Annotated in this window: 102 protein-coding genes, 2 tRNA genes and 1 pseudogene (2 of these 105 only partly in view); 44 read left to right on the top strand and 61 right to left on the bottom strand. The window is 74.3% G+C overall.

Annotation, left to right across the window (positions count from 1 at the left end):
- Positions 1-720, top strand: the 3' portion of a protein-coding gene (locus tag ACGFIR_RS19920) for a hypothetical protein (protein WP_393146379.1). Its footprint begins 57 nt before the window's first position; 720 of the gene's 777 nt are visible here — the last part of the coding sequence; the start codon falls outside the window, past its left edge; it ends in the stop codon at positions 718-720.
- 74 nt (positions 721-794) lie between these two features.
- Here ACGFIR_RS19920 and ACGFIR_RS19915 read toward each other — a convergent pair whose 3' ends face one another.
- From ACGFIR_RS19915 to ACGFIR_RS19895, 5 genes are all read right to left on the bottom strand, one after another.
- Entirely contained in the window at positions 795-1,844 is a 1,050-nt protein-coding gene (locus tag ACGFIR_RS19915) for a fatty acid desaturase family protein (RefSeq protein WP_393146616.1), read from the bottom strand.
- 197 nt (positions 1,845-2,041) lie between these two features.
- Entirely contained in the window at positions 2,042-5,758 is a 3,717-nt protein-coding gene (locus ACGFIR_RS19910; protein WP_393146377.1) for an SCO7613 C-terminal domain-containing membrane protein, read from the bottom strand.
- A 47-nt stretch (positions 5,759-5,805) separates the two neighbouring features.
- Positions 5,806-6,126 (bottom strand): divalent-cation tolerance protein CutA, encoded by a 321-nt coding sequence (cutA, locus tag ACGFIR_RS19905; protein ID WP_392998896.1) that lies wholly within the window; start codon positions 6,124-6,126, stop codon positions 5,806-5,808.
- Positions 6,127-6,135: 9 nt separating this feature from the next.
- Positions 6,136-7,152 (bottom strand): 1-acyl-sn-glycerol-3-phosphate acyltransferase, encoded by a 1,017-nt coding sequence (locus ACGFIR_RS19900; protein WP_392998894.1) that lies wholly within the window; start codon positions 7,150-7,152, stop codon positions 6,136-6,138.
- Complete coding sequence (locus tag ACGFIR_RS19895) at positions 7,152-7,985, bottom strand: patatin-like phospholipase family protein (protein WP_392998892.1); 834 nt, start codon at positions 7,983-7,985, stop codon at positions 7,152-7,154. The genes ACGFIR_RS19900 and ACGFIR_RS19895 overlap by 1 nt, the downstream gene beginning before the upstream one ends.
- Positions 7,986-8,235: 250 nt before the next feature.
- On the opposite strand from ACGFIR_RS19895, the gene ACGFIR_RS19890 reads away from it, so the two are divergent.
- A complete protein-coding gene (locus ACGFIR_RS19890; RefSeq protein ID WP_393146375.1) occupies positions 8,236-9,819 on the top strand; it encodes a protein kinase in 1,584 nt (527 codons plus the stop codon).
- Between the two features lie 7 nt (positions 9,820-9,826).
- On the opposite strand, the gene ACGFIR_RS19885 is transcribed toward ACGFIR_RS19890, so the two are convergent.
- From ACGFIR_RS19885 to ACGFIR_RS19860, 6 genes are all read right to left on the bottom strand, one after another.
- Positions 9,827-10,885, bottom strand: a complete 1,059-nt coding sequence (locus ACGFIR_RS19885; RefSeq protein WP_393146614.1) for a glycosyltransferase family 4 protein — start codon at positions 10,883-10,885, stop codon at positions 9,827-9,829.
- A gap of 182 nt (positions 10,886-11,067) precedes the next feature.
- Positions 11,068-11,739 (bottom strand): BON domain-containing protein, encoded by a 672-nt coding sequence (locus ACGFIR_RS19880; protein WP_393146373.1) that lies wholly within the window; start codon positions 11,737-11,739, stop codon positions 11,068-11,070.
- A 173-nt stretch (positions 11,740-11,912) separates the two neighbouring features.
- Positions 11,913-13,637 carry a trypsin-like peptidase domain-containing protein gene (locus tag ACGFIR_RS19875; protein ID WP_393146371.1) on the bottom strand — a complete coding sequence of 575 codons (1,725 nt, stop codon included), beginning with the start codon at positions 13,635-13,637 and terminating at the stop codon, positions 11,913-11,915.
- A 62-nt stretch (positions 13,638-13,699) separates the two neighbouring features.
- A complete protein-coding gene (locus tag ACGFIR_RS19870) occupies positions 13,700-15,277 on the bottom strand; it encodes a sensor histidine kinase (protein WP_393146369.1) in 1,578 nt (525 codons plus the stop codon).
- Entirely contained in the window at positions 15,274-15,975 is a 702-nt protein-coding gene (locus ACGFIR_RS19865; RefSeq protein ID WP_392998883.1) for a response regulator transcription factor, read from the bottom strand. Before ACGFIR_RS19865 ends, ACGFIR_RS19870 begins: the two co-directional genes overlap by 4 nt.
- A 74-nt stretch (positions 15,976-16,049) precedes the next feature.
- Positions 16,050-16,667, bottom strand: coding sequence for a PadR family transcriptional regulator (locus ACGFIR_RS19860; protein ID WP_393146367.1), 618 nt, complete (start codon positions 16,665-16,667; stop codon positions 16,050-16,052).
- 336 nt (positions 16,668-17,003) lie between these two features.
- Between ACGFIR_RS19860 and ACGFIR_RS19855 the strand changes: the two genes are divergently transcribed.
- From ACGFIR_RS19855 to ACGFIR_RS19830, 6 genes are all read left to right on the top strand, one after another.
- Entirely contained in the window at positions 17,004-17,666 is a 663-nt protein-coding gene (locus ACGFIR_RS19855; RefSeq protein ID WP_393146365.1) for a hypothetical protein, read from the top strand.
- Between the two features lie 131 nt (positions 17,667-17,797).
- Entirely contained in the window at positions 17,798-18,733 is a 936-nt protein-coding gene (locus ACGFIR_RS19850; protein WP_393146363.1) for an ABC transporter ATP-binding protein, read from the top strand.
- Entirely contained in the window at positions 18,730-19,542 is an 813-nt protein-coding gene (locus tag ACGFIR_RS19845; protein WP_392998875.1) for an ABC transporter permease, read from the top strand. The genes ACGFIR_RS19850 and ACGFIR_RS19845 overlap by 4 nt, the downstream gene beginning before the upstream one ends.
- 282 nt (positions 19,543-19,824) lie before the next feature.
- Entirely contained in the window at positions 19,825-23,562 is a 3,738-nt protein-coding gene (locus ACGFIR_RS19840) for a multifunctional oxoglutarate decarboxylase/oxoglutarate dehydrogenase thiamine pyrophosphate-binding subunit/dihydrolipoyllysine-residue succinyltransferase subunit (protein WP_393146361.1), read from the top strand.
- Between the two features lie 141 nt (positions 23,563-23,703).
- Positions 23,704-23,883 (top strand): DUF6104 family protein, encoded by a 180-nt coding sequence (locus ACGFIR_RS19835; RefSeq protein WP_392998871.1) that lies wholly within the window; start codon positions 23,704-23,706, stop codon positions 23,881-23,883.
- 179 nt (positions 23,884-24,062) lie between these two features.
- A complete protein-coding gene (locus ACGFIR_RS19830) occupies positions 24,063-24,959 on the top strand; it encodes a glycoside hydrolase family 6 protein (protein WP_393146359.1) in 897 nt (298 codons plus the stop codon).
- A gap of 68 nt (positions 24,960-25,027) precedes the next feature.
- On the opposite strand, the gene ACGFIR_RS19825 is transcribed toward ACGFIR_RS19830, so the two are convergent.
- Entirely contained in the window at positions 25,028-27,256 is a 2,229-nt protein-coding gene (locus tag ACGFIR_RS19825; protein ID WP_393146357.1) for a bifunctional polysaccharide deacetylase/glycosyltransferase family 2 protein, read from the bottom strand.
- A complete protein-coding gene (locus ACGFIR_RS19820) occupies positions 27,249-28,091 on the bottom strand; it encodes a hypothetical protein (protein WP_393146355.1) in 843 nt (280 codons plus the stop codon). The genes ACGFIR_RS19825 and ACGFIR_RS19820 overlap by 8 nt, the downstream gene beginning before the upstream one ends.
- A 124-nt stretch (positions 28,092-28,215) precedes the next feature.
- Here ACGFIR_RS19820 and pta point away from each other — a divergent pair, with 124 nt between their 5' ends.
- Both pta and ACGFIR_RS19810 read left to right on the top strand, forming a co-directional pair.
- Positions 28,216-30,288 carry a phosphate acetyltransferase gene (gene pta, locus ACGFIR_RS19815; RefSeq protein WP_393146353.1) on the top strand — a complete coding sequence of 691 codons (2,073 nt, stop codon included), beginning with the start codon at positions 28,216-28,218 and terminating at the stop codon, positions 30,286-30,288.
- The gene (locus ACGFIR_RS19810; protein WP_393146351.1) at positions 30,285-31,424 is read left to right on the top strand and encodes an acetate/propionate family kinase; all 1,140 of its coding nucleotides are present in this window, start codon (positions 30,285-30,287) and stop codon (positions 31,422-31,424) included. Before pta ends, ACGFIR_RS19810 begins: the two co-directional genes overlap by 4 nt.
- 70 nt (positions 31,425-31,494) lie before the next feature.
- Here ACGFIR_RS19810 and ACGFIR_RS19805 read toward each other — a convergent pair whose 3' ends face one another.
- Positions 31,495-32,238 (bottom strand): DUF3592 domain-containing protein, encoded by a 744-nt coding sequence (locus ACGFIR_RS19805; protein ID WP_393146349.1) that lies wholly within the window; start codon positions 32,236-32,238, stop codon positions 31,495-31,497.
- A gap of 5 nt (positions 32,239-32,243) precedes the next feature.
- The gene (locus tag ACGFIR_RS19800; protein ID WP_392998857.1) at positions 32,244-32,414 is read right to left on the bottom strand and encodes a hypothetical protein; all 171 of its coding nucleotides are present in this window, start codon (positions 32,412-32,414) and stop codon (positions 32,244-32,246) included.
- Between the two features lie 158 nt (positions 32,415-32,572).
- On the opposite strand from ACGFIR_RS19800, the gene ACGFIR_RS19795 reads away from it, so the two are divergent.
- The 3 genes from ACGFIR_RS19795 to ACGFIR_RS19785 all read left to right on the top strand — a co-directional run bounded on the left by ACGFIR_RS19795 (position 32,573) and on the right by ACGFIR_RS19785 (position 35,970).
- Positions 32,573-33,463 carry an alpha/beta hydrolase family protein gene (locus ACGFIR_RS19795; RefSeq protein WP_393146347.1) on the top strand — a complete coding sequence of 297 codons (891 nt, stop codon included), beginning with the start codon at positions 32,573-32,575 and terminating at the stop codon, positions 33,461-33,463.
- A 497-nt stretch (positions 33,464-33,960) separates the two neighbouring features.
- The gene (locus ACGFIR_RS19790; RefSeq protein WP_393146345.1) at positions 33,961-34,503 is read left to right on the top strand and encodes a nucleotidyltransferase domain-containing protein; all 543 of its coding nucleotides are present in this window, start codon (positions 33,961-33,963) and stop codon (positions 34,501-34,503) included.
- Positions 34,504-34,986: 483 nt separating this feature from the next.
- Positions 34,987-35,970, top strand: coding sequence for an alpha/beta hydrolase family protein (locus tag ACGFIR_RS19785; protein WP_393146343.1), 984 nt, complete (start codon positions 34,987-34,989; stop codon positions 35,968-35,970).
- A 44-nt stretch (positions 35,971-36,014) separates the two neighbouring features.
- On the opposite strand, the gene ACGFIR_RS19780 is transcribed toward ACGFIR_RS19785, so the two are convergent.
- The 3 genes from ACGFIR_RS19780 to ACGFIR_RS19770 form a co-directional block, all read right to left on the bottom strand.
- Entirely contained in the window at positions 36,015-36,977 is a 963-nt protein-coding gene (locus ACGFIR_RS19780; RefSeq protein WP_392998849.1) for a zinc-binding dehydrogenase, read from the bottom strand.
- A 95-nt stretch (positions 36,978-37,072) separates the two neighbouring features.
- Positions 37,073-38,248, bottom strand: a complete 1,176-nt coding sequence (locus ACGFIR_RS19775) for an NADP-dependent malic enzyme (RefSeq protein WP_392998847.1) — start codon at positions 38,246-38,248, stop codon at positions 37,073-37,075.
- Between the two features lie 141 nt (positions 38,249-38,389).
- Positions 38,390-38,737, bottom strand: a complete 348-nt coding sequence (locus ACGFIR_RS19770; protein ID WP_393146341.1) for a S24 family peptidase — start codon at positions 38,735-38,737, stop codon at positions 38,390-38,392.
- Between the two features lie 86 nt (positions 38,738-38,823).
- Here ACGFIR_RS19770 and sodN point away from each other — a divergent pair, with 86 nt between their 5' ends.
- Entirely contained in the window at positions 38,824-39,228 is a 405-nt protein-coding gene (sodN, locus tag ACGFIR_RS19765) for a superoxide dismutase, Ni (RefSeq protein WP_357563499.1), read from the top strand.
- Positions 39,229-39,370: 142 nt separating this feature from the next.
- Complete coding sequence (locus tag ACGFIR_RS19760; RefSeq protein WP_392998843.1) at positions 39,371-39,778, top strand: ATP-binding protein; 408 nt, start codon at positions 39,371-39,373, stop codon at positions 39,776-39,778.
- Between the two features lie 27 nt (positions 39,779-39,805).
- Here the strand turns inward: ACGFIR_RS19760 and ACGFIR_RS19755 are convergent, their stop codons facing one another.
- Positions 39,806-40,189, bottom strand: coding sequence for a hypothetical protein (locus ACGFIR_RS19755; RefSeq protein ID WP_393146612.1), 384 nt, complete (start codon positions 40,187-40,189; stop codon positions 39,806-39,808).
- 49 nt (positions 40,190-40,238) lie between these two features.
- Here ACGFIR_RS19755 and ACGFIR_RS19750 point away from each other — a divergent pair, with 49 nt between their 5' ends.
- Together ACGFIR_RS19750 and ACGFIR_RS19745 are read left to right on the top strand one after the other, a co-directional pair.
- On the top strand, positions 40,239-41,189 hold the full coding sequence (locus ACGFIR_RS19750; protein WP_392998841.1) for a diacylglycerol/lipid kinase family protein: 951 nt from the start codon (positions 40,239-40,241) through the stop codon (positions 41,187-41,189).
- Between the two features lie 449 nt (positions 41,190-41,638).
- The gene (locus tag ACGFIR_RS19745) at positions 41,639-41,896 is read left to right on the top strand and encodes a WhiB family transcriptional regulator (protein WP_007072794.1); all 258 of its coding nucleotides are present in this window, start codon (positions 41,639-41,641) and stop codon (positions 41,894-41,896) included.
- 146 nt (positions 41,897-42,042) lie between these two features.
- Here the strand turns inward: ACGFIR_RS19745 and ACGFIR_RS19740 are convergent, their stop codons facing one another.
- From ACGFIR_RS19740 to ACGFIR_RS19725, 4 genes are all read right to left on the bottom strand, one after another.
- Positions 42,043-42,816 carry a sirohydrochlorin chelatase gene (locus tag ACGFIR_RS19740; RefSeq protein WP_393146339.1) on the bottom strand — a complete coding sequence of 258 codons (774 nt, stop codon included), beginning with the start codon at positions 42,814-42,816 and terminating at the stop codon, positions 42,043-42,045.
- A 110-nt stretch (positions 42,817-42,926) separates the two neighbouring features.
- A complete protein-coding gene (locus ACGFIR_RS19735; RefSeq protein WP_393146337.1) occupies positions 42,927-43,712 on the bottom strand; it encodes a phosphoadenylyl-sulfate reductase in 786 nt (261 codons plus the stop codon).
- On the bottom strand, positions 43,709-43,867 hold the full coding sequence (locus tag ACGFIR_RS19730; protein ID WP_148796392.1) for an IS1 family transposase: 159 nt from the start codon (positions 43,865-43,867) through the stop codon (positions 43,709-43,711). The genes ACGFIR_RS19735 and ACGFIR_RS19730 overlap by 4 nt, the downstream gene beginning before the upstream one ends.
- Before the next feature lie 76 nt (positions 43,868-43,943).
- On the bottom strand, positions 43,944-45,659 hold the full coding sequence (locus ACGFIR_RS19725) for a nitrite/sulfite reductase (protein ID WP_392998835.1): 1,716 nt from the start codon (positions 45,657-45,659) through the stop codon (positions 43,944-43,946).
- Between the two features lie 345 nt (positions 45,660-46,004).
- Between ACGFIR_RS19725 and ACGFIR_RS19720 the strand changes: the two genes are divergently transcribed.
- Positions 46,005-46,460 carry a hypothetical protein gene (locus tag ACGFIR_RS19720; RefSeq protein WP_392998833.1) on the top strand — a complete coding sequence of 152 codons (456 nt, stop codon included), beginning with the start codon at positions 46,005-46,007 and terminating at the stop codon, positions 46,458-46,460.
- Between the two features lie 196 nt (positions 46,461-46,656).
- The gene (locus ACGFIR_RS19715) at positions 46,657-48,081 is read left to right on the top strand and encodes a glycosyltransferase family 39 protein (RefSeq protein WP_393146610.1); all 1,425 of its coding nucleotides are present in this window, start codon (positions 46,657-46,659) and stop codon (positions 48,079-48,081) included.
- Between the two features lie 138 nt (positions 48,082-48,219).
- Here the strand turns inward: ACGFIR_RS19715 and ACGFIR_RS19710 are convergent, their stop codons facing one another.
- Together ACGFIR_RS19710 and ACGFIR_RS19705 are read right to left on the bottom strand one after the other, a co-directional pair.
- A complete protein-coding gene (locus tag ACGFIR_RS19710; RefSeq protein ID WP_393146335.1) occupies positions 48,220-49,806 on the bottom strand; it encodes a histidine kinase N-terminal domain-containing protein in 1,587 nt (528 codons plus the stop codon).
- A gap of 25 nt (positions 49,807-49,831) precedes the next feature.
- Positions 49,832-50,863, bottom strand: coding sequence for an SIS domain-containing protein (locus tag ACGFIR_RS19705; RefSeq protein WP_393146608.1), 1,032 nt, complete (start codon positions 50,861-50,863; stop codon positions 49,832-49,834).
- A gap of 265 nt (positions 50,864-51,128) precedes the next feature.
- Here ACGFIR_RS19705 and ACGFIR_RS19700 point away from each other — a divergent pair, with 265 nt between their 5' ends.
- The gene (locus ACGFIR_RS19700) at positions 51,129-52,880 is read left to right on the top strand and encodes a tetratricopeptide repeat protein (RefSeq protein ID WP_393146606.1); all 1,752 of its coding nucleotides are present in this window, start codon (positions 51,129-51,131) and stop codon (positions 52,878-52,880) included.
- On the opposite strand, the gene ACGFIR_RS19695 is transcribed toward ACGFIR_RS19700, so the two are convergent.
- Positions 52,867-53,376 (bottom strand): GNAT family N-acetyltransferase, encoded by a 510-nt coding sequence (locus ACGFIR_RS19695; RefSeq protein WP_392998831.1) that lies wholly within the window; start codon positions 53,374-53,376, stop codon positions 52,867-52,869. The genes ACGFIR_RS19700 and ACGFIR_RS19695 overlap by 14 nt on opposite strands.
- Positions 53,373-53,594: a biotin/lipoyl-binding carrier protein gene (locus ACGFIR_RS19690; protein WP_392999418.1), complete on the bottom strand. Its 222-nt coding sequence runs from the start codon at positions 53,592-53,594 to the stop codon at positions 53,373-53,375. The genes ACGFIR_RS19695 and ACGFIR_RS19690 overlap by 4 nt, the downstream gene beginning before the upstream one ends.
- Positions 53,595-53,820: 226 nt before the next feature.
- On the opposite strand from ACGFIR_RS19690, the gene ACGFIR_RS19685 reads away from it, so the two are divergent.
- Positions 53,821-53,895, top strand: a complete 75-nt coding sequence (locus ACGFIR_RS19685; protein ID WP_369700219.1) for a 50S ribosomal protein bL37 — start codon at positions 53,821-53,823, stop codon at positions 53,893-53,895.
- A 102-nt stretch (positions 53,896-53,997) separates the two neighbouring features.
- On the opposite strand, the gene rsrA is transcribed toward ACGFIR_RS19685, so the two are convergent.
- The 5 genes from rsrA to ACGFIR_RS19660 form a co-directional block, all read right to left on the bottom strand.
- The gene (rsrA, locus tag ACGFIR_RS19680) at positions 53,998-54,285 is read right to left on the bottom strand and encodes a mycothiol system anti-sigma-R factor (protein WP_392998829.1); all 288 of its coding nucleotides are present in this window, start codon (positions 54,283-54,285) and stop codon (positions 53,998-54,000) included.
- A gap of 1 nt (position 54,286) precedes the next feature.
- On the bottom strand, positions 54,287-55,126 hold the full coding sequence (locus ACGFIR_RS19675; protein ID WP_392998827.1) for a sigma-70 family RNA polymerase sigma factor: 840 nt from the start codon (positions 55,124-55,126) through the stop codon (positions 54,287-54,289).
- 205 nt (positions 55,127-55,331) lie between these two features.
- Positions 55,332-55,946, bottom strand: a complete 615-nt coding sequence (locus tag ACGFIR_RS19670; RefSeq protein WP_392998825.1) for an alpha/beta family hydrolase — start codon at positions 55,944-55,946, stop codon at positions 55,332-55,334.
- A gap of 83 nt (positions 55,947-56,029) precedes the next feature.
- The gene (locus tag ACGFIR_RS19665) at positions 56,030-56,422 is read right to left on the bottom strand and encodes a WhiB family transcriptional regulator (protein WP_392998823.1); all 393 of its coding nucleotides are present in this window, start codon (positions 56,420-56,422) and stop codon (positions 56,030-56,032) included.
- A 198-nt stretch (positions 56,423-56,620) separates the two neighbouring features.
- The gene (locus tag ACGFIR_RS19660) at positions 56,621-57,328 is read right to left on the bottom strand and encodes an SOS response-associated peptidase (RefSeq protein ID WP_392998821.1); all 708 of its coding nucleotides are present in this window, start codon (positions 57,326-57,328) and stop codon (positions 56,621-56,623) included.
- A 101-nt stretch (positions 57,329-57,429) separates the two neighbouring features.
- Between ACGFIR_RS19660 and aroA the strand changes: the two genes are divergently transcribed.
- The 4 genes from aroA (at position 57,430) to ACGFIR_RS19640 (ending at position 61,614) form a co-directional block, all read left to right on the top strand.
- Entirely contained in the window at positions 57,430-58,731 is a 1,302-nt protein-coding gene (gene aroA / locus ACGFIR_RS19655; RefSeq protein ID WP_393146333.1) for a 3-phosphoshikimate 1-carboxyvinyltransferase, read from the top strand.
- A gap of 168 nt (positions 58,732-58,899) precedes the next feature.
- Entirely contained in the window at positions 58,900-59,847 is a 948-nt protein-coding gene (rsgA, locus tag ACGFIR_RS19650; RefSeq protein ID WP_393146604.1) for a ribosome small subunit-dependent GTPase A, read from the top strand.
- A 25-nt stretch (positions 59,848-59,872) separates the two neighbouring features.
- Positions 59,873-60,691 (top strand): histidinol-phosphatase, encoded by an 819-nt coding sequence (gene hisN, locus ACGFIR_RS19645; protein WP_393146331.1) that lies wholly within the window; start codon positions 59,873-59,875, stop codon positions 60,689-60,691.
- A gap of 59 nt (positions 60,692-60,750) precedes the next feature.
- Positions 60,751-61,614 (top strand): hypothetical protein, encoded by an 864-nt coding sequence (locus tag ACGFIR_RS19640; RefSeq protein WP_392999414.1) that lies wholly within the window; start codon positions 60,751-60,753, stop codon positions 61,612-61,614.
- 14 nt (positions 61,615-61,628) lie between these two features.
- On the opposite strand, the gene ACGFIR_RS19635 is transcribed toward ACGFIR_RS19640, so the two are convergent.
- Complete coding sequence (locus ACGFIR_RS19635; RefSeq protein WP_392998815.1) at positions 61,629-62,831, bottom strand: glycosyltransferase; 1,203 nt, start codon at positions 62,829-62,831, stop codon at positions 61,629-61,631.
- Positions 62,832-63,012: 181 nt separating this feature from the next.
- Between ACGFIR_RS19635 and ACGFIR_RS19630 the strand changes: the two genes are divergently transcribed.
- The 3 genes from ACGFIR_RS19630 (at position 63,013) to ACGFIR_RS19620 (ending at position 65,536) form a co-directional block, all read left to right on the top strand.
- Positions 63,013-64,011, top strand: coding sequence for an SDR family oxidoreductase (locus ACGFIR_RS19630; RefSeq protein WP_392998813.1), 999 nt, complete (start codon positions 63,013-63,015; stop codon positions 64,009-64,011).
- Between the two features lie 59 nt (positions 64,012-64,070).
- Positions 64,071-64,796 (top strand): ATP-binding protein, encoded by a 726-nt coding sequence (locus ACGFIR_RS19625; RefSeq protein ID WP_392998811.1) that lies wholly within the window; start codon positions 64,071-64,073, stop codon positions 64,794-64,796.
- A 167-nt stretch (positions 64,797-64,963) separates the two neighbouring features.
- On the top strand, positions 64,964-65,536 hold the full coding sequence (locus ACGFIR_RS19620; RefSeq protein ID WP_392998809.1) for a DUF5709 domain-containing protein: 573 nt from the start codon (positions 64,964-64,966) through the stop codon (positions 65,534-65,536).
- 48 nt (positions 65,537-65,584) lie between these two features.
- On the opposite strand, the gene ACGFIR_RS19615 is transcribed toward ACGFIR_RS19620, so the two are convergent.
- Positions 65,585-66,244, bottom strand: a complete 660-nt coding sequence (locus tag ACGFIR_RS19615) for a response regulator (RefSeq protein ID WP_392999412.1) — start codon at positions 66,242-66,244, stop codon at positions 65,585-65,587.
- Between the two features lie 62 nt (positions 66,245-66,306).
- On the bottom strand, positions 66,307-67,434 hold the full coding sequence (macS, locus tag ACGFIR_RS19610) for a MacS family sensor histidine kinase (RefSeq protein WP_393146329.1): 1,128 nt from the start codon (positions 67,432-67,434) through the stop codon (positions 66,307-66,309).
- 120 nt (positions 67,435-67,554) lie between these two features.
- Here macS and ACGFIR_RS19605 point away from each other — a divergent pair, with 120 nt between their 5' ends.
- Positions 67,555-68,022 carry an ATP-binding protein gene (locus ACGFIR_RS19605; RefSeq protein WP_393146327.1) on the top strand — a complete coding sequence of 156 codons (468 nt, stop codon included), beginning with the start codon at positions 67,555-67,557 and terminating at the stop codon, positions 68,020-68,022.
- Between the two features lie 22 nt (positions 68,023-68,044).
- Here the strand turns inward: ACGFIR_RS19605 and ACGFIR_RS19600 are convergent, their stop codons facing one another.
- The gene (locus ACGFIR_RS19600) at positions 68,045-68,983 is read right to left on the bottom strand and encodes a ribose-phosphate diphosphokinase (RefSeq protein ID WP_393146325.1); all 939 of its coding nucleotides are present in this window, start codon (positions 68,981-68,983) and stop codon (positions 68,045-68,047) included.
- A 110-nt stretch (positions 68,984-69,093) separates the two neighbouring features.
- On the opposite strand from ACGFIR_RS19600, the gene glpK reads away from it, so the two are divergent.
- The gene (gene glpK, locus ACGFIR_RS19595; RefSeq protein ID WP_393146323.1) at positions 69,094-70,578 is read left to right on the top strand and encodes a glycerol kinase GlpK; all 1,485 of its coding nucleotides are present in this window, start codon (positions 69,094-69,096) and stop codon (positions 70,576-70,578) included.
- Between the two features lie 54 nt (positions 70,579-70,632).
- Here glpK and ACGFIR_RS19590 read toward each other — a convergent pair whose 3' ends face one another.
- Positions 70,633-71,466, bottom strand: coding sequence for a phosphoribosylaminoimidazolesuccinocarboxamide synthase (locus ACGFIR_RS19590; RefSeq protein ID WP_393146321.1), 834 nt, complete (start codon positions 71,464-71,466; stop codon positions 70,633-70,635).
- Positions 71,467-71,633: 167 nt separating this feature from the next.
- On the opposite strand from ACGFIR_RS19590, the gene ACGFIR_RS19585 reads away from it, so the two are divergent.
- Positions 71,634-72,965, top strand: a complete 1,332-nt coding sequence (locus ACGFIR_RS19585) for an ABC transporter substrate-binding protein (protein WP_392998797.1) — start codon at positions 71,634-71,636, stop codon at positions 72,963-72,965.
- A gap of 259 nt (positions 72,966-73,224) precedes the next feature.
- Here ACGFIR_RS19585 and ACGFIR_RS19580 read toward each other — a convergent pair whose 3' ends face one another.
- The 7 genes from ACGFIR_RS19580 to ACGFIR_RS19550 form a co-directional block, all read right to left on the bottom strand.
- Complete coding sequence (locus tag ACGFIR_RS19580) at positions 73,225-73,473, bottom strand: hypothetical protein (protein ID WP_392998795.1); 249 nt, start codon at positions 73,471-73,473, stop codon at positions 73,225-73,227.
- A gap of 190 nt (positions 73,474-73,663) precedes the next feature.
- A tRNA-Met gene (locus ACGFIR_RS19575) sits at positions 73,664-73,740 on the bottom strand.
- 920 nt (positions 73,741-74,660) lie between these two features.
- Positions 74,661-74,737: transfer RNA gene (locus ACGFIR_RS19570), tRNA-Met, on the bottom strand.
- A gap of 126 nt (positions 74,738-74,863) precedes the next feature.
- Positions 74,864-75,796, bottom strand: coding sequence for a hypothetical protein (locus ACGFIR_RS19565; protein ID WP_393146319.1), 933 nt, complete (start codon positions 75,794-75,796; stop codon positions 74,864-74,866).
- The gene (locus ACGFIR_RS19560; protein ID WP_392998791.1) at positions 75,786-76,295 is read right to left on the bottom strand and encodes a SigE family RNA polymerase sigma factor; all 510 of its coding nucleotides are present in this window, start codon (positions 76,293-76,295) and stop codon (positions 75,786-75,788) included. Before ACGFIR_RS19560 ends, ACGFIR_RS19565 begins: the two co-directional genes overlap by 11 nt.
- 206 nt (positions 76,296-76,501) lie before the next feature.
- Complete coding sequence (locus ACGFIR_RS19555) at positions 76,502-79,549, bottom strand: UPF0182 family protein (protein WP_392998789.1); 3,048 nt, start codon at positions 79,547-79,549, stop codon at positions 76,502-76,504.
- A 271-nt stretch (positions 79,550-79,820) separates the two neighbouring features.
- Positions 79,821-80,834 (bottom strand): PDZ domain-containing protein, encoded by a 1,014-nt coding sequence (locus ACGFIR_RS19550; protein WP_392998787.1) that lies wholly within the window; start codon positions 80,832-80,834, stop codon positions 79,821-79,823.
- Positions 80,835-80,947: 113 nt separating this feature from the next.
- On the opposite strand from ACGFIR_RS19550, the gene ACGFIR_RS19545 reads away from it, so the two are divergent.
- On the top strand, positions 80,948-82,252 hold the full coding sequence (locus ACGFIR_RS19545) for a zinc-dependent metalloprotease (protein ID WP_392998785.1): 1,305 nt from the start codon (positions 80,948-80,950) through the stop codon (positions 82,250-82,252).
- Positions 82,253-82,374: 122 nt separating this feature from the next.
- On the opposite strand, the gene ACGFIR_RS19540 is transcribed toward ACGFIR_RS19545, so the two are convergent.
- A complete protein-coding gene (locus ACGFIR_RS19540) occupies positions 82,375-82,989 on the bottom strand; it encodes a hypothetical protein (RefSeq protein WP_392998783.1) in 615 nt (204 codons plus the stop codon).
- A gap of 326 nt (positions 82,990-83,315) precedes the next feature.
- Positions 83,316-83,846: a M48 family metallopeptidase gene (locus ACGFIR_RS19535; RefSeq protein WP_392998781.1), complete on the bottom strand. Its 531-nt coding sequence runs from the start codon at positions 83,844-83,846 to the stop codon at positions 83,316-83,318.
- Positions 83,847-84,393: 547 nt separating this feature from the next.
- Between ACGFIR_RS19535 and ACGFIR_RS19530 the strand changes: the two genes are divergently transcribed.
- The 3 genes and pseudogenes from ACGFIR_RS19530 (at position 84,394) to ACGFIR_RS19520 (ending at position 87,367) form a co-directional block, all read left to right on the top strand.
- Positions 84,394-84,561 carry a DUF5679 domain-containing protein gene (locus tag ACGFIR_RS19530; protein ID WP_199714804.1) on the top strand — a complete coding sequence of 56 codons (168 nt, stop codon included), beginning with the start codon at positions 84,394-84,396 and terminating at the stop codon, positions 84,559-84,561.
- 307 nt (positions 84,562-84,868) lie between these two features.
- Positions 84,869-85,920, top strand: a pseudogene (locus ACGFIR_RS19525) (TOMM precursor leader peptide-binding protein).
- Between the two features lie 79 nt (positions 85,921-85,999).
- A complete protein-coding gene (locus tag ACGFIR_RS19520; RefSeq protein ID WP_392998777.1) occupies positions 86,000-87,367 on the top strand; it encodes an ABC1 kinase family protein in 1,368 nt (455 codons plus the stop codon).
- 444 nt (positions 87,368-87,811) lie between these two features.
- Here the strand turns inward: ACGFIR_RS19520 and ACGFIR_RS19515 are convergent, their stop codons facing one another.
- The 3 genes from ACGFIR_RS19515 to ACGFIR_RS19505 all read right to left on the bottom strand — a co-directional run bounded on the left by ACGFIR_RS19515 (position 87,812) and on the right by ACGFIR_RS19505 (position 90,853).
- Positions 87,812-88,177 (bottom strand): WhiB family transcriptional regulator, encoded by a 366-nt coding sequence (locus ACGFIR_RS19515; protein WP_088998544.1) that lies wholly within the window; start codon positions 88,175-88,177, stop codon positions 87,812-87,814.
- Between the two features lie 128 nt (positions 88,178-88,305).
- The gene (locus tag ACGFIR_RS19510) at positions 88,306-88,563 is read right to left on the bottom strand and encodes a hypothetical protein (RefSeq protein ID WP_393146317.1); all 258 of its coding nucleotides are present in this window, start codon (positions 88,561-88,563) and stop codon (positions 88,306-88,308) included.
- A gap of 127 nt (positions 88,564-88,690) precedes the next feature.
- Positions 88,691-90,853, bottom strand: coding sequence for an ATP-dependent DNA helicase UvrD2 (locus tag ACGFIR_RS19505; protein ID WP_393146315.1), 2,163 nt, complete (start codon positions 90,851-90,853; stop codon positions 88,691-88,693).
- A 93-nt stretch (positions 90,854-90,946) separates the two neighbouring features.
- Between ACGFIR_RS19505 and ACGFIR_RS19500 the strand changes: the two genes are divergently transcribed.
- Complete coding sequence (locus tag ACGFIR_RS19500) at positions 90,947-91,189, top strand: mycoredoxin (protein WP_210832370.1); 243 nt, start codon at positions 90,947-90,949, stop codon at positions 91,187-91,189.
- Between the two features lie 94 nt (positions 91,190-91,283).
- Here the strand turns inward: ACGFIR_RS19500 and ACGFIR_RS19495 are convergent, their stop codons facing one another.
- Positions 91,284-92,771, bottom strand: coding sequence for an MFS transporter (locus ACGFIR_RS19495; protein WP_393146313.1), 1,488 nt, complete (start codon positions 92,769-92,771; stop codon positions 91,284-91,286).
- Positions 92,772-92,816: 45 nt separating this feature from the next.
- Here ACGFIR_RS19495 and ACGFIR_RS19490 point away from each other — a divergent pair, with 45 nt between their 5' ends.
- From ACGFIR_RS19490 to ACGFIR_RS19480, 3 genes are all read left to right on the top strand, one after another.
- Complete coding sequence (locus ACGFIR_RS19490; RefSeq protein ID WP_393146311.1) at positions 92,817-93,797, top strand: helix-turn-helix domain-containing protein; 981 nt, start codon at positions 92,817-92,819, stop codon at positions 93,795-93,797.
- 73 nt (positions 93,798-93,870) lie between these two features.
- Positions 93,871-94,107: a DUF397 domain-containing protein gene (locus ACGFIR_RS19485; RefSeq protein WP_392998767.1), complete on the top strand. Its 237-nt coding sequence runs from the start codon at positions 93,871-93,873 to the stop codon at positions 94,105-94,107.
- A gap of 214 nt (positions 94,108-94,321) precedes the next feature.
- Entirely contained in the window at positions 94,322-94,597 is a 276-nt protein-coding gene (locus ACGFIR_RS19480; protein ID WP_392998765.1) for a hypothetical protein, read from the top strand.
- 245 nt (positions 94,598-94,842) lie between these two features.
- Here ACGFIR_RS19480 and nudC read toward each other — a convergent pair whose 3' ends face one another.
- The 3 genes from nudC to ACGFIR_RS19465 form a co-directional block, all read right to left on the bottom strand.
- The gene (nudC, locus tag ACGFIR_RS19475; protein ID WP_393146309.1) at positions 94,843-95,781 is read right to left on the bottom strand and encodes an NAD(+) diphosphatase; all 939 of its coding nucleotides are present in this window, start codon (positions 95,779-95,781) and stop codon (positions 94,843-94,845) included.
- Entirely contained in the window at positions 95,778-97,124 is a 1,347-nt protein-coding gene (locus ACGFIR_RS19470; RefSeq protein ID WP_392998761.1) for a M16 family metallopeptidase, read from the bottom strand. The genes nudC and ACGFIR_RS19470 overlap by 4 nt, the downstream gene beginning before the upstream one ends.
- A 115-nt stretch (positions 97,125-97,239) precedes the next feature.
- Complete coding sequence (locus ACGFIR_RS19465; protein WP_392998759.1) at positions 97,240-98,550, bottom strand: M16 family metallopeptidase; 1,311 nt, start codon at positions 98,548-98,550, stop codon at positions 97,240-97,242.
- A gap of 263 nt (positions 98,551-98,813) precedes the next feature.
- Here ACGFIR_RS19465 and ACGFIR_RS19460 point away from each other — a divergent pair, with 263 nt between their 5' ends.
- The 4 genes from ACGFIR_RS19460 to ACGFIR_RS19445 are packed head-to-tail and all read left to right on the top strand — an operon-like array spanning position 98,814 to position 101,976.
- Positions 98,814-99,878 carry an ABC transporter substrate-binding protein gene (locus ACGFIR_RS19460; protein WP_392998757.1) on the top strand — a complete coding sequence of 355 codons (1,065 nt, stop codon included), beginning with the start codon at positions 98,814-98,816 and terminating at the stop codon, positions 99,876-99,878.
- Positions 99,875-100,654, top strand: a complete 780-nt coding sequence (locus tag ACGFIR_RS19455) for an ABC transporter ATP-binding protein (protein WP_392998755.1) — start codon at positions 99,875-99,877, stop codon at positions 100,652-100,654. Before ACGFIR_RS19460 ends, ACGFIR_RS19455 begins: the two co-directional genes overlap by 4 nt.
- Entirely contained in the window at positions 100,644-101,528 is an 885-nt protein-coding gene (locus ACGFIR_RS19450) for an ABC transporter permease (protein ID WP_393146307.1), read from the top strand. Before ACGFIR_RS19455 ends, ACGFIR_RS19450 begins: the two co-directional genes overlap by 11 nt.
- A gap of 1 nt (position 101,529) precedes the next feature.
- Complete coding sequence (locus ACGFIR_RS19445; protein ID WP_392998751.1) at positions 101,530-101,976, top strand: RrF2 family transcriptional regulator; 447 nt, start codon at positions 101,530-101,532, stop codon at positions 101,974-101,976.
- Positions 101,977-102,088: 112 nt separating this feature from the next.
- Here the strand turns inward: ACGFIR_RS19445 and ACGFIR_RS19440 are convergent, their stop codons facing one another.
- The 7 genes from ACGFIR_RS19440 to ACGFIR_RS19410 form a co-directional block, all read right to left on the bottom strand.
- On the bottom strand, positions 102,089-102,277 hold the full coding sequence (locus ACGFIR_RS19440; protein WP_392998749.1) for a hypothetical protein: 189 nt from the start codon (positions 102,275-102,277) through the stop codon (positions 102,089-102,091).
- A 172-nt stretch (positions 102,278-102,449) separates the two neighbouring features.
- Positions 102,450-103,814, bottom strand: coding sequence for a DEAD/DEAH box helicase (locus ACGFIR_RS19435; RefSeq protein WP_393146305.1), 1,365 nt, complete (start codon positions 103,812-103,814; stop codon positions 102,450-102,452).
- A gap of 221 nt (positions 103,815-104,035) precedes the next feature.
- Positions 104,036-104,239 carry a cold-shock protein gene (locus ACGFIR_RS19430; protein ID WP_067374184.1) on the bottom strand — a complete coding sequence of 68 codons (204 nt, stop codon included), beginning with the start codon at positions 104,237-104,239 and terminating at the stop codon, positions 104,036-104,038.
- Positions 104,240-104,444: 205 nt separating this feature from the next.
- Positions 104,445-107,951 (bottom strand): ATP-dependent helicase, encoded by a 3,507-nt coding sequence (locus ACGFIR_RS19425; protein WP_393146303.1) that lies wholly within the window; start codon positions 107,949-107,951, stop codon positions 104,445-104,447.
- Positions 107,948-111,595, bottom strand: a complete 3,648-nt coding sequence (locus ACGFIR_RS19420) for an ATP-dependent helicase (protein WP_393146301.1) — start codon at positions 111,593-111,595, stop codon at positions 107,948-107,950. The genes ACGFIR_RS19425 and ACGFIR_RS19420 overlap by 4 nt, the downstream gene beginning before the upstream one ends.
- Positions 111,596-111,649: 54 nt before the next feature.
- On the bottom strand, positions 111,650-112,195 hold the full coding sequence (locus ACGFIR_RS19415; protein ID WP_393146299.1) for a TIGR00730 family Rossman fold protein: 546 nt from the start codon (positions 112,193-112,195) through the stop codon (positions 111,650-111,652).
- Position 112,196: 1 nt separating this feature from the next.
- The gene (locus ACGFIR_RS19410) at positions 112,197-113,057 is read right to left on the bottom strand and encodes a TIGR00730 family Rossman fold protein (RefSeq protein WP_392998741.1); all 861 of its coding nucleotides are present in this window, start codon (positions 113,055-113,057) and stop codon (positions 112,197-112,199) included.
- Between the two features lie 245 nt (positions 113,058-113,302).
- Here ACGFIR_RS19410 and ACGFIR_RS19405 point away from each other — a divergent pair, with 245 nt between their 5' ends.
- The gene (locus tag ACGFIR_RS19405; protein WP_392998739.1) at positions 113,303-113,461 is read left to right on the top strand and encodes a hypothetical protein; all 159 of its coding nucleotides are present in this window, start codon (positions 113,303-113,305) and stop codon (positions 113,459-113,461) included.
- A gap of 123 nt (positions 113,462-113,584) precedes the next feature.
- Here the strand turns inward: ACGFIR_RS19405 and dapE are convergent, their stop codons facing one another.
- A protein-coding gene (gene dapE / locus ACGFIR_RS19400; RefSeq protein ID WP_392998737.1) for a succinyl-diaminopimelate desuccinylase crosses the window boundary here: on the bottom strand, positions 113,585-113,806 show its end. 852 nt of this gene lie beyond the right edge of the window; only the last 222 of its 1,074 coding nucleotides appear in the window; its start codon lies off the right edge, out of view — the gene reads right to left on this strand; the stop codon is at positions 113,585-113,587.

The following is a 113,806-nucleotide window of genomic DNA, read 5'->3' as shown; positions in this document are numbered from 1 at the left end:
GGGCTCACCGGGTGCGGCGGGGGGACGGACGCGGAGGCTCCGGCCGGCGACGGGGGCGCCACCACCGGCGCGGCGGCGGCCAGCAGCGCCCCGGCCGACGCCCGCGCGGAGTTGGGCGCCGCGGCGAAGAAGCTGAACCAGCAGAGCGTCAAGGTGAAGCTGACGTCGCCGGTCATCAACGGCGACGGCATGATGGACCCGGCCGCCAAGAGCGGCGACATGACGCTGAAGATGGGCGCGGAGGGCACCTTCCGGATCCTGATGCTCGGCGACGACGTCTACCTGAAGGTCACCGGCATGGAGGGGATGCCGAAGAAGTGGATGCACATGGACGTCACCAAGCTCGGCAAGAGCGCCCAGCTCAACATGATGCCCGACGGTGACCCGGGCGGCGCGCAGCAGATGGTCGAGAGCGTCGTCGACGTCGAGAAGACCGGGCCGGGCACCTACTCCGGCGTCCTCGACTACACCCGCGCCAAGCCCGACGACAAGGCCATCCAAGCCCTCGGCGACAAGGCCAAGGCCGTACCGTTCACCGCCCGGGTCGACGACCAGGGCCGGCTCGTCGAGTTCGCCGTCGACACCCAGGTGCTGCACGAGTCGCTGGGCACCATGATCACCACGTACTCGGACTTCGGCACCCCGGTCACCGTGAAGAAGCCCGCTGCCGGCGACACGCAGGAGGCCCCGCAGGAGCTGATCGAGTCCCTCGGCTCCTGAGCCGGGTTCCTCTTCAGCCCGACCGCACGCACGGACGGGGGCGGCGCCGACCGCGCCGCCCCCGTCGCGCGTACTCAGCCGCGCAGCGGCCGGCCCACCTCGTGCAGGTGCGCGAGCGCCTGACGGTACGACTCGACCAACCCCGTCTCGGCGTACGGGATGCCCCGCTCGGCGCAGTAGGCGCGCACGATCGGCCGGGCCCGGCGCAGGTTGGCCCGGGGCATGTTCGGGAACAAATGGTGCTCGATCTGGTAGTTGAGCCCGCCCAGGGCGACGTCGACGACCCGCCCGCCCCGCACGTTGCGCGACGTGAGCACCTGCTTGCGCAGGAAGTCCAGGTTGTCGTCGGCGGTGGGCATCGGCATGCCCTTGTGGTTCGGGGCGAACGAGCAGCCCATGTAGAGGCCCCACAGTCCCTGGTGTACGGCGACGAAGAGCAGCGCCTTCAGCGGCGACATCACCAGCAGCAGCGCGCCGACGTAGGCCACCGCGTGCAGGGCCAGCAGCAGCGCCTCGACGCCTCGACGTCGCATGGGGGTACGGAAGGCGCCGTCGGCGTCCCGCCCCACGATCGCCCGTACGCTCGCCACGTGCAGGGCGAGCCCCTCCAGCAGCAGCATCGGGAAGAACAGCCACGCCTGCCGACGGGCCAGCCGGCGGCCGAGTCCGCGCGTCGCGGCGGCCTGCTCGTACGTCCAGACCAGCGCGCCGGCCCCGACGTCCGGGTCCTCGTCGGTGTGGTTGGGGTTGGCGTGGTGGCGGTTGTGCTTGTCGACCCACCAGCCGTAGCTCAGCCCGACGGCCAGGTTGCCGGTGAGCAGGCCGATGGCCTCGCTCGGTCCACGCCGCCGGAACATCTGCCGGTGGCCCGCGTCGTGACCGAGGAACGCGACCTGGGTGGTGGCGACGGCCAGGAAGACGGCCACCAGCAACTGCGCCCACGAGTCACCGACCAGGCCGACCGCGACCCAGCCGGCCGCGAAGACACCCAGCGTGAGCACGATCCGGGTGACGTACCGTCCCGGACGTCGCTCCAGCAGGCCCGCCCCGCTGATCCGCCGGGACAACTGCGCGTAGTCACTCCCCCGTCGTACCGGCGGATCCGCCACCGCTTCCAGCACCATCACGCCCCCGTTCCCGTTCGTCGATCACGGTTCGCGCCGGCCGGCGCGTCCCCGCCTTCGAGTCTCCGGTGAAACCGTTGCGCTGAGTAACCCTGCACACCCCCGAGTGTGAGGTAGGGCGAGCCCTACCTCCCGGGCCCGTGATCGGCCCCGTCAGCGGGTCCGGCCCCGTCCGGCCCGTCCGCCCGACCGGCCCGTCAGCCCATCCGGCCGACGGCGGCCCGGAGGCGGGCCAGGTCGCGGCGGCGCCGCTCGTAGGTGGTGGCGAGCCCGATCAGCGCGAACCCGCCGACCGCCAGGAAGACCCACCGGGGCAGCAGGTCCCAGCCCCGGACCAGTTCGTGCAGCGCGAGCAGCGCCAAGGTCACCCCGCCCAGCAGCACCGGCGCCTGCCACCGGCGGGTCGCCCCGGCGAGCACCACGCCGAGCGCGGCGACACCCAACAGCAGCCGCCGCCACGGCTGCGCGTCCGGGGCCACCAGCACCGACACCAGGCTCGGCAGCAGCGCGGCGGCGAGCCCCGGGCCCAGCGCCAGCCAACTGTTCAGCCCGGGCCGGGTACGCAGCGCCACCGGGCCCGCCACGAGAGCCAGCGCGGCCGCCGGCACCGTGTACGCCTCCAGCACCGCCACGCTCCCGGCGGCCAGCAGCAGCCAGCCGCCGAGCAGTTCGCTGCCGCCGGCGATGCCCGCGAAGACCCACCGCCGGCCCGACGACTCGCCCCGGCGCAGTACCCGCAACGCGACGGCGGCGCCCCACAGCACACAGACCGCCGCCGCGTGCCGGAGCGAGCCCACCGCGAGCAGCAGCGCGACCAACGCCACCGCCTGCGCCGCCGCGTCCAGCGCCACCGCCGCGACCCGCCCCCGACGGCCCGGAGTCGCCACCACCGCGCCGGGGCGGTTGAGCACCGCTGCGGCGGCCAGGGTGAGCGTCGCGACGGCGAGCACGCTGAACGCCGCCGCCCGTACCGGCAGCCCACCGGCCAGCGGCGCGACGACCGCGAGGCCGGTCGCGGCGGCCACCGCGGCCAGGGCGCCGCCCAGCCGGGCGTCGTCCCGGCGGGCGGCGACGCCGACCACAGTCGCCGCGACCACGAGCACGCCGAGGCCGACGATCGTGCCCGCCCGGGTGGCCAGCAGCCCGAGCAGCCCGGACAGCACCAGCACCAGCCCCACCGGCAGCCCGACCGGGGCGAGCAGGGGGCGCGGCGCGGCCAGCGCGGCGCACAGCACCAGGGCCACCCCGCCGAGCAGCGTGACGACCGGCAGCACCGGCCACGGCACGCCGGCGGCCATCAGCAGTACGGGCAGCGCGGCGGCGGCGAACGGCACCGCGACCAGCGCAGCCCGCCACCAGCCGCCACCCCTGGTCGGGGCGGCGGTGGGGTCGGGCCGGCCGACGCCCCGGTCCCGCCGGCCGGCCACCATCCCGGCCACCAGGAGCGCGACCAGCGCCAGGCCCACCGGGAACGCCCCCGCATCGGCCCGTACGGTGGGCACCCCGGACCAGGGCGCCACCGCGCCGTACGGGGCGAAGAGCGCCTTCAGCACCACCGGCACCGCGGTGGCGACCGAGACCACGAGCAGCCCGACGCCGGCCACCCGGAGTACGACGTCGGAGCGCCCCGCGCCGCCCAGCGCCGCCAGCAGCACCGCCACGGCGGCGTAGAGCGCCACCGGTTCGTCGGCCGGTACGACCACCGGCGCCAACCCGACCGCCGTGACCGCCACGGCGACGCCGACGGAGGCGTACGCCCGCAGGTCGGGCCAGTGCCGGCGGACCGCGAGCAGCCCGACGGGCAGCAGCGCGAGGGCGGCGAGCGCCGCCCGCGCCTGCCACCAGGCCGGCGCGGCGGCGGCGAGGAGGGCGACGACCGCGACGGCCGGGACGGCGAGCGGTACGACGGACAACGCCGCCCCCGCCACCCCGCGCTGCACGGGCGTGCCGCGCCGGCCTGCCGCCGCCACAGCGGTCCCGACGACCAGCAGCACCGCGAGCGCCGCCCCCGCCCCGGCGGGCGCGGCGAGCCCGACCACCAGGCCGTGCCCGAGCAGGACGGCTCCGGCGACCCCCGCCGCCAGGGACGTCCAGGACCGGACGCCCGGACGCGCCACGGCGAGGGCCAGCAGGCCGACCGCCGCCACCAGGTCCAGGGCCACGACCGCGGGCCAGGGCGACGGCCAGCCGGCGGGCACCGCCAGCGCGACGGCCGCCACCCCGATCGCGGCCAGCGCCGGCCGGGCGGCCCTCGGCAGCAGCAGCCCCAGGGCGGCCACGGTCAGCGCGATCACCACCGGGAGCTGCCAGCCCTGGTCCAGTTCGGGTCCGGGAGCGGCCCCCCGCCACGGCGGCAGCGAGCGGCCGGCGGTGGCGCCGGCGAGCGCGACGGCCAGCAGCACGACGAACTGGGCCGTCCCGCCGGCCACCAGCAGCGCGCCCGCGCGGGGACCGGTCCGCCACCCGGCGGGCAGCAGCAGAACCGCGCCGGCCAGGGCCACCACGACCAGCGCGGAGAGCACCGGCGACAGGCCCAGTTCCGCCATCGGGCGGACCAGCGCGCCGGCCAGCACCGGCACCAGCAGCGCGGCGGCCACGGCGCGGAACACGGCCCCGCCGGTGAGCAGCGCGGTGCCCAGCAGTGTCAGCGCCACGAGCAGCAGCGGCACCCCGGCCAGCAGCGGGATGCCGGCGGCCCGGCCGACGGCCAACGGCACCACCGCGCAGCACGCGGCCACGAGCAGCGCGCCCGCGTGCCCCACCCAGGCGAGGACACGCCCGGCGACGACCGCCGGCCGCTCCCCGGTCGGCGCGGGCGACGCGGCGCCCGGCCGCACCGCCCCGGCGACGGCCGGGACGCCGCCCACCGGACCGGCCTCCGCCGACGGGGCGCCCACGGTCGCGGCGTCCGCCAGCGGGGCGCCCACGGTCGCGGCACCCGTCGACGGGCCGCTGCGGCGGCGCAACGCGACCAGCACCGCCAGGTCGAGCAGCGCCACCCCCAGGAAGACCAGCGCCCAGCCGGCGGCGTCCGGTCGCGCGTCGGCGGCGAGCAGCGGCAGCACCGGTTGCGCGGTCACCAGGGCCGCGAACCACGGCACCGTCAGCCCGCTGAGCCGGGCGTACCCGGCGGCGACCGCCGCGCTGGCCCCCCCGACCAGCGCGGCGTACCGGGTGGCGGGCCAGTCCGCGACGCCGACCAGGTCGACCGACCAGGCGGCGTAGCCGTCCAGGAGCACCAGCAGCAGCCCGACGGCGGCGAAGGTCTCCGCCGTGCCGCGCAGCCCGCGCCGCACCGCCACCAGCGGCGCGGCCAGGGCGAGCGCCGTGAACGCGAACAGGATCAGGGCCCGACCGGCGACCCCCACCGCCGCCCAGGCGACCGCCGTGAAGACCACCGCGGCGGTGCCCAGCAGCAGCCCGCCGAGGACGAAGAGCAGACCCTGCACCGTACGGGTGGAGGTCTCCGCCCCGCCGACGCCGGCCGGCGCCGGGGCGACCGGCGCGTGGCCCGGCCACCCGGGCGGCGGAGGCGCGGCCTGCGGCGGCACCACGCCCGGCGCAGCGTGGGCCGGCACCGGGTGGGCCGGCATCGCGTGGGCCGGCATCGGGTTCGGGGCGGCGGGGCGCATCGGCGTCGCAGTCGCGGGAGCCACCGGGCGCGGCACGGGGAACTCCGCCCGGACCGCCGCGGCCAGCGCCGCCCGCCGCTGCCGGACCGCGCCCAGCCGGTCGACGAGCCCCTGGTACGTCGCGCGGGCCCGCTCGACCTCGCCGCCGAGCGCGACGATCTCCCGGTCGAGCCGGACCACCTCGGCCGCGGCCGGGTGCGGCGGCCGGCCGCAGCCGGAGCAGCCGGAACCGAGGTCGGCCGGCGCGCCGCAGGCGGGACAGGGATAGCCGGTGTTCTGCACCCGGCCATCATGAAGGCCGGGAGATCACCTGACCAGAGTGCTCGTACTCAGGGCCGGGTGTGCTCGTACACCCAGGTGGCGTAGCCGGGATCGCCGCTGTCCACCCGGCTCACCAGGATCTCCGGCACCTCGTACGGGTGGCTGGCCCGGATCTGCTCCACCAGCGCGGCGGCCCGGTCCGGTGCGGTCTTGAACTGCACCGACCACTCGGTGCTGGTCTCCACCCCGGAACGCCACCAGTAGGTGCTGTCCACCTGGCCGCCCACCTGCGCGCAGGCCGCGAGCCGTCCCGCGACGGCCGCCGCCGCCATCACGTCAGCGACCGAGCGGGCGTCCACCACAGTCGTCACCACGCAGATCTGGTCCACGAGCGCACCCTACGCGGCACCGTCCCGATTGGCCGCGATCCACTCGTCTATCCGCGCCCACCAGTCGAAAAGCCAGTCGATCCGCTCCTGCCGACCGGCCGGCACCTCCTCCGGCGGCACCGACCAGAAACGCATGACGATCCGCTTGTCCATCGGCAGTTCCCGCCACACGTCACCGACGGTGAGCATCCGGTCCAGGCCGGTGTGTGCCACGAAGATCACCCCGGCGTCGGGCGCCGCGTCCAGAGCCGCGAGCAGCCCGCCCGGCTGCGGGGCGAGCACGTGCCGCATCCGTTCCGCGCGCCGCGCCATGAGTTCGAGGCCGAGCGCGCGCAGCCGGTCGATGGCCCGCAGCCGGCGACCGGGGGTGAAGTTGCCGCCCTCCGGAAAGATCACGAAGGCGTCGTCGTCGTCCAGGCCCTGCGCCAGGTGCCCGATCTGCTCGGTCACCGATCCCCGACCGTCCGGGCCCGGCGCGAGGAAGCGGTTCGGCAGTCGGTTGAGCAGCACGTCGACCGCCGGGTCCCACTGGAGGCTGTCCTTCAGCACGATCCGCGGCTCCCGGTTGAACCAGTTGACCAGGGCGTGGATGAGGATGAACGAGTCGCCGGGGCCGGCGTGCCGGCAGAGCACCAGCTCGGGCCGCCCGGGCAGGGCCGTGTCGGGGTCGGTGCCCACCACGTCGATGCTCAGGTGCAGCGCCCAGCGGGCCTGCCAGAAGAGGATCCGCAGGAACCAGCCGGCGAGCACGTAGTGGGCCCGCTGGAAGCCCGGCGAGCGGACCCGCCAGCCGAAGCCGGAGGCGACCCAGAGCAGGAAGAGCGCGAGCAGCGCCGAGGCGTCCCAGACCAGGTAGACGCAGCCGAGCCAGAGCAGGCGCAGCGGCCGCAGCCGGCCCGGAACGAGCGGCGAGACGGCCGCCGCGAGCAGCGCCCAGACCGGCAGGGTCGTCACCACCAGGAAGGCGAGCAGCACCACGCCGGGGGCCAGGAACAACCGGCGGGCCCACCTCGGCGGCAGCGGCATCAGTGCTCCAGTTGCGTGGCCAGGTAGCGCCGGGAGGCCGTGTAGGCGCGGCTGATCCGCCGCCCCACCGCCGCCATGTCGCGGTACGCCCACGGCGTGTCGTCGCGCGGCTCCAACCCTCCCGTGGGCAGCACGTGCACCTCCACCCCGTCGGGCAGGGCCGCCATCTCCCGGGCGAACCGGTGCCGCCGGGCGATCTCGAACGCGACCTGGGCGATCTCCCAGGGCCGCCGGGGCGGCGTCAGTTCCCGCTCGATCCGGCCCACCTGGAGTACGAAGATGCGCTTCGCGCCCACGGCGACGGCCTCCCCGATGGGGATGGAGTTGACGATCCCGCCGTCGACGTAGTGCTGGTCGTCGATCCGGGCCGGCGGCAGCAGCCCCGGCACCGAGGCGGAGGCGAGTACGGCCGGCACCAGCGGCCCGCGGTCGAACCAGTGCTCCGCGGCCCGCTCGATGTTGGCCGCGCAGCAGCGGAAGGGCACCTGGAGGTCGGCGAAGGTGGTCTCCGCGCCCAGCTCCGCCTCCAGCAGCTTGCGCAGCGGGCGCGGCGAGTGCAGGTGGGTACGGGCGGCGAACCGGCGCAGTTGGCGGGCCACCGAGTCGCCGTACACCTCGCTCGCCTCGGGGGAGGCCCAGAGCCGGACCAGCCGGTCGGTGACCGCCTCAGACGGTTCGGCGGCGACCAGCGCGCCGTTGACCGCCCCGATCGAGGTGCCCAGCACCAGGTCGGGCGTGATGCCGGCCCGGAACAGTGCCCGCAGCATGCCCACCTCGACAGCGCCGAGGACTCCCCCGCCCCCCAGTACGAACGCCACCGGTCCCCGCGACATGGCCTCATCCTGGCACGGGCGCGAAAGGGGCCGTCCGGGGCCGCCCGGCGAGGTGGCGGCGACGACGCTCTCCGGCGCAGGCCAGCAGCTCGTCGGGGTCGCCCACGTCGAAGGTGCGCTCGGCGTTCCAGGGCTGGCGGCTGCCGGGGCCGCCAGGACCGGGCCCGGCTCCGGAAGGTAGCCGACCGTTGACAGGCCCGACACATTCACGCAACCTGATAGCGCTCCCACAGCGAGGCAGGTGCGATCCGTGAAGCCAGCACTGCACCCCGGCCGGTTGCTGGCCCGCCGGTACCGGCTCGTCGACCAGATCGGCGCCGGTGGCATGTCGGTGATCTGGCGGGCGCGGGACGAGGTCCTCGACCGGACCGTGGCGCTGAAGGTGCTCGCCCCGTCGCTCGCGGCCGACGCCCGCTTCCGCGACATGGTGCGCGAGGAGGCGCGCGCCGCCGCCCAGCTCGTCCACCCCCACGTCACCTCGGTGCACGACTACGGCGAGACGGTCGCGCCCGACGGTTCGATCACGTCGTTCGTGGTGATGGAGCTGCTGACCGGCGAGGAGCTGGAGGTCCGGCTCACCGAGGGGCCGATGCCGTGGACCGAGGCGGCCGAGGTCGGGGCCCAGGTGGCGGACGCGCTCGCCGCCGCCCACCGGCTCGGCATCGTGCACCGGGACATCACCCCGGCCAACGTCATGATGACCCGGGCGGGGGCCAAGGTGCTCGACTTCGGCATCGCCACCCGGATCGGCGCGCCGGACGACGACGAGGACGGGGGCACCTTCGGCACGCCCGCGTACGTGGCCCCGGAGCGGCTCGACGGGGCGCCCGCCCAGCCGGCGACCGACGTGTACTCCCTCGGCGTGCTGCTCTACGAGGCGCTGACCGGTCGGGTGCCGTACCCGGCGGACACCTGGGAGCAGCTCAGCGAGGCGCTCGCCGGGGCGGGGCCACCCTCGCTGGCGGACCTGCCGGGCCTGCCGCCGGAGGTCGCCCGTACGTGCCTGCGCTGCCTGGCGCGGGATCCGCTGGACCGGCCCACCGCGCGCCAGGTCGCCACGCTCCTGCGGGACCAACTGCTCCCCGCCGACCCGCAGGCCGCCACCATGCTCGCGCCGACGGTCACCCTCCCGACGCTGCCGGCCCCGGCACCGGCAGCCGGCGTCCCCCAGGCAGCTGCCACCCCCGCCACCCTGCCGCTGGCAGCAGGACCGGGCGGGGCAGCAGGAGGGCCGGGCGGGAAGGCAGGGCCGGGCGAGGCGGCAGCAGGGCCGGGCAGCGGGGCCGAGACGCGCAGCGCCCGGCTCGCCCGCCAGCGGCGTCGACGTCGCCTGCCACGGCCGGTGCTGGTCGTGCCGGTCGTACTGTTCGTGGGGGTGGCGCTGGCCGTGCCCGCGATCCGTCAGGAGGAGGCGAGCCCGCCCCGGGCGCTGCCCACCACGGGTCCGTCCGAGCCGGCGGCCTCGGCCACGCCGACGGCCGACGTCGTACCGCCCCCGGCGACCTCGGCGCCGACGTCCGCCGCACCGGTCGCGCCCGGGCCGGCCCGGACACCGCCGGAACCCGGCGACCTCATCGAGGCGGCCAACCGGGTCGACGGGTTGATCGGCGCGGGCCTCGACGACGGGGGGATCCGCCCCGACGTGGGCCTCGACTTCCGCAACGAGCTGCGCAACCTGACCGACGCGGCCCGCGCCCGCTCCGGCGACCTGGGCGAGCGGATCGCCCGGCTCCGCGAGAAGGTCGCGGTGCGACGCGGTGAGGGTGCCGTCACCGACGCGTACGCCCGCCGGCTGGACAGCGCGATCACCGCGCTCGCCGCCGCGCAGGTCTGACCGGCGGTCAGCGGGCCCTGGCCCGGACCGGCCTGCGCGCCTCCACGGCCGCCACCTCGGCGATGAAGCGCCGGTACACGTCCTCGTAGCCGAGGGCCATCTTCTCGGTGGAGAAGCTCTCCGCCACGTGCGCGACGCAGGCCGCCGGGTCGAGGTCCGTCGCCGCCCGCAACGCGGCGGGCAGCTCGTCCACGTGCTCGCAGATCAGGCCGGTCGTCCCGGGCCGGACGAGTTCCGGTACGGCGCCCCGGTCCAGCGCCACCACGGGCGTGCCGGTCGCCATCGCCTCCACCATCACCATGCCGAACGGTTCCTCCCACTGGATCGGCATGATCAGGCACCGGGCCTCGACCAGCAGCCGCAGCGCCTCGGCCCGGCCCGCGTCGAACACCACCCGGACGTCCTCGCCGAGCAGGGGCCGGACCACCTGGTCGTAGTAGCGGTGCTCGGCCGGCTCGTTGCACTTGCCGGCCAGCACCAGCGGCAGACCGGCCGCGCGGCACGCCCGGATCGCGGCGTCCGGGCCCTTGTCTGGGCTGAACCGGGCCAGCCAGAGCACCGGCCCCTGCGAGGGCGCGGTCTTGTGCGGGACGCCCCGGAGGTCCATCGCGTTGTGCACCGTGCCGACCCAGGGCAGCGCCGGATTCAGCCGGCGTTGGGCGTGCGAGATGGCCACCAGCCCGACGCCCGTGTCGGCCTCGCTGAGCACGTCGCCGTACTCGCCCACGGGGTTGCCGTGCACGGTGGCCACGGTGGGCACGACCCGGTGGCCGGCGATCAGCGGGCCGATGGTGGTGTGGTCGTGGACGACGTCGAAGTCGCCCGCGTGGACCCGGTGGTTGACCCGGGCCAGGTGGGCCAGCTCGGGCAGCGCCTCGCCGAGCCGCTCGAACTGCAGGTCGGGCACCGTGGAGACGAACTCGGCCGGTGTGCCGTGCTCGCGGCCGGCCCCGAAGACGGTGACCTGGTGACCTCGCTCGATCAGCGTCTCCACCAGGCCGGTCACCACCTGCTCCAGCCCGCCGTAGCCGGGTGGCGGCACCGACAGCCAGGGCGGCACCACCATCGCGATCCGCAACGGTCCCTGTGCCGATCGCTCGGGCGACGGATGCTCGACGGCCACGGAACCTCCCCCTCGGTCACTGCTGTGCAGCACCGGCCGCCTCGCCCCGACCGGGCCCCGCCTGAGGGGCGGGATCCCCGCCGGTTTCCCGGCGGCGGCACCACTAAACGGGATGATCCGGGCGGTCACCCGCCGACGAGGAGTCGGTTCCGCACCGCCCGCACCCCCTCGGCGGACCAGGCCGTCCGCTCCGCCTCGTCCCGTTCCCACCACGATCGGACGACCCCGGCGAGCACGACCGTGTCCCCGTCCAGCTCGACGGTCACCCGCTCGGTGCCGAGGCCGCGCCCGAGCGCCCGCTGGAGGTCGCGCCGTCGGCGCTCGGCGTCCGGCTGGATGACGGGCCGCACGTCGACCAGGTTGGTCACCCCGCGTACGCCCCGCAGCCGGCGCAGCTCCCACTCGGCGGTACGCCGTTGCCAGCCGAACTCCACCTCGCCCCGGAGCAGCACCCAGCCGTCGGACACGGTGACGTCGAGTCGCTCGGCGGGCACGAAGCTGTCCCACTCCAGTGCCCGGCTCGCCGCGATCGCGATCTCGGCGTCCGTACGCCCCGGCTCGCCGGGCAGCCGCACCTCGATCTCGTCGGCGACCGCCCGCACCCCCCGTACGCGCTGCGCGCAGCGTCGCGCCGCCCAGGTGAGCGCGTACGCGTCGACCTGACCGGTCAGGGTCACCACGCCGTCGTGGACGCTCACCCCGATCTCGTTCGGCTGCACCTGGGCGTCCCAGGCCAGTTCGTCGAGCACGTCCCGCTGGATCCGCTCGTCCGTCCGGACGGCCGCTGCCGTGGTCATCGCACCCCCCGTACGCCTCACCGGTCCTCGCCGACGATGCCGGCGCGAAGGGTGACGGCGGTTCACCCGCACCGGGTGAACCGCCGTCTGGGGAGGGAGCGGCGGGTGACGGAGCCAACCCCCTTGGCCCCGCCACCCGCCGCCGGAGGGAGGAGGAATGTCGTGGTTACCGGTTACGACGCCTCGGCGAGCGTCACGGTCGCGGTGGATTCGCTGCCGTTGCGCTTGTAGGTCACCTGGACCCGGTCGCCGACCTTGCCGGCCTGCACGGCGCCGACCAGGTCGTCCGAGTCGTTGACCGGCTTGTCGCCGAACCGGGTCACCACGTCGCCGCGCTGCAGTCCGGCCTTCTCGGCGGCGCTGCCCGGGGTGACCGCCGCGACCAGGGCGCCCCCGCCCTCGGCGGTGGTCACGCTGACCCCCAGCGACGGGTGGCTGACCTTCTCGCCCCGCTGGAGCTTGCCGGCCACGTCCTTGGCCTTGTTGCTGGGGATCGCGAAGCCGAGGCCGATGTTGCCGGTGCTGCCCTGCCCGGCGGTGGCGATCGCGGTGTTGATGCCGATCACCTCGCCCCGGGTGTTGACCAGGGCGCCGCCGGAGTTGCCGGGGTTGATCGGCGCGTCGGTCTGGAGCAGCCCGGCGATCGAGGAGGCTCCCTGGTTGGACTCCTGCCGCTGCTCGCCGCTGCCCGCCTGGATGGTGCGGTCCCGGGCGCTGAGGATGCCGGCGGTGACGGAGCCCTGGAGGCCCAGCGGGCTGCCGAGGGCGAGCACCTGGTCGCCGACCTGCATCGCGTCGCTGTCGCCGAAGGTGGCGGCCTTCAAGCCGCTGACGCCGCTGGCCTTCACCACCGCCAGGTCGGTCTTCGGGTCGGTGCCGACGATCCGGGCCTGGGCCGTCTTGCCGTCGGCGAAGGTCACCACGACCCGGTCCCCGCTGCCGGAGGAGACGACGTGGTTGTTGGTGAGCACGAAGCCGTCGGCGGTGAGGATCACGCCGGAGCCCTCGCCGTTGTCCGTCGCGATCGAGACGACGCTGGGCTGCACGGCGGCGGCGATCCGGGGCAGGTCGGCGCTGTTGATGATGGGCGCGGCCGAGTAGTTGCGCGTGATGCCGGAGTCGCCGTCGACGGCGAGCGCGAGCGCCCCGCCGGCGACGCCCGAGCCGAGCATCAGCGCGAACACCGCGACGCCCGCGCCGGCGAACTTGGCGATCCGGCCGGGGCGGGGGCCCGCCTGCGGGGGCGCCCACGGCGGCAGCGGCTGGCCGGGGTGGTGCGGCTGGTGGCCGTACGGCTGGCCCGGCTGTCCCCCGCCACCCCAGCCGGACTGCTGGCCGTACCAGGGCGCGCCGGGCTGGCCGGCGGCCTGCGCGTAGCCGGGCTGCGGATAGCCCGGCTGGCCCACGGCGTGCGGGTGGCCGGGCTGCCCGGCGGCCTGCGGATGCCCCTGCTGGGGCTGGCCGGGGGCCGGATACTGCGCGCCGGCCGGGGCCGGCGCGAAGGGACCGGGCGGGGTGGGTGGCGCGGCCTCGGGGGCGCGGGCCGGCTCGCCGGCCCGCGGGCCGTCGGCGGCCGGGCCCACCTCGGCGGTACGCGACGCCTCGCCACCGGCCGAGGGGTGGCCGCCGGAGACGGGGGCCGAGGAGTGTCCGCCGACGACGGGGGCTGCGGGGTGGCCGCCGGAGACGGGGGCTGCGGGGTGGCCGCCGGAGACGGGGGTCGCGGGGTGGCCGCCGGAGACGGGGGTCGGCTCGCCGGCGGGCGGCGTGGTGAAGCCGACGGTGGGGGCGGAGTCGGACTGCGCGCGCTCGGCGCGCGGCAGCTCGGCGGTGGGGTGCGACGGCTCGGCGTCGGGGTGGGCCGGCCGGCGCTGCGGGTCGGACTCGTGCTCGGTCATGTCTCCACCTTGCCGCGCACCACTGCGATCCGCCTGGAACCCACCTGAATGTTGGCTGAAAGTCACTCGCCCTCGGCGTCGCCATCGTCCTCGGCGTCACCCTCCGGCACGAGCGGGAGCCGGACCCGGAAGGTCGCTCCCCCACCGGGGGTCTCGGCGACCTCGACCGTGCCGTGCTGGGCGCGCACCAGCGCCGCGACGATGGCCAGGCCCAGCCCGGTGCCGGTGTTGCCCCCGGCCCGCCGGGTACGCGCCGCGTCCACCCGGTAGAAGCGCTCGAAGACGCGTTCCGCCTGTTCAGGGGTGAGTCCGGGGCCGGTGTCCGCCACCTCCACCACGGCCAGGTTCCCCGGCTCGGAACGCAGCCGCAGGGTCACCGAGGCGTCCGGCGGGGTGTGCGTGAGGGCGTTGGTCATCAGGTTGCCGATGACCTGGCGCAGCCGGGCGTCGTCGCCGTAGACCACCAGCGGGCCGGAGCCGGGCCTGACGTCCAGCTCGATCTGGCGCTCCGGTGCCACCACCCGGGCGGCCTCGACCGCCTCGCTGGCCAGCACGGGCAGCTCCACCGGGGCGAGGGTGAGCGGTCGTTCCCGATCCAGTCGGGCCAGCAGCAGCAGGTCCTCCACCAGCAGCCCCATCCGGGCCGCCTCCTGCTCGATGCGGCGCAGCAGGTCGGCGGTCTGCTCCGGCGCGCGGGCCGCGCCCTGCCGGTAGAGCTCGGCGAAGCCCCGGATGGTGGTCAGCGGGGTCCGCAGCTCGTGCGAGGCGTCCGCCACGAACTGCCGCATCCGCTCCTCGGAGCGCCGGGCCCGCGCCTCCGAGGCCAACGCCGCGCCGGCCGCGTCCCGGGCGCTGGCCTCGGCGGACCGGGCGGCCAGCTCGGAGGCCGCCCGCGCCGTGAAGGCAACCTCGATCTGGTTCAGCATGGCGTTCAACGCCCGGGAGAGCCGACCCAGCTCCGAGGTCGGCACGGGTTGCCCCTGCTCCGGGTCGGGCACCCGCCGGGTGAGATCACCCCCGGCGATGGCGGCAGCCGTACGCTCGATCTCCACCAGCGGCTTCAGGCTGGTACGGACGATCGCCGCCCCGATGGAGGCGAGCAGGATCAGCACCGCGCCACCGACCAGCAGGTCTATCCAGACCAGCCGCTTGACGGCCCGGTCGACGTCGCTCAGGTGCTGCCCGACAATGAGGATCTCGCCGTCCGGCAACTGCGTGTAGAGCATCCGCCAGCGGGACCTGTGGTCCTCGGAGGTGACCGTACGCGGCTTGCCGGTCTGTTCCGCGAAGCCCTCGACCGTGTCCGGGAGCCGCGGCAGCTGCTCGGACCGGAAGTTGCGGTAGTCGTAGACGGGCGACATCACCTCGCCCGGCTGGGCCAGGGCCACGACGAAGTCGCTGGGCAGCACGGTGCCGCCCCGGCCGCCCTCCTTGTAGAGATTCAGCGCCGCGTCGACGGAGCGCGTGGTGCCGCGCAGTTCCCCGTCCACCTGCTCGATGAGGTAGCCCCGCAGGAAGACGGTGGTCAACGAGCTGATCACCAGGAGCGCGGCGGCGACCAGGGCGAGCACCGCGGCGACCAACTTCACCCGCAGCGGTACGCCGCGCAGCCACGTCTTTCCCTGGTGGAGCGCGTTCACGCCGCCGGCTTGCGGAGGACGTAGCCGACGCCTCGCAGCGTGTGGATCAGTCGGGGCTGGGTGTTGTCCACCTTGCGGCGCAGATAGGAGATGTAGGACTCGACGATGTTGTCGTCGCCCCGGAAGTCGTAGTTCCACACGTGGTCGAGGATCTGCGCCTTCGACAGCACCCGGTTGGCGTTCAGCATCAGGTAGCGCAGCAGCTTGAACTCGGTCGGCGAGAGCTGCACCCGCTGGCCGGCGCGGTGCACCTCGTGGGTCTCCTCGTCCAGCTCCAGGTCGGCGAAGGTGAGCCGGGAGGGCGCCTGCTCGCCGCTGCTGGTCCGCCGCAGCACCGCCCGGATGCGGGCGGTCAGCTCCTCCAGGCTGAACGGCTTGGTGACGTAGTCGTCGCCGCCCAGGGTCAGCCCGCGGATCTTGTCGTCGGTGGCGTCGCGGGCGGTGAGGAAGACCACCGGCGTACGGGTGCCGCCCTCGCGCAGCATCCGGATGACCTCGAAGCCGTCCAGGTCCGGCAGCATCACGTCGAGCACCACCAGGTCGGGCCGGTGGTCCTTGGCGGCGTTGAGGGCGGAACTGCCGCTCGTCGCTGTGGCCACATCGAAGCCCGCGAAGCGTAGGCTCGCGGAGAGCAGTTCGAGGATGTTGGGATCGTCCTCGACGACGAGCAGTCGCGCCTCGGTCTGGGTAGTGGCCATGCCCGCCATCATCCGTGTTCTCGCTGCGTCCGCGCTGGGCACTCGCTGGAAATAACCTGTGAGACGACGACCGCTCAGCGCAGCAGCCGGCGCAGCCCGTCCAGCGCGCCGTCGAGCAGTCGTACGGCGGTGCGCAGCTGCGAGTCGGTCGGTCGCCGGGCCCGTACCAGCGCTCCCGCCTCCCCGGCGAAGGCGGCCAGCCGCTGGTCGAACTCGTCGAGCGGCGTCGGCGCGGGGCCGGGCGCCGGGCCGGCGGGGGGCGCGGGGGTGGGGTTGGGGGGCGACCAGCGGGTACGGCGGGTCCGCGGGACCGCCTCGCGCAGCTCCCGCTCCAGGTCGCGGACGGTGCCGCAGACCTCGTGGTGGATCTCTCCGAGCCGGTCGGACAACTCCCGCACCGAGGCGACGATGTCCGACTCCAGGGCGTTGAGCTCGCCGGATCGCTGCCGCAGCTCGGCCCGGCCCGCCTCGGTGATCTCGTAGACCTTGCGGCCTCCGACGGCGGTGTGGGTGACGAGCCCCTCGGTCTCCAACCGCCGCAACCGGGGATAGATCGTGCCGGCGCTGGGCGCGTAGAGGCCCTGGAAGCGTGCCTCCAGCAGCCGGATCAGCTCGTAGCCGTGCTTCGGGCCGTCGTCGAGGAGCTTGAGCAGGTAGAGCCGGAGCCGCCCGTGACTGAACACGGCGGTCACGGCAGCCCGCCCTCGCCGTGGCCCACGGGGCCTCCCCTGTACGACGCGACGCCGCTGACAGCGCCCGGATGGGCAGGACATTAACGCGATACATCGCGACGGAACAAGCGGACAACCACCCTCACGGGCCCCCGCACCCAACGCGACACCCGCCCACTCGCGATCAGGACGCCATGGACCTCAAAACTGCCCCGTGAGGTCCATGACGTCCTGATCGTCACGGATGTTCGCGCCCCGCAGCGAAGGCGCTCACGGCTGCGGCGACTCACCGAGCTTGTGCGAGGCTGCCGGGGGCGTGCCGGCGACGGGGCCGGACGTCGTCGCCGGAGGTGTTTGATGATCATCGAGTCGCGTTTCAACGGGCCGCCCGGTTCGGGCAACGGCGGCTGGAGCGCCGGTGTCTTCGCCGCCGGGTCCGGCGCCCCGGGGCCGGTCGAGGTCACGCTGCGTCGCCCGCCTCCGCTGGAGACCCCGCTCACTCTCGTCGACGGGGAGGTCCGCGACCGGGAGGGCGTCGTGGTCGCCCAGGTCCGCCCCACGGAGGACCCCCGGGCGGTGGTGCCGCCGGTGCAACTGCCGGCCGCGCGAGCCGCCTCGGCGGCGTACGCCGGGCTGGTCGACCACCCCTTCCCCGGCTGCTACGTCTGCGGCCCGGACCGGGTCGACGGGCTGCGGATCTTTCCGGGGCGGCTGCCGGACGGCCGTACCGCCGCGCCGTTCCGGGTGCCGGCTTCCGTCACGACGCCCACCGTCTGGGCGGCGCTGGACTGCCCCGGGGGCTGGGCGGTGATCGCTCCCGGCCGGCCGTACGTCCTCGGCCGGATCGCGGCGGTGGTCGCGGCGCTGCCCGAACCCGGCGACGAGTGCGTGGTGACCGGCGTCATGGTCGGCGGCGAGGGCCGCAAGGCGCTCGTGCACACCAGCCTGTACGCCCCCGACGGCACCCTCCTGGCCTGGGCCCGGGCGACCTGGATCGCGGTGGCCGAAGAGATCGGATAATCCTCCCTGGGGATGAGCGCCTCCCGCCTGAGGCGGAGGTGGATCAAAGAAGCGCGCCTGATTGACCTGCTTGCGCACGCCCGCCACGCTGTGTCACGGCGTACCCCGACGCCACCGCACGAAGGAGAGCAATGACTGACGGGCAGAGAAGCCCCACCGGTGACGGTCAGATCGTGGTGTCCGGCCTGACGAAGCAGTACAAGAACGTCCGGGCCGTCAACAACCTGTCGTTCACCGTCGAACCGGGGCGGGTGACCGGCTTCCTCGGCCCCAACGGTGCCGGCAAGACCACCACGCTGCGGATGCTGCTGAACCTGGTCACCCCGACCAGCGGCGAGGCGTTCATCGGCGGGCGGCGGTACGCCGACCTGACCGACCCGCTGCGGCACGTCGGTGCCGTGCTGGAGGCGTCCAGCGCGCACAAGGGTCGTACCGGCATCAACCACCTGCGGGTGATCGCGGCGGCGGCCGGGCTGCCGAAGAGCCGGGCCGACGAGGTGCTGGCGCAGGTCGGGCTCACCCCGGCGGCGAAGCGCAAGTTCAAGGGCTACTCGCTCGGCATGAAGCAGCGGCTCGGCATCGCCGCCGCCATGCTGGGCGACCCGCGCGTGCTGGTCCTCGACGAGCCCGCCAACGGGCTCGACCCGGAGGGCATCCGGTGGATGCGCGGGTTCCTCAAGAGCCTCGCGCACGAGGGCCGCACCGTGCTGGTCTCCAGCCACCTGCTGTCGGAGATGCAGCTGCTCGCCGACGACGTGGTGATCATCGCGGCGGGGCAGCTGGTCCGGCAGGGCACGGTCGAGCAGGTGATCGGCTCGATGGCGCAGGGCGTCCGGGTGCGGGTACGCACCCCGCAGGCCGACGCGCTGACCGCCGCCCTCAAGGACGGACCGGCCACCGTCGACGTCGACGAGCACGGCGTCCTGCTGGTGGGCGGGGTGGACGCCCCGACCGTGGGGCGGGCCGCCCTGACGGCGGGCGTCGAACTGCACGAACTGACCACGGAACGACCCGACCTCGAACGGGTCTTCCTGGAGCTGACGGCCGGAAAGGCGGGCATCCGATGAACCTCGTCCGGTCCGAGCTTCTCAAGATCCGTACCACCAGCGCGTGGTGGTGGCTGGCGATCGCCGCGTTCCTGTCGATCGCGCTGGCCTTCGCGTTCAACGCCTGGGTCGCCAACGAGACGTTGAGCGGCAACGCCGAGGAACTGGGCGTCACGGGCGACCAGGCCTCCGCGGCGGCGCAGGCCGCGAACCTCTACACCTCCGGGCAGTACCTGGGCCTGATGTTCGTGATGCTGATCGGCATCCTGATGGTCACCAACGAGTTCTTCCACCAGACGGCGACCACGACGTTCCTGGCCACGCCACGGCGTACGTCGGTGATCATCAGCAAGCTGGTCGCGGCCAGCCTGCTCGGCTTCGCCTTCTGGCTGGTGACCACGCTGATCGACCTGGTGGCCGGGGCACTGTTCCTCTCGGCCAACGGCCACGGCACCCTGCTCGGCGAGTGGGCCGTGCAGCGCGCGCTGCTGCTCAACCTGCTGGCGTACGCGATCTGGACGGTCCTCGGCATCGGCATCGGCACGCTGATCACCAACCAGCTCGGCGCGGTGATCACCGCCGCGGTGCTGTACCTGGTCGGCACGCAGGTCGTGGGGCTGCTCTTCGTGCTGCTGTCGAACCTGCTGAACAGCGAGGCCGTCATCAAGTGGCAGGTGATCTGGCCGGCCGTCGCCTCGACGGTGATGGTCAGCGAGGGCGAGACGGACTTCACCCCCGCGTGGTGGGTCGGCGCACTCGTGCTGATCGGCTACGCCGTGGTGAGCGGGGTCGCCGGTGTCCTGATCACCCGGCGGCGCGACATCTCCTGACGGGTACGGACGACGACGACGGCGGGGGTGGTGCGGCGCACCACCCCCGCTGCCGTCGCGGCGGCCGTCGCCCACATGCGGGGCCATACCAGCAGCCGACCAAACACGCAGCGTATGGTGAACTTCTGGCATCTTCTGTGAAACCGACCACGCGTCGGAGGCGGAAATGCCTGCGGCATCCGTACGGCGTAGCCTGGGAGCCGTCTCGTGCGCGCTCGCAGGTAGGGCGTTACGGACACCGCGTGCCACACAAAACCCGCGTGAAAGAGGCGATTACCGGCCGTGTCGACCCAGCAGACTTCGCAGGAGAACCCGCTGGCGGGTTTCGGTCCGAACGAATGGATCGTCGAGGAGATGTACCAGCGTTACCTCGCCGACCCCACCAGCGTCGATTCGGCCTGGCACGACTTCTTCGCGGACTACCGCCCGGCGCCCGGCGCCGGAAAGCCGCGTGGAGCTGAGCAGGCCCCGAAGCCGGCCGCCAAGCCGGAGCCCGCCGGCCAGCAGGAGGCGGCCACCACGGTCGCGCAGCCGGCGGAGAAGAAGCCGGCCGAGAAGAAGCCGGAGCCCACGCAGGAGAAGCCCGCGGCCAAGGCCGCCCCGGCCAAGCCGGCGCCCGCGAAGGCGGCCCCCGCCAAGCCGGCGGGGACCAAGCCGACCGCCACCGGCCCGCAGACCACCCCGCTGCGTGGCGTGGCGGCGAAGATCGTCCAGAACATGGACGCCTCGCTGGCCGTGCCGACCGCCACCAGCGTGCGCGCCGTCCCGGCCAAGCTGCTGGTCGACAACCGCATCGTGATCAACAACCACCTCGCCCGTGGGCGCGGTGGCAAGGTCAGCTTCACCCACCTCATCGGCTACGCGATGGTCCGCGCCCTGGTCGCCCACCCGGAGATGAACAACTCCTTCGCCGAGACCGACGGCAAGCCGGTGATGGTCCGGCCCGAGCACGTCAACCTGGGCATCGCGATCGACCTTTCCAAGCCGGACGGCAGCCGCAACCTGGTGGTCCCCTCCATCAAGGCCTGCGAGCAGATGGACTTCCGGCAGTTCTGGCAGGCGTACGAGGACGTGGTCCGGCGCGCCCGCCGCAACGAGCTGACCATGGACGACTACTCCGGCACCACGATCTCGCTGACCAACCCCGGCGGCATCGGCACCGTGCACTCGATGCCGCGGCTCATGCAGGGGCAGAGCGCCATCATCGGTGTCGGCGCGATGGAGTACCCGGCCCCCTACCAGGGCATGTCCGAGGCCACCCTGGCCGACCTGGCCGTCAGCAAGGTCATCACCCTCACCAGCACGTACGACCACCGGATCATCCAGGGCGCCCAGTCCGGCGAGTTCCTGAAGGTCATGCACGAGCTGCTGCTCGGCGAGCACGGCTTCTACGACCAGATCTTCACCTCGCTGCGCATCCCCTACGAGCCGGTGCGCTGGATGCGCGACGTCGCGGTCAACAGCGAGGGCCAGATCAACAAGACCGCCCGGGTGCACGAGCTGATCCACGCGTACCGCGTGCGCGGGCACCTGATGGCCGACACCGACCCGCTCGAGTTCAAGATCCGTAAGCACCCCGACCTGGACGTGCTCCAGCACGGGCTGACGCTCTGGGACCTCGACCGCGAGTTCCCGGTCAACGGCTTCGCCGGCAAGCAGCGCATGAAGCTGCGCGCCGTCCTCGGTGTGCTGCGCGACTCGTACTGCCGGCGCGTCGGCATCGAGTACATGCACATCCAGGACCCGGAGGAGCGGCGCTGGATCCAGGAGCGGATCGAGCGCAAGTACGAGAAGCCGTCGGCCGACGAGCAGAAGCACGTGCTCAACCGGCTCAACGCCGCCGAGGCGTTCGAGACCTTCCTCCAGACCAAGTACGTCGGGCAGAAGCGCTTCTCGCTGGAGGGCGGCGAGTCGCTGATCCCACTGCTCGGCGAGGTGCTGGAGGCCTCCGCCGAGGGCGGCCTGGACGAGGTCGTCATCGGCATGGCCCACCGGGGTCGGCTCAACGTGCTGGCCAACATCGTCGGCAAGCCGTACGAGAAGATCTTCTCGGAGTTCGAGGGGCACCTCGACCCGCGCTCCACCCAGGGTTCCGGCGACGTGAAGTACCACCTGGGCCAGAACGGCAAGTTCACCACGCCCGACGGCGACCACTCGGTCAAGGTCTCGGTGGTCGCGAACCCGTCGCACCTGGAGGCCGTCGACCCGGTGCTGGAGGGCATCGTCCGGGCCAAGCAGGACCGCATAGACCTCAAGCTGGAGGGCTACACCGTGCTGCCGCTGGCGGTGCACGGTGACGCCGCCTTCGCGGGCCAGGGCGTGGTCGCCGAGACCCTCAACCTCTCGCAGCTCAGCGGCTACCGCACCGGCGGCACCGTCCACGTGGTGGTCAACAACCAGGTCGGCTTCACCACCGCCCCGGAGTACAGCCGCTCCAGCCTCTACAGCACCGACGTCGCCCGGATGATCCAGGCGCCGATCTTCCACGTCAACGGTGACGACCCCGAGGCCGTGGTCCGGGTCGCCCGGCTGGCCTTCGAGTACCGGCAGGAGTTCAACAAGGACGTCGTCATCGACATGGTCTGCTACCGGCGGCGCGGGCACAACGAGGGCGACGACCCGTCGATGTCCAACCCGCAGATGTACAAGATCATCGACTCGAAGCGGTCCGTCCGGAAGCTCTACACCGAGGAGCTGATCGGGCGCGGCGACATCACCGTGGAGGACGCGGAGGAGCTGCTGCGCGACTACCAGGCGCAGCTCGAACGGGTCTTCAAGGCCACCCGTGACGCGGCCACCACCCCGCGGCAGCTCAGCCGCCCCAAGCGGGAGGACGAGCCGGAGCCGCAGGTGCAGACCGCCACGGACGCCGCCGTCGTCAGGGCCATCGGCGACGCGCACGTCAACCTGCCGGAGGGCTTCACCCCGCACAAGCGGATCCAGCAGCTGCTCGACCGGCGGGCCAAGATGTCCGTCGAGGGCAACATCGACTGGGGCTTCGGCGAGATCATCGCGTTCGGCTCGCTGCTGCACGACGGGGTCACCGTCCGGCTCGCCGGGCAGGACTCCCGCCGGGGCACCTTCGTGCAGCGGCACGCCTCCGTGGTCGACGCGCAGACCGGCAACGACTACCTGCCGTTGCAGTCGCTGACCGCCGACGGCGAGCGGTCGCGGTTCTTCGTGCACGACTCCCTGCTCAGCGAGTACGCGGCGATGGGCTTCGAGTACGGCTACTCGGTGGAGAACCTCGACGCGCTGGTCTGCTGGGAGGCGCAGTTCGGCGACTTCGTCAACGGCGCCCAGTCGGTGATCGACGAGTTCATCTCCTCCGGTGAGGTGAAGTGGGGCCAGCGTTCCGCCGTCACGCTGCTGCTGCCGCACGGCCACGAGGGCCAGGGCCCGGACCACACCTCCGGCCGCCCGGAGCGGTTCCTGCAGATGTGCGCCGAGGACAACATGCGGGTGTCCATCCCGACGACCCCGGCGAACTACTTCCACCTGCTGCGCCGCCAGGCGCTGTCGCCGAAGCGCAAGCCGCTGGTGGTGTTCACGCCGAAGTCGCTGCTGCGGCACAAGCTCTGCGTCTCCCTGGTGGAGGACTTCACCACCGGCACCTTCCAGCCGGTCCTGCCCGACTCGGGCTCCCCGGCGCCGGAGCAGGTGAAGCGGGTGCTGCTCTGCTCGGGCAAGGTCTACTACGACCTGTTCCAGGCCCGGCAGGAGCGCGGCGTCACCGACACCGCGATCATCCGGATCGAGCAGCTCTACCCGATGCCGGTCGAGGAGATCCGGGCCGCCCTGGCGGCGTACCCGAACGCCGAGGACTTCGCCTGGGTGCAGGAGGAGCCGGCCAACCAGGGTGCCTGGTCGTTCGTCGCGCTCAACCTGCTGGAGCACCTGTCGGAGGTACGGCTGCGCCGGATCTCCCGCCCGGCTGCGGCAGCCCCCGCCGTCGGCTCCGCCAAGATGCACGAGGTCGAGCACACCGCGCTGATCGAGGCGGCCCTGCCCCGCCCGTGACCTGACGCACCGCCGAGCGCACCGGGGCAGAGCCCGTCGACCCTGACGGCTCTGCCCCGGTCGCCGTCCCGGCTCCCGCCGCCGGCAGGTCCGGCGGCACCACGGCCCGCACAGCACAGCGACGAAGAGGGAACGGACAGGATGTACTTCACCGACCGCGGTATCGAGGAACTGGTCGAGCGTCGGGGCGAGGAGCAGGTCAGCATGGAGTGGCTCGGTGAGCGCCTGCGCGACTTCGTGGACCTCAACCCCGAGTTCGAGACCCCGATCGAGCGCTTCGCCACCTGGCTCGCCCGCCTCGACGACGAGGACGAGGACTGAGCCGGATCACCCCGGAGGAACGGACGCCCCCGGTGCCCCCACCGAACCGCTCCCGCCGCACACCCGTACGCCGGTCGGCCCTGGCGGCGGGTGCCGCGGTGGCGCTGCTGCTCGCGGGCTGCGGCGCGGAACCCCCACGCCCCGTGCCGGCGCCGGGGAGCGCAACGGGGTCCCCGGCGGTGGACCTGCCTCCGGTCTTCTACGTCGACCCGGGCAACCCGGCGGCGGCGGAGGCGGACCGGTGGGAGGCGCTGGGCCGGACCGCCGACGCGGCGGCGCTGCGCCGGATCGGCACGCGGCCCAGCGCGAAGTGGCTGACCGGCGGGCCGGCGGTCCGCGACGAGGTGGACGCGTTCCTGGGGCGGGCGGCGCTCGCCGGCCAGACGCCGCTGCTGGTCGTGCACAACATCCCCGACCGGGACTGCGGTCGGCAGGGCACCGGCGGGGCCGGCGGTCCGGCGGAGTACCAGCGCTGGATCCGCGACCTCGCGGCGGGCGTCGGAGGCCGGCCGGTCACCGTGGTCCTCGAACCCGGGGCGGTGCCGGACGCCGTGCAGGGCTGCGTCCGCGACCCCGACGGGCGGCTCACGCTGCTGCGGGACGCCGTCACGGTGCTCGGCAGCACCGGCAGCGCCCGGGTCTACGTCGACGCGGGGCACCCCGGCTGGGTCTCCGATGTGGCCGCGCTCGCGGCGGCGCTCGACCGGGCGGGGATCGGCGAGGCCGACGGCTTCGCGCTCAACGTGGCCAACTTCGTCGACACCGCGCAGAACGTCCGCTACGGCCACCGCGTCTCCGACGCCCTCGGCGGCGGCACCCGGTTCGTCGTCGACACCAGCCGCAGCGGCAACGGCCCCCACGCGGGCACCACGGTGGGCGGCGCGCCCAGCTGGTGCAATCCGCCGGGGCGGGCGCTCGGTGAGGAGCCGACGGCCGACCCGGGCCTGCCACGGGTGGACGCGCTGCTCTGGGTCAAGTACCCGGGCGAGTCCGACGGCGCCTGCCGCCCCGGGGAGCCGGACAGCGGCGTCTGGTGGCCCGAGTACGCCCTCGGCCTGGCCCGGCGCGCCGGTTGACCCCACCCGGCCGACCCGGGCAGGTCAACCGCTCAGCCGGCCCCGGGCCGGTCAGGGCAGCCGGCCGGTCAGGGCAGCGGGTTGGTCAGGGCAGCGGGTTGGTCAGCCGCGCCGCCGCGTTCCGCCGGTGCCAGGCCGGTCCGCCGCAGCTTCTGCCAGCCCAGCCGGCCGCCGGTCAACGCGGTGACCACCGACTGAAGCATCACCAGGTACATCAGTTGCCGGTAGACGAACTGCTGGAGCGGCAGCACCCACAGCACGCCCAGCTTCTCCCGGTCCAGCCGGAACGCCACCACGGCGGTCAGTGCCTGCAACCCGAGCATGGCCAGCCAGGCCACCGCCGTGGCGGTGCTGTCCAGGAAGAACAACCCGTACAGGGCCATCAGGTCGATCACCGGCGCCAGCAGGGGCAGCAGCACCCCGAACAGGCTGAGGAAGGCCAGGCAGCGGCGGGTGAACCGGCCGGACGCGCCCCGGTCGAGCAGGGACCGCCGGTGCTTCCACATCGCCTGCATGGTGCCGTAGCTCCACCGGTAGCGCTGCTTCCACAGCTGCCCCATCGTCGCCGGGGCCTCGGTCCAGGCGCGCGCCGTCTCCTCGTACACCACCTTCCAGCCGGCCCGGCCCAGCGCCATGGTGATGTCGGTGTCCTCGGCCAGGGTGTCGTCGGTCATCCCGCCGGCGTACACCAGCGCCTCCCGCCGGAAGCCGCCGATCGCCCCCGGCACCGTCGACATGCAGCGCATCGACTCGTAGAGGCGGCGGTCGAGGTTGAAGCCGATCACGTACTCGATGTGCTGCCACTTGGCGATCAGGCTGTCCCGGTTGCCCACCTTGACGTTGCCGGCCACCGCGCCGACCTGCGGGTCGGCGAACGGCTGCACCAGCCGCCGGACGGAGTCCCGTTCGAGGATGGTGTCGCCGTCGACCATCACGATCAGGTCGTGCCGGGCCAGCGCGACGCCGGTGTTCAAGGCGCTCGGCTTGCCGCCGTTGGGCCTGCGGACCACCCGGACGTTCGGCAGGCCGAGCCCCTCGGCGATGTCGGCGGTGCCGTCGGTGGAGCCGTCGTCGACGACGACCACCTCGATCCCCCCGGGATGGTCGCCGGTGGCCAGCGAGCGGACCGCCGCCGCGATCCCCTCCTTCTCGTTGTACGCCGGGACGATCACCGACACCGGCTCGGTGACCGGCGGCCCCCAGGTCCAGTCCCGGGCACGCCGCCGCCGGGCGTGCCGCCCGGCGAGCAGGAAGAGCAGTGCGGTACGCCCGACCGTGAGCACCCCGACGACGACGAAGAGCAGCCCGAAGCCGCTCATCGTCCGGTCCGCGCCCCGCACCGCCCAGCCCAGCATCCGCCCCCGCCACCGGTCCCCGACGGAGGCGGCCGGGTTGCCGATCACCTCGTGCTGCACCCCCGCGCCGGCCAACGCCTGGTTCAGCCCGCCGGTGACGGTGGTGAACTCGTACCCGCGCGCCTTCATCAACGGGATGAACCGGTCCAGCGCCTCGACGGTCTGCGCGCGGTCGCCGCCGGCGTCGTGCCACAGCGTGATCGCGCCCGCGTACCCGGACGGCGTGGCGTTCTCGACGATCCGCTCGACGCCCGGCAGCGCCCAGTCCCGACTGTCGGTGTCGTTGAGCACCGTCAGGTAGCCCAGGTCGCCGGCCTCGGTGACCAGCGGCCAGTCCCGGTCGTCGAGCGCGTGGGCGTGCGAGGAGTACGGGAACCGCACCAGCGAACTCCGGATCCCCGCCGCGCCGGCGACCGCGAGCTGGGTCTGGGCGTACTCCATGCGGCGCCGCCAGCCCGGCATGGTGCTCAGGTCGGGATGGGTGAAGGTGTGCACCCCGATCTCGTGCCCGGCCGCCGACATCTCCCGGACCAGCTCGGGATGCCGGGCGACCTGCGCCCCCAGCACGAAGAAGGTGGCCCTGACCTGGTGGGCGTCCAGCACCCGGAGCACCTCCCGGGTCCAGTACGGGTCCGGGCCGTCGTCGAAGGTCAGCGAGACGGTGCGAGGCGGCAGCCGGTAGGAACGGGTCCGCTCGTCACCGGCGCTGATGATCGGCCCGCCCTGCACCACCTCGTCGGGCACCCGGTCCTGGCCGGTGCCGGCCGGCCGGCGCTCGGGCACGAAGGCGGCGTTCGCGTACGCGTCGACGAGGAGCACACCGGCCAGGACGACGAGCAGCATGCCGAGCACGGTCCAGCTGGGCGGCGGCGCGACCCGCCGGGCCCGGCGGTGGCGGCGGACGGCCGTCCCGGACCCGCGCGGACGCGCGCGGTCAGCCATCGCCGTCCGCTTCCCCGGGAGCGGGCGGCGGCTCGATCACCGGGGACGGTTCCTCCGGCGGCGGCTCGGCTGCCGGCGGGGCGGGTGGGGTGGTGGTCGCGGGTGACCGTGAGACCGGGGGCGGGGTGGTGCGGCCGGGGGCGGATGGCGTGCCGGCGGGCGTCTGCGCCGGACGCGAGGACGACCGGGGCGCCGCCGGGGTGCCCGAGGTCGACCTGTCGCCGGGCACGACCGGCGCGGACCGTCCGACGGCCGGCTCCGGGGCGGCGGGCGCCGGCGGCGGGGTCCAGGGGCCTCGGGTGGACTCGACGAAGGGCAGGACGTTCTCCGGGCTCACCGGTCCCCCGACGAAGCTCATCCCGACCAGGGCGGTGTACGCCACGCCGGCCAGCCCCAGGGCGTACGCGAGCCAGCGCAGGCGCTGCCGGCGTCGCCCGCTCGGGTCGACGAAGACCGGCGCGGGCGAGGGCACGGCGGCGTGGACGGCGGTCGGGGCATCCGCCCCCGGTCGGGCGTCCGCCGCAGCCCGGACCGTCGGAGTGCCCACCATCGACAGCGGTGCCCCCGGCGCGTGGACCGCCGGGCGGACCACCGTGGGCGCGTCCACCGCCGGCAGCGGTGCCGTCGGGCGGACCACTGTCGGGGCGTCCACCGCCGGCAGCGGCGCCGTCGGGGCGTCGGCCGTCGGGTGGACCACTGTCGGCGCGTCGACCGGCGCGTGGACGACCGTCGGCGCGTGGGTACCGGCCGGCACGACGGCTGGCCCTACATTCGTCTCCTGGACGACGGTCGGGCTGTCGATGGCCGCCTGAGCTGCGGCGGAACGGTCGGGCACGGGTAGCGAGTCTAGGAACGTCGCCGGTCGGAGCGGTCAGTCCGCCCGCGGAGTGAGACGAGCATCCCCCCTGCTCACGATATGGATCGCGGCGGGCACCTCCACGATCTTGTAGCGTGAGGGCGTGGCCCGGAGCGTGTACCTGACCAGCGTGGGTTCGGGCGGGGGAAAGTCGACCGTCGCCCTCGGCCTGGCCGAGTTGCTGTCCCGGCAGGTCGAGCGGATCGGCGCGTTCCGGCCGCTGGTGCGCGGGAACGGCCCCGACCCGATCCTCGCCCTGCTCAGTGACCGCTACCGCATCGAGCCGCCGCTGGTCGACCTGAGCGGCACCAGCTACGCCGAGGCGACCGCGCTGGTCGCCGACGGGCGGCGGGAGGAACTGGTCAGCCGCATCGTCGAGCGCTACCGGGCGGTCGAGCGGCGCTGCCCCGCCGTGGTCGTGGTCGGCAGCGACTTCGCCGACGGCGGCGACGGGGCCGGCCCCCGCGAGCTGGCCTTCAACGCCCGGCTGGCCACCGAGTTCGGCAGCGTCGTGGTGCCCGTCGTCGACGGCTTCGAGCAGGATCCGGCGGCGATCGCGGCGGCGGCGCGCGGGGCGTACCACGATCTGGAGGACCTCGGGGCGACGGTGCTGGCCGTCATCGCCAACCGGGTCCCCGGCCCGATGACGATGCCCGAGCTGCCCGTCCCCACGTACGCCATCCCGGAGGTGCCGACCGTGTCGGCGCCGACGGTGGCCGAGGTGGCGGCGGCGCTCGGCGCCACCCTGCTCGCCGGGGACGACGACGCGCTCAGCCGCGACGTGCTCGACTACGTGGTCGGGGCCGCGCACGTGCCGACGCTGCTGGACCACCTCACCGAGGGCGCGCTGGTGATCACCCCGGGCGACCGGGCCGACCTGCTGGTGGCGGCGAGCGCGGCGCACGTGGCCGGGCAGGTCTCGGTCGCCGGGCTGGTGCTGACCCTCGGCGAGCGGCCCGACCCGCGCGCGATGCGACTCGTCGAAGGGCTCAACACCGGGCTCGCGGTGCTCTCCGTGCCCAGCGACAGCTACGACACCGTCGCCGCGTCCAGCCGGATCGAGGGGCGGCCCAGCGCGACCAACCCGCGCAAGGTGGAGGCCGCGCTCGGCGCGTTCGAGCGCTGCGTGGACACCGACGACCTGGCCCGCCGGCTGCGGGTCAGCCGCTCCGAGCGGGTCACCCCGCTCATGTTCGAGTACGACCTGATCGACCGCGCCCGGGCCCGGCGCCGGCACCTCGTGCTGCCCGAGGGGGCGGAGGAACGGATCCTGCGGGCCACGGAGATCCTGCTGCGCCGGGGCGTCGCCGACATCACCCTGCTCGGCCGCCCCGACGACATCGCCCGGCGCACCCGCGAGCTGGGCATCGACATCACCGGCGCGCAGGTGGTCGACCCCGTCACCAGCGAGTGGCGCGACGAGTTCGCCACCACGTACGCCGAGCTGCGCGCCCACCGGGGCGTCACCGTCGACCTGGCCCACGACATCGTCGCCCAGCCCAACTACTTCGGCACGCTGATGGTGCACTCCGGGTACGCCGACGGGATGGTCTCCGGCGCGACCCACACCACCGCCGCCACCATCCGCCCCGCGTTCGAGATCATCCGGAACGTGCCGGGCGTCTCGGTGGCCTCCAGCGTCTTCTTCATGCTGCTCGCCGACCGGGTGCTCGTCTACGGCGACTGCGCGGTCAACCCCGACCCGGACGCCGCCCAGCTCGCCGACATCGCCATCTCCTCGGCGGACACCGCCGCCCGGTTCGGCATCGAGCCCCGGCTCGCGATGCTCTCCTACTCCACCGGCAGTTCGGGGGCGGGCGCCGACGTGGAGAAGGTCGCGGCGGCGACCGAGCTGGTCCGCGAGCGCCGCCCGGACCTGCTCGTCGAGGGGCCCATCCAGTACGACGCGGCGATCGACCCGGCGGTGGCGGCGACGAAGCTGCCCGGCAGCGAGGTCGCCGGCCGGGCCACGGTCTTCATCTTCCCGGACCTGAACACGGGCAACAACACGTACAAGGCGGTGCAGCGCTCCGCCGGGGCGGTGGCCGTCGGGCCGGTGATGCAGGGCCTGCGCCGGCCGGTCAACGACCTGTCCCGGGGCGCCACCGTGCCGGACATCGTCAACACCGTGGCGATCACCGCCATCCAGGCCGCGGCCGCCGAGGAGTCGTCATGACCACGCCGGATCCGTCCCCCTCCCGGGTGCTCGTGCTCAACTGCGGGTCGTCGTCGGTGAAGTTCCGGCTCTTCGACGGTGACCGGGTGGTCGACAAGGGCACCGTCGAGCGGGTCGGCGAGGCCGGCGGCGGGCCGGCCGACCACGAGACGGCCGTCCGGGACATCCTCGACGGGCTGGACGTGACCGGCCTGACCGCCGTCGGGCACCGGGTCGTGCACGGCGGGAAGCGGTTCGGCGAGCCCGTGCTGATCGACGACGCGGTGCTGACCGCGATCCGCGACCTGATCCCGCTGGCGCCGCTGCACAACCCCGCCAACCTGACCGGCATCGAGGCCACGCGGGCGGCGCTGCCGGAGGTGCCGCAGGTCGCCGTCTTCGACACCGCGTTCCACCACACCCTGCCCGAGGCCGCCGCCACCTACGCGATCGAGCGGGACACCGCCGAGCGGTACGGCATCCGCCGCTACGGGTTCCACGGCACCTCGCACGCGTACGTGTCGCGGCGCACCGCCGAACTGCTCGGCCGCCCGTACGCGGAGGTCAACAGCATCACCCTGCACCTCGGCAACGGCGCGAGCGCCTGCGCGGTGGCCGGCGGCCGGAGCGTGGCCACCTCGATGGGCATGTCGCCGCTGGAGGGCCTGGTGATGGGCACCCGCAGCGGCGACCTCGACCCGACGGTGATCTTCCACCTGCGCCGGGAGGGCGGGCTCTCGGTCGACGAGATCGACGACCTGCTCAACCACCGCAGCGGCCTGCTCGGGCTCACCGGCGCCAACGACATGCGCGAGGTGCTCGCGCGCCGGGCGGACGGCGATCCGGCGGCGGCCCTCGCCTTCGACGTCTACTGCCGGCGGATCACCGGTTACGTCGGGGCCTACTACGCGCTGCTCGGCCGGGTGGACGCGGTCACCTTCACGGCCGGCGTCGGCGAGCACGCCGCCCAGGTCCGCGCCGCCGCCCTGGCCGGCCTGGAACGCCTCGGCATCGCGGTGGACCCCGAACGCAACGCCGGCACCGGCGACCGGGTCATCTCGCCGGAGGGCGCCGAGGTGACCGTCTGCGTCATCGGCACCGACGAGGAGCGGGAGATCGCCCTCCAGACCCGCGCGGTGGTCGAGGCCACCGCCTGACCGTGCTGACCGCCTTCGCGGCGGGCGAATTCGCGAGCCGTGGTCGGGATTCGCGCCGTCACCGTCGGCCTCAGCGGCGGGCCTTTCCTCGTCGCCGGGCGGCCCGGGTGCGCCGGACGCGGTCGTGTCCCCGGCCCCGCCGGGGCGGTGCGGGGGCGGGCCGGTCGAACATCCCCGTCGGAACGAGGGCCGCGAAGAGGAATCCCCCGCCCAACGCCGCCCCCAGCAGCCCGAACGGGATGCCGCCCCAGGAGTTGAGGAAGAAGACCGAGTCGTCGGTGTTGCCGTTGGCGGCCACGAACTCCGCCGGCCGCTCCGGATCGACCCAGAGTGTCATCTCCGCCGGGGGTTCCTCGGCGCAGCCGCCGGCCGAGCCGCAGAGGATGCGCTTGTCGTGCTGGACGCCGCCGTACTCGTACCAGACCCGGACGGTGTCGGTGCCGCCGCCGCGCCCCACGTTGTCGCGCCGGTCGGTCACGGTGGCCCGCACCGGGACGCCGTCCGCGCGCAGCCGCTCCGCCTTGGCGTGCAGGTGCCACTTGTACGCCCCGGTGGCCACCGCGTTCGTCAGGCCCGCGAGCAGCAGCACCAGACCGATGACGGCGCTGCGCCGGTGGACGCCGCGCAGCCGGGAGCGCAGCCGACGCCACCGGCCGGGAACACGCCCCGGGCCCACCGCCTGCTCCGGGCTTCCCGGCGGGCCGGCGTCGGTCTGATCGCCGCGCCGGTCGCGGCCCCCCGCGCCCACCGCCGGCTCCGGGCGTGCCGGCGACGGCTCCCCCGCGCCCGGCTTCGGGCCGCCAGACGGCTCCACGCCGTTCAGCCCAGCGCGAGCCAGGCGAGCAGGGCGACCAGCACGACCACGACGACCACCGCGCCGACGATCAGCGGCGTCCGGGAGGCGCCGGCCGGCGGCTCCGGATCGGCGGTGTCGGCGAACGCGCGGAACGCCTCGGTGTTGCCGCTCGGGTCTGTGTGCTTCTCCACCATGCCGCTGACCATAGCGACGCCGGTTCCGCGCCGCCGTCCCCCGCACGCTCCCCGGCCTCAGGTCGAGCCGGCCGGTGGAGACGATCCGGCCGGGTGGTGAGGGCGTCCGGTCCGGACGGCGGGACCACTGCGGGCCGCTGGGCACCTACCGTGAATCCGTGGGGACAAGGCGGCTGGTCGCCGCACTGATGACGACGCTGCTGGCCGGTTGCGCCCCGGCCGCCACCGCCGCGCCCGGCGCGGTGCCGCCGGCCCGTCCGGCGCCCGTGGCGGCCTACGCGGTCGGCGTACGCACGTTCACCGTCGACCCGGCCTCCGCGCGCCCCCTGCCCGTGACCGTCTGGTACCCGGCGGACCACGGCACGGTGGCCGTCGGACGCTTCCCCGTGGTGGTCTACAGCCACGGGCTGCACAGCCTGCCCGAGCTGCACGCGGGGCTGACCTCCCGCTGGGCCGCCGCCGGGTTCGTGGTGGCCGCCCCCGCCTACCCGCACACCCGGCGCGGCACGGCCCGGTTCAGCCGTGCCGACGTACGCCACCAGCCCGCCGACGGTTGGCGGCTGATCCGGCACCTGGTGCGGCTCGACACCCGGGCCGGGGACCCGTTCGCCGGGCACCTCGACGTCGCCCGGATCGCCGCCGCCGGCCACTCGGCGGGCGGCTTCACCACGGCCGGCATGTTCACCTCCGGGCGCTCGGGGCGGCTGCGCGCGGGCATCGTGATCGCCGGCGGCGGGATGGCCGGCAGCTTCGCCGGGCCGGCGGCCCCGCTGCTCTTCGTGCACGGTACTGCCGACCGGATCGTGCCGGCGACGGTCGGCCGCGCCGCGTACCAGCGCACGACCGGCCCCACCGCCTTCCTGAGCCTGCTCGGGCAGGGCCACGGCGAGTACCTGAACCCGGGGCGGCCCGGCTTCGACCAGGTCCTGGCCACCACCACCGACTTCCTCCGCTGGACCCTGTACGGCGACGAGGCGGCCGGCCGCCGCCTGCCCGCCGTCGCCCGCCGCCCCGGCGTGACGCTCTACGAGACCCGCCCCGCCCGCTGACCCGCCCGCCCGGATGTCCGAAGCCAAAGGGAGTCGCGACCCGGCACAGGCGCCGCTCGAAGCAGGCCGGCGCCGCTCGGCAGGCCGGGCACCGCTCGGAGCCCGACTCAACGCCACCGGGGTGGTGCTGCACACGAACCTGGGTCGCGCCGGGCACCGTTGCTAGACGCCGGGGTCCGGTGCCGCAGGGCGCGTCGAGTCAGATGCCGACGTAGTTGGCCGCCTCTCGGAGTTGGCCGCCTCTCGGAGTTGGCCGGCGCTCGGAGTTGGCCGGCGCGAGCCCGGACCAGGATGTGCCGCTGGCGCGGAGGGGCCGGGGCTTGTCCCTGGCACGAAGTCCGGGGATTGTCCCTGGCACGGGGCCGGAGGTTGTTCCGGCACAGGGCCAGGGGCGCCCCAGGCACGGAGTCGAAAGTCGTCCCCACACGGGGCCGGAAGTGGTCCCTGGCGCGGGTAACGGCGTGGTGTGCACAGGGCGGCAGAGCTAGGTTGCCGTGGTGGATGGTCTCGCGGGGCGGCAGTTGGACGGCATCGGCGAGTTGACCGCGACGGCGTCGGCGGCGGGCATTGAGGTGTGGCTGCGGGGCGGCTGGGCGATGGACTTCCACCTCGGCGAGGTGACGCGGCCGCACGTGGACGTCGACTGGTACTGCTGGCGCGCCGACGCCGATCGACTGGCCGGCCTGATGACCGGACGCGGCTGGCGGATCGACCCCCGGATGCCCGTCGACGTGCAGCTCGATCTTCTCCGCGCCGATGTCGAGATGAGCGTCGCGTACCTGGCGCGGGACGCGACGGGGCAGGTGGTGGTGGGTGCCGGGCCGTGGGCGGGCACGACGCTGCCGGACGGGATGCTGGCCGGTCCGCCCGGTCGGATCGGCCCGCTGACCGTCCCGATGATCTCGGTGGCCGCCCAGATCGAGTTCAAGGAGATGTTCCCCGTCTGGATGCCGGGGCGACCCCGGCGGGCGAAGGACGCCGCCGACCTCAGCCGCCTCCGCGCCGCCGGTGCCGCCGAGCGGCACTTCGGGACCGGTTGACGCTCCGCCGGCCTCCGAGCGACGGAGTCGCCGGTGCGCCACTCGTGCGGGCCGTCAGCGAACCGCCTCCCGCCCAAGCCGACGGGAACTGCTCATACGGAGAGCAAGCTGGTGCGCCAACCAGCAGCGATCAGGACGCCATGGACCCTAAAACGGCCCGGTAACGTCCATGGCGTCCTGATCATCGGGGCGCATCCACCGGCCGGGGCGCATCCAGCGGCCCAGGTGCTGCCACCGGCCCAGGCGCGGCCAGCAGCCCCGGTACCGCAGCGGCCAGCCCTCTCACCAGCGGTTGCGTGCCTCCTCGGCCCAGCCGCAGGGGCAGGCAGCGGGCGTGGGGGGCGTGGGCGCAAGCAGCGGGCGTGGGCGCAAGCAGCGAGTGGCAGCGGAGGGCAGCGGGCGGGGCGGAGGCAGGCAGGGTGTGAGGGCGTACTGCGGCGGTCTGCGCGGGCCGGGGCACGCCCGCGAGGCACAATCGTTGCCATGCCGCGTCGTGTCGCCCCCGCCCTGCTCGCCTCCGTACTGCTCGCCGCCGGGCTGGTCGGTTGCTCCGACGACGCCGGGCCGGCCCCGCAGGCGGCGGCTCCGCAGGTGACGGCTCCGGCGCCACCCGCGCAGGCGGTCACCCCCACCCCGCAGGTACCCGCCGGCACCGCGCCCGGCAAGGCCTTCGCCGTCGGCGTACGCCAGTTGAAGCTGAACCGCGACGGGAAGCGACCGCTGCCGGTGACCATCTGGTACCCGGCGGCGGGGAAGCCCGGCGGTCAGCCGGAGCGGTCGGCGGACGCCGCCGAGGGGAAGTTTCCCGTCGTCATGTTCAGCCACGGGTTGAACAGCCGGCCGGCCGACTACGAGACGCTGCTCACCCGCTGGACGGCGGCCGGGTTCGTGGTGGCCGCGCCGACCTTCCCGCACACGGCCCGGGGCGGCGACGGCAACGTGCTGGACGTGCTCAACCAGCCGGCCGACGTGTCGTACGTCCTGACCCAGGTGCTCGCCCTCGACGGCAGGGACGGCGACGCGCTGCGCGGCCGGCTCGCCACCGACCGGGTGGCGGCGGCCGGGCACTCGGCCGGCGGGGTGACCACGATCGGCCTCTTCACGGCCAGCCGGGACGAGCGGCTGGACGCCGGCGTGGTCTTCGCCGGCACGGCGCTCGGCGTCGGTACGGCCTTCGCGGGCGCCGCCGCCCCGCAGCTCTTCGTGCACGGCGAGGCCGACGAGGTGGTCGAGTACGCCGCCGGCAAGGCGGTCTACGACAAGGTGCCGTGGCCGAAGGCCATGCTGAGCCTGCCGAAGGGCGACCACGGCCGGGCGCTGCTCAGCGACGGCACGGCGCTGCGGGTGGTGTCGGACACCACGGTCGAGTTCCTGCGCTGGTCGCTCTACGGCGACCAGGCCGCCAAGGGCCGCATCCCCACGGACGCCGCCCGTGACGACATCGCGACCCTCGACAACCGCCTCTGACCCGCTTCCTTCAAGATCGCGCCCGGAGAAGAACCGGGGCGGGGTCAGGCGGTGTGGTCGACGACGACCTTGCCGAAGACGTCGCCGGAGTGCAGGCGGGCGAAGGCGTCGGCGACCCGGCTGAACGGGACCACGGTGTCCACCACCGGGCGTACGCCGCGCTCCGCGCAGAAGGCGAGCAGGGCGGCCAGCTCGTCGGAGGTGCCCATCGAGGTGCCCAGGATCTCCAACTGCATGGCGAAGACCCGGCGCAGGTTCACCTTCGGCTCGTGCCCGGCGGTGGCGCCGGAGACCACGATCCGGGCCATCGGCGCGGCGGACTTCAGCGAGTGGTCGAAGGTGGCCGCGCCGACCGTCTCGATGACCACGTCGACCCGCTCCGGCAGCCGGGCACCGGGCTCGACGGCGGTGGCGCCCAGCTCGGCGATCCGCTCCCGCTTGGCGGCGTCGCGGCTGGTCGCGTACACCCGCTTGCCCATCGCGGCGGCGAGCGCGACGGCCGCGGTGGCCACGCCCCCGCCGGCGCCCTGCACCAGCACGGCGTCGCCCTCGTCGACCCGGCCCACCGTGGTCAGCATCCGCCACGCGGTCAGCCAGGCCGTCGGCAGGCAGGCCGCGTCGGCCGCCGCCAGGCCCGCCGGCAGGGCCAGCAGGTTCGACCGGGGTACGGCCACCCGCTCGGCCAGCGTGCCGGGGAAGTGCTCCGAGAGGATGGAGACGCCGCGCGGGTCGCCCGGGGTGGGGATAACCGGGTAGACGACGACCTCGTTGCCGTCCGGGTCCACCCCGACGGCGTCGCAGCCGAGGATCATCGGCAGCTGCTCCGCGCGCAGCCCGACCCCCCGCAGGGACCACAGGTCGTGGTGGTTGAGGGAGCTGGCCCGCACCCGCACGGTCACCCAGTCGTCGGCCGGGTGGGTCGGCTCGGGCTGCTCGCCGACGGTGAGCGCGGCGAGCGGGTTGGCGTCGTCGAAGTGGGAGGCGAAGGCGGCACGCATGATCGGCACCGTAACAAGCCGAGCCCTCGACAAGAAGGGCATCGGCGTGCGGAAGGGCTCCTTCCTGCCGGCTGGGCGGCAGGAAGGAGCCCTTCGTCACACGTTCAGCGGGTGACGCCGTCGCGGCGGGCGGCCTCGGCCACCGCCTCGGCCACCGCCGGGGCGACCCGGGGGTCGAGCGGGGACGGGACGATCGCCTCCGCGGTGAGCGACTCGGCCACCACGCCGGCGATGGCGTCGGCGGCGGCGACCTTCATCCCCTCGGTGATCCGGGTGGCGCGGGCGTCCAGCGCGCCGCGGAACACGCCCGGGAAGGCCAGCACGTTGTTGATCTGGTTGGGGTAGTCGCTGCGGCCGGTGGCGACGACCGCCACGTGCCGGGCGGCCACCTCCGGGTGCACCTCGGGGGTCGGGTTGGCCAGCGCGAAGACGATGCCGCCGGGGGCCATGCCGGCCACCGCCGCCTCCGGGATCTGCCCGCCCGAGACGCCGATCAGCACGTCCGCGCCGCGCAGCGCCTCGGTGACGTCGCCCTCGCGACCGTCGGCGTTCGTGCTCGCCGCCAGCTCGGCCTTGCTGCCGGTCAGTTCGGACCGGTGCCGGCCGATGATCCCCTTGGAGTCGCAGACCACCACCTGGTCGGGGTTCACGCCGCCGGCGATGAGCATCTTCGTCACCGCCACCCCGGCCGCGCCGGCGCCGCTGACCGTCACCCGCAGGTCGCCGAGCTTGCGGTCGAGCAGCGTGGCGGCGTTGCGCAGGGCGGCGAGCACGACGATCGCGGTGCCGTGCTGGTCGTCGTGGAAGACCGGGATGTCCAGGGCCTCGTCCAGGCGGCGCTCCACCTCGAAGCAGCGCGGGGCGCTGATGTCCTCCAGGTTGATCCCGCCGAACGAGGGGGCCAGCGCGCGCACCACGGCCACGATCTCGTCCACGTCCTGTGTGTCCAGGCAGACCGGTACCGCGTCGACGCCGGCGAACTGCTTGAACAGCACCGCCTTGCCCTCCATCACGGGCAGTGCCGCGCGCGGGCCGATGTTGCCCAGCCCGAGTACGGCCGTGCCGTCGGTGACGACGGCGACGGTGTGCGACGCCCAGGTGTAGTCGTCGGCGAGCGACGGGTCGGCGGCGATCGCCTCGCAGACCCGGGCCACACCCGGGGTGTACGCGAGGGAGAGGTCTTCGCGGCTGGTCAGCGGAACGGTCGAGGTGACGGCCATCTTGCCGCCCCGGTGCAGCCGGAAGACGGCATCGGCGGGGTCCACAGTGGACGATGACATGGTGACTCCAGGATCTGTCGAGCAGACGGAGCGGCCGGCGCGGACGCGAGGTGAGGCGCCCGGCGGCGGCACGCGGTGCGGGGGTCACCCGGGCACGTTCCCGAGCATAGTGTCGCCACCGTCACACCGATGTGAGCGGGGTCATATCCGCCGGCGCACCCACGCGGGGCGGGGCCAGTAGCGGATCACCACGCGCCCCCGCACGTCGGCGACCCCGTACGCCCGGGAATCGTCGGTGACCAGGTCGTTGTCGCCGCGCAGCCACCAGCCGCCGTCCTGGGCACGGACCGCGCGCTTGACCACGAGCAGGTCGGGGCGGCTACGGAAGACAGCAATCACGACGTCGCCGGGACGCACCGCCCCGCCGCCGGGACGCACCAGCACCGCGTCGCCGTGGCGCAGCGTGGGCGACATGGAGGGACCGGTCACCAGCACGGCGGTCAGCGGCCACCGGAGCCGGGGAGCGGCCACCGGGCGACCGGTACCCATCGGTTTCCCCTCCACCCGCCCTCCCCGGCGCCCGTCCAGGAGTAATGTCGTCTTGGATCATCGCAAACTTCCCATGGAGGATCCTGATGCGACTTCCGCGCATCCTTACGCCCCGCGTGACCGCCAGCGCCCACTGCGACCTGCCCTGCGGCGTCTACGACCCGGCCCAGGCCCGGATCGAGGCCGAGTCGGTGAAGGCGATCTGCGAGAAGTACCAGGCCAACACCGACCCCGAGTTCCGCACCCGCGCCATCCTGATCAAGGAGCAGCGCGCCGACCTGGTGAAGCACCACCTGTGGGTGCTCTGGACCGACTACTTCAAGCCGGCCCACTTCGAGAAGTACCCCAACCTGCACCAGCTGTTCAACGAGGCCACCAAGCTGGCCGGCGCCGCCGGCGCGAAGGGCGGCACGGACCCGTCCAAGGCCGACGAGCTGCTCCAGAAGATCGACGAGATCTCCAAGATCTTCTGGGAGACCAAGCAGGCGTGACCGTCACCGGTCCGCCGACGATCCGGCCGGCACGTCCCGAGGGCGTGCCGGCCGTCGTCGCCGTGGGGCCGAACGGGCACGTGGCGGTCCCCACACGTACGGACGACCGAGCGGGTAGAGTCCCCGACCGGGGGGATGAGTGGTGACTCAACTGACCGGGCAGCCGACGACCGACGACGACGTCGTGCACCTCACCGTGCCCGCGGACGGGGGCTACCTCGGGGTGCTTCGTACCGCCACCGCCGGGCTCGCGGCGCGGCTGCAGTTCGCCCTCGACGAGATCGAGGACCTGCGCATCGCCGTCGACGAGGCGTGCGCCATGCTGCTCGCCATCGCCACCCGCGACGCGGAACTCGACTGCCGCTTCGCCGTCACCGACGACGCGCTGACCGTCGAGGTGACCGTGCCGACCGTGCGCGGTGCCACGCTTCCCGCCGAGTCGTCCTTCGCCTGGAAGGTGCTCACCGCGCTGACCACGTCGGCGGGCGCGACGGCCGCCGACGGGCGGGCCACCATCTCGCTGCTCACCCGCCGCGCCTCCGGCTACTGACCGCCCGCCCCCGCGGCCGGGCAGGCGTCACCCGACGCCGAGGGCCCGGGCGCTGGGGGTGCTGACCAGCAGCGCGGTCACGCCGAGACCGAGCGCCATCAGTGGTACGCCGAGCCACGCCATTCCACCCTGGAGCATGAACCACCCGATCGGCAGCAGCATCAACTGCAGCACGATCGCCGGGGCCCGGGCCCCGGCCCTGCGGCGCGTCAGCGCGCCGCCCAGCGCCCAGAGGGCCGCCGCCGCGCCGACGGCGAACGCGGTCACCAGCAACGCCGACGTGAGGTCGGTGCTGGTGGCGGTGAGGTCGGCCCAGAGCAGCCACGCGGCGACCAGTCCCACGGCGACCGCCTCGGCCCGTAACAACCGGACCGCCCAGCGGAGGGTGGCGGGGATCGGGTCGGAGTCCATGGTCACGCGCGCCACGATACCCGTGGTGGCGCGCGGTACAGTGCCGCCCATGCGGGCCGTCCTGGTGGTCAATCCGAAGGCCACCACCACCAGCGAGCGCAGCCGGGACGTCCTGGTCCGGGCGCTGCGCAGCGAAGTCGACCTCTCCGTGCGCTACACCCGACGACGGGGGCACGCGACCGACCTGGCGCGCGAGGCGGCCGAGGAGGGCGTCGACGTCGTGGTCACGCTGGGTGGCGACGGCACGGTCAACGAGGTCGTCAACGGGTTGATGACGGCGCAGCCCCCGACCCTGCCGCACGGCGCCACGTCGGCCGAGCGGCTGCCCGCGCTGGCGACCGTGCCGGGGGGCTCGACCAACGTCTTCGCCCGGGCGTTGGGCCTACCCCGGGACTGGCCGGACGGGACCAGCATGATCCTGGAGGGCCTGCGGCTGGGCCGGTACCGGACGATCGGGCTGGGCCGGGCCGACGAGCGCTACTTCACCTTCTGCGCGGGCTTCGGCATCGACGCGGCCGTCATCCACCGGGTGGAGCAGGCCCGCCGGCGGGGTCGGGTCTCGACGCCCGCGCTCTACTTCCGCGCCACCGCGGCCCAGTACTTCCTCGGCTCCGACCGGCGCCATCCCGCGATCAGGCTGGAGCGCCCGGGCGAGTCGGCGGAGGGCGAACTGGCGACGGTCATCATCCAGAACACCGCGCCGTGGACGTACCTGGGCGACCGCGAGGTCAACCCGAACCCGGAGGCGTCCTTCGATCTGGGCCTGGACGTGCTGGCGCTGCGTCAGCTCCGGGTGGCCAGTACGACACGCACAGTGACGCAGTTCTTCTCGCGGACGCCCGATCCGCACGGCCGCCAGGTGCTGCGGCTGCACGATGTCGCCGAGTTCACCCTGCTCTCGGCGCGGCCCCAGGCGTTCCAGCTCGACGGCGACTACCTTGGCGCACGGGAGAAAGTCAGATTCACATCCGTTCCCGCCGCACTGAGAGTAATCTGCTAGGTCTCGGGTACTGCCCTAGGTCGACGCGGCCACGACGCCGGACGATGCGACGGCCGCCACACCGAGGGGCAGGTGCCGGAAATGTCAGCAATGTCGCGTGGACTGTACTATATTGATTCTCGACAGTGGTACGCCGGGTAACCAGGAAGGCACTGGAATCCGGACAAATGGGTTGTGGGCTTGCTCACCGCCCGGAGTTTTTCCGAGCGTCACCCTTGACATCCCAGGCGTTCGTGAAAGTATTCACAAGCGAACTTGAGTTACCGGGACATTGCCTGGACGCGCTCGTAAGGGTGAGCTGTTCCAGCAGGTCCGCGGGGCCACCACAGCCTGCTCACGCACTGCCGAATAGTCAAACGCGAACCGTCACCATTCGGCGCTGCGGATGCATATAGGAAAAGCAACAAAGCAATCTCTGCCACCCACCCAGAATGAGGAGTGTTGCCGCCATGGACTGGCGTCACCATGCTGTCTGCCGCGACGAGGACCCGGAGCTGTTCTTCCCGATCGGGACGTCCGGACCGGCTCTCCTGCAGGTCGAGCAGGCCAAGGCCGTCTGCCGGCGCTGCTCCGTGACCGACCAGTGCCTGCAGTGGGCGCTGGAGTCCGGTCAGGACGCCGGCGTCTGGGGCGGGATGAGCGAGGAGGAGCGGCGGGCTGTCAAGCGCCGCGGTGGCCTCCGAGTGCTGCGCGCTCACTCCGCCTGATCCAGCACACCAGCGATACGCCCCGGCCGGGTCCGCCTGGCCGGGGCGTACTGCTGTCCGTGGGCGGGAACCCCCGGGGCATCCCGCTGCCCACGGACGGGAAGCCGGGGCATCCCGCCGGACAGCCGCCGGGCGCCGCTCCGGGGTCAGGGGCGGGGTGTGAGCCCGGCCACCCGGGCGACGGCGTCCACCCGGCGCAGGACCAGGTCGGCCAACTCCGGCGCGTCGGTCAGCGGGGCGGACACCGCCACCGCCCCGGCGCCCCGCGCCGCCGCCGCGACCGCGTCGTGGAAGAGCCCCGGAGCCAGGAAGTACGAGGACACCGCCACCCGTCCGGCGCCCCGGGCCCGCAGCCGCCCCACCGCCGCCGCGACGGCCGGCGGGGCCGCCGAGGCGTACGAGACACGGGTCGGCACACCGAGACCGGCGCGCAGGGCGGCGGCCACCAGGCCCACCGACCCGCGTGCCCGCGCGTCCCTCGTGCCGGCCGCCGCCAGCACCAGCCCGTCGAACCGCCCCGGACCCGCCTCGCCCAGCCGTCGGCGCAGGCCCGCCAGCAGGGCGGCGTCCACCTCTCCGCCGGACGGGCCGAGCACGTCGGTCACCCGTACCGCGATGGTTGCCCCCGCCGCCCGGGCTGCCGCGACCGCCGCCGGTACGTCCACCCGCCGGTGGTACGCCGCGGTGAGCAGCAGCGGCACCAGCACCGCCCGGGGGTGCCCGGCGGCGGCCAGGTCCCGCAGCACGGTCGCCGGTCCCGGCTCCGTGTGGTCCAGCCAGCTCGCCAGCACCGGCGTGCCCGGGCGGGCGGCCGACACGGCCCGGGCCAGCGCAAGGGTCGCCTCGGCGGCCCTCGGGTCCCGGCTGCCGTGGGCGACCAGGACCACCGGATCCGCCTCCCCCGGCGCCCCCGACGGCACGGGAGGTACCGGGAGCGGCCCGGACGCCCCCGACGGCACGGGAGGTACCGGGAGCGGTCCGGACGGTCCGGACGCGCCCCACGGCGCCGGAAGGACCGGGAGCGGCCCGGTCAGACGTGCAGTCCGCACTCGGTCTTCTCGAACATGGCCCAGCGGCCGGCCCGGGGGTCCTCCCCCGCCTTCGTACGGCGGGTGCAGGGCCAGCAGCCGATCGAGCCGTAGCCCTGCCGGAACAGCTCGTTGACCGGCACGTTCCAGCGGGCGACGTAGGCGTCCACGTCGGCCTGCCGCCACGCCGCGATCGGGTTGACCTTGACCTTGCCCCGGCGTGCGTCGAAGGTCACCACCGGCGTGTTCGCCCTGGTCGGCGACTCGTCCCGGCGCAGCCCGGCCGCCCAGGCGTCGTAGCCGGCGAGCGCCCGCTCCAGCGGCTCCACCTTGCGCAGCTGGCAGCAGTCGTCCGGGGCCTTGTTGAACAGGCGCGGGCCGTACTGGCCGTCCTGCTGGCCCACGGTCAGCCGCGGCCGGATCGAGCGCACGTTCACCGGCAGCGTCCGGGCCACCTCGTCGCGGACGCGGAGCGTCTCCGGGAAGTGCAGCCCGGTGTCGAGGAAGACCACGTCCACCCCCGGGGCGACCCGGGAGACCAGGTGGGCCAGCACGGCGTCGGCCATCGAGCTGGTGACGCAGAACCGGTCGCCGAAGGTCTCGTCCGCCCAGCGGGCGATCTCCAGCGCGGGCGCGCCCTCCAGTTCCCGGCCGGCCTCCTCGGCCAGCGCGCGCAACTCGTCGGGGTCGCGCCGGGCCGGATCGGCCGGTGCCGCAGGGCCCGGACCCACCAGGCCCAGGCCCGCCGCCGAGACCAGGCCGGGCCGCTCGCCCGAGCCGCCGCTCACCGGGTCACCGCCCGGCCGAGCAGCCCGGTGAACTTCACCGTGAACACCCGGGCGCACGCGTGGCACTCCCAGGCGCCGTGACCGGCCTCGCTCGGCCTCAGGTCCTCCTCGCCGCAGTACGGGCAGTACAGCGGCGCGGAACGGGTCTCGCTCATCGCGTCACCTCGCTTCGCCCGGCGCCGCGACGAGGCTCCACGGCGCCGGCCCCGCTGGTTCGCTCGCTACGCTCGCTCATCGCAGTTCCTCCTCGTCGACCCTGATCACCCAGTTGGCGAACGTCTCGTCCGCCTCCCGGCCCGCCAGGTAGCGCCGGGCCAGCCGTTCCACGTACGCCGGAAGCTCGTCGGCGGTGGTCTTCAGACCGCGCAGCTTGCGGCCGAACCCGGCCGTCTGCCCCTCGGCCATGCCGAGCCCGCCGCCGAGGTGGACCTGGAAGCCCTCGACCTGGCTGCCGTCCGGGCCGACCACCAGCTGGCCCTTGAGGCCGATGTCGGCGACCTGGGTGCGGGCGCAGGCGTTGGGGCAGCCGTTGAGGTGGATGGAGATGTCGGCGTCGAAGTCGCGCAGCCGCTCCTCCAGCCGGGCCACCAGCTCCTCGCCGCGTGCCTTGGTCTCGACGATCGCCAGCTTGCAGTACTCGATGCCGGTGCAGGCCATGGTGCCGCGCCGCCAGGCCGACGGCTGCGCCTCCAAACCGATCCCCCGCAGCTCGCGCACCAGCGAGTCGGTCCGCTCCGGCGCCACGTCCAGCACCAGCAGCTTCTGGTACGGGGTGAGCCGTACCCGCCCGCTGCCGTGCGCCTCGACCACGTCGGCCAGGCGGGCGAGCTGCCCGCCGGAGACCCTGCCCACCACCGGGGCGGCGCCCACGTAGTGGCGACCGTCACGCTGCTGGTGCACCCCGATGTGGTCCACCGGCCGGTCGGGCAGCTGCGGTGCCGGGCCGTCGAGCAGGGCCCGGCCCAGGTACTCCTTCTCCAGCACCTCGCGGAACTTCTCCACGCCCCAGTCGGCGACCAGGAACTTCAGCCGGGCGCGGTGGCGCAGCCGGCGGTAGCCGTAGTCGCGGAAGATGCCGACCACGCCCGCCCAGACGTCCGGCACCTCGTCCAGCGGCACCCAGACGCCGAGCCGCTGGGCCAGCATCGGGTTCGTGGACAGGCCGCCGCCGACCCACACGTCGAAGCCCGGCCCGTGGTCCGGGTGGTCCACGCCCAGGAAGGCGATGTCGTTCGCCTCGTACGGGGTGTCGACCAGCCAGGAGATGGAGGTCTTGAACTTGCGCGGCAGGTTCGAGTACGCCTTGTCGCCCACGTACCGGCGGACGATCTCGTCGACCGCCGGCGTCGGGTCGAGCAGTTCGTCGCGGGCCACCCCGGCGACCGGGCTGCCCAGCACGACGCGGGGGCAGTCGCCGCACGCCTCGGTGGTCTGCAGGCCGACGGACTCCAGCCGACGCCAGATCTCCGGCATGTCCTCGACCCGGATCCAGTGGTACTGGATGTTCTGCCGGTCGGTGATGTCGGCGGTGTCCCGGGCGAACTCGCGGGAGATGTCCGCGACCACCCGCAGCTGCGCCAGGTTGAGCTCGCCCCCGTCCACCCGGACGCGGAGCATGAAGAACTCGTCCTCCAGCTCGTGCGGCTCCAGCACGGCGGTGCGACCGCCGTCGATGCCCGCCCGGCGCTGGGTGTAGAGGCCCCACCAGCGGAACCGGCCGCGCAGGTCCTGCGGGTCGATGGAGGCGAACCCCTGGTGGGCGTAGATGTTCTCGATCCGGGCCCGTACGTTCAGCGGGTCGTCGTCCTTCTTGATCCGCTCGTTGGGGTTGAGCGGCTCGCGGTGACCGAGCGCCCACTGGCCTTCGCCCCGGGCCCGGCGGGGGGCACGGGCCGGTCGAGGGGACGTCGGGTCCCCGGCCCGGGCCGGGATGCTGCTGACCGCCATGGCGGCGTCCTCCGTTGTCTGGGGTGCCTCTGGATACGCGAGGCGCGCGGCCGACCCGTCGGAACGGGCTGGCGACAACGGTGTCGGAACAGCCGGCGCGCGGCGCGCCCGAGACAGATTGGGTCGGGCGTCGTCAGTAGGCCGGACAGATGGCGCTGCGCACGCGGCCGTAGTCGACGTGGCGACGGGCCACGAAGCGGCGGACGACGGCGGCGCTCATGAAGGTGATGCTGCCACAACCCGACGGGGGTCAGCCACCGCGTACGTGCTCATCCCACATCACGGGCCACGGCGCCACCGCCGCCGGTGCTAAGCTCCGCCGCCACCCGAACGGAGGACGTGTCCATGACCCACCCGCCCGCCGACATGACGGACACCGGGACCGCGCCAGCGGGCGATCCGGCTCGGCGCAGCCGACGCCGCGTCGTGGTGGCCGTGGCCGCCCTGCTCGGGCTGCTCCTGGTGGGGGCCGGCGCGGTGGTGGCGTACCGGAGCCTCGCGGCGCCCGAGGACGAGGACAGCGGCGTACGCGCGTGCCGCTCCGCCGGGGTGCTGATCCGCGGCGAGCAAGGGGAGACCGTGCCCCGCGAGAAGCTGGTCGAGCTGAACGAACTCTTCGAGGCATCCTCGCACCCCCGCCTGGCCAAGGTGGGACCCTTCGCGGTCGGTTCCGTGGAACGGGTGCAGCGCCAGCGCGGCGAGACCGGTCCGGGCGCCGAGCTCTACCGGCAGTCACTGCGCGAGGCGCTGCCCCTCCTCGTGACCGCGTGCCGCGAGCACGGGATCACGGTCGAGGGCTGACGCCGCCACGCTCCGGGTCGACGGCACCTGGTCGGCGTCCCGGTGCTCGTGGCGCGCGCTCCCCGGTGCGGCCATGTGGTGGGTCAGCCGCCGATCGGCGGATCGGCGCACCGGGCCGCCGGACTGTGTGACGCTGCGGTATGTGACCGGTTCCGCTGACCTGCCCGGCGACCGCGTCCCGCCGGCGCGCGAGGCGGTGGGCGGGCCGGATCGCACGGGTCGGCTGGTCTGGATCGTGCCGACGCTGCTCACCCTGACCGTCGTGCTGGCCGGGATCGACCACGCGCAGCCCTGGCGCGACGAGTTGGCCACCTGGAGTGCGGCGAGCCGGTCGCCCGCCGACCTCGTCCGGCTCGCCGGCACCATCGACGCCGCCACCAGCCCCTACTACCTGTTCATGCACGCCTGGGTGGCCGTCTTCGGCGACTCGGTGACCGCCCTGCGGCTGCCCGCCGCCCTGGCCATGGCCGCCACCGCCGGGCTCACCACGCTCCTCGGGCAGCGGTTGTTCGACACCCGGGTCGGGCTGCTCGCCGGGCTGCTCTTCGCGGTGCTGCCGGGCACGTCGCGGTACGGACAGGAGGCCCGCCCGTACGCGCTGGCCACCCTCCTGGCGGTGCTGGCGACCCTGCTGCTGGTCGAGGCGCTGGCGCGGCCGGGGTGGACGCGCTGGGCCGGGTACGCCGCCGTCGTCGCCGCGCTCGGGCTCACCCATCTGGTCGCGCTCACCCTGCTCGCCGCGCACGCGGTGGCGGTGCTCACCACCCGCCGTACGGGACCGCCGAACCGGCAACTGCGCTGGGTGCTCGCCCTGCTGCCGAGCGCACTGCTGCTGGCCCCGCTGGTGCTGCTCGCCCGGACACAGCGTTCCCGGCAGCTCGACTGGGTGCAGGCCGTACGCCCCGACGACCTCGCCGCGCTCGCCGGCGGGGTGGCGCAGAGCGGCGTGGTCGGCGGGGTGCTGGTGGGCCTCGCGGCGCTCGGGGCGGCGCGGCTGGGCCGGCGCGCCCTGCTGCCCGGGCTCGCCGTGCTGCTGCCCGTGCTGCTGCTCTTCGCCGCAGGGCTGGCCGTACCGCTCTGGGTGCCCCGCTACCTCGTCTTCGTGGTGCCGTTCGCGTGCCTGCTGGCCGGCGCGGCGCTGACGGCGGTGCCGCTGCCGCCCGCGCTGGCCGTCGTCGCCTTGGCCGGGCTGCTCGGGCTGCCCGACCAGGCGGCGCTGCGGCGCACCCACGAGTGGCCGCGCAACGCGACGGTGGACTACCGGGGCGCGGCCCGGATCGTCGCCGACGGTCAGCGGCCGGGCGACGCCGTCGTCTACTCCCCCCGCGAGAGCTGGCTCTTCCTCGACGTGGGTCTCGCGTACCACCTGGGCGAGCGTCGACCCCGGGACGTGCTGGTGGTCGAGGACCAGGCCCACCGGGGTGACCTGTGGGCCACCGAGTGCGCCCGCCCGGGCGAGTGTCTGGCCGGCGTGGACCGGGTCTGGCTGGTGGTGTCCGGCCGCCGCGACGATCCGCTGGCCGCCGTCGCCGGCGCCAAGGGCGACGCGCTACGCGACGGGTTCACCGTCGAACGGATCTGGCCGCGCCCGGGGCTGACCGTCGCCCTACTGACCCGCTGACCTGCCGGCCCCGCAGGCACCTCCCGGCCGGCCCGCCGGCGCCCCCGTCCGGCCCGCTGGCCGCTCCCGGCCGCACCGCCGCTCCCGCCCGGCCCGCCGGCACCGCCCGGCCCGCCGGCACCGCCCGGCCCGCCGGGGTCAGCCAGCGGAACGGCCGTCGGGGGCACTGCGGGCCAGCGGAACGACGAGCGTCGCCTCCGTGCCGCCCTTCGCGCCGTCGCGCAGCTCGATGGTGCCGCGCAGCTCGCCGGTGATCAGCGCCCGGACGATCTGCAGGCCGAGGTTGCCGCCCCGCTCGGCGTCGAAGTCGGGTGGCAGCCCGCGCCCGTTGTCGGTGACCGAGACGTGCAGCATCTTGCGGAACCGGTGCGCCGACACCACCACCTCCGCGGCAACCGGCCCGGCCGCCGCCGGGGCAGGCGTGGCGGGCGTCGCGGAACCGGCCTCGGCGGTGGCCGTCTCGGCGTCCGACGGGAAGCCGTGCTCGACGGCGTTGAGCAGCAGCTCGTTGAGCACCATCACCAGCGACGTGGCCACCTCGGCGGGCAGTACGCCGAAGCTGCCCTCGCGCCGCATGCCGACCGTCGCCTCGGTGGCGGCCACCTCCGTCGCGGCGCTGGCCACCCGGTCGACGATGCCGTCGAACTCGACCGCCTCGTCGCTGGACATGGAGAGGGTCTCGTGCACCAGCGCGATGGAGGCGACCCGGCGTACCGACTCCTCCAGGGCGACCCGGGCCTCCGGCATGGAGACCCGGCGGGCCTGGAGCCGCAGCAGGGCGGCGACGGTCTGGAGGTTGTTCTTCACCCGGTGGTGGATCTCGCGGATGGTGGCGTCCTTGGTGATCAGGGCGCGGTCGCGGCGGCGTACCTCGGTGATGTCGCGGACCAGCACCAGCGCGCCGATCGGCACCCCGGCGGGCATCAGCGGCAGGGCCCGGGTGAGCATCGTCGCGCCCCGCGCGTCGATCTCCCGGCGGGGCGGCGCCTCGCCGCGCAGCGCGGCGAGGATCCCGTTCGCCGCGTCGGTGCCCTCCAGCGGGTCGCTGGCCAGCCTGCGGTGCAGCGCCGCCAGGTCCTCGCCCACGAGGTGGGAGGCGTAGCCCAGCCGCCGGTACGCCGACTGCGCGTTCGGGCTGGCGTAGGTGACCTTGCCGCCGGCGTCGAGCCGGACCAGCCCGTCGCCGACGCGCGGGGCCGACGTGGTCTCCCCGGGATGGCGCGGCGGCGGGAAGGTCCCGTCGGCGATCATCTGGGCCAGGTCGTCGGCGGTGGTGAGGTAGTTCAGCTCCAGCTGGCTCGGGGTGCGGGCGGTGGAGAGGTTGGTGTCGCGCCCCACCACGGCGATCACCTCGCCGGCCTCCCCGTCGGTGGTACGCAGCCGGACCGGTATCGCCTCGTGCCGGGCCGGCACGTCGCCGTACCAGACCGGGTCGCCCTCCCGCCAGATCCGGCCCTGCCGGTGGGCGACCTCCAGGTGCGCCACCTCGGGCCCGCCGACGATCCGCCCCACCTGGTCGTCCAGGTACGCGGTGGGTGCGGTCGTCGGCCGGACCTGGGCGACGCAGAGGAAGGAGCCGTCACCGTCCACGGGCACCCAGAGCAGCAGGTCGGCGAAGGACAGATCGGACAGCAACTGCCAGTCGCCGGCGATCCGGTGCAGGTGGTCGATGTCGGCCGGACGGAGGCGGGTGTGCTCCTCGGCGAGGTCGCGCAGCGTGGACACGCTGACCAGCGTGCCACGACCGGCGTCACATCGTCGCGGTGACCTTCTTCAGCCCGCGCGGCGCGTCCGGGTCCTCGCCCCGGGCGAGTGCCAGCGCCAGCGCCAGGCGCTGCAACGGCAGGATGTCCAGCAGCGGCGCGTACCGCTCGTCGACCTCCGGGACCGCCATCCGGGTGGCGCCCTCGACGTCGGCGGAGCCGACCACCACCACGTCGGCGCGGCGCTCGCCGAGGCGGGGCAGCACCTCCCCCATCGACCGGCCGCCCGGCCCGGAGCCGACCACGGCGAGCACGGGCACGTCCGGGTCGGTCATGGCGAGGGGGCCGTGCAGCAGGTCGGCGCCGGAGAACGCGAGCGCCGGCAGGTAGGAGGTCTCCATCAGCTTCAGCGCGGCCTCGCGGGCGGTCGGGTACGCGTACCCGCGGCCGGTGGTGACGAGCTGGCCGGCGAACCGGTAGCGGGGCGCGAGCTGGGCCGGGGTGGGGTCCTCCAGCGTGCGGGCGGCCAGCTCGGGCAGGGCGGCGAGCGCCTCGCGCTCGTCGGCGGGCAGCGCGCCGTCACCGGCCCGGACGCCCTCGACGAGCATCAGCAGGGCGAGCAGCTCGGCGGTGTAGGTCTTGGTGGCGGCCACCGCGCGCTCGTGCCCGGCGGCGATGTCGACGCTGAGCTCGGCGACGTCGGCCAGCCGGGAGTCGGGCGCGTTGGTGACCGCGAGGGTCAGCGCGCCGGAGTCGCGGGCGGTGCGCAGCACCTCGGCGAGGTCGGGCGAGCCGCCGCTCTGGCTGACGCCGACGACCAGCGCGTCGGAGAGGTCCGGCGTGGCGCCGTAGAGGGTCACGACGCTGGGCGAGGCGAGGCCGGCGGGCAGGCCGAGCCGGATCTCGGTCAGGTACGCCCCGTAGAGGGCGGCGTGGTCGGAGGTGCCCCGGGCGGTGAAGACCACGTGTCGGGGGCGGCGCTCGGCGATGACCGCCGCCACCCGGGCGATCGCCCCGGCGTGCTCGGCGGAGAGCAGTCGCTCGTAGCCCGCCGGCTGCTCGTCGATGTCGGCGGCCATGCCAGCCCCTGCACGCGTCACGGAAACTCCTCCCACTGCGCGATTGCCGCGCGTTTCCTGCTCAGTCTTGCACCTTTGATCTGGAACGAGCAATCGAACGAGCAGTAGTGCGCAGATGATCACCATCTCGGTTCGGCATCACCTAGGCTTGCCCGACCCCGCTCCACCTACGCTTGCCCGATTCCACGACGAGCGAGAGGACCACGTGCCCGAGGACGACCGGTCGCCGACCGCGGCGGAGGAACTCGCCCTGGCCCGCCTCGCCATGGACGACGGCGACCTGGCACACGCGGCGAGCCACGTCGCCGCCGCGCTGGCCCAGGCCCCGACACTGCCCGAGGTGCACGAGACGCTCGCCCGCCTGGCCGCCGCCGACGGCACGGGCGGCGTCGACCTCTTCCCGCTCCAGGGCCACGCCTTCGTCGGTGCCGTGGTGGCCCGCGCCCACCTGCTCGCCGCCGCCGGCCGGCCGGCGGAAGGGCTGGACCTGCTGGTCGCGGCCACCGGTCACGCGCCCGCGACGGACTGGGCCGGCGTCCCGTGGGTGACCACCCCGGACCTCGCCGAACGCCTCGAACCCGACCGGACCGCCCGGATCCTGATGCAGGTCTGCGCCGCCGTGGCCGACCCGGTGCCCCGGGCCGGCCGGGCCGCCCTGGCCCCCTACCTGGCGCTGGCCCGCAACGCCGTCACCGTCCACCCCGAACACGCCCTGCTGCTTGGCGCGGCGTCCGCGCTGGCCAGGCGGGTCGGGCAGGCAGACCTGGCGATCCGCTGGGCTGCCCGGGGCGTACGCGCGGAGCCGTCGAAGATCGGCGAGGTGTGGCTCGGGTACGCGTACCGCAGCGCCGGGCGTACCCGCGAAGCGCTGGCGGCACTCGGCCGGGCCGTGGCGCACGACCCCGACGACCTCACCGTCTACGCCGACATCGCCGGCACCCTCGCCGACAACGGGCGGCTCGACGAGGCGCTCGACTGGATAGACCGCGCCCTGGCCCGGGACCCCTCCTTCGAGTGCGCCGTGCACACCGCGCACCGGCTACGGCACCAGCGTGACGGCGACGTGGCGCACCTCGTCGCGCTCGCCGACTTCGTCCGCGACCACCCCGACGACACGCACGAGCACGGCGACCTGGCCGAGAGCTGCCGGGGCCGCCCCTGGCTCGGCCAGCTCACCCCGGCGACCGGGCCGCTGGTGGACGCGCTGCGTCAGGCAGTCACCGACGAGCGAGCCGGCCTCGGCGTCGTACGGCTGGGCTCACCCGCGCCGCCCAGCGCGCTGCGTACCGCCGCGACGGCCGCGCCCGGGTTGCGCGTCGAGGTGGCGGGCGTACCCGATCCGGACCCGCGCGAGCCCCGACGGCCCACCGCCCTGCGGCTCTGGCACCACGACGGGCCGACGATCGTGCCCGCCGTGCCGGCGCCCTCGCCGGAGGCGGCCGCGCGGCTGCGGCAGCTCGCCCACCCGGCGTGGCCGCACCCGCCGGCGGTGTACGACGCGGCGGTGGGCCTGGCCACCCTGGAGCTGGCCGACCTGCTCGGCCTGCTGGCGCACCCGCCGGAGGCGCCGCCCACGGCGCTGGGCCGGGTACTCGGGCAGGACCCGTCGCTCTGGGTGCGCTGCGTGCAGGTGTGGGCGTGCCTCGGCCTGCTGCACCACCGCACCGACGAGCCGTGGGCGGAGTCGACCCGGCGCCGGGTGCTGCTGGACCTGGTCTGGGGTGTCGAGGACTGGGTCACCGAGGCGGCCCTGTTCGCCCTGGTCACCGCCGCCTGGGTCGATCCGGACGTACGCCCCGAGGTGGCCCGGGTGGTGACCGGAGTGCTGTCCGACGCGGCGGCGGTCGCCCGGACCCGCCCGGTGCCGATCGCGCCCTCCCTGGCGCACCTGGCCCTGGCCAGCCCGGCCCTGGATCCGCAGACGGCGGCCCTGGCCGCCGCGCTGACGGCCACCCGCCCGGCGCCCCGGCAGCGTTCCCCCCTGAGCCGCCTCTGGCGCCGCCTCACCCGCCGGTGAGCGCCAACCGGAGAGCGAGCAGTTCCACCCCGGCCAGGGGCGCCCAGTCCAGCTCGGGCACCCGGACGAAGCCGCGGCGCAGGTAGAGCCGCTGGGCGGGGGCGGCGAAGCCGCGGCGTACGCAGATGACCACGGCGGAGCAGCCCAGCTCGGTCGCCCGCGACACGCAGGCCTCGACCAGCGCCGCACCGACGCCCCGCCCCTGCGCGGCCGGGTCCACCGCCAGCATCCGGAACTCCGCCTCGCCCGCCCGGGACAGCTCGGCGTAGCGGGTGCCGGGCAGGACGAAGGTCACCGAGCCGAGCAGCTCACCCGTGGCGTCGTCGGTGGCCACGAGCACCTCGCCGTCCTGTGCCCGGGACGCCACGTCGGCGAGCACGTCGGCGTAGCCGTGCTCGCCCTTCAACTGGCCGTCCGCCTCGTACGCGGCCACCGTCAGCCGGGCCACCGCCGCGAAGTCGTCCGGCCCGGCCCGCCGGACCGAGAGGCCGGTCAATCGATCACCGCGATCAGGTCACCGTCCTGCACGACGTCGCCCTCGTTGACCGCGAGCTGCTTGACGACACCGTCGGCCTCGGCGACCACGGGGATCTCCATCTTCATCGACTCCAGGATCACCAGCGTGTCCCCCTCCGACACGGTGTCCCCGGCCGACGCGACGACCTTCCAGACGTTCGCCACCATCTCGGCGCGGATCTCCTCGGCCATCTTCAGGGCCCTCCCTCTCGCGATTGCCTGCCGACGTATCCAATCATGCGGGCGACCGCCGACGGGCGTGGAGCGACCGGGGTCGGTGGATGACCGGATATGGGCCCGGCGGACGACGGCGGGTGCCGGCCGCACTAGCATCAGCGGGTCGGACCCCGCGCCGGGAGGACCGGTGCGTGCACCGGCGCCGAGCTCGTGCGCAGGCGGATCCGACCATCACGAGGAGGTCACCATGGCGAAGAAGGCCCGCAAGAAGAAGGCCCGCAAGAAGAGCGGCGCGAACCACGGCAAGCGCCCCAACTCCTGACCGGCGGCCGGGCCCACCGCCCGGCCTCACGTCAGCGCAGACGCCGGTGGTCCGGGTCGTCACGACCCGGACCACCGGCGTTGCTGTCTGCCCCGGCCGACCTCAGTCGGCCAGTTCCTTCGACTCGGTGCTCTCGAAGACGACCAGTTCGGTGAGGCGCAGCCGCAGCCGCTCCCGCAACTGGTCGGGTGCGGTCTCGTTGCCGCAGCAGCGGGCCACCAGCGCCCGCACCTCCTGCTCGATGCCGTACTCGCGCAGGCACGGCCCGCACTCGTCGAGGTGGTGCCGGATCAGCGCGCGCCGCTCCTCGGCACACTCCAGATCCAGGTAGAGGTAGACCTCCGCGATGACCTCTCGGCAGTCCGTCTCGTGCGGATCCCCACAGCTCATGTCAGACCTCCCGGCCGGCGGAAGCGGTCGAGCCCTTCTTCGACGCCGCGGCGCTGAAGCCCCGCTCGGCGGCGTACTGCTCGAGCAGCTTGCGCAGATTACGTCGGCCCCGGTGCAGGCGCGACATGACCGTGCCGATCGGCGTGCCCATGATGTCGGCGACCTCCTTGTAGGAGAAGCCCTCGACGTCGGTCAGATAGACGGCCAGCCGGAACTCCTCCGGCAACTGCTGGAGGGCCTCCTTGACGTCGCTGTCCGGCAGCCGGTCCAGCGCCTCGGTCTCGGCTGACCGCAGCCCGCTGGAGGTGTGCGACTCGGCCTCGGCGAGCTGCCAGTCGGTGATCTCCTCGGTCGGTGCCTGGATGGGCTGGCGCTGCCGCTTGCGGTAGGAGTTGATGTAGGTGTTGGTGAGGATCCGGTAGAGCCACGCCTTGAGGTTCGTGCCCTGCTCGAACTGGTGGAAGGCGGCGTACGCCTTCAGGTACGTCTCCTGGACCAGGTCCTCGGCATCCGCCGGGTTGCGGGTCATCCGCAGCCCGGCAGCGTAGAGCTGATCGACGAAGGGCATCGCGTCCCGCTCGAAGCGGGCCCTGCGCTCGTCCGTCTTCTCGGTGGTCAACCGCACATCCCCTCGCGTCGGATGCTTTCCCGCCGAGGATACGCGTACGGGCGTGCCCGCAGATTCACTTCCGGCGGGTGTGCTGGTGCTCACCGTGGGCGTGCCCTTCGCGGCCGGGCCGACCGGCGGCACCACCGCGGGCCAGTCCGGGCCGCCCAGCAGCCGTCGCAGCTGCCGCGTCTCCCGCTCGTCCCGTTCCCGGACCCGCGTCTCCGTCGGCACCCGTCTCCCCCCTCGCCAGAAATGTCGTCCGGGGGGTGCAACGCCCCCGACGGGGCAGGGCATTCCGCCGGCCTCCCGTTCCCGGCCCCGGCGCCGACGGAGGCCGCCGCTGGGACCAGGAAGGGCCTGGGAGGACCGGCGTCGCCACCCGAACGGGCGGCCGGCGCCATCCGATGCAACGACCCGCCGCCGCGAGCGGAAACGCTCAGCCGCGCGTCCAGCCCTCCGCGCGCAGCCAGTCGCGCACGACCGCGGCCGTGCCGGCCGGGTCGCCCCGCAGGTCGTGCCGCTCCCCCGGGCGGGTCACCACGTGCACGCCCGGCCCCGGCCCGGGCACCCCGAACGGGTCGCGGTCGCCGTTGACCACGAGGGTCGGCAGGCCCGTCGTCAACTCCGCCGCCCGCGACCGCTCCGGTCGGCCGGGCGGGTGCAGCGGGAACGCGAGCGCGACGATGCCGGCGGCGCCCACCGCCCGCGCGGTGCGGCAGGCCACCCGCGCGCCGCTGGAGCGTCCGCCCACCAGCAGGGGTACGCCGGGATGCCGTTGCCGCAGCACGGCGAGCACCGCGCTCCACGCCTCGTCGAGGTGCCCCGCCGGGGCCGGCGCGCGCCGGCCGGCGACGCGGTACGGCTGGGTCACCCGGGCAACCACCAGACCGGCGTCGACCGCCGCGTCCCGGAGCGCACGCAGGTCGGGCACGTCGACGTCACCGCCCGCGCCGTGGCCGAGCACCAGCAGGGCGCTCGGCGCGCCCGCCGGCGGGTCGGTGTCGACCCGGGCGGGCCCGCGCGGGGTGGAGATCTCGTCGTCCTGCGGCATCGGCCCATTCTGCGGGGGCCCCGGCACGACGGGCAGCCGGCCCGCCGAGGTGGCGGGCCGGCTGCGACCGTGTCAGCCGACGGTCAGCTCAGCGGCACCAGGGTGAGCAACCGGTCCCGGACCGGCGGGCCCGCCTCGCCGGCGGCGTCGGGATCCGGTTGCACCTCGTCGCGCCAGGCCACCAGCATCGCCCGCCGTTCGCGCGGGGTGGTGCCGCCCCAGACGCCGTGACAGTCACCCACCTCCAGCGCCCAGGCCAGGCAGGAGCCCTGCACGTCACAGCTCCGGCAGAGCGCGACGGCGGCGTCGGCTGGTTCGTTCGGCGCCGGAAAGAACGTTTCCGGGTCGATGTTGCGGCAGGTTCCTCTGGTCCGCCACGCCTCGTCCTGTCGCCGCTCCCGCAACGCACGCAACAGCCGCGGATCTCGTCGTGCGGCGGCCACCTCGTGCGGGCGGGGCATACGTGCCCGTGTCATCCACCCACCTCCCCCGTGGGACCGGCAAGATTTCGGTGCGCGTCGTCCGCCCCGTGCGAATCGACTCCCAACTACCGGCGCTGTGTTCTATCGCACTTACGGACATCGGGACAAGACTTCCCGGTGAATATGGGGGAACGACAGGGCGACCTTTCGGCCGCAACTCTGGCAAATCACACCCGACAATGTGTCGGACTGTCAGAAGAGCGTCATTTCCTCCGGCGTGGCGGTCCCCGCCAACGGCACCCGCTCGGTCAACTGCGGCCCGTCGTTGCGTACGTCACCCACCGCCGTGCCCACCGGCCGGATCTCCAGCGCCGCCAGCCAGTCGGGCGGAGGGGGCGCGAGCAGGGACTCCGGCTCGTCCGACGCCAGCCACGCCCCCCAGCGCTCCCGGGTCAGCAGCAGCGGCATCCGGTCGTGCACCTCGGCCAGCTCGCCGAGCGCGGCAGTGGTGAGCACGCTGAAGGTGAGCAGCGGACCGCCGGAGCCCTCCCAGACCGACCAGATGCCGGCGAACGCGAGCACCGAGCCGTCCGCCGGGGTCATGTAGTAGGGCTGCTTGCGCCCGTCCGCCGTGCGGACCCACTCGTACCAGCCGTCGGCCGGGACGACGCAGCGGCGACGGGCGAAGGCCCCGGCGTACGCGCGGCTGGTGGCGACCGTCTCGGCGCGGGCGTTGATCATGCGGGCGGCCCCGGCGGGCGACCGGGACCAGGACGGGACCAGCCCCCAACGGCCGACCGAGAGCGCGCGGTGCCCCTCGGGACTGATCCGCACCAGCGGCACGGGGTCGGTGGGCGCGACGTTGTGGTCGGGGCCGACGCGACCGCCGGTCTCGTCCTGGGACTCGAACAGCGCGCTCAGGTCGCCCGCGCTCCGGGTCGTCGCGTACCTCCCGCACATGCCGCACACGCTAACCTGCCGCGCGCCCAGCGGCTGTCCCGCTGACCGGGAGTGAGCGCGCCGACCGGCCGCGCCCGCGCCGGAGGCGGCAGAATGGAGGCGTGGGGAACCTGATCGCGACCCGGCCGCCGCAGCCGTGGACCGCTCCGACCGCCTCCGATCCGGTGGGGGCCACGCTGCGCCTGCCCGGGTCCAAGTCGATGACCGCACGCGCGCTGGTGCTGAGCGCGCTGGCCAGCGGCCCGTCGACCCTGACCGGGCCGCTGCGCGCCCGGGACACCGAACTGATGGCGGCCGGGCTGCGCGCGATGGGCGCACACATGTCGATCAGCGACGACGAGCGCTGGCTCGTACGCCCCCACCCGCTGGCCGGCCCCGCGCACGTCGACGTCGGCCTGGCCGGCACCGTGATGCGCTTCGTCCCGCCGGTGGCGGGCCTGGCCGACGGGCGGATCACCTTCGACGGCGACCCGCAGGCCCGCACCCGGCCGCTCGGCCCGCTGATCGGGGCGCTGCGCTCACTCGGCGTACGCGTGGACGCCCCCGCCACCGGCAGCCTGCCGCTGACCGTGCTCGGCGCCGGGCGGGTGGCCGGCGGTGAGGTGGTCATCGACGCCTCCGCGTCCAGCCAACTGGTCTCCGGGCTGCTGCTGGCCGCGCCACGCTTCGACCGGGGCGTGGTGGTCCGGCACGTGGGGCCGCCGGTGCCCTCGGCGCCGCACCTGCGGATGACGGTGCAGATGCTCCGGGCGGCCGGCGCGGCCGTCGACGACGGCACGCCCGACGTGTGGGTGGTCGAGCCGGGCCCGCTGACCGGGCGCGGCTGGGAGATCGAGCCCGACCTGTCGGGCGCCGTGCCGTTCTTCGCCGCCGCCCTGGTCACCGGCGGGGAGGTGACCCTCCAGGGCTGGCCGCGCAGCAGCGCCCAGCCCGTCGAGCAGCTCCGCTCGCTGCTCCAGCGGATGGGCGGCGAGGTGACCCTCTCCACCGCCGGGCTGACGGTCCGGGGCACCGGCGTGGTGCACGGCCTGGACGCCGACCTCTCCGACGTCAGCGAGCTGACCCCGGCGCTGACCGCGCTGGCCATGCTCGCCGACTCGCCGTCGGTGTTCACCGGCGTCGGCCACATCCGGGGCCACGAGACCGACCGGCTGACCGCGCTGGCGCGGGAGTTCACCGCCCTGGGCGCCGACGTCACCGAGTCCCCGGACGGGCTGGAGATCCGGCCCCGGCCGCTGCACGGCGGGGTGTTCGAGACCTACCACGACCACCGGATGGCGCACGCCGCCGCCGTGGCCGGCCTGGCCGTGCCGGGCGTCGAGCTGAGCGACGTGTCGTGCACCTCGAAGACCATGCCCGAGTTTCCGGCACTATGGTCGGCGATGGTGACCGGCAAGAGCTGACACGACGAAGGGGGCCGCGTCCTGGCGACCAGACGGCGGGAGTACGACGAGGACGACGTCCGGGTCCGTCCCGGCAGGTCGTCGCGCCCGCGTACCCGCACCCGCCCACGGCATGAGGACGCGGTGGACGGCTTCGTGATCGCCGTCGACCGGGGCCGCTACACGTGTGTGCCGCCCGACGCCGGGCCGGACGCTCCCCTGGTCACCGCGATGCGGGCCCGGGAGCTGGGGCGCAAGTCGGTGGTGGTCGGCGACCGCGTCGGCCTGGTCGGCGACACCTCCGGCACGGCTGGGGCGCTGGCCCGCATCGTCCGGATCGCCGAGCGCACGTCGGTGCTGCGGCGCACCGCCGACGACGACGAGACCACCGCTGAGGGCCGGCTGGAGCGGGTGGTCGTCGCCAACGCCGACCAGTTGGTCATCGTCAGCGCGCTGGCCGACCCGCCGCCGCGCACCGGGTTCATCGACCGGTGCCTGGTGGCCGCGTACGACGCCGACATCGAGCCGCTGTTGTGCCTCACGAAGGCCGACCTGGCCGGCCCCGAGGCGGTGCTCGGCTACTACGCCGAGCTGGAGCTGCCGTACGTGCTGATCCGCCCGGACTCCGACCTCGACGCCCTGCGCAGCCTGCTCGCCGGGCGGATCTCGGTCATGGTGGGGCACTCCGGGGTGGGCAAGTCGACGCTGGTCAACCGACTCGTGCCGGACGCCGCGCGGGCCGTCGGCACGGTCAGCGCGATCGGCCGGGGCCGGCACACCTCCACGAGCGCGGTGGCGCTGCGACTGCCCCGGGACCCGGCGCACGGCGGGAACGCCCCGGCCGGCTGGATCGTCGACACCCCGGGCGTACGCAGCTTCGGGCTCGCGCACGTCTCCGCAGACAGCCTGCTGCACGGCTTCCCCGACCTGGTCGAGGGGACGGTCGACTGCCCCGCCAACTGCCCGCACACGCCGGACGAGCCCGACTGCGGGCTGGACGCGTGGGTCGCCGCCGGCAAGGCCGATCCGCGCCGGCTGGCCTCGTACCGCCGGCTGCTGGCGTCCCGGTCGGGCGAGGGCGACGCGCGGGCGGAGGCCGACCAGCGGAATCCCGGCGACCCGCTCGCCGGATCCTGAGCCGGTCGCCGTTACCGTTTGGGGCATGCCCGGGTACGCCGACGACATCGCCCTCGCCCACCTGCTCGCCGACGCCGCCGACGCCGTCTCCACGGCCCGGTTCCGCGCGCTCGACCTGCGGGTCGAGGCGAAGCCCGACCTGACCCCGGTCTCCGACGCGGACACCGCCGTGGAGCGCGAGATCCGGGCCCTGCTGGCCGCCCACCGGCCGGCCGACGGCCTGCTCGGCGAGGAGTACGGCGAGGAGCCCGCCAGCGGCCCGGACGGCCGGCGCTGGGTGGTCGACCCGATCGACGGCACGAAGAACTTCATCCGTGGCGTGCCGGTCTGGGCCACGCTGATCGCGCTGCTGGAGGGGGATCACCCCGTCGCCGGGCTGGTCTCCGCGCCGGCGCTCGGCCGCCGCTGGTGGGGTGCCCTCGGCGAGGGCGCGTACGCGGGTCCGGACGCCGCCGGCGGGAGCCCGATCCGGGTCTCCGCCGTCCGGGACCTCTCCGACGCGAGCTTCTGCTACTCGTCGCTGACGGGGTGGGAGTCCGCCGGCCGGCTGGACGCGATGCTCCAGCTCATGCGCGACACCTGGCGCAGCCGGGCCTACGGCGACTTCTACGGCTACATGCTGCTGGCCGAGGGCGCACTGGACGTGATGGTGGAGCCGGAACTGTCGCTGTGGGACGTCGCCGCGCTGGTGCCGATCGTCACCGAGGCGGGCGGGACGTTCACCGACCTGGCCGGCCGGCCCGCCCCCGCCGGCGACGCGGGCGCCGATTGCAGCGCCGTGGCCAGCAACGGCGCGTTGCACGCCGACATCCTCGCCCGGCTGGGTCGGCCAATCGAGCACTGACCCCCGGCAGCCTCTATCCTCGCCAGGTGGTTTCCTCCGGTTGGTGCTTCCTCGCGGCCATGATCGTCGCGTACGGCGTCGCCAACCTGCTCCAGTCGGTGGCCGCCGCCCGCACCACCGTGCACCACTCCTTCGACCCGGGGCTGCTGCTGCGGCTGGCGGGTCACCGGGCCTACCTGATCGGGCTCGGCTGCCAGGTGGCCGGGTTCGTGCTGGCCCTGCTCGCCCGGCGGGACCTGCCGCTCTTCCTGGTCCAGTCCAGCGTCGCCGCCGGGCTCGGGGTCACCGCCCTGCTCGGCGTGCTGGTGCTGAAGTGGCGGCTGCCGGCCGCCGAGGTGGCCCTGCTGGTGCTGCTGTTCGCCGGGATCACCGCGCTGGTGCTCTCCGCCGAGCCCGCGCCGGCCAAGCCGCTCGGCACCACCGGCATGATCGCCCTGGCGGTGGCGCTCGGCGTGATCGCCGTGATCGGCTTCTTCGCCGTACGCCTGCACGGGGCGCCCGGTTCGGTGGCGCTCGGCGCGCTGGCCGGGCTGGCGTTCTCCGCCGCGGCGGTCGCCGCCCGGCCGCTGGCCTCCGCCCCGACGCCCGAGGCGTTCGTCCGGGACCCGCTGCTCTACCTGCTGATCGCCCACTCGATCGTCGGCCAGCTGCTGCTCGGCCTGGCCATGCAGCGCGGCTCGACCACGGCCGCCGTGGCGGCGATGGACGCCGCCGGGGCGGTGCCCGCCGCGGTCGTCGGCCTGCTGCTGCTCAACGACAAGATCTGGCCCGGCCGGGAGTGGCTCGCGGCCGTCGGCTTCCTAGTCACCCTCGCGGCGGTCATCGGCCTCACCCGGTACGCCGAACCCCAGCACCACCACGCGGTCGCCGGGGAACGGGACCGGGACATGGTCGGCGCCGGGGCGACCGGTCGTCCGAGCTGAGGGAGCCGGGCGGATCAGGCCGCCTCGACCGGCTTGCGCCGGCTCACCACCCGTTCGTAGAGGCGCTCCAGCGCGCCTGCCGTCCGCTCCCAGGTGTAGCTGCACCGGACCCGGTCCACGGCGGCGTGCCCGTACGCGAAGCGCCCGGCGTTGTCGGCGAGCAGCCGACGCAGCGTCACGCCCAGCGTGCGGACGTCGCCCGGCGGCACCAGCCGGCCGGTGACCTCGTCCACCACCGCGTCGGCGATCCCGCCCATGGCGTAGCCGACCACGGGTACCCCGCAGGCCATCGCCTCCAGCGACACCCGCCCGGCCGAGGAGTAGTGCGGCGTGCAGGCGACCACGTCGGCCGAGCGGTACCAGGTGGCCATCTGCTCGTGCGGCACCGCGCCCACCAGCTTCACCTGCTCGGCCGTCCCGCTGCGCTCGGCCAGCTCGCGCAGCCGCCGGGCCTCGGCGTGGTTGGCGAGCTGCCCGGCGGGCGGTCCCCCGGCGATCACCAGCTCGGCGTCGCCGACCAGCCGCATGGCCCGGATCAGGTCCTCCTGGCCGTGTCCGGACGAGAGCCCGCCGACGGAGAGGATCCGGGGCCGGCGGTCGCGGGGGGCGGCCTCGCCGTCGGGGTGGAACTGCGTGGTGTCCACGCCGGCCGGCACCATCGCCACGGAGGCGCGTTGCAGCCCCATACGGGTCAGCTCGTCGACCTCGTCGGTGCACTGGGCGACCGCGATGTCCACCGCCCGGGTCAGCGCGCGCTCCAGCGGGATCCGCTCCCCCGGCCCGTCGTACTGCCGGCCGAGGTGGCGCAGCTGCTCGACGCCGAGGGAGTGGAAGGTCTGCACCACCGGGATGTCGGTCTCGCGGACCGCGTGCGCGGCGGCCAGCCCGCCGACCCAGTAGTGCCCGTGCACCACCTCGGGTTGCCAGTCGCCCACCCACCGGTCGGCCAGCCAGGCGCCGAACGCGGACACGTGCGGCACCAGCTCGGCGGTGGGCAGCGGGGCGGCGGGGCCGATCGGCACCCGCTCCACCCGGTAACCGTCGACCGTCGCCGTGTCCGGCAGGCCCGGGTCGTCGCGGCGCTCGTACACCCGGACGTCGTGACCCCGCGCGGCGAGTTCGGCGGCGACCCGGGCGATGTGCTGGTGGGTGCCGACGGTCAGGCCGTCGGCGCCCCTGGGTGGGCCGGCGTGCGCGCAGACGAGGCCGACGCGCATGGGTCACCTCCATGCGATCTTCTCGAGCGGTGGTCCTCGGTCAGAGGGTCCCATTAACCGAACCCCGGCGAGCCGAAACCTGGCAGATCGGGAAGAGCCCGGCGAATGCTCGCGACGGCAACATGCCGATCCCGTGCCACGTCGGCCGCATGACCCCTGCCGCCGGGGGTACGGGCGAGAGATGCCTCTGACCCGCAGCCTCGCCGACGCCACCGTGGTGCTCACCGGCGCCTCCAGCGGCATCGGTACGGCCACCGCGTACGCCCTCGCCCGGCACGGCACCGCCGTGGTGCTGGCCGCCCGCAGCGAGGTGGCCCTCGAAGAGGTCGCCGTACGGTGCCGGGAACTGGGCGGACGGGCGCTGGTGGTGCCGACCGACGTGACCGACCCGGCGGCCCTGGAGCGCCTCGCCGCCCGCGCGGTCGCCGAGTTCGGCCGGATCGACGGCTGGATCAACAACGCCGCCGTCGGCGCGGTCGGGCTCTTCGACGAGATCCCGGTGGCGGAGTTCCGTCGGGTGCTGGAGGTGAACCTGCTCGGCGCCGCGTACGGCACCCGGGCCGCCCTGCCCCACCTGAGCGCGGCGGGCGGCGGGGTGCTGATCAACAACGCCTCGGTGCTGGCCGAGGTGGCGATGCCCTACCAGTCGCCGTACAACGCCGCGAAGCACGGCATCCGTGGCCTGGCCGACACCGTCCGTCAGGAGATGCGGGTCACCGGCCGGGGCCACGTCTCGATCTGCACGGTGCTGCCGGCCACCATCGACACCCCGTTCTTCCGGCACGCCGCCAACCACAGCGGAAGGGAGCTGGTGCCGCCGCCCCCGGTGTACCCGCCGGAGGTGGTGGCCGAGACGATCGTCCGGCTGCTGCGCCGCCCCCGGCGCGAGGCGTACGCCGGCGGGGCCGCCCGGCTGATCGGCCTCCAGTGGCGGCTCGCCCCGGCGCTCGCCGAACGGGTCCTCGGCTGGTACACGCACCGCACCCAGTTCGGGCCCGCCCCGCGACCGGAGAGCACCGGCAACGTGTTCCGCCCCGACGCGGCGGCGCGGCGGGAGGGCGGCTGGCACGGCCGGCGGCGGCACCTGGTACGGATGACGGCCGCGTTCGGGCTGGCCGCCGCGGGGACGGCCGTCGGTACGGTGGCCGCGATGACCCGCCGGGCGCGGACGGAGCGCTGATGTCGGAAGGTGGGCGGTCGGCTGCGCGCTCCGCGCGGGCGGTGCAGAATGGGCCGATCATGGGGACCGACACGCGCTGCCGGGTGGCGACCGACGAGGCGTCGGGGGTGATCCGGGTGACCGGCGTGCTCGACCGGTCCAGCGTCGACGCCGTACGCGACGGCCTGCTCGCCCGGCTCTGCGGCCGGCCCGGCCCGGTGGTGGCCGACCTCACCGACCTGCGGGTGGCCGACCCGGCGGCCCGGGACGTCTTCGCCGAGGTACGCCGGGAGGTGCGCGACTGGCCCGCCGCCGACCTGCTGCTCTGCGATCCGACCGGGGCCGTCGAGGGGGTGCCGGCCTGGCCGACCCTGGACGGGGCGATGGCCGGACTGGCCGTCGCGCCCATGGCGGCGGTGGTCGAGGTCGACCTGCCGCCCGTCGTCGAGGCCGCCCGGCAGGCCCGGCAGCTCGTCACCGAGGGGTGCGCCGCCTGGGGCCTGCCCGAGCTGAGCGAGCCGGCCTGCCTCGCCGTCACCGAGATGGTGAACAACGTCGTCGCCCACGCGCGCACCCCGATGACGGTCCGCCTGGCGCCCCGGGACGACACCCTGCACCTGGCGGTACGCGACCACTCGTCGCGGCAGCCCGCGTTCACCGGGACGGCCGCGCCGGACACCGTGGGCGGGCGCGGGCTGCTGCTGATCGACACCGTCGCCCGCCGCTGGGGCAGCAGCCGGGTGCCGGACGGCAAGGTCGTGTGGTGCGTGCTGCACGCCGCCGACGAGGCCGGCGACCAGGGCTGACGGCCGGCGACCACGGCTGACGGCCGCCGATCAGCACGGCTGACCGCCGGCGACCAGGGCCGACGGGCGTCCCGATCCTGCCCCGCCGTCCCCCGAGACGCCCCTTGCGCCCGGATGGCCACGGGCGGTACCGGTTATGCCGGGAGGGCAGTGGGTAGTGCTCAGCCATGCGCGACGACGAGTACCCGACCCCCGTGTCCGACCCCGAGGCCGAGGGCCTGCCCGACACCGCCGACGACGACTCGACCGCCGACGACGACGTCCTGACCGGGCGCGAGGCGGACGGACCGGAGCCCGCCCAGTTGCCGGGCGACCGGACGCCGGTGGCGGTGGACCGGTTCGGGACCACCGCCGACGAGCAGCTCGACGGCGAGTCGCTGGACTACAAGCTCGACCGGGAACAGTACGAACGCTCCGCCGACGACCCGCTCGCCGGTCCCGTCGACCCGGACATCGCCGCCGAGGCCGACAGCGAGGAGGCCGCGGCGCAGGCCCAGCTCGACGCGGACGTGATCGACCCCGGTCCGACGTCCGACCCCGACTCGCCGGTCTCCCTCTACGACCACGGCCAGCTCGGCGGCGTCACCGACGGCCAGGTCGGCCGGCTCGTCGAACCGGACGAGGGGGCGCACACCGACCAGGAGACCGACTCGGTCGCGTACGACGCCGGTTCGGCGGGCGGGGGCGCGAGCGCCGAGGAGCTGGCCATCCACGAGACGCGCCCGCCGCACTCGGTCTGAGCCGGGCCGCCGGGGAACCCTTCGGGGGGGCGGTTCCCCGGCGGCCCTTCAGTCGTCCAGGCCCTTCTCGATCGCGTACCGCGTCAGCTCGACCCGGTTGTGCAGCTGGAGCTTGCCGAGCGTGTTCTGCACGTGGTTCTGCACCGTACGGTGGGCCAGGCCGAGCCGCTCGGCGATCTGCTTGTAGGACATCCCCTTGGCGACCAGGCGCAGCACCTCGGTCTCCCGGTCGGTCAGCCGGGGTGCCGGGCCGGCGCCCCGGGCGCCCCGTTCGGCGGCGTCGGCACCGTCCGGGTCGGCCGCGAGCCGGCGGTACTCGCCGAGGACCAACCCGGCCAGCCCGGGCGTGAAGACCGGATCCCCCGCCGCCGTCCGGCGCACCGCCTCCAGGAACTCCGCCGGGGCGGCCGACTTCACCAGGTAGCCGGTGGCGCCCGCCTTGACCGCGTCCAGCACGCTCTGCTGCTCGCCGCTGGCCGAGAGCATCAGCACCCGCACCTGCGGCAGCGCGGCGCGCAGCCCGTGGATCACCTCCACCCCGGAGACGTCGGGCAGTTGCAGGTCGAGGACCACCAGGTCGGGTCGGGCGGCGGCGGCCACCCGTACCGCCTGCCGGCCCTCGCCGGTGGTGGCGACGACGACGTGGCCGGCCTCGGTGAGGTCCCGGGCCACCCCCTCCCGCCACATCGGGTGGTCGTCCACCACCATCACGCGTACGCCTGTCACGGCCCCTCCTTCGTTCGCGACCGGGGCTGGCTCACTCCTCGCGCTCACCGGTCCTCGCGCTCCACGGTCAGTTCCAGCTCGGTGCCGACGCCCGGCGCGGAGGTGATCCGCACGGTGCCGCCGAGGTCGGCGAGGCGGCCCCGGATCGACCGGGCGATGCCCAGCCGGCCCTCGGCGGCGGCCTCCTCCAGCCGGCCGTCGGGAAACCCCGGCCCCTCGTCGCGGATCGACACCGTGACCGTCGTCCCCTCGTCCTCCACCAGCACCCAGGCCCGCCCGTCGGTGTGCCGGGCCACGTTGTCGAGGGCGGCGGCGGTCGCGGCGGCCAGCTCGTGGGCGACCCGACCGGGCAGCGGCACCGGGGTGGCCGGCGCGGAGAGCGAGACCGTGGCCGAGGCGTACCGGCCGAGCAGCCCGCGCAGGTCCACCGGGCCGCCGGGAGCGGTGGACCCGGCCGGCGTGACGCCGCCGATGAGGGCGCGCAGCGCGGCCTCCTGCTCCCCGGCGAGCCGGGCCAGTTCCCCGGCCTCGCCGTCCAGGTGGGCGCCGCGCCGCTGCACCAGCGCGAGCACCTGGAGCACGGAGTCGTGGATGTCCCGGGCCAGCCGCTCGCGCTCCCGGGCGGCGGCCTCCAGCTCCACGGCCCGGTGCAGCCGCTCCTCGGCGGTCACGGCCAGCCGGGCGACGTGTCCGACCACCACGCCGGCGAGCAGCAGCAGGATCACCCCGGTGAGCGAGGACTGGCCGATGCGTTCGCGGGTGGCGAGGTCCGCCGCGCCGAGCACCAGGGCGGCGACGGTGCCCCGCCGCCGGCCGCCGGAGACCGCCCACGCCAGCACCGGGCCGGCCAGCCAGGCCACCGCGAGGGAGGGCACGCCGGCGGCGAGCGCCGCCCGCCCGATCACCCACGGGGTGGCCAGCATGATGCCGAGGACGAGCCCCAGGTCCGCCAGGAGCAGCGGCCAGCCCCGGCGGGCGGGGTCGGCGTAGCCGACGGCGGTCACGCCGGTCCAGACCGCCATCAGCAGGACCAGTCCGCCGGCCGCGAGCGGGTGGGCGTACCTGTCGGCGTCCCGGAGCGCCAGCGCGCAGACGTACGCCAGGGAGGCCACCCGGAACACGGCGATGGCCCGCCAGAGCGGAACCTCGAAACCACCGTGCGGGGTCGACACGCCCGTCACGATGCCACAGCCGGTGAAACGGCCGGCGGGCCGACGGATGCGCCTCGAGAAAACCTGACGTACGGTAGAAAAGCCGCGAAAAACATCGTGATCCGCTGTCGGGACGGGGCCATGACGAATGCGGAACCCGGCGCACAGCGTACGGTTGTGCCCATCGAACCTTCCCTCCTCATCGCCGAGGCCTTCGAACAGGCCCAGGTGACCGAGCTTCGCCACTCGGTCACCTCCTGCGCGCACGCCGCGGGGCTCAGCGGGCAGCGCCTGGACGACTTCGTGCTGGCGGTCAACGAGCTGATCACCAACGCGGTCCGCCACGGCGGCGGCCGGGGCTGGCTGCGGCTGTGGCGGCAGTCGGGGCAGCTTGTCTGCGAGGTCTCCGACCACGGGCAGGGCATCAGCACGCAGCGGCTGGACGACCGGAGCCGCCCCGCCGCCGACACCGCCGGCGGGTGGGGTCTCTGGCTGGCCCGGGAACTGAGCGACAGCATGGACGTCGAGACCGGCACGCGCGGCACCACCGTACGCATCAGCGCCGCCGTCGAGGCCCCCCAGCACACCGGTCGCCACCGCCGCGACTGACCCCACCCGGATGGGGCGGAGGTCAGGCGAACAGCGCGCTCACCGACTCGCCGTTGTGGATCCGGCGTACCGCCTCGGCCAGGGCCGGCGCCACGGACAGGACGTGCAGCTTCGGCACCCGCTTGTCGGCCGGGATCGGCACCGTGTTGGTGCAGACGATCTCCAGCACGCCCTCCTGCTCGCTCAGCCGCCGCAACGCCCCGCTGGAGAAGAGGCCGTGCGTGCAGGCCAGGCGGATCGAGCGGACCTTCAGCTCCCGCAAATGCTCCATCAGCTCGATCACCGTGCTGCCCTTGGCGATCTCGTCGTCGAGCACGATGACGTCCCGGTCGGCCACGTCGCCGATCACCGCACTGATCTTGACCCGGTCGTCACTGAACCGCTGCTTCGCCCCGGCGGCCACCGGGGTGCCGAGCCGCCGGGCGAACGCCGCCGCCTCCTTGGCGTTGCCGAGGTCCGGCGAGACCACCACCGCGTTGCTCAGGTCGTGGCGCGCGAAGTGGTCGGCCAGCTCGCGCAGCGCGTGCAGGTGGTCGACCGGCACGTTGAAGAAGCCGTGCACCTGGGGCGAGTGCAGGGTCATCGCCAGCACCCGGTCCGCGCCCGCCGACGTGAGCAGGTCCGCCACGAGCCGCCCGCCGATCGAGATGCGTGGCGCGTCCTTCTTGTCCGACCGGGCGTACGCGTAGTGCGGCAGCACCACGGTGATCCGGCCGGCCGAGGCGCCCCGGGCCGCGTCGATCATGAGCAGCAGCTCGACCAGGTTCTCCTGCACGGGCGGCACCAACGGCTGGATCAGGAAGACGTCCCGCTCCCGGCAGTTGGCCTGCAACTGCACTTCCAGGCAGTCGTTGGCGAACCGGGAGACGCGCACCGGGTGCAGCGGCACACCGAGGTGGGCGCAGATCTCGGCGGCGAGCTCGGGGTGGGCGGTTCCACTGAAGACGGCGATGTCGCGCACGTCCACACATCGTACGGAGGTTGTTCCGGTCCGCCCCCGACCGGGGCCGGGGCCCGCAGGCGGGGCGCGGCCGGTCGGCGGGGCGCCGCCGGTCCGGGTACGGTGCTGCCGTGACCCCCCAGTACGTCGCCGCCATCGACCAGGGCACCACCTCCTCGCGGTGCATCGTCTTCGACCGGGCCGGAGAGATCGTCTCCGTGGCCCAGCGGGAGCACCGGCAGATCTTCCCCCGGCCCGGCTGGGTGGAGCACGACGCGGAGGAGATCTGGGACAACGTCCAGCGGGTGGTCCGCGAGGCGCTGCACGCGGCGGGCACCGACGCCGCCGGGCTCGCCGCCGTGGGCATCACCAACCAGCGGGAGACCACCGTCGTCTGGGACCGGGCGACCGGTCGGCCGGTGGCCAACGCGATCGTCTGGCAGGACACCCGCACCGGCCCGCTGCTGCGCGAGCTCGACCAGGCGTACGGCGAGGAACGGTTCCGCACCCGCACCGGGCTGCCGCTGGCCACCTACTTCGCCGGACCGAAGCTGCGGTGGCTGCTGGAGCACGTCGACGGGCTGCGGGAGCGCGCCGAGGCCGGCGAGGTGCTCTTCGGCACGATGGACAGCTGGCTGATCTGGAAGCTGACCGGCCGGCACGTCACCGACGTGACCAACGCCAGCCGCACCCTGCTGATGGACCTCGGCACCCTCGACTGGGACCCGGAACTGCTCGACGCGATGGGCGTGCCGGCCGCGATGCTGCCGGAGATCCGCAGCTCCGCCGAGGTCTACGGGGAAGCCACCGGCGTCCTGGCCGGGGTGCCGGTGGCCAGCGCGCTCGGCGACCAGCAGGCCGCCCTGTTCGGCCAGACCTGCTTCCAGCCGGGCGAGGCCAAGTGCACCTACGGCACCGGCAGCTTCCTGCTGCTCAACACCGGCGCCAGCCCGGTCCCCTCCACCCACGGCCTGCTCACCACGGTCGCCTACCGCATCCACGGCCAGCCGGCCGCGTACGCGCTGGAGGGGGCGATCGCGGTCACGGGCTCGCTCGTGCAGTGGCTGCGCGACAACCTCGGGCTGATCTCCACCGCGTCCGAGGTGGAGGAGCTGGCGCGCACCGTCGACGACAACGGCGGCTGCTACGTCGTACCGGCCTTCTCCGGGCTGTTCGCCCCGCACTGGCGCAGCGACGCGCGCGGGGTGATCGCCGGGCTGACCGGCTACATCACCAAGGGGCACCTGGCCCGGGCGGCGCTGGAGGCGTCCGCCTGGCAGACCCGCGAGGTGGTCGACGCGATGAACGCCGACTCCGACGTGGCGCTGCGCCGGCTGCGGGTCGACGGCGGGATGACGGCCAACGGGCTGCTCATGCAGTTCCTCGCCGACGTGCTCGACGTGCCGGTGGTCCGGTCCCGGATCACCGAGACCACCTGCCTCGGCGCGGCGTACGCGGCCGGCCTGGCGGTCGGCTTCTGGCCCGACCTGGCGACGCTGCGCGCCCAGTGGCGCTCCGACGCGCAGTGGGAGTCGACGATGGAGTCGGCGCACCGGGAGCGGGAGCTGCGCAACTGGCGCAAGGCCGTCCAGCGCACCCTCGACTGGGTGGAGTGAGCGGGCCGCCCGACCGTCGTGGGCGGCACCCGCGCCCGTGGTGGCGCGCGGGGATCAGTCCCAGCGGTTACCGGTGAGCTTCTCGTAGACGTCCACGTACCGGGCCCGGGTCGCCTCGACCACCTCGGCCGGCACCTCGGGCGCCGGGGCCTGCTTGTCCCAGCCGCTCTGGACCGCCCAGTCCCGGACGTACTGCTTGTCGTAGGAGAACTGCGCCCGGCCCGGCTGGTACGACTCCGCCGGCCAGAACCGGGACGAGTCGGAGGTGAGCAGCTCGTCGCCGAGCATCAGCGTGCCGTCCGAGGCCCAGCCCAGCTCGAGCTTGGTGTCGGCCACCAGGATGCCCCGGTCGGCGGCCAGCTCCGCGCCCCGGCGGTAGACGTCGATCGTGATCCGGCGCAGCCGCTCGGCCGTCTCGGCGCCGACCTTGTCCACCACCTCGGCGAAGGTGATCGGCTCGTCGTGCTCGCCCATCGGCGCCTTGGTCGACGGGGTGAAGATCGGCTCGGGCAGGATGGACGCCTCGACCAGGCCGCGCGGCAGCTCGACGCCGGAGACCGCACCGGTGCGCTGGTACTCCTTGAGGCCGCCGCCGGTCAGGTAGCCACGGGCGACGCACTCCACGGGCACCATCTCCAGGCGCCGGCAGCGGATGGCCCGGCCGGCGAACTCCCCCGGCACGTCGGTGGCGGAGATGACGTGGTTCGGCACCAGGTCGGCCAGTTGCTCGAACCACCACAGCGAGAGCGCGGTGAGCAGCTTGCCCTTGTCGGGGATCGGCGTCGGCAGCACCACGTCGTAGATCGAGATGCGGTCGGAGGCGACCAGGATCAGGTCGTCGCCGTCGGCGTAGACGTCCCTGACCTTGCCCGAGTGCAGAAGTTCCACGCGCCCTAGTACACCATGCGGGCCAGGTACGGCCGCTGCCGGTGGTTTCAGGCAGCGATGCGTACGCCTCGGGAGGCGGCGGTGTGGCCGGACGTACGTTGACACCCTCCCGCGCGCCTGCGTGAATGATCCGGCCGCCCGCCCCCACCGGTCCGCCAGGAGTCTCCGTGCCCGCTGCCCGACCCCCGCTGCCCCGCACCGGAGCGGACCCGGGACGCCGTCGGGTGCTCGCCGCGATGATGGGCGCACCGGTGCTCGCCGCCGGCGGGCTCACCGGGTGCAGCGAGATCCGGGTCGCCCCCGTGGAGACCGGGCCGGTCGAGCTGTCGGTGTTCTGGTACGGCGGCGCCCAGCGTGCCGAACTCACCGAACGGGTGCTGCGGCTCTACACCGACCGCAACCCCCGCGTCGGGTTCCGGATCACCTGGCAGGGCGCCGACGGCTACTACGAACGGCTGGCCACCCAGGCCGCGGGCGGCAACGTGCCCGACCTGATCCAGCTCGACGACGGCATCCTGACCGAGTACGCCCGCCGCGAGATCGTCCTCGACCTCAGCAGGTACGTCGCCGATCACCGCCTCGACCTGCGCACGCTGCCCCCGGGCCTGGTCCGCTACGGGCAGGTCGACGGGCGTACGTTCGGCGTCCCGGCGGCACAGACCGCCGCCGCCGTGGTCTACGACCGCACGCTGCTGCGCCGGCTGCGGCTGCCCGAGCCGACCACGGGGATGTCCTGGGCGGAGTACATCGCCTGGGCGCGGCAGGTCACCCGGGCCGGCGAGGGCCGGGTGGCCGGCACGATGGACCCGTCCGGGGACTACCGGGCATTCTGGCTCTGGCTGCGCGGCCAGGGCGGCGAGTTCTACCGGGGCCGACAGCTCGGATTCGGCACCGACGCACTGGTCGAGTGGTTCGAACTGTGGCGGCGCGCCCGCTCCGGCCGGGCGACCCCGAGCGCCGCCCTGGTGGAGCAGGCCGAGGGCGGCGAACCGACCCGGCAGCTCGTGGTCACCGGCGCCACGGCCGCCTCGTTCGCCTGGTCGCACCAACTACCGGAGCTCCAGCGGCTCACCGACGCCGAACTGGGTCTGGCCGCCATGCCGGGTCCTCCGGAGGCGCAGTGGCACCGGGCGTCGATGTACTGGGCGGCCTTCCACGGCACCCGACACCCCGCCCTGGTCGCCGACGTGATCAACTTCCTCACCGGCAACGGCGAGGCGGGCACGGTGCTCGGCCACGAGCGCGGCCTCAGCCCCAGCCTCGCCGTACGCAGCTTCGTCGAAGGCAGCATCACCGACCCCGCACAGCGGCGCGCGGCCGCCCTCGGCAGCGCACTGGCCGACCGGCTGGGGCCGGCCCCCAGCCCGCCGCCGCAGGGCCACCCCCGGGTGCGGGCGCTGCTGCTGGAGGCCGCCGAGAGCATTCGCGGCGGCAGGACCGGGCCGCGCGCGGCAGCGGCCCGCTTCATGGCCCAGGCGGACGCGACGCTGGCCGGCTAGGGCCCGCCACTGCACAACCGCGCAAACGGGACGCTGCGGCCACGATGGCGCCCCTGCCTTCATGGCAGGACCATGCGCCACCCGCCAGCCAGCACGTCCGGGTACGCGGCCTGTGTTCATGGCGGGGAGGCAGTGGTCACGGCGGGACGCCAATGGTCACTGCGCGACGCCAATGGTCGCGGCGGGTGCAGTGGTCGCGGCGGGGTGCCGACCGTCCTTCAGTTGGCGCTCCGCCGAGGAGCCGGCGTGCCGCCCTGTCTCAGCGCGGCGGGCCGCCTCGGCGGTTGCGCATCAGGCGCAGCAGCAGGAAGACGACGCCAGCGACCACGACCAGGCAGCAGAGCAGGCCGATGAAGCCGAAGCCGCCGCCGCGCCGCCGCCGCGCGGCCTCCACCACGAGTTCACCCGTGCCGGTGGACGCCCAGGCCGCAACGGGCACGAACACCGACAACACGACCGCACCGAAAACGGTGGTCAACCGGCCCCAGAACTTACCGAATGAAGACATGCCAACATCCTTGCCCACGACCGCAAACTCGGCACGTCGGTCGACGAGGAAACCGGTAGCAGAGGTCGGGACGCGGCAAGCGGGCAGGCGGGACGCCGACAACCGGCGGGCAAGAGCAAAGGGCGCGGGGGCGGGGGCGGGGGCAGAAATGCAGAACGGCCCCGGAGTTCACTCCGGGGCCGTTCTGTCGTGGTAGCGGGGACAGGATTTGAACCTGCGACCTCTGGGTTATGAGCCCAGCGAGCTACCGAGCTGCTCCACCCCGCGTCGGCTCGTTAACTCTAGCGCACTCGACGCCACGATGATCAGCGGACCCCCGATCCTGCCGTAGACCCGCCCCGACCAGCGCGAACCGGTGTCGGAGACCGGCGCGGCCCCGCCTTCCCCAACCGACTCCCGCCGCCTCCGACCGCAGTCGCCGTGATGGAACGTCCCGATCCGCTGCCGAGCTACCCGTCTCGCACGAGCACGCCTCGCGAGAGCACGCCTCGTGGAAGCACGCCTTTTCCCCGGAGGGCAGCACGCCTCCCTGCCGCGCGACGCCTCCTCTCGCGCAAGCACGCCCCTTGGCGCAAGCACGCCCCCTGGCGCAAGCACGTCCTTGGGCGCAAGCACGCCGTCTGGCACGAGCGCACCGCTCTGGCACGAGCCGCACCGTTCTGACACGAGCGCACCGCTCTGGCGCGAGCAGGCCGCTCTGGCCGCCCGATGCGTCCTCCCACGAAGGCAACACGCCTCCCTTGGCGCGAGCGCGATGCCTCCTCTGGAGCCAGCGCCGATGATCAGGACGTCATGGACGTAATACAGGCGTTTTAGGGTCCATGCCGTCCTGATCATCTCTGACAGGACCCGCGCTCGTGGATGGGCGGCAGCGACGAGGCGGAGTGGCCGGCGTCGCGCCAGGCAAGGAGCCGTGGACCGGAACCCGAGCCAATGTCAGAGCCAGGGCAACAGCCAGGAGCCAAGCAAGAGCCGGACCGGAAGCCATAGCCGGGAGTCAAGTACGAGCCAGAGCCGGAGGAGAGCCGGAGCCGGGAGCCAAGAAAGCGCCACAGTCGGGAGCCGGGAGCGGGAGTTGAGTAAAAGCCGGAACCGGAGTCGAAAGCCGGAGCCGCCTGATCGTCGGGCCGCAGATGGAGCCGGGAATGCGGAACGGTCCCGGAGTGAACTCCGGGACCGTTCCGTCGTGGTAGCGGGGACAGGATTTGAACCTGCGACCTCTGGGTTATGAGCCCAGCGAGCTACCGAGCTGCTCCACCCCGCGTCGGTTCGTACACCGTATCCCACTCACCCCCGTTGCCGCAAAACGACCCCGGCGCACGCCGCCCGACCCGTGCCCGCCCGACCCGTGCCCGCCCGCCCCGGGCCCGCCCGCCCCCGTGGGCGGATCTCAGCGCAGCCAGTCCTCGATCGCGTCCACCGCCCGTCGGCTGTCGGCGTCGACCTGCGACCGGATCGAGGAGGTGCCCTCCCAGCCCTGCTCCCAGAGCACGGTCACCACGTCGCCGACCCGGATCGCCCGGACCAGGCGGACCTCGTCGTCGCCCGTGGGCCTGCCGTCGATGTCCCGGACGGGCGTCCGGATCTCGAACAGCACCGACCCGTCACCGAAGTCGCCGTCGGCCAGCAGGCGCGGGCGGGAGGTCGAAGCGTTGCCGCCGCCCACTCCGGGCTGCACGGGGCAGCCCCGCACCGCCGTCCGCAGTTCGCGGAGGAACTCGGCGGCCCGCCCCGGTCGGTAGAGGGTGATGGTGTGCGCGTAGCTGCCGTCCGGGACGTACCCCCGAGGGGTCTGCGGCAGCTTGTAGGCCAGGTTGCGGGTGCGGCGCTGCACGATCCCGGCGTCGCTGCCGTAGCGCGCGTCGCAGAGCGCCGGCAGCGCGTCGGTGTCCCGGAAGACCGGCTCCATGCCCGTACGGTTCCCGGCCGCCTGGACGAAGAACGCCCGGTCCGGGATGCTCCTGGCCGCCCGGGGCGGCGTGGTGCCGCTTTTCCCCGGCGTACCCGTCGGCGAGGGCGAGCCGGTGCGCGGCGCGCTCGTCGGGGTCGGGGCGGCCGGCGGTGCGGAGCCGGCCGGCGACGCCGGGACGGTCGGCGGCGGGACGGCGGCGGGCGGCGCAACGGTCCCGTGGTCCCCGGCGAGCACCAGCCCGGTGCCGGTCGCCAGCCCACCGACCAGCAGCGCCGTCCCGAGCGCGGCGCCGGTGATCCGGAACCGGGCCCGCCGGTCGGCGCGCCTGCGCAGGTCGGCGGGAACGGTCAGGGTACGGCCGTCGGCGTGCGCGGCGAGCGACCGGTAGAGCTCGGACAGTTCACGCGACATCGTTCGCCTCCAACTCCTCGGCGGGCAGACCGGGCAGCAGCGTGGCCAGCCGCGCCCGCCCCCGCGACAACCAGGACTTCACGGTGCCGGCGGGCACCTGCGTCTCCCGGGCGATGTCCTGCACCGACATGTCGAAGAGGTAGTGCAGGGCGAGCGCCTGCCGCTGGGCTGCCGGCAGCCGGCGCAGCGCGCCCGCGAGCAGCACGGCGTCCTCGTTCGGCGGCGGCACCGGCTCGGGCGGGCCGGTACGGCTCAGCGCCGCGCGCCAACCCTGTAGCCGACGCCACCGGTCGGTGGCCAGCCGCGCGACCACCAGCCGCAGCCACGCCTCCGGTGCCGGGTGGGCGGCCAGCATGGCCCACTGCCGCCAGGCCCGGGCGTACGCCTCCTGCACCAGGTCCTGCGCCTCGGTGTGGTCGCCGGAGACGGCGTAGCCGAAGCGGAGCATCCGTCGGGAGGTGCTCCGGTAGAACTCGTCGAAGCTCGTCGCGTCTCTCATGTCTCCGACCCACGCTTCCCGGTCGTCGCGCCGATCCGGGCGCCCCGCCGCCGCGAACGGCGGCGCATTCCCGCCTCTTGCAGGGAAGACGGCATCTCGGGGCGGCGGGTTGCGGGTGCCGGGCCGGTCGTCGCGAACACGACAGCGCCCCCGGCGTGGGACCGGATCGGTCCGTGGGCCGGGGGCGCTGTGCGGGGTGGTGCCGGTCAGCCGCCCGGGGTCGGTGCGGCGCTACCGCTCGCTGCCGGCGACGCCGGCGTGCTGGCTCCGGGCGACGGGGAGGCCGGGGCGCTCGCCCCGGGGGTCGGGGTGCTGGCTGCCCGCTGGGCCTGCTGGAAGGCGGTGAGCGCCTCGTCCAGTGCCTTCAACGCGCGCCCGTACCGCTCGAAGTCGCCCGAGGTCTGCGCGGCCCGGACCTCCGCGATGGCGGCCTGGACCCGGTTCGCCGCCTCGGCCAACTCGCCCGTCATCGGAGGCGCGGTCCCGCCCGGCGGGGTGCCCCCGGTCGGCGGCGGGGTGTCACCGGCGGGCGGTGGGGTGCCCGGGGCGGCGGCCTGCTTGCCCTGCTCGATGAGCTGTTTGATGCCGTCGGTGACGTTGTTGGCCAGCACGACGTAGGAGCCGCCGTCGCCGTAGGACATCAGCACCCGCTGCAACAGCGGCGGCGCGTTCTGCGCGGCGGTCTTCACGTAGACCGGCTCGACGTAGAGCATGCCGTCGCCGAACGGCAGGGAGAGCAGGTTGCCGTACTGCACCTGGGCCTGCTGGGACTGGAGCAGGTTGAGCTGCTGCCGGATGTTGGCGTTGTTGGTCATGGACTGGTGCACCTGCACCGGGCCGGAGATCCGGGTCTGGTCGGGCAGGTCGAGCACCTCCAGCTTCGGCTGCCCGTCGACGTACGACCCGGAGATCAGCGCGGCGAGGTTCTCCCGGCCGTTCGGGGTGACCGCCGAGGTGAGCTGGAAGCGTGGCGCCTCCTGGCCGGGGAACTGCGTGAAGAGGTAGTAGGGGGGCTGCTTCTGGCCGGTGTCGGGGGCGTCCGGCACGTTCGGCACCTGCCAGAAGTCCGTCTCCGAGTAGAAGGCGCCCGGGTCGGTCACGTGGAACCGGGTCAGCAGGTTGCGCTGCACCTTGAACAGGTCGGCCGGGTAGCGGAAGTGCTCGGCCAGTTCCGCCGGGATCTCCGCCTTCGGCACCACCAGGTCACCGCCGAACGCCTTGTTCCACGCCTTGAGCACCGGGTCGGTCTCGTCGAACTCGTAGAGCCGGACCGTGCCGTCGTACGCGTCGACGGTCGCCTTGACCGAGTTGCGGATGTAGTTGACGTTCTCCCGGGCAAGCTGGAAGGTGCCCCGCCCGGTCAGCTCGTCGGCCGTCTGCTCCTGGAGGTTGACGCGCTCCGCGTACGGGTAGGTCGCCGCCGTGGTGTAGCCGTCGATGATCCACTGGATGCGGCCGTCCACCACCGCCGGGTACGGGTCGCCGTCGAGGGTGAGGAACGGGGCGACCTTCTCCACCCGGTCGCGCGGGTTACGCACGTAGAGCAGCTTGGAGTTGTCGTTGACCGCGTCGGAGAGCAGGAAGTTCGACTCCTGCTCCTTGATCGCGTAGAGCAGCCGCCGGGTGAACGAGCCGATCTCGACGCCACCCTCACCGGTGTACGTGTAGGACTCGCCGCCCTCGCCGACCGGGCGGTCGAACTCCGCCTTCCGCTCCGGGTCGCTCTGGCCGACGATCGCGTAGTCGCTGGCGTCCATCCGCTCGCCGTAGTAGACGCGGGGCTGCTTCGCCGCGATCTGCTCGGTCTGCGAGGCGCACTGCTCGCTCGTCTGCTGGCCCTGCTGCTCCTTCTGCTGCTCCTGCGGGTCGCCGAGGAAGCCGGAGACGAAGAAGGGCTGGCCGCCGCAGACCACCCGGTTGCCGGGCGCCGCCACGAGCCCGTAGCCGTGGGTGTAGACGGTGTGCCGGTTGATCCAGGTGTTCTGCTGAGGGGTCAGCTGCCGGTAGTTGACCTCGCGGAGGCCGACCACGTAGTCCTGCACCTTGCCGTTGACGCCGTACCGGTCGACGTCCAGCTTCTCGCCGAAGTCGTAGAACTGCCGGACCTGCTGGCGCTGGGTGTACGTCTCGGAGACCAGTTGCGGGTCGAGCAGCCGGATGTTCGGCACCACGGAGGTGTCCGTGGCGAGGCTCGCCGGCGGGGTCAGGTTGCTCGCCGCGTACGGCGTGGTGGTGGCCGACTCCAGGCCGAACGCCGCGCGGGTGGCCTTGATGCTGCGCTCGATGTACGGCGCTTCCTTCTCCTTCGCGCTGGGCTTGACCTCGAAGGTCTGCACCGCCCAGGGGTAGATGCCGCCGATGGCCACGGCGGAGACGCCCAGCAGGGCCAGCGAGATGCCCGGCCAGACCAGGTTCCGCATCCAGGCGTTGGAGAAGATGATGATCGCGATCGCCACCACGATGGAGATGTACGCGAGGATCTCCTTGGCCGGCAGCAGCGCGTTGACGTCGGCGTAGCCGGCGCCGTAGACGGGGCCGTTGCCGTACTCCAGCAGCATCGCGCGCCGGTCAAGCACGTACGCGAGCGCCTTCAGCAGGACGAAGACCGCGACGAGCGTGCTCAGGTGGGCCCGGGCGGCGTTGGTCATCCGGTCGCCGACGCCCTGGAGCCGGACGCCGCCGAAGATGTAGTGCACGGCGAGCGCGCCGATCACGGAGAGCACCACCGCGGTGAAGCCCACCCCGAGCAGGTAGCGCAGGAACGGCAGCTGGAAGACGTAGAAGCCGACGTCGATGTTGAACTCCGGGTCCTTCACGCCGAAGTCCCCGCCGTTGCGGAAGAGCAGCCACTGGTTCCACCGGCTCTGTGCCGACAGCCCGGCGAAGAGGCCGACCACGGTGGCGACCAGCGCGATCCACAGGCCGAGCCGGGGGCTCAGCAGCATCCGGTAGCGCTCCAGGGTGGCCTGCTCCGGCGAGTGGGGGCGCGTACGGGGGCGCAACCGCTGGGCCAGCCAGAGGTTGCCGCCGACGATCAGCGCCATGCCCAGGCCGACGGCGAGGAAGAGCAGCAGCCGGGTCGTCAGCACCCCGGTGAAGACACCGGTGTAGCGGACCTCCTCGAACCACAGCCAGTCCGTCCAGGCCTGGACACCCCAGCCGAGCAGGGTGAAGAGCACGAACACCCCGACCAGGACACCGATCGTGACGCGTCCGCGTCGGCTCATCCTCGGCAGGGGGCTGCTGCTACGCATGACCACTGTTGGCTCCGCACGCTCGATGTGATCGGCTCCGACCAGGCACCCAGAGTACGGGGTGTTCCTGAACGTGTCGGTCCAAGGTCACGCGGTGCCGCCCGGGCGGCAGGAGCGTCGATGGAAGGCGCAGCCCGTACGGACCCGCCCGGCTGTCGCCCCGCGCGCCGGAAACCGCGGCGCACCCGGGCCAGGTGCGAGCCCGCCGGGGTGCCCGGCGGCAGCGCGCCCGGGCCCGCCGCGGCGGTGTCGGCTCTGCGGGCGTCGGTGGTCAGCAGCGGGCGGGCTGGCCCCCGGCGCGCAGGGTCTCCAGCGCGGTCAACGCCTCGTCCAGCGAGCCGACCTTCAGCAACGGCAGGCCCGGCTGCGGGTTGCGTACGGCCTCGGCGCAGTTGTCCGCCGGCACCAGGAACGCCACCGCTCCGGCGTCCTTCGCGCCCACCAGCTTCTGGGCGATGCCGCCGATGGGGCCGACCCGCCCGGAGTCGTCGATCGTGCCGGTGCCCGCGATGATCTTCCCGCCGGTCAGGTCCTCCGGCGTGAGCTTGTCGATGATGCCGAGGGCGAACATCAGGCCGGCGCTCGGCCCGCCGATGTCCTCAAGATCGATGTTGAGGGTGAACGGGTGGGGCTGCTGCTGCTCGATCTCCACGCCGATGCGGGGTCGACCGTCCTGCTCCCGGCTGGTGACCTTCGCCGTCGCGGCGGCCCCGCCACGGGTGTAGCCGATCTCCAGCGCGGTACCGGCCGGCTTCGCCCGGATCAGCTCCGTGAGGCGGGCGGCCAGCGGCACGGGCTCCCCGTCGACGGAGGTCAGCACGTCGCCGGGCTTGAGTACGCCGGCCGCCGGTCCGTCGGCGGCCACGGTCTTGACGACCACCTGCACCGGGAAGCCCAGTTCCCGCAGCGCCGCGGTCTCCGCGCTGGTCTGCGAGACGCGGAAGTCCTCCGCGTTGCGCTCCTCGACCTGCTTGCGGCTCTCCCCGGGCGGGTACACCAGTTCGCGGGGCACCACCGCCTCGTCGTCGGAGAACCAGCCCTGGATCGCCGAGCGCAGCTTGACCGAGGGCTGCACCCCGACCGTGGTCAGCCGAAGCTGGCCGGCGGAGGTGGACGTCTCCCGGCCGGTGACCTGGATGACCTCCTTGCCGTTCTCCTTGCCCAGCGTGTTGACGGTCGGCCCCGGGCCGAGCACCACGTACGGGATGGGCGCGCCGAGCACGCCGATGCTGAGCAGAGCGGTGAGCAGAGCACCGAGCAGGACGGTCACGCCGCGACGTCTCATGCGGCAGAGCGTACCGACCGGGATCCGGGCCGCCGGCGGGTGAATCGCGACTTCGCCCTCAGCGCAACGCCAGCGGCGGCTACCTGGGGCGCGGCGCGCGTACCGTAGACGTCGTGCCTGATATTCCGTTCGGTTTCGCGCTCCCGGGTGGGCAACCACCAGACCCCAACGATCCCGCGCAGATGCAGCAGTTCATGTCGCAGTTGCAGCACCTGCTCTCCGCGTCGGGCAGCGGTCCGGTCAACTGGGACCTGGCCCGCCAGGTGGCCGCCAGCCAGCTCGCCGCCTCGGGCGACCCGGCGGTGTCGCCCTTCGAGCGCAACGCGGTCGAGGAGGCGCTGCGGCTCGCCGACCTGTGGCTGGAGCCGGCCTCCGCCCTGCCGTCGGGCATCCAGACCTCGCTGGCCTGGAACCGCAACGAGTGGATCTACAAGACGCTCGACGTCTGGCGCAAGCTCTGCGACCCGGTGGCCAGCCGGATGGTCGGCGCCATGGGTGACCTGGTGCCGCCGGAGGCGCGCGCCCAGCTCGGCCCGATGCAGTCGATGGTCGCCACCCTCGGTGGCGCGCTCTTCGGCGGCCAGCTCGGTCAGGCGCTCGGCTCGCTCGCCGCGGAGGTGCTCTCCGCCGGCGACATCGGGCTGCCGCTCGGCCCGGCCGGCACGGCCGCGCTGATCCCGGCCAACATCCGGGCGTACGGCGAGGGCCTGGAGCTGCCCGAGGACGAGGTACGCCTCTACGTGGCCCTGCGCGAGGCGGCCCACCAGCGGCTCTTCCAGCACGTGCCGTGGCTGCGCGGGCACGTGCTCAACGCCGTGGAGATGTACGCCGCCGGCATCCGGGTCAACCGGGAGGCGATCGAGGAGGCGATGGGCCGGGTCGACCCGACCGACCCGGAGTCGATGCAGGCGATCGCCCTGGAGGGCATCTTCACGCCGGAGGACAGCCCGGCGCAGAAGGCCTCCCTGGCCCGGCTGGAGACCGCCCTCGCGCTGGTCGAGGGCTGGGTGTGCCACGTGGTGGACAGCGCCGCGAGCGGCCGGCTGCCCAACGTGGTGAGCCTCGGCGAGGCGTTCCGCCGCCGCCGGGCAGCCGGCGGTCCCGCCGAGCAGACCTTCGCGGCGCTGGTCGGCCTGGAGCTGCGCCCGCGCCGGCTACGCGAGGCGGCGGCGCTCTGGGCGGCGCTCACCGAACACCGGGGCATCTCCGGCCGGGACGCCCTGTGGGGTCACCCCGACCTGCTCCCCTCCGACGACGACTTCGCCGACCCGGTGGCCTTCGCGATGTCCGAGTGGGACCTCGGCGATCTGGAGAACTTCGACTTCAGCGCGCCGGGCGGCCCGGAGGAGAAGGCCCCGGGCGAGCCGGAGCAGAAGCGCCCGGACGACGGCACCGAGGACGGCGACTCCCGCCCCTGACCCGCCCCGACGACGGACGCCGCCCGACTCCCCGGAGCCGGGCGGCCCTGACCGGCGGCCCACGTCGGCGGCCCTGACCGACGTCCCAGGTCGGCGGCCCACGTCGGCGAGGGCGGTGCCGGTCAGCGGGGCTGTGCCGTGCCGGAGAGCAGTGCGCGGGTGGTCTCCCAGCCCTCCACCGCCGGGTCGAGGAAGGCCAGGTCGTCCGGCCCGCGCATGCGCCGCCAGGCAGGGGTGACCGCCAGGTCGCCGGGTCGCGGCGCCACCGCGCGCACGGCCGCGGGACGCGCGGTGTCCAGGTCCAGCGCCGGCAGCCACGCCGGTACGGGCAGCCGCGTGGCCACCCCGAGCAGCCCCGGCCCACCGCCCTCGACCGGGGCGACTGCGACCGGCCGGGTGGTGAGCGGTCGCAGCAGCTTGCCGATGGTCAGGCCCGGCACGTCCGGCGCGTCGCCGGCGATCACGGCCGCCTGGTCGTAGCCGGCGTCGGCGAGAGCGGCGAAGACGGCGTTCGGCGTCGCCTCCGGTACCTCGTACACGGTGGTGTCCGGCCAGACGACCGCGTCGGCCAACTGCCGGTCCGCCGGGGTGACCGCGACGGCCGTCTCCACCTCGTTGAGCGTGGCGAGCAGGTCGACCACGTCCTCGGCGAGCGCCGCCCGCCAGTGCGCCGGGTCGATGCCGGGCGGCGCCCAGTCCACCGGTCCGAGCAACGCCACCACCACACGTCGGGCCACCCCACGACCCTAGACCCGGAGGCCGACGGGACAGGTAGCGGGCAGCCGACAGGAGACCTGGCGGGCAGCGAACGGAAAACCTGGCGGGCAGCCGACAGGAGACCTGGCGGCCTATCCGACGGGAGACCCGATGAGCGGCCGACGGGAGACGCAGTAAGCGGCGGCGGAAGGCAGCGTCGAGATCTTGGTAAGAACAGGCCCTTTGAGGGGCCGTTTCCTACCAGGATCTCGCTGGCGCAGGTGACCGACGCATGGGATCGCGGCTGTCAGGCCGCAGCCGTCTCTTGACGAACGCGCTCCGGGCGGAGGTGACCACTACGAGGCAGTCAGTCAGCCAGCGGAGTGCCGGAGGCCGCCGCGACGCCCTCCAGGTAGCCGCGCGCCCGCTCGGACTTCGGGTAGCGCGCGACGAGCGCCCAGAACCGGGCGTTGTGGCTGGGCACGATGAGGTGCGCGAGTTCGTGCATGAGCACGTAGTCGATCACCCAGTCGGGCATGTCCTGGACGCGGTGCGAGATGCGGATCGTGCCGTCGGCCGGGGTGCAGGAGCCCCAGCGGCCGTTCTGGTTGGTGACCCAGCGGACGCTCGCCGGCACGGCCTCTGCGCCGTACTCGGCGAGGTGGAGCCTGATCAGGCGGGTGGCCCGGGCGAGCAACTCGGCGTCGGAGCGGGCGAGACGCCCCTCCCGGGCGGCGAGCCGGGCGAGCATCCGGTCGACCCACTCGCTCTCCTCGGCCCGGGAGAACTGGTCGGGAATGAGGACGACGACCCGCTCACCGTCGCGGTAGGCGGACACCGTGCGTCGCCGACGCTGGCTGCGCCGTACTTCGACGACCGGCTTCCGCGCCCCTGCCATCAGCGGGCCGCGCAGCCTCGGATTCCTGTCACGATGGAAAGCTAATGCGTACTGACCAGGGGTCCGCAAGGGTCAACACCCCGACACCCGCCCGGAAAATGGTGATTGGTCGGCAGGAGTCCCGAAAAATTCTTTGCCGGGGCCCTGCGATTCGCCGCCGTCACCCTTCGTGGCGACCGCCGGCGGGGGCGACGGGGCCGCACCGAGGGGCGGGGCGTCGCGTCCGCTGGACGCACCCACACCGTAGATGATCTCCGAAGCGTCCGCAGCTCGGGGTCCCCGCACGGGGCATCTGACCGGATTCGGTCGGCGTGTCCCCGCGAAACTGACTTATCCGACGTAATTCGCCATGCACACTCTCGACGTCGACTTGCTCACAGTGACGAAGCACAGCTGACATGGAACCGCCCAGACCTGGGTAGGGTCCGCGCACCAGCGGTCACGAGCGTGGCCGCGGGAGAACGACCCAGCGCCGGTGCCCGAGTGGCCCGCCGCCGGGAACCCCGCCGGGACGGCATCGGCCGGCGGACGAGACGAGGAGGGCACCGTGGCCGACCAGGCCCAGAGCTACAACGGTTACTGCGTCAAGTGCAAGGAGAAGCGGGACTTCGAGGGTCGCGTCGAGGTCTCGAAGACCGGGATGAACATGGCCAAGGGCAAGTGTCCGGTTTGCGGGACAACAGTGAACCGCATCCTGGGCAAGGCGAAGGTCTGACCCGTACGGATGCGTCGGAGGGGGCGGCCGTCGGCCGCCCCCTCCGGCATGTACGCGCCCGGTCCGGCGTCGCCTCGGCCACCCGGCCCACCCCGGCACTCTCGCCGACCGGCACCCCGGCCCATCCGCCGACCGGCGTGCCCGACCGCTCACCCCGGCGCGTCCGGCCACCCACTGTCGGCTCGCCGACATGGTTACCGGCTGGTTGTGGATATCCCGCGATTTTCTGTGGACAACCCTGGACAGGGCACCGCCCACCTGTGGACAACGAACGACGGTGAGCACGGACACGGTCACGATTCGTGTCATGCGTCCTGCCACGTCGCCCCGCCCCACCCTGCTGCCGGGCCTCACCCGGCTCTGGCGGAACCGCCACACTTTGCAGCTCGGCGTCGAGCCCGGCCGCGCCGTACTGCTGGAGATCGCCGATCCCCGGGCCGCCCGCCTGCTCGACCTGCTCGACGGCACCCGGAGCGAACGGCTGGTCCTGGCGCAGGCCGTGGCCGCCGAGGTGGCGCCTGACGAGGCCCGTACCCTGCTCGACGCACTGCGGGCCGCGGGTCTGGTCGTACCCGCGCACACCCTGCTGCCGAGGGACCTGGCCGGCGCGCCCCGGGCCCGGCTCACGGCCGAGGCCGAGGCGCTCGCCCTGGCCGCCGCGCGACTGCCCGGCACGCCCGCCCAGGTGCTGCGCCGGCGGCTGGCCGCCCGGGTGGTGGTCAGCGGCACCGGCCGCCTCGGCGCCCCCGTCGCCCTCGCGCTGGCCCAGGCCGGGGTCGGGCACGTGCACCCGGACCTCACCGGCCCGGTGCGACCGGCGGATCTGGTCGGCACCGGCATCCCGGCCGCCGCGCTCGGCCGTCCGCTCGCCCGGGCGGTACGCGACGCCGTCGAGCGGGCCGCCCCCGGCACGGGCACGGGTGTCCCACGGCGGGCCGGGTCGACCTGGTCGTCCAGCTCGGTACGGAGCGACCCGCCGCCCTGCTCGCCGCCGGTCACGCCCAGCGCCGTCAGCCCCACCTGCTGCTCGGCCTGCGGGAGGGCGTGCCCGTGGTCGGCCCGCTCGTCCGCCCGCCGACCGGCCCCTGCCTGCACTGCCTCGACCTGCACCGGGCCGACCGCGACCCGGACTGGCCGGCGCTCGCCGCCCAGCTCGCCACGGGCGCCGGCGAGCAGGCGTGCGCCACGGCGACCCTCCTGGCGGCCGTGGCGTACGCGACGGCCGAGGCGCTGGCCCAGCTCGACGGGGGCGTCCCGGAGACCCTGGGTTGCGCCGTGGAGATCGCCGGGGCGGGGCGGTTCCGCCGCAGGACGTGGCCGCCGCACCCCTCCTGCGGATGCTCCCTGCGGCGGCGATGAGGGCCCCCTGGTGCGGGGATGGGCAGCCAGCCCGGCGGCAGAGCAGCCGCGGGCCCCCGGAGTCGGTAACAATGGCCGGGTGACCGACATCCCGCGCCGGGCCGTGTCCCGGACCGCCAAGCTCGCCGCTCTGCCGCTCGGCTTCGCCGGTCGGACCGTCCTCGGCATGGGTAAGCGCGTCACCGGGCTCGCCTCCGACGTGATCTCCGCCGAGATCCAGCAACGCACCGCCGAGCAGCTCTTCAGCGTGTTGGGGCAGCTCAAGGGCGGTGCGATGAAGTTCGGCCAGGCGCTGTCGGTCTTCGAGGCCGCCCTGCCCGAGGAGATCGCCGCCCCCTACCGGCAGGCCCTGACCAAGCTCCAGGAGGCCGCGCCGCCGCTGCCGGTGGCCAGCGTGCACAAGGTGCTCGCCGAGCAGCTCGGGCCGGACTGGCGGGACCGGTTCGTGGAGTTCGACGACACCCCCGCCGCCGCGGCCAGCATCGGCCAGGTGCACCGGGCGGTGTGGCGGGAGCCGGGCTACGGTCCCTCCGGCGCGCCGAACACCCGCGACGTCGCCGTCAAGATCCAGTACCCGGGCGCCGGTGACGCCCTCCTCGCCGATCTCAAGCAGCTCTCCCGGCTCGGTGGGATGTTCCGGGCGATCCAACCCGGGCTGGACGTCAAGCCGCTCCTGGTCGAGCTGCGGGAACGCATCACCGAGGAGCTGGATTACGAGCTGGAGGCCGAGTCGCAGCGGGCCTTCGCCGCCGCGTACGCGGACGATCCGGAGATCTTCATCCCGGCGGTGGTCTCGGCCTCGCCCCGGGTCCTGGTCACCGAGTGGGTCGAGGGCACCCCGCTCGCGGAGATCATCCGGGAGGGCACGGAGGAGCAGCGCGACGAGGCCGGCCGGCTGATGGCCATCCTGCACCTGTCCGCACCGCAGCGGGCCGGGCTGCTGCACGCCGACCCGCATCCGGGCAACTTCCGGCTGCTGGCGGACGGCCGGCTGGGCGTGATCGACTTCGGCGCGGTGGCCCGGATGCCGGAGGGTACGCCCGAGCCCATCGGTCGCATCGCCGCGCTGGCGCTGCGGGGCGACGCCGCCGAGGTGGTCGCGGGCCTGCGCGCGGAGGGCTTCATCGGTTCCACCGAGGAGATCGACGCCGAGGCGGTGCTCGACTTCCTGCGTCCGATGCTGGAGCCGATCGCCGCCGACGAGTTCCGGTTCACCCGGGCCTGGCTGCGCACGGAGGCGACCCGGCTGGCCAGTCCCCGCTCCCCCGCGTACCAGTTGAGCCGGCAGCTCAACCTGCCGCCGTCGTACCTGCTCATCCACCGGGTGACGCTCGGCTCGATCGGTGTGCTCTGCCAGCTGGAGGCGAAGGCGCCCTACCGGGGCGTCCTGGAGCGCTGGCTGCCCGGCTTCGCCCCGTCGGCCGGCCAGCCCTCGGCCGGCGGCTGACCGTAGGCCGCACGGCAGCGCGACAGGCCGGCGAGACGGCAGACCGACAACCGGGCCGGCGGAGCCGGGCGCGACCGCCGAGCCGCCTGGCGGAACGGCCGGCCGGCTGCGGAGCGGGCGCGAATCGGGCGCGGGAAAGGGCGCGAACGCGCCGAGGGGCGGTGACCGGGTCTCGGTCACCGCCCCTCGGCTCTCGGTGGGTACTAGAGAACGCCCAGCTCGCGCGCAGCCTGGGTACGGCTGTTCATCGCGACGGTACGGGCGGAAAGGGTTGCCTCAGTGCTCGTGGTGGTACGACCGGCCTGAGGCCGGCGCATTCGAGCCCGGGACAACGCTTCGTGAAGTAGTTGCATCTCGGCGACTCCGTCAAGAACGTTCAGCATCGTGGTCAGCTCTCTCGTCGCCGGCGTGACACCGGCGTGGGTGGGTTGGATCGGGTGCATGTCAGGCCGCCAGCCGGACCGTGGTACGCGACTCGGACAGCCCACTGGCCGCCAGTCGCGCCTCGGCCTCGACCCGGAGCGCCGCGTCGCGTGCGAGGTCCTCCTTGCGCGGACGGCCACGGGGCCGCTTGCGCGGGACGACCGCGCCACGCTCGAAGATCTCGCCGCCCCAGACGCCCCAGGGCTCGGCCCGCTCCACCGCCCCGGCCAGGCACTCGACGCGCAGCGGGCAGTCCCCGCAGAGCGACTTGGCCAGCTCGAGCTCGGCGGGCGAGTCGGAGAACCACAGGTCGGGGTCGAACTTCCGGCAGGGCAGGTTCGCCTCCACCTCGACGCTCACGTCGAGCGGGGCCAACGCCAGACTCATCGCCCGGTCACCTCTCTCTCACTTCGATCTCGTGGATCGCGTTTCCGACATACTTGGCGGGCAAAAAACTGAGGCCGCGGATCCCGGTAGCGGGTTCCGCGGCCTCGAGGTGAGCCGGTGTCTGAAGATCAGACGCGTCTACCTCGAGGTGGAACTCCGCGGACGTCCATGTGACGCTTGACAGCATCGACGTCCTTGCCCGTGAAGCCACTGGTCCCCCGGGTCCCGTTCGGTGCGGTGGCAAGGATCAGCTCGGCCTGAGCCTCGACCCGCTGCACCTGGGAAACCGACGGTCGCGCAGCGGCGAGGGCCACCGGGACAGCCGACAGTGGAGCGACGGCAGCGGGCAGCGCCGCCGGACGCTCGCAGTTGTAGACGATCTCCATCGGTGCCACCTCCTCTGACGTTCACTCGTGCCGATACGGTCTCTACCCCTCGTGAGCAGCCAGAATGGCGCCGCTCGCGAGGTGTGCCATGAGGCTATTCCTCGTCACGGGGCGAGGGCAAACGAATTTACGGCGAGATTTCGAAAGTTTTCTCCGGGCAGATCTCGTCGACCGCCGCGCCCGCCACCAGCGCCAGCACCGCCTCCCCGTACAGGCCGAGTTTCCGGGGCCCGATGCCGGCGATCGCGATCAGCTCCTCCGCCCGGCCGGGGCGCCGCTCCGCGAGCGCGACCAGGGTGGCGTCGGTGAAGACCACATAGGCCGGTACCCGCTGCCCACCGGCCACCCGCTGGCGCCACTCGCGCAGCCGTTCGTGCAGCTCCTCGTCGATGTCGGAGGGGCAGGTGGGGCAGCGACCGAGCTTGCGGTCCGGCCCGGCGAGCAGGGTGGCGCCGCAGATCCGGCAGGAAACGATCTGGGTCCGGCGACGCTCCGGCCGCCGCGCCGCCGACGAGGCCCCGGCCCGCTCGGTCCCGCCGGAGCGGTCGAGCTGCGGCAGGAAGCGCGAGGGCCGCCGGGCCCGCCCGCCCGGGGACCGGGCCGAGGCGTACGACAGCCAGAGCCACTCCCGCGCCCGGGTGACGCCGACGTAGAGCAGCCGGCGCTCCTCCTCAACCTGTTCCGCGGTCTTGGCGTACGTGGTGGGCAGGGTGCCCTCGGAGAGGCCGACCAGGAAGACGGCGTCCCACTCCAGGCCCTTGGCGGAGTGCAGCGAGGCCAGGGTCACCCCGTCGACGGTCGGCACGTGCTGCGCGGCGGCCCGGCGGGCCAGCTCGTCGTTGAAGTCGGCCAGGGTGACCGGGCGCTCGACCGAGGCGGCCGGCCCGATCGGCACGACCTGCGGGGTGGCCGCGTACTCCTCGGCGAGTTGCACCAGCGCGGCGAGCGCCTCCCACCGCTCGCGGGCGGCGCCACCGGCGGGGGCCGCGTCGGGGGCCCAGCCGACCGCGGCGAGTGCCTCCACCACGGCGAGGGGCAGCGGGGTCTCCCCGGGGATCGAGCGGGTGGCGGCGCGCAGGGCGACCATCGCCTGCCGGACCTCGGCGCGTTCGAAGAACCGCTCCGCCCCCTGCACCACGTACGGCACCTGCGCCTCGGTCAGCGCCTTCTCGTACGCCTCGGACTGCGCGTTGGTCCGGAACAACACGGCGATCTCCCGCGCCGGGGTGCCGGCGTCGACCAGCGCCCGGCAGCGGGCGGCCACGGCGTTGGCCTCGGCCGGCTCGTCGGTGAAGATCCGCAGCTCCGGTTCGGGGCCGGGCGGGCGCTGGCCGACCAGCTCCAGGCGCAGCCGCGCCTCGGCGCCCCGCGCCTGGGAGATCACCGCGTTGGCCAGCCCGACGACCTGCGGGGTGGAGCGGTAGTCGCGGACCAGGCGGACCACCGTCGCGCCCCGGTAGCGGCGCGGGAAGTCGACCAGGTAGGACGAGGTGGCCCCCGTGAACGAGTAGATCGTCTGGCTGGCGTCGCCGACCACGGTCAGGTCGTCCCGCCCGCCCAGCCAGGCGTCCAGCAGCCGCTGCTGGAGGGGGTTGACGTCCTGGTACTCGTCGACGACGAAGTGCCGGTACTGGGCGCGGACCTGCTCGGCGACGTCCCGGTGCTCCTCGATCCCCCAGACCGCCGCGCGCAGCATGTCCTCGAAGTCGATCACCCCGTTCGACCGCTTGAGCCGCTCGTACGCCGCGAAGACCTCGGCGACGCGGGCCGGCTCGTGCGGGGTGTCGCGCATCGCCTTGGCCGCCGCGACGACGTACTCCCCCGGCTCCACGAGCGACGACTTGGCCCACTCGATCTCGCCGGCCAGGTCCCGGGCGGCCGCCCGGTCGGTACGCAGACCGGCCTTGGCCGCGGCGAGGGTGACCAGCCGGACCTTGCTGTCCAGCAGCTCGGGCATGGCCCGCCCCTCCAGCAGGCGGGGCGCGAAGTAGCGCACCTGGCGCAACGCGGCGGCGTGGAACGTCCGCGCCTGCACGCCGCCCACCCCGAGCGCGGTGAGCCGGGCCCGCATCTCGGCGGCGGCGCGGGCCGTGAAGGTCACCGCGAGCACGTGCCGGGCGGAGATCTCCCCGGAGAGCGCCCGGTGGGCGATCCGGGAGGTGACCGCGCGGGTCTTGCCGGTGCCGGCGCCGGCCAGGACGCAGACCGGGCCGGCGGGGGCGGTCACCGCCGACCGCTGCTCCGGGTCGAGCCCGACGAGCACACGTTCGGATGCCGAGTGAACCGCCACAGCGAGGAATTGTCTCAGCTCCGCCGGACGTTGCAGCGATTAGCCTGGGCTTGACCGGCAAGCCGCCGGGCGGACCGTTGGAGGACCAGAACCATGCTGACGATGTATTCCACCCCCTGGTGCGGCTACTGCCACCGGCTGAAGTCGCAGCTCGACCGGGAGGGCATCGGCTACGAGGTGGTCGACATCGAGCAGGACCCGAAGGCCGCGGAGTTCGTGATGAGCGTCAACGGCGGCAACCAGACGGTCCCGACGCTGCGTTTCGCCGACGGCAGCGCCCTGACCAATCCCTCGATCGTCCAGGTCAAGCAGCACCTGGCCACGATCGACGCCTGACCGGACACACCACGGACGACGAGCGGCCGCCCACCCGGGCCGGCCGCTCGTCGCGTACCGCCGGGTGGTCCCGGCGACGACGGAGGCCGGCGGCTCACCGCCGCGGCGGTGTGGTGCGGACCACCTCCTGGCCCCCGGCGGCGGGCCGGTCGGCAGGGGCGGGCCCGGCGGTGGGCCGGCGGGGGGCGGGGATCCGCACGGGCGGCGGCGGGCTGAGCGTGCGGCCGTGCCAGAGGTAGCCGCCGGCGAGCAGGGTGGCCACCCCGATCAGGGCGAACAGGACGCGGTAGTCCAGCACCCCGACGAGCAGCGCCCCCGCCCCGATGGAGAGTGCCTGCGGGCCGCTGACCACGGCCTCCGACGCGGCGGCGACCCGGCCGAGCAGGGCCGACGGGGTACGCCGCTGGATCAGCGTGTGCAGCCCGACCATCGTCAGCGGTAGCGACACCCCGGCCAGCAGCACCGCGACGAAGCCGAGCCAGAGGTTCGGGTGGACCAGGGCCAGCGAGGCCGGCCCGAAGAACGCCACCCCGGCGGCGAGCGTGCCCACCTCCCCGGCGCGGCGCACGACGGCCGGCGAGAGCAACCCGCCGACCAGCCCGCCGATGCCCTGCACGGTGACCAGCACGCCGACGAACGCGGCGTCGCGGCGGAGCCCCTGATCGACGTACGCGAAGATCAACGACTCGCTGAAGCCCATGGCCAGCGACCCCAGCCCGTAGCCGAGCAGCGCTCGGCGCAGCGCCGGTTCCCCGGCCAGGTGCCGCAGCCCCGCGCCCACCTCGGCCGGCCAGCGCAGGGCGGGTCCGGTCGGCGGTGTCTCGGTCGTGCGGAGCAGGCCCACGACGACGGCCGCCGACAGGAAGCCGACCATCCCGATGACCGCCAGCACCCAGCCGCCGACGGCGGCGTAGAGCCCGGCGCCGGCCAGCGGGCCGATCAGGCGCAGCCCCTGGCGCACGGTCTGGAGCACGCCGTTCGCCTCGGCCAGCAGGTCCACCGGCACGATCTGGCGGATCAGGCCGCTGAGCACCGCGCTGAGGGTGATGTACGACAGGCCGTACAGGGCCGCCACCACGTAGATGACCCACACGTCGGTCCGGTCGCGCACCGCGAGGAGCGGGGTGAGCAGTACGGCCGTCACCAGGTTCGCCGCCACGAAGAAGGGGCGGCGGGGATAGCGGTCGACGATCCACCCCACCAGCGGGGCCAGGGTCATCGGGGCGATGACCGCGAAGATGGTGGCGCCGGCCAGCCCGTCCGACCCGGTCAGGTCCTTCACCCAGATGGCGAGGGCCAGCAGCAGGATCGATTCGGCGGCCATGCTGGCGAGCAGGCCGCCGAAGAGCAGGCGGAAATCCGGGCGGCGCAGGACGGTGCGCATGGGGTCCCTCCGACGGGGGTGGTGCGCGGCGTGGCGCGATCGGGGTGTGGCGCGGGCGGGGTCTGGCGTGGGTGGGCCGACGGCGCCGTACCGGACGCCGCGTCCCTCCACGGTCCTCTTTTCTGCGAGACACGCCCCCCACCGGGACCTCCGGCGGGAGGCGCGCCGTCCATACTGACCGTGGGGGGCGAATTTCATACAGTTACCGTCGCGTCTGCGGCGGTCCACGGGAAAGAGGACGTCGTGCCTCCTGCCTCACCGAGCCCGATCCTGCGCCGTCGCAGGCTGGGCACCGAACTGCGCCGGTTGCGCGAGGCCGCGGGTCTCACGGGAGATCAGGTCATCGAGCGGATCGGCTGGGCGTCCGCGTCCAAGTTGTCCCGTCTGGAGAACGGCCGCAGCCGCCCGGACCCGGACGACGTCCGTGTGCTGCTGGATCTCTACGGCGCCGACGAGGCGGTGCGCCAGGAACTCCTGGGCATCACGCGGGAGGCCGGTGACATCCGCGGCTGGCTGCGGAACTACCCGGTGATGACCCAGCAGCAGCGCAGCTTCGCCGAGCTGGAGGCGGGCTGTGCGGAGATCTCGGAGTACAACCCCGTCCTGGTGCCGGGCCTGCTCCAGACGCCGGGCTACGCGTCGGTGCGGATCGCCTCGGCCCGGCAGGTCGGCGACGAGGCCGGCGAGCCGGAGGCCGGGGAGGACATCGGCACCGAGGTGCAGGCCCGGCTGGCCCGCCAGTCGCTGCTCACCCGCGCGGGCGACCCGCCCCGCTACACGGCGGTGCTGGAGGAGGCGGCGCTCGGCTGCCGGGCCGGGCCCCCGGAGGTGTTGCGGGAGCAGCTCGTCCAGCTCTGCGAGCTGGCGATGCTGCCGAACGTCACGCTGCACGTGCTGCCGCGCGACACGCAGATCGGCAACTGGTACCTGCCGCCGACCGCGTTCTCGGTCTACCGGTTCGCGGATCCGCTCGATCCGGAGACGCTGGCGATCGAAGGTGGGTTCACCGACGTCATGTCAACCGATACAAACACCCTAAACCGCTATAAAGTGGTGTTTGAGTGGCTATGCATGGCGGCACTCTCCGAGTCGGAAACCCTCTCCTGGCTGATCGAAGCGACGGGACGGCTGCCCGGCACGGCGACCGCGCCCACGGTGGCGTACGGGTCGGCAACGGCGCCGACCCAACGCCGCCGGCACTCCGGGCGCCTGACGGATCGGTGAGCACGGGGGGACCACCGTCGGGTCGTGCGGCGCCACTCGTTCCATCGGAGCAGTTCACCTCAGGAGTGGCACGATGAACGAGATCCGCAACATGCCGTCCGTGATCGACCAGCTCGCGGACGCCCCGTGGCGTAAGAGCACGCGCAGCCAGACCTCGAACTGCGTGGAGGTCGCACCACTGAGGACCGGGCCGGCCGCGGTGGCCCTGCGGGACAGCAAGGACCAGAGCGGTCCGGTGCTGCTGTTCAACCGGGCGGGCTGGCTGGGCTTCATCGCCGGCGCGAAGACCGGACAGTTCGATCTGAACTGATCCGTCGCGCGTCGCGGGGCCGCCGGCAGTGTGCCGGCGGCCCCGTCGCGTCTGCGCCGTTCCACCCCGCCGACCAGGCATCCGATGATCGGATGAGGCTCCGAACCAATCGTCGCGTTTCACTTGATGAGACTGCCGTGCGGCGTAACATGACGGCAGAGTGACGTGGAACTTCCACCCGTTCCCCACCGTCGCGACTCATCCGGAGACCCGCATGCGGTTCCTGATCGTTCGCACCGACATCCGCGCCGCCGCCGACGTCGACATCGCCGCCGCCTGGGCGTGCGGCGGCCGTCTGCGGGACGAGACCACCGCGCCCGAGCCGCGCCGACAGATCGTGCACGCCGAGGAGCGCGACGCCGCGCTGCTACTGGCCCGGGCCCTCGCCACCGTCGGCGCCGTCCGCTCCGGGAAGCAACGGGTCAAGGTCCTCCCGCTCGACGAGCCGGGCTGCGGCTCGGTTGCCGCACCCGACGACCGCGGCAGCTGACCCGCACCCCAAGACGTCCGTCGTGGTCGGACCGGCTCCCCCGCCGTGCTCCTTGCCCCAGCCGGCCACGACGGCCCGTGTTCCCGGTCCGTGACCGTCGCGGCAACGGCGGCCACGGGCCGGGACCGCACGACCTCCCGGCCCGGCGGGACACCCGCGTGCACGGCCACCGGACCCCGCCGCCGATCATCCGGCGCTCCACGCCGGACCCGCCACGGTCCACCGGGCTCGCCGGCGGGACCGGCTCAGCAGTGCCCGTCGAGCCAGCGGTGGATGAGGAAGAGCGCGATCGACGACGGCGGCGGCAGCACCAGCCGGGCGCCGCCGACCTGCACCGGCCGTCCCGCCAGGGCCGCACCGATCTCCCTGCGGGAGAACCACCGGGCGTACGCGATCTCCGTCGGGTCCACCTGCACCGGGTGCTCCGGATCCGCGGTGGCGAGGAACCCGAGCATCAGCGAGCCGGGGAACGGCCAGGCCTGGCTGCCCGCGTACGAGATGCCCTCGATCGGGACGCCGACCTCCTCGCGGACCTCGCGCAGCACCGCCGCCTCGGCCGACTCCCCCGGTTCGACGAAGCCGGCCAGGCAGGAGAACCGCCGCTCGCCGTCGGTGTGTGGCCACGTGGCGTTGTTGCCGAGCAGGCAGCGCCCGTCCAGACCGGGGACGCCGTCGTGCACCAGCACGATCATCGCCGGATCGGTACGCGGCCAGAGGCGATCCCCGGCCGGATCCACCCGGGACCAGCCGGCCTCGTCCACCTCCGTTGGGTGCCCGGTGGCCGACGAGTAGCGGTGCCGCAGGTGCCAGTTGAGCAGCGCCAGCGCGGTGGTGAACAGCCCGGCGTCGCGGTCGCCCAGCAGGTGCCCGACCTCGCGCAGGTGTGCCGCCCGGGCCCCCGGCACCGCCGGCAGCGGGGCGTCCAGGGCGAAGACCGGCACCCCGTCCGGCTCGACGCCGAGGAACATCGGTGCCGCCGGCTCCGGCAGCCCGGCCGGGTCGAGCAGCACCAGCGTCGGCGGCGACGCCTCGGTACGCACCAACGTCCGGCCGCCGTCGCCGGAGTCGAGCACCAGCACCCGGGCCTGGCTCCACGCCTGCGCCAACCACGCCGGGTCGGTACGCCGGTGCGCCGCCCGGTCCAGGGTGGAACGGGCCAGCGGCGGCGCGACCTCCCCGTTCACGGTCGTGCCGGCTCGGTGGTGACCGGGGACAGCGCCGCCAACTGCGGGGCGATCCGTTCGGCGTCGCCCAGCACCACGGTGGCGGCGCGGGCCGGGGCGAGGTAGCGGGCCGCCGCCTCCGCCACCTCCGCCACGGTCGCCCCGGCCAGTCGTGCGGCGTGCTCGGCGAGGAAGTCCAGCCGCAGCCCGCTGCCGGCGTACGCACTGGTCAGCGAGGCGAGCCCGGCCTGGGTGGAGATCCCCAGCTGGAGGGTGCCGAGGGCGTACTGACGGGCCTGCTCCAGCTCGTCCTCGCGGGGCGCGAGAGTGGCCAGCCGACCGAGTTCGTACGTCGTCTCCAGCAGCGCCGGCCCGGTGACCTCGGTGGCCACGTCGACGGCGGCGACCAGCACCGACCCGGCCACCGAGTGCTCGACGACGGAGTGCCCGCCGTACGTGTAGCCCTTGTCCTCGCGGATGTTCTCCACCCAGCGGGAGGAGAAGTAGCCGCCGAAGATCAGGTTGGCCAGTTGCAGCGCGGCGTGGTCGGGGTGGGTACGCGGCACCGCCGGCAGCGCCATCCGCAGCGAGGACTGCACCGATCCCGGGCGGTCGACCAGCAGCAGCGGCCCGGGCTCCAGCGGCGGGGCGGGCGGCAGGTCGGCGGTGTGCCCCGCGCCGTTCCATCCCGACAGAGCCTTCTCGGCCGCGTCCAGCGCCCGATCCGGCTGCACGTCGCCGACCAGCACCAGCACCGCGTCGGCGGGGTGGACGCGCTGGGCGTGCAGGGTCCGCAGCACTCCCGGCCGGACCGCCCGGACCGCCTCCGGTTCGGGGGTCTGCACCGCGTACGGGTGCGTGCCGTAGATCCGCCGCAGCAGCGCGGTGCGGGCCAGGTGCGCCGGTTGGCTCCGCGCCACCTGGATCCGGTCGACCAGCCGGTCGCGCTCCGTGGCGACGTCGTCGTTGGGGTAGCTGGCGTCGGTCAGCACCTCGGCGAGGATCTCCAGCATCCGGTCCAGCCCGGTGACCAGCGCGGCGCCGGAGAGCATCAGCCGGTCCGGGTCGATCCCTGCGGAGAGCCCGCCGCCGACCCGCTGCAACTCGGCCGCGATCCGCACGCCGGACATGGTCCGCGTGCCGGAGAGCAGGGTCTGCGCGAGCATCGCGCCCCGGGCGAGGTGGGCGCGGCCGAACGGCATCCACAGCCGCACCTCCACCAGCGGCACCGCCGGCCGGCGTACGACGATCACGGTGAGCCCGTTGCCCAGCGTGCGCTCGGCCTGCTTCGGCAGCTTGAGCCTGCGGTTCGGGCCGAGCGGCGGCAGCTCCCGCGGCGCGGCCTGTGCGGTTGCCGTCGTCACCGGCCCTCCTTCGTTCGCGACTGCGGGGCTCGCAAAACCGGCTCACTCCTCGCGCTCACCGAACCACCCACCGTTCGCGACTGCGGGGCTCGCAAAACCGGCTCACTCCTCGCGCTCACCCGGCACCTCCCGGAACGACCTCGATGGACGCCCGGCGCTCGGGTCGCAGGGTGGCCGCGGCGGCGCGGACCTGCTCGTCGGTGACCTCGCCGACGAGCCGGGGCAGGTCGTTGAGCAGCCCCGGTTCGCCCCGCTGCTGCTCCAGCACGGCCATCTGCAACGCCCGGCCGAGCACCGCGTCGGTGCCGCGCAGCAGGTGGGTCGCCATCCGGGCCTGGGTGCGGGCCAGTTCCCCCTCGGCCAGGCCGTCGGCGGCCAGCCGGTCCAACTCCTCGTCGATGGTGCGCAGCACCTTGTCCACGTTCCCGCCGGGCGGCAGGTGCGCCTCGAGCAGCAGCGCCGTCGGGTCCCGCACGTCGAACGGGTCGCCCATGAAGCCGACGTAGCCGCCGAGGCCGGTGACCGCCCGGTCCCGCTGGACGAGCCGCTCGACCAGCCGGGACGCGTCGCCGTCGGTGAGCACCTCCGCCAGCACGACGTACGGCAGGTAGGCGGCGAAGTCGGTGATCGGGTCGGGGACCCGCCAGGCGCCGGCCACCGCCGGCAACGGGGCCAGCTTGTCCGTGTACGAGGCGCGCCGTTCCTCGGTCAGGTCGGGCTCGGCGAAGTCGGGCCGTTGCGGGGCGGGGCGGGCCGGCACGTCGCCGAAGTGCCGCTCGATCAGCGTGGTCGCCTCGGCGACGTCGATGTCGCCGCCGATCGCCAGCACCGCGTTGCCGCTCGCGTAGTAGCGGCGGAAGAAGTCCGCGGCGTCCGTGACGGTGGCCGACTCCAGGTCGACGAAGGAGCCGTAGCCGTCGTGCGCGTTCGGGAAGGTGTCGAACAGCACGGGCGGCAGGGTCAGCCAGGGAAAGCCGCCGTACGGGCGGTTGAGCACGTTGACCCGGATCTCCTCCTTGACCACGTCGACCTGGTTGCGCAGGTTCTCCTCGGTCAGGCTCGGCGCGCGCATCCGGTCGGCCTCCAGGAACAGCGCCCGCTCCAGGGCATTGCTCGGCAGGACCTCGAAGTAGTCGGTGTAGTCCAGGTGGGTGGAGCCGTTGAAGGTGCCGCCCGCCCCCTGCACGTGCCGGAAGTGCGCCAGCTTCTCCAGGTTCTCCGAGCCCTGGAACATGAGGTGCTCGAAGAGGTGGGCGAAGCCGGTGCGCCCCTCGGGTTCGGAGCGGATGCCGACGTCGTAGACGACCGCCACCCCGATCACCGGGGCGCTGCGGTCCGGGGTCAGGACCACCCGCAGGCCGTTGTCGAGGGTGAACCGCTCGACCGGGTATCTCGTCGTTGGAATTCTCGATCTCCGGGCCGCCACGGGATCGACCCTAGCGCGTCGGCACCCCCGCCACAGGTGACCTTTCGCCAGGTGTCCCGAGCGGTGCCCGGGGCGGCTCGGCCGCCCTCCCCGGCGCTCCGGTGCCGTCCCGGGAACAGGTGCCGCGAAACCCACCCAACCAGTAGAGATTGCCGACTTTTTTGGGACACGAATCCCGCCATGCGGATGCCCCTTGACGCGAGTTCACCGCCTGCCCCAGTCTTCCTACCAACTAAGTAGGAATACTGCGGATTGGATGGACGATGAGACGGCTCCCCTTGCGTCGGTTGGTCTCCCTGGCCACCCTCGCCGTCGTCGGCGCGGCGACCCTGGGCACGGCCGCCGCCTGCGGCGACGACAGCGAGAGCGCGGGCGGCGGCTCCGGCCCGACCACGCTACGGCTGGGCTACTTCCCCAACATCACCCACGCGCCGGCGGTGGTCGGCGTGGAGAAGGGCATCTTCGCCGAGAAGCTCGGCAGCGACGTCAAGCTGGAGACGAAGACCTTCAACGCCGGCCCCGCCGCCATCGAGGCGATCTTCTCCGGCGCGCTCGACGCCACGTACATCGGCCCGAACCCCACCGTGAACGCCTTCTCCAAGTCCAAGGGCGAGGCCGTCCGGGTCATCTCCGGTGCGGCCTCCGGCGGCGTCGCGCTCGTGGTCAAGCCGGAGATCACCTCGGTGGAACAGCTCCGGGGCAAGAAGATCGCGACCCCGCAGCTGGGCAACACCCAGGACGTGGCCATCCGCTACTGGCTCAAGGAGAAGGGCCTCACGACGACCAAGGAGGGCGGCGGCGACGTCAAGATCGTCCCGCAGGAGAACGCCCAGACCGTGGAGACGTTCAACAGCGGGGCCATCGACGGCGCCTGGGTGCCCGAGCCGTTCGTGTCCCGGCTGGTCAACGCGGGCGGCAAGGTGCTCGTCGACGAGCGCGACCTCTGGCCGGACCGGAAGTTCGTGATCACCAACCTGATCGTCAGCACCAAGTTCCTCAAGGAACACCCGGACGTGGTCAAGAAGCTCGTCGAGGGCCAGGTGGCGGCCAACGAGTTCGTCAACACCAGGCCCGACGAGACGCACCAGGCCATCTCCGACCACATCGGAAAGATCAGCGGCAAGCCGCTCGACCTGAAGCTCATCAAGCAGGCGTGGCCGACGCTGGAGTTCACCAACGACCCGATCGCCTCGTCGCTGAAGACCGGGCTCGACCACGCCGTCGCGGTCGAGCTGACCCAGCCGGTCAGCCTCGACGGCCTCTACGACCTGACCCACCTCAACGAGGTGCTCAAGGCCCAGGGCAAGACAGAGGTCGCCCAACCATGACGTCGACCACGACGACGCCACGCAGCGCGACCGGCTCGGTCGCGCTGCACGGCGTCACCAAGGTGTACGGGCGCGGAGCGAACGCCGTCGTCGCCCTCGACGGGGTCTCCCTCGACGTCGCGCCGGGCGAGTTCGTCTGCCTGGTCGGCGCGTCCGGCTGCGGCAAGAGCACCCTGCTCAACCTGGTCGCCGGCCTCGACCGGCCCAGCGGCGGGCGGATCGCCCTCGACGAGGGCGTCGACCCGGGGCTGATGTTCCAGGAGCCCGCCCTCTTCCCCTGGCTGACCGTCGAGGGCAACGTCGAGGTGCCGCTGAAGCTGCGCGGGCTGCCCCGCGCGGCGCGGCGGGACCGGGTGGCCGAACTGCTCGGCGCGGTGCACCTGGCCGACTTCGGCCGCAAGCGCCCGCACGAGCTGTCCGGCGGCATGCGCCAGCGGGTGGCGCTGGCCCGCACCCTCGCCCTGGACACGCCGGTGCTGCTGATGGACGAGCCGTTCGGCGCGCTCGACGCGATGACCCGCGACATCCTGCACGACGAGCTGGAACGGATCTGGACCGAGCGGCGGCTCACCGTGCTCTTCGTGACGCACAACGTCCGCGAGGCGGCCCGGCTCGCCGACCGGATCATCCTGCTCTCCAGCCGGCCCGGCCGGATCATCTGGTCCACCCCGGTCGACGTGCCCCGGCCGCGCCGCATCGACTCCCCCGAGGTCGCCGCGATCGCCGCCGAGGTCACCGACCGCCTGCGTACGGAGGTGGGCCGCCATGGCCGGTGACACCCTCGCCACCGCCCCGCGTACCGACGCGGAGATCTCCGGGCTGGACGCCCTGGAGCTGGCCGGCCGGGAGGAGAGCGGCACCCGGACCAGCCGGCTCTGGGCGGCGACCTGGCCGAAGCTGGCCGCCCTCGCCCTCGCCCTCGCCGCCTGGCAGATCGTGGTCTGGACCGGTTGGAAGCCCGAGTACTCGCTGCCCGGCCCGGCGGCCGTGGGCAAGGAACTGCTCCGGCAGATCAGCGGCGTACAGCTCTGGGACGGGCTGGTCACCACCCTGCGCCGGGCGGCCGTCGGCTACCTCTTCTCGGTCGCCGTCGGCCTGCTGCTCGGCCTCGCGGTGGCCCGGTCGCGGATCCTGCGGGCCGCGATCGGCTCGATGATCACCGCGTTGCAGACCATGCCGTCGATCGCCTGGTTCCCGCTGGCGATCCTGCTGTTCGAGCTGAGCGAGAAGGCGATCTTCTTCGTGGTGGTGCTCGGCGCCGCACCGTCCATCGCCAACGGCGTCATCGCCGGCGTGGACTACGTGCCGCCGCTGCTGCTGCGGGCGGGCCGCAACCTCGGCGCCCGGGGACTGAACCTGTACCGGTACGTCATCGCGCCCGCCGCGCTGCCGGCCATCGTGGCCGGCCTCAAGCAGGGTTGGGCGTTCTCCTGGCGCAGCCTGATGGCCGGCGAGCTGATCGTGGTCGGCATCTCGCAGACGTCGCTGGGCGCGCAACTGACCTACTCGCGGGAACTGTCCGACTCGCCCTGGCTCATCTCCACGATGATCGTGATCCTGGTGCTCGGCCTGGTGGTCGACGCCGCGTTCGGAGCGGCGGACAAGGCGATCCGGCGTCGCTGGGGCGTGCTGGACCAGGCGGGTCAGTGACGTGTACGTCTCCGCGCGCAGCGACTACGCGCTCCGGGCCATGCTCGCCGTCGCCGCCTCGGCTCCCGGCGGCGGCGGGCTGGTCAAGGCGGGAGCGCTGGCCGACGCCCAGGACATCCCGCTGAGCTTCCTCCAGGGCATCCTGGTCGACCTGCGACGGGCCGGGCTGCTGGTGAGCCACCGGGGCACGGAGGGCGGCTACGCCCTGGCCCGCCCCGCCGCGGAGATCAGCGTCGGGGACGTGCTGCGCGCGGTCGGCGGTTCCCTGACGACCGTCCGCGGCCTGCCGGCCGAGAGCGCCGGCTACGCGGGCGTGGCGACCGGCCTGCGGGACGTCTGGCTGGCCGTGCACGGCGCGATCGCGCTGGTGGTCGACCGGACCAGCCTCGCCGACCTGCTGGGGGCGCAGCCCCGGCCGGCCGGCGCCGGGGAGACGCGCGCCCGCTGACCTTCGGTCCTCCTCGAGCACCGCCCCGAGCGACGGCGTCGCGGCCGGCCATCCCCCTTGCCGGTCGCGACGCCGTCATCCTCGGCCGGGCGCCGCAGGAGTGTTCGGCTGGTCAGCCTGCGGTGGCGGCCGGCTGCTCCGTCGGGCTGCGCAGCTCGACGGGAGCGGCGGGCGCGGCCCCGTCCGGGGCGGCGTGCCACGGCGTGAACACCGCGACCACCGCGAGCAACAGCCCAGCCAGCGCCACCGCGAGCACCAGCAACAACTCCCGCACGGCACCCGAGCCGGCGTCCCCCACCATCGTCACCCCTCCCCGCCGGACGCTTCCGCCCGGATCTTCCCCCGCACTCAGCCTTTACCACCCGGGGCGTCGGAAACAGCCGCCGATCGGACGCAACATGTGCTGATTCAAGACTCAGCCGGCTCCGGGCACGAAGTGCCCGGAGCCGGTGGGAGGAGCGGAAGGACGTCGGTCAGGAGGCGTGCGGGGCCCGGGGACGGCGGGAGCGACGGGGCCGCCCCGAGGCGCGGTGCGGAGCCCGACCGCCCTCACCCGCCCGGCCGCCCTCAGCGGTACGGCCGCCCTCACCGGCGCGACCGGCCGACCGGCCGCCCGCGGACTTGGCGGTGGTGGCCTGCGGCGGAGGCGCGATCGTCACCGGCACGCCGGACGGCTCCCGGGCGCCGGTCACCCGGGTCAGGGCCTCGTCGCCGGGACGCACCTGGACGGACTCGGGACGGATGCCGGCGGTCGACATCAGCCGGGACACGTCCCGACGCTGCTCCGGCAGGACCAGGGTGACCACCGTGCCCGACTCCCCCGCCCGGGCGGTACGCCCACCACGGTGCAGGTAGTCCTTCGCCTCGGTGGGCGGGTCCACGTTGACCACCATGTCCAGCCCGTCGACGTGGATTCCCCGGGCCGCCACATCCGTGGCGACCAGCGCCGTCACCTGCCCGGTGCGGAACTGCTCCAGGATCCGGGTGCGCTGCGGCTGCGATTTCCCGCCGTGCAGTGCCGCCGCGCGTACCCCCTTGGCCAGCAACTGGCGGGCGAGCCGGTCGGCGCGGTGCTTGGTGCCCATGAACAGGATGGTGCGACCCTCCCGGGCGGCGATCCAGGTCAGCGCGGTCGGCTTGTCCGCCGCGTCGACGTGCAGCACGTGGTGGGTCATCGCGGTCACCGTGGCGGTACCCGGGTCGACCGAGTGCGAGACCGGGTCGCTGAGGAAGCGGCGCACCAGCCGGTCCACGCCACCGTCGAGGGTGGCCGAGAAGAGCATCCGCTGCCCGTTCGGGGCGACCTGCTCCAGCAACTTGGTGACCTGCGGCAGGAAGCCCATGTCGGCCATCTGGTCGGCCTCGTCGAGGACGGTGATGCCCACCTGGTCCAGCCGGGCGTCGCCACGGTTGATCAGGTCGTGCAGCCGGCCGGGGGTCGCCACGACCAGCTCGGCACCCGCGCGCAGGGCGTCGGCCTGGCGTTGCAACGACAGGCCGCCGACGACGGTGGCGCAGCGCAGCCCGACGGCCCGGGCGTACGGGGCGAGCGCCGCGGTGACCTGCTGGGCCAGCTCGCGGGTCGGCACCAGCACCAGGGCCAGCGGGCGGCCCGGGCGGGCCCGGCGGCCGGCGGTGCGCGACAGCAGGGGAAGCCCGAAGGCGAGCGTCTTGCCGGAGCCGGTACGGCCACGGCCGAGCACGTCCCGGCCGGCGAGCGAGTCCGGCAGGGTCGCCGACTGGATCGGGAACGGCTCGGTGATGCCCTGGGCGGTCAGCTCGGCGAGCAGTGCCGGGGCCAGCCCGGTGAGGGCGAACGAGGGTACGACGGTGGTCATGCGGAAGCCTTCCTCGACGCGGCACGTGTCGAGGGAGGGCGCCGGAGGCGGCGCTGTCACCGGCGGACCAGGCCACGGGTGACTCACAAGCACGAACCGAAAGGGGTACGGGGCCCGGCCCGCCGCCGTTTCGCCGCCTGCTCACGCAGGTCGACGGCGCGGCGGACCGGTCCCGTCACCGCACCCGGAGGGCGCGGTGGGTGTTTCTGGAGATCCGGAGATCAGAGCGGGCGGATGTTCTCCGCCTGCGGGCCCTTCTGGCCCTGGGTCACCTCGAACTCGACCCGCTGGTTCTCGTCCAGGCTCCGGTAGCCGGAGGTCTGGATCGCCGAGAAGTGGGCGAAGACGTCGGCGCCGCCGCCGTCCGGGGTGATGAAGCCGAAGCCCTTGTCAGCGTTGAACCACTTGACGGTGCCAATAGCCATTTTTGTTTCGTCTCCTTGACGGAACGTCGAACCCGCACTTGTTACGGGCTCGAAGAGGAGCGCGCCACGCGGAACTGCCTGGCTCGCTTGTCGCTTCTGGTCGCCCCGCCCGGAGAACTCCGGACACAACAAAGAGCGCCTGGGCCACAATCCTCCAGGCGCACACAGAGTCTCTGGGAACCATAACTGCAACGCGATCAACCTATCACGGATTCGGCCCGGCACCACCGTCTGCCGGAATTTCCGGCACGGAGGCGATCAGCGCCGTCAGGCCCTCCGCGTCGAGCAGGTCCGCCGGCCGGACCGTCACCCCGTCCCGTACGTAGTGGAACGCGGCGCCCACCCGCCGCACGGGCACGCCGGCCAGCTCCGCCCAGGCCAGTCGGTAGACCGCGAGCTGTACGGCGGCCACGTCGGCGGCGGGGCCGGCGGGCTGCCGACCGGTCTTCCAGTCGACCACGTCGAAGCGCCCGCCCGGTCGGGCGAAGACGGCGTCCACCCGCCCCCGGACCACCACGCCGGCGATCACCGTGGCGAAGGGCACCTCCACCTCGACCGGCACCCGGTCGGCCCACTCGCTGGCCAGGAAGCGCTCCTGGAGCTCGGCCAGCGCCTCGTCCGGCGCCGCGTCCGCGTCGGCCGCACCCGGCAACTCGTCCAGGTCGAGCAGCCGGTCGGCGCCGAACCGCTGCTCCAGCCAGCTGTGGAAGGCGGTGCCCCGGCGGGCGTACGGATTGGGCTCGGTGGGCACCGGGCGGCGCAACGCGCGGGCCAGCGCCGCCGGATCGCGGCGCAGCGCCACCAGCTGGGTCACCGACAGCTGGTCGGGCAGCGCCACCTCGATCGCGCCGGACTGCCGGGTCAGCTCGGCCCGCTCGGCGAGCAGCAGGTCGGCCTCCCGCCGCCACCGGGACACGTCCGCGTCGTCGGCCGCCGGGTCCGTGCCCGCCCCGGCGGTGTCGTCGCCGCCGGCCAGCGGGCGGACGGCCGGCTCGCCGCCGGGCAGCGTCCGTTCGCCCGGCTCGCCGCCGGGCAGCGGACGGGCGGGCGTACCCCCGTCGGGCACTGGACGGGCGGCCGGGTCGCCATCGGTGAGGAAGCGGCGGACCAGGGCGGCGGCCTCGGCCAGCGCCGGCCGGCGTACGCCCAGCGGGTCGGCCGGCCACTCGGCGCGCAACACCACCTCGGTCGTCGGGTTGACCGCGTCGCCCGGCGGCTCCGGCGTCCACTCGTCGACCAGGTGCCCCGCGCCGGCGTCCAGGCAGGCGTCGTGCACCTCCCGCAGCAGCACCGACGGGCCGCGCGGCCGTTTGGTGCCCTCCCCCCACCAGTAGCCGGAGCAGAGCAGCAGCCGGCGGGGCCGGGTCACCGCCACGTACGCCAGCCGGCGCTCCTCCCGCTCGTCGTGCGCCCGCCAGGCGTCGGTGAAGTCCTCCACCGCCCGGGCCACCCCCCGCTGGTCCGCCGCCTCGTCCAGGCCCAGCTCCGGCAGCCCGTCGGCGTCGCCACGCAGCGGGAACGGCAGCACGCCCAGGCCGCCGAGCCAGTGGTCGGAGTTGCGCACCGGTCCCGGCCAGACACCCCGGCTCAGCCCGGCCACCGCGACCACGTCCCACTCCAGGCCCTTCGCGGCGTGGGCGGTGAGGATCTGCACCGCGCCCTCGACCACCTCCACCTCGCCCGGGGTGAGGCCGCGCTCCTCGTCCTCGGCGGCGGCCAGGTAGGCCAGGAACCCCGACAGGGTGGCGCCCGGCGTCTCCCCGCTGAACCGGGCGGCCACGTCGCCGAGCGCGTCCAGGTGGCCCCGGGCCAGGCCGGCGTCCCCGGCCCCGTCCCGGCCGGCCCGCACCGCCACCTCCACGTCCAGGCCGATCGTCCGCTCGATGTCCGCGATCAGCTCCGGCAGCGACTGGTCCAGCCGGTAGCGCAGCAGGCCCAGCTCCCGGGCGTACGCCCGCAGCCGCGCGTAGCCCTCCGCCGAGTACGCCTGCGCCGGGCCCAGGTCGGCCAGTGCCTCCACCAGGGTCGCCTCGTCGAGCAGGTCCGGGCTGATCTCCGGGGTGCCGTCGTCGGCGAGTTTGCGCCGGGCCGCCGCGATGGCCTTCGCCCGGCGGTGCAGGGCCACCAGGTCACGTGGCCCGATCCGCCAGCGCGCGCCGGTCAGCAGCCGCAGCAGCGCCGCCCCGTCCGTGGGATCGGCCAGCACCCGCAGGGTGCACACCACGTCCCGCACCTCGGGGGTGTCGAGCAGGCCGCCGAGCCCGACCACCTCGACCGGCAGGCCGCGCTCGCGCAGCGCCGACTCGATCGCCGGGATCTGACTGCGCAGCCGTACGAGCACGGCGGTCGTCGGCCGCAGCGGCACCGGGATGTGCTCGGGCAGCACCCCGGGCGTCCCCGCCGCACCTCGCCACGCGTTCAGGACGCTGTCGGCGATCCAGTCGGCCTCGTCGGCGTACGTGCGCAGCAGGGCGCAGTGGACGGTGCCGCCGGCGGCGCCCCGGGCGCTGCGGTGCGGTACCGGCTCCTTGACGCTCATCGCCGCGTGCAGCTCCGGCACCCGGGCGCCGGCGGCCCGCAGCGGGGTGGCCAGGGCGTTGGCGACACCGAGGATCTCGGGCCGGTTGCGCCAGCTCGTGGTGAGGCCGAGCACCTCGGCCGGCGCGCCGCCGGCGCGGGCGAACTCCGTGGGGAAGCGGTCCAGGGTGCCGGCGCTCGCCCCGCGCCAGCCGTAGATCGACTGGCACGGGTCGCCGACCGCCGTCACCGGGTGCCCGCCGCCGAAGAGCGCGTTGAGAAGCACCACCTGGGCGTGGCTGGTGTCCTGGTACTCGTCGAGCAGCACCACCCGGAAACGGTCCCGCTCGATCTCGCCGACCCCCGGGTGGTCCCGGGCCACCCGGGCCGCCCGGGCGAGCTGGTCGGCGAAGTCCATCGCCTCGAAGTCCTCCTTGCGCCGGGCGTACGCGCGCACCAGCGGGAGCAGCTTCAGCCGGGTCTGCTGGAGTTGCAGCGCCTTGCGTACGTCGGCGTAGACCCGGCCGGGGCGTGCCTGCACGTCGGCGAAGAAGCGGCCCGTCCACGCGGCCAGCGCGTCCGGGTCGACCAGGTGCTCGTCCAGTTCCCCGGCGAGCGCCAGCACCGCGTCGGTGATGGTGCTCGGCATCCGGTCCACCCCGGACATGTCGCCGTCGTAGTTGCGCACCAGCAGGTCGACCAACTGCCAGCGGGACGCCTCGGTGAGCAGCCGGGTGGACGGCTCGTAGCCGGCCCGCAGCCCGTGCTCGGTGACGATCCGGCCGGCGTACGAGTGGTAGGTGGAGACGGTCGGCTCCCCGGCCAGCGGATCGTCCAGCGGGTCGCGCCCCCGCCGCCCGAGCCGCCGCACCAACTGGTCCAGCCGGGTACGCACCCGGTGCGCCAGCTCCCCGGCCGCCTTGCGGGTGAAGGTGAGCCCGAGCACCTGCTCCGGCCGCACGTACGAGTTGGCGACCAGCCAGACCACCCGGGCGGCCATCGTCTCGGTCTTGCCCGAGCCGGCGCCCGCGACCACCAGCAGCGGCTCGACGGGCGCGGCGATGATGGCCGCCTGTTCCCGGGTCGGCGCGGGCAGCCGCAGCAGCTTCGCCAGCTCCACCGGCGTGTACCGGGGGCCGGCGTCGGCGACCCGGGGCGCCGGGGCCGCGCTGCTGAACAGGGCGGGCTGCGTCAAGTCTTCTCCGGACGGTGGGCGGTCGGCGGCTCGACCACCTGACGCCCCTGCCCGGACACCGGGCAGCTCGTACGCACCGGGCAGACCCGGCACTTGGAGTTGGCGACGGCGGCGAAGGTGGCGGCAGCCATCGTATCGGCGGTGCGCCGCACCAGCGCGGTCGCCCAGCCGGCCTCCGGCCCCTCCCCGGCCGGCGCCTGGCTCTGCTCCTTCGCGTCCTTCGCGCCGGTGCCGAGCTGCACCAGGGCCGCCCCGCCGGACTCCTCGCCGAAGTCGGCGAAGGCGCCCGCCTCCACCGCCGCCTGGTAGGCGCCGAGCTGCGGGTGCTCGGCGAGATCGTGGGCCGTGACGGCGGTGGACTTGCCGGTCTTGAGGTCGATGACGACCAGCCGGCCGTCCTCGTCGACCTCCAGCCGGTCCACCCGGCCAACCAGCTCGACCGGCCGCTGCGGGTCGTCGAGGCGTACCGCGAACTCGTGCTCGATGGCGAGCAGGCGGCGCGGGTTCGCGGCCAGCCAGCGCAGCAGCTTGTCCACCATCGCCTCGGCCCGGCTGCGCTCCGGCCCGACCATCCAGCGGGCGGCCAGCTCGATCGCGTCGAACCGGGCGGCCACGTAGTCCAGCAGCGCGCCCCGGTCGGCGCTGGCGTCCTCGGCGAGCATCGCGGCGGCGTGCACCAGGTTGCCGACCCCCTGGGCGGCGCTGGCCGGCGGGCTGCCGCCGTGCCGCTCCAGCAGCCAGCGCAGGCTGCACCGCAGCGCGCTCTCCATGGCCGACGGGGTGACCCGGACCGCGTCACCCTCGTCGACGAGCGGGCGGTCGTCGGAGAGCTGCCGCAGCCCCCACCAGTCGTCGGGGTGCGCGCCGGCCACCCCGGCGGCGGCGAGCCGGGCCAGCTCGGCGGCGGCCGCCTGCCGCCGGGCGTAGGGCGCGGCCGGGTCGCTCACGGCGGTACGCAGCTCCGCCACCAGCGCCGGCAGGGTCAGTGCCCGGGGCGGCCGGCTCACCGGCAAGGCGCCCGGCCGGTCCGGCTCCTCCCCGGCGTCAGCGGGACCGCTTCCCTCCGGGCGCTGCGCCGCGTCCCGATCCGGATCGGACGGGCCGGACGGCCCGGCGGGATCGGACGGGCCGGCCGGATCGGACGGGCCGGCCGGATCGGACGGGCCGGTGGGATCGGACGGGCCAGTCGGCTCGGTCGGGTCGGACGGGCCCAGCTCGTAGAGGAAGCGGCTCGGCTGCTCCTCGTGGTCGTCGCCGCCCACCGCGGCGGAGGCGACCGCGCTGACCAGCAATCGCCGCCGGGCCCGGGTGACCGCCACGTGAAACAGTCGGCGCTCCTCGTCGAGCAGCGCCGAGGACTGCCCGACGAGGACGGCCACCGCGCCGGCGCCGGCGGTCCGCCCGGCCAGCACGTCGACCAGGCGCTCCGAGCCGAGCAGGCTGCCGCGCAGCCGCAGGTCGGGCCAGACGCCCTCCTGCACCCCGGCGACCGCCACGAGATCCCACTCCAGCCCCTTCGCGGCGTGGGCGGTGAGCAGCCGCACGGCCTCCCCCCGGTCGGCGGTCGCGGCGAGGGTGTCGGCCGGCAGGTCCTGGCCGAGGACGTGGTCGAGGAAGACCTCCGTACGCGCGCCGGGCAGCCGGTCGGTGAACCGGGCCGCCGCGTCGAAGAGCACCATCACGGCGTCGAGGTCGCGGTCTGCCGCCTCGGCGCGGCGGCGCCGCGCGACGTCGCCCTCACCGGCCACGACCTGGCCACGGCCGGTGGCCGCCGACCACAGCTCGGCGAGCCCGCTGGCCCGCCACACCGCCCAGAGGACGTCCTCCGCCGTCGCGCCGGGCCGCGCGGCGGTCTCCCGGGCGACGGCCAGCAGACCCGCCACCGTCTGCGCGGGCTCCGCCCAGTGCCGCTCGATCCCGGCCAGTTCGGCCGGGTCGCGCAGTGCCTCCACGATCAGCTCGCCCGAGGGCCGGCGGTCGCCGCCGGCCAGCGCCAGTGCGCGCAGCCCCTGCCGCAGCCGCCGTTCGGCCAGCGGATCGGCGCCGCCGAGCGGTGAGTGCAACAGGGCGACGGCGGCCTCCTCGTCGAGCCGCTCCGGCTCCAGCGCGCAGCGCAGCAGGAGCAGCAGCGGCGCGACCGCCGGTTGCAGGTGCAGCGGCAGGTCCTCGCCGTGCACGACGGTGGGCACGCCGGCGGCGTGCAGGGCGCGTTGCAGCGAGGGCAGTTGCCGACCGGTGGAGCGCACCAGCACGGCCATCTCCGACCAGGGCACGCCGCCGAGCAGGTGCGCCTCGCGCAGCGCGTGCGCCAGCCAGGCCGCCTCGCTGGTGGCCGAGCGGAAGGTGCGTACCTCGACCGAACCGGGTGGCGCGTCGGGCAGCGGGTGCAGCCGTCGGTGCGCCGCCGGGCCGCGCAGCCGCCGCGCCAGCCGGCCGGAGGCGGCGAGCAGCCGGGCGCCGCTGCGGTAGGAGGTGGTGAGCACCACCTGCGCGGCGGGCGCTCCCGAGGCGGTGCGGAAGCGGTGCGGGAACGTGGCGACCGCCGCCGGATCCGCGCCACGGAACGCGTACGTGGACGAATCCGGGTCGGCGAACGCGACCAGGGGCTTGCCGCCCCCGGCCACCGTCGCGAGCAGATCCTGCTGGGCCGGGTCGGTGTCGGCCAGTTCGTCGACGTAGACGTACGCCAGCCGCCGTCGCTCGGCCGCGAGCAGTTCGGGATCGTCGAGCAGCATCCCGGTCGCGGCCCGGACCAGCTCGGCCGGGTCGTACGCCACGGAACCGCGGTTGCTGACGTCGCGCAGGGCGAGCACTGCCACGTACTCCCGCAGGAAGCGCGCGGCGGCGGGCCAGTCGGCGCGGCCGAGCTTCTCGCCCAGCCGGGCCAGCTCGACGGGGCCGACGCCCCGCTCCGCGGCACGCATCAGCAGGTCGCGCAGCTGCGCCGCGAAGGCCCGGGTACGCAGGGCGGGGCGCAGGTCCTCCGGCCAGCCGACCGGGTCGTCGTCGGGTTCCTCGCCGACCACGTCGAGCAGCTCACGGATGATCAGATCCTGCTCCGGACCGGTGAGCAGCCGGGGGGACGGCTCGCCGCGCTCGGCGGCGGCCCGGCGCAACAGCCCGAAGGCGTACGCCGGGAGGGTGCGCACCAGCGGCTCACGCAGCACGCGGTGCCCGCCCTCGGCGATCCGGGCCTCGATCCGCTGGCGCAGCGCGGTGGCGCCCCGGCGGCCGAAGGTGAGCACCAGGATCCGCTCGGGGTCGACGCCCTCGCCCACCCGCGCGGCGACGGCCTCGACCAGCGTGGCGGTCTTGCCCGTGCCGGGACCGCCGAGCACCAGCATCGGCCCGTCGGTGTGTGCCACGATCTCGGCCTGGCGCGGGTCGACCAGGCGTGCCGCCCCGCGTCGCGCGCCCCCGCCGGCCGGCCCCCCGGACCGCCGCGGCCCCTCGGTGGCCTCCCCCGCACGCCCCTCGCCCTCGGCCGGTCCCCCGGCCCGCCGTTCACTCTCGGCCAGCCCGCCGGGCCGCCGCTCACCCCCGGTCGGCCCGCCGGACCGACCGTCCCCCCGGGCCGGCCCGCCGGGCCGCAGGTCCCCCCGGACCGCCTCGGCAGGCCGGCGCACCAGCCGGTACGCCTGCATCCGCTCATCCCACCACGCCGGTACGACACCCCCGCCCCGCCACCCCGACCGAGGTCACGTCATGCGGAGTTCCAGGGCGTCCAGGGCGGCGGGGACCGTGTCGGTCACGGTGAGCAGGCCCAGGCCGGCGGGCTTGAGGAAGGCCTGGTCGGCCAGCGCGCCCAACCAGTCGAGCACCGGGCGGTAGAAGCCGTCGGTGTCGACCAGGACCATCGGCTTGGCGTGCAGGGCCAGCGTGGCGGTCGTCCAGACCTCGAACAGCTCGTCGAGGGTGCCGAGCCCGCCTGGCAGGGTGAGGAACGCGTCCGACTTGTCGATCATGATGGTCTTGCGGCTGGCCATCGAGTCGGTGACGAGCAACTCGTCCGACGCCAGGTCGGCGACCTCCAGGTCGACCAGCGACTGCGGGATCACCCCGATCGTCCGGCCGCCGGCGGACCGCGCCCCGTCCACCAGCGCGCCCATCATGCCGACGCACCCGCCGCCGCTGACGAGGGTGTGCCCACGCCGGGCGATCTCCGCGCCCGTCTCGGCCGCGAGATCCAGCCAGCGTTGGTCGAGCGTACGGGAGGAGGCGCAGAACACGCAGATCGCCGCCACGTCAGCGCTCCCGGTTCTCGTCGCCCGCCTCGGCGGCGGCCTGCTGGTCGGCGGCGACGCGGGCGACGGCCTCCTCGCGGACCGCCTCCTGCTCGACGTTGAGGACGGCTTCGGCCTCCACGATGTGCCGGACCGCCGCGTCGACGTCGTCGGTGACACACATCAGTTCCAGGTCGACCGGCCCGATCTTGCCGTCGGCGGCCATCGTGTCGCGTAGCCAGTCGAGCAGGCCGCTCCAGTAGTCGGCGCCCATCAGCACCACGGGGAACCGGGTGACCTTGCCGGTCTGCACCAGGGTCAGCGCCTCGAAGAGCTCGTCCATGGTGCCGAACCCGCCGGGCAGCACGACGAACGCCTGGGCGTACTTGACGAACATCGTCTTGCGGGCGAAGAAGTAGCGGAAGTCGATGGCCAGGTCGACCCAGTCGTTGAGGCCCTGCTCGAAGGGGAGTTCGATGCCGAGACCGACCGACAGCCCGCCGGCCTCGCTGGCGCCCCGGTTGGCCGCCTCCATCACGCCCGGCCCGCCGCCGGTGATCACCGCGTAGCCGGCCCGGGCGAGGGCGGCGCCCAGCGCCTCGGCCAACTGGCACTCCGGGCTCTCCGGCCGGCTGCGGGCGGAGCCGAACACGCTGACCGCCGGGGGCAGGTCGGCGAGGGTGTCGAAACCCTCGACGAACTCGGAGAGGATGCGCAGCGCCCGCCAGGCGTCCTTGGTCTTCCAGTCGCTGCGCCCCCGCGAATCGAGCAGGCGTTGGTCGGCGGTGCTGCTCGTGATCGCCTGCCGCCGCAGCGTCACGGCTCCCCGGTGCCGTTCCCGTCCCGGCTCGCGGCCGGCCTCCCGCCCGTTGCTCTGACCCATGCAGCCACCGTAGTGGAGCGACACCCACCAGGTACGGGCACCATGGGCCGGACCTGCGCCAACCGGCCAGGAGGCTCCCGGACGACGGACGAGGGCGGGCGGGGCGGGTCCCTCGCCGTGCGGGTGGCGGCCTGCCACGCGGCGGCTGAAAATAATCTCCGATCTTGGGCAACTAATTCGGTCGCACGGACGTCTTACTATTCACATACCGGGTATGCCCCGGCGCGCGCGGGGGAGGAGTCAGCGTGATCAGCAACAGCGAGATGATCCGGATCCGGCGGCAGATGCAGCGCCGCATCCGCGACGTGGTGGCCGAGCGCCGCCGCGCCCGCCTGATGGAACCGTCCACCGACCAGAACGGCCAGACCGACGCCCGGCCCAGCGAGGCGTCCACCAGCGTCTGACCCGCACCGGCAGCACCGTGACGGAGGGTCCGCGTCGTCCGACGCGGACCCTCCGTGCATGACCCGGCGCGAGGCGATGTCGGGTGTCCAGGGCCAGCGCCCCGGGCACCCGCCGGCCGTACGTCAGGCGGAGGCGAGCCAGCGGTACAGCGTGGCGGCGCCCTCCCGGATCTTGCTGATCTCGACGTGCTCGTCGGGGTGGTGGGCGAGGTTCGGGTCCCCGGGGCCGAAGTTCAGGGCCGGGATGCCCATGGCCGCGAACCGGGCCACGTCCGTCCAGCCCAGCTTGCCGATCGGCGCGGCGCCCACCGCCGCGAGGAACTCCTGGGCGGGTGCCGCCTCCAG

The sequence above is a fragment of the Micromonospora sp. NPDC049051 genome (assembly GCF_043197575.1).
Classification (GTDB): domain Bacteria; phylum Actinomycetota; class Actinomycetes; order Mycobacteriales; family Micromonosporaceae; genus Micromonospora.
This window is presented reverse-complemented; position numbering and strand designations above follow the sequence as displayed.

Coding starts and splice junctions, on each gene's coding strand:
- ACGFIR_RS19915 (WP_393146616.1), bottom strand. CDS start 1,844: ATGGTGCTGGAAGCGGTGGCGGATCCGCCGGTACGACGGGGGAGTGAC.
- ACGFIR_RS19900 (WP_392998894.1), bottom strand. CDS start 7,152: ATGCCGCTGCCGCCGAGGTGGGCCCGCCGGTTGTTCCTGGCCCCCGGC.
- ACGFIR_RS19895 (WP_392998892.1), bottom strand. CDS start 7,985: ATGTCGCGGGGACCGGTGGCGTTCGTACTGGGGGGCGGGGGAGTCCTC.
- ACGFIR_RS19885 (WP_393146614.1), bottom strand. CDS start 10,885: ATGGTGGTGCCGCCCTGGCTGTCGGTGCCGCCACCCGGCTACGGCGGG.
- ACGFIR_RS19880 (WP_393146373.1), bottom strand. CDS start 11,739: ATGACCACGGCAGCGGCCGTCCGGACGGACGAGCGGATCCAGCGGGAC.
- ACGFIR_RS19875 (WP_393146371.1), bottom strand. CDS start 13,637: ATGACCGAGCACGAGTCCGACCCGCAGCGCCGGCCGGCCCACCCCGAC.
- ACGFIR_RS19865 (WP_392998883.1), bottom strand. CDS start 15,975: ATGGCCACTACCCAGACCGAGGCGCGACTGCTCGTCGTCGAGGACGAT.
- ACGFIR_RS19855 (WP_393146365.1), top strand. CDS start 17,004: ATGATCATCGAGTCGCGTTTCAACGGGCCGCCCGGTTCGGGCAACGGC.
- ACGFIR_RS19850 (WP_393146363.1), top strand. CDS start 17,798: ATGACTGACGGGCAGAGAAGCCCCACCGGTGACGGTCAGATCGTGGTG.
- ACGFIR_RS19845 (WP_392998875.1), top strand. CDS start 18,730: ATGAACCTCGTCCGGTCCGAGCTTCTCAAGATCCGTACCACCAGCGCG.
- ACGFIR_RS19835 (WP_392998871.1), top strand. CDS start 23,704: ATGTACTTCACCGACCGCGGTATCGAGGAACTGGTCGAGCGTCGGGGC.
- ACGFIR_RS19825 (WP_393146357.1), bottom strand. CDS start 27,256: ATGGCTGACCGCGCGCGTCCGCGCGGGTCCGGGACGGCCGTCCGCCGC.
- ACGFIR_RS19810 (WP_393146351.1), top strand. CDS start 30,285: ATGACCACGCCGGATCCGTCCCCCTCCCGGGTGCTCGTGCTCAACTGC.
- ACGFIR_RS19800 (WP_392998857.1), bottom strand. CDS start 32,414: ATGGTGGAGAAGCACACAGACCCGAGCGGCAACACCGAGGCGTTCCGC.
- ACGFIR_RS19785 (WP_393146343.1), top strand. CDS start 34,987: ATGCCGCGTCGTGTCGCCCCCGCCCTGCTCGCCTCCGTACTGCTCGCC.
- ACGFIR_RS19775 (WP_392998847.1), bottom strand. CDS start 38,248: ATGTCATCGTCCACTGTGGACCCCGCCGATGCCGTCTTCCGGCTGCAC.
- ACGFIR_RS19770 (WP_393146341.1), bottom strand. CDS start 38,737: ATGGGTACCGGTCGCCCGGTGGCCGCTCCCCGGCTCCGGTGGCCGCTG.
- sodN (WP_357563499.1), top strand. CDS start 38,824: ATGCGACTTCCGCGCATCCTTACGCCCCGCGTGACCGCCAGCGCCCAC.
- ACGFIR_RS19755 (WP_393146612.1), bottom strand. CDS start 40,189: ATGGACTCCGACCCGATCCCCGCCACCCTCCGCTGGGCGGTCCGGTTG.
- ACGFIR_RS19750 (WP_392998841.1), top strand. CDS start 40,239: ATGCGGGCCGTCCTGGTGGTCAATCCGAAGGCCACCACCACCAGCGAG.
- ACGFIR_RS19745 (WP_007072794.1), top strand. CDS start 41,639: ATGGACTGGCGTCACCATGCTGTCTGCCGCGACGAGGACCCGGAGCTG.
- ACGFIR_RS19730 (WP_148796392.1), bottom strand. CDS start 43,867: ATGAGCGAGACCCGTTCCGCGCCGCTGTACTGCCCGTACTGCGGCGAG.
- ACGFIR_RS19725 (WP_392998835.1), bottom strand. CDS start 45,659: ATGGCGGTCAGCAGCATCCCGGCCCGGGCCGGGGACCCGACGTCCCCT.
- ACGFIR_RS19720 (WP_392998833.1), top strand. CDS start 46,005: ATGACCCACCCGCCCGCCGACATGACGGACACCGGGACCGCGCCAGCG.
- ACGFIR_RS19705 (WP_393146608.1), bottom strand. CDS start 50,863: ATGGCCGCCGACATCGACGAGCAGCCGGCGGGCTACGAGCGACTGCTC.
- ACGFIR_RS19700 (WP_393146606.1), top strand. CDS start 51,129: ATGGACGACGGCGACCTGGCACACGCGGCGAGCCACGTCGCCGCCGCG.
- rsrA (WP_392998829.1), bottom strand. CDS start 54,285: ATGAGCTGTGGGGATCCGCACGAGACGGACTGCCGAGAGGTCATCGCG.
- ACGFIR_RS19670 (WP_392998825.1), bottom strand. CDS start 55,946: ATGCCGCAGGACGACGAGATCTCCACCCCGCGCGGGCCCGCCCGGGTC.
- ACGFIR_RS19665 (WP_392998823.1), bottom strand. CDS start 56,422: ATGACACGGGCACGTATGCCCCGCCCGCACGAGGTGGCCGCCGCACGA.
- ACGFIR_RS19660 (WP_392998821.1), bottom strand. CDS start 57,328: ATGTGCGGGAGGTACGCGACGACCCGGAGCGCGGGCGACCTGAGCGCG.
- hisN (WP_393146331.1), top strand. CDS start 59,873: ATGCCCGGGTACGCCGACGACATCGCCCTCGCCCACCTGCTCGCCGAC.
- ACGFIR_RS19640 (WP_392999414.1), top strand. CDS start 60,751: ATGATCGTCGCGTACGGCGTCGCCAACCTGCTCCAGTCGGTGGCCGCC.
- ACGFIR_RS19635 (WP_392998815.1), bottom strand. CDS start 62,831: ATGCGCGTCGGCCTCGTCTGCGCGCACGCCGGCCCACCCAGGGGCGCC.
- ACGFIR_RS19630 (WP_392998813.1), top strand. CDS start 63,013: ATGCCTCTGACCCGCAGCCTCGCCGACGCCACCGTGGTGCTCACCGGC.
- ACGFIR_RS19625 (WP_392998811.1), top strand. CDS start 64,071: ATGGGGACCGACACGCGCTGCCGGGTGGCGACCGACGAGGCGTCGGGG.
- ACGFIR_RS19620 (WP_392998809.1), top strand. CDS start 64,964: ATGCGCGACGACGAGTACCCGACCCCCGTGTCCGACCCCGAGGCCGAG.
- ACGFIR_RS19615 (WP_392999412.1), bottom strand. CDS start 66,244: ATGGTGGTGGACGACCACCCGATGTGGCGGGAGGGGGTGGCCCGGGAC.
- ACGFIR_RS19605 (WP_393146327.1), top strand. CDS start 67,555: ATGACGAATGCGGAACCCGGCGCACAGCGTACGGTTGTGCCCATCGAA.
- ACGFIR_RS19580 (WP_392998795.1), bottom strand. CDS start 73,473: ATGTCTTCATTCGGTAAGTTCTGGGGCCGGTTGACCACCGTTTTCGGT.
- ACGFIR_RS19565 (WP_393146319.1), bottom strand. CDS start 75,796: ATGTCGCGTGAACTGTCCGAGCTCTACCGGTCGCTCGCCGCGCACGCC.
- ACGFIR_RS19560 (WP_392998791.1), bottom strand. CDS start 76,295: ATGAGAGACGCGACGAGCTTCGACGAGTTCTACCGGAGCACCTCCCGA.
- ACGFIR_RS19555 (WP_392998789.1), bottom strand. CDS start 79,549: ATGCGTAGCAGCAGCCCCCTGCCGAGGATGAGCCGACGCGGACGCGTC.
- ACGFIR_RS19550 (WP_392998787.1), bottom strand. CDS start 80,834: ATGAGACGTCGCGGCGTGACCGTCCTGCTCGGTGCTCTGCTCACCGCT.
- ACGFIR_RS19535 (WP_392998781.1), bottom strand. CDS start 83,846: ATGGCAGGGGCGCGGAAGCCGGTCGTCGAAGTACGGCGCAGCCAGCGT.
- ACGFIR_RS19515 (WP_088998544.1), bottom strand. CDS start 88,177: ATGAGTCTGGCGTTGGCCCCGCTCGACGTGAGCGTCGAGGTGGAGGCG.
- ACGFIR_RS19510 (WP_393146317.1), bottom strand. CDS start 88,563: ATGGAGATCGTCTACAACTGCGAGCGTCCGGCGGCGCTGCCCGCTGCC.
- ACGFIR_RS19500 (WP_210832370.1), top strand. CDS start 90,947: ATGCTGACGATGTATTCCACCCCCTGGTGCGGCTACTGCCACCGGCTG.
- ACGFIR_RS19495 (WP_393146313.1), bottom strand. CDS start 92,771: ATGAAATTCGCCCCCCACGGTCAGTATGGACGGCGCGCCTCCCGCCGG.
- ACGFIR_RS19485 (WP_392998767.1), top strand. CDS start 93,871: ATGAACGAGATCCGCAACATGCCGTCCGTGATCGACCAGCTCGCGGAC.
- ACGFIR_RS19480 (WP_392998765.1), top strand. CDS start 94,322: ATGCGGTTCCTGATCGTTCGCACCGACATCCGCGCCGCCGCCGACGTC.
- ACGFIR_RS19460 (WP_392998757.1), top strand. CDS start 98,814: ATGAGACGGCTCCCCTTGCGTCGGTTGGTCTCCCTGGCCACCCTCGCC.
- ACGFIR_RS19455 (WP_392998755.1), top strand. CDS start 99,875: ATGACGTCGACCACGACGACGCCACGCAGCGCGACCGGCTCGGTCGCG.
- ACGFIR_RS19450 (WP_393146307.1), top strand. CDS start 100,644: ATGGCCGGTGACACCCTCGCCACCGCCCCGCGTACCGACGCGGAGATC.
- ACGFIR_RS19440 (WP_392998749.1), bottom strand. CDS start 102,277: ATGGTGGGGGACGCCGGCTCGGGTGCCGTGCGGGAGTTGTTGCTGGTG.
- ACGFIR_RS19435 (WP_393146305.1), bottom strand. CDS start 103,814: ATGACCACCGTCGTACCCTCGTTCGCCCTCACCGGGCTGGCCCCGGCA.
- ACGFIR_RS19430 (WP_067374184.1), bottom strand. CDS start 104,239: ATGGCTATTGGCACCGTCAAGTGGTTCAACGCTGACAAGGGCTTCGGC.
- ACGFIR_RS19420 (WP_393146301.1), bottom strand. CDS start 111,595: ATGCAGGCGTACCGGCTGGTGCGCCGGCCTGCCGAGGCGGTCCGGGGG.
- ACGFIR_RS19410 (WP_392998741.1), bottom strand. CDS start 113,057: ATGGGTCAGAGCAACGGGCGGGAGGCCGGCCGCGAGCCGGGACGGGAA.